This is a genomic window from Winogradskyella sp. PG-2 (assembly GCF_000828715.1).
GTDB lineage: Bacteria > Bacteroidota > Bacteroidia > Flavobacteriales > Flavobacteriaceae > Winogradskyella.
Window position 1 is genome coordinate 2871516 of sequence record NZ_AP014583.1, and the last position, 115343, is coordinate 2986858.

The following is a 115343-nucleotide window of genomic DNA, read 5'->3' on the forward strand; positions in this document are numbered from 1 at the left end:
TTCCCGTTTATGAGTTAAAAGCTCCCGTCAATAAAATGGGCTTAGCTATTTGGCTTTTGTGATTATAGATTTAGGTAAGAAAATAGTGTTATCGAACTATTAAATAAACTAAAGTATAACTTCTAAAGCCTTTTAAAATGAAAACATTAAAAAGATTTACATTGTTAATTATGATTATCTGTTTAAACGTTACTTCTTGCTCAATACAAGATGAGATTATTACAGAAGATGATTCTGAAATTTTATCCACTGATCCTGCAAACAAGGATGATGATCCTGAGATTGAAGACCCATTAGGTTAATCTCATTTAATGGAAATAGAGACTTATTGTTTTGACTCTCTATTTCCATTTTTGTATTCTGAGTAAATAGAAACCAAGTGCACCGAGTTTTTAGCTCCTATTTTTACCGTTAAATTTTTTATATGTGTCTCTACAGTACGACTGCTTATAAAAAGACGGTCTGCAATTTCTTTTTGAGTTAAGCCAATTGTAAGCAAATTAATAATCTGTTTTTCGCGATTTGAAATATCTAACCATTTACCAATTTGCAGCATAGATTCTATGCTTTTATCTACATATTTTTCGCCTTTAGATACGGCATTTAAGGCAGCAAGAGTATCGTCAACTCCCAATTGCTTATCTAAGTATCCATCAACTTTTAAATCGTTGAATAAAATCTCATAGTTATCTATTTTAGCTTGCTGAGTCAGAATTATAATTTTAATTTTTGGGTATAATTCTTTTACTTTTTTTGCAATTGTAAAGCCACTATAATTACTAGATTCAAAGTTAATATCTAGTAAGATTACAGAAATATCATCATTAGTTAAAATCTTTAAAGCTTCATTATAATTGCTAGCAAGTCTTACACTGTTAATCTCATCCGTATTTTGCTCTAACAATAGTGCTAAACCTTGAGAGAATAACTTAGAATCATCAACAATTAAAATATCTAATTTTTTCATCGCTTTTTATAACTTGGAAATTGTACCGAAAACTGAGTGCCAACTTCAACCTTTTTAATATTACATTCACCATTAATTATCTCACAGCGTTGTCTAATATTTAATAGACCTATACCTTCTTTAAAATCTTTATCTATACCAATGCCATTATCAGTAAAAATAAAATGAATTATATTTTCTGTATCTATGAAATGGTTAATATGAACCTTTGTAGCATGTGCATGCTTTTCGACATTATTTAATATTTCTAATAATATGCCATAAAAATTATTTTGAACTGATAAATCTAATGTATTAAGCACATCTGGTAATTGGTCTTCGAGTTCTACAAACACTTTACCATATAGATGAAATTCAGACAATCGAGATGTAATAACTGCAGTAAACTTTTGATGACTCATTTGCATTTCTAACGGTGATAAACGATGTGATACAACGCGTATTTGTCGATTAATATTTTTTAATTCATTTGTGGTTTCATCAATCAATACTGTAGGTTCAGTAGATTTTTTTAGAGCTAAAATTTTTAATCTTAATCCGTCAAAGTTTGTAGTAATAATATCGTGTAGGTCTCTAGCAATACGTTTCTTAATAATTTCTTGACCTTCGTAAATGGCTTTTAATTTTTCGTGTTTGGTGTTTTGAGATTTAAGTTTTTGTTGTTGTATGTACGCGTAAAATGCAATGATGGCAAGGAAAATTATAAAGCTTAGTATAAGAAGCACATTGTTTTTGTTATTTATGGCTTTGTTCTTTTTCACTAGTTCTAGCTCCTTATTTTTATTTAATAAATTGAGCTTTAAAATTTCATTCTCTTTTTTTTCATATTCAAATTTAGACTGAATATTTTGTACGAGTTCTGTCTGTTCTTTATTATAGATTTGTTTGTATAATTCTGAATACTTTAGTTGGTAGTTTAATGCTGTTTTATAATCTTGTTTTTTCTGGTTGTATTCAACTTGGCTTTCGTAATAATTGAGAAGAATAATATTATCAGAGTTTTTATCAAGTAAATCAGCAATCTTATCTAAATATAATTTTGAAGGTTTTAAGTTATCGTTTTTTAGTTCTAAACTCAGAATGCCATTATAATTATAGGCCAAACTAATACTATCCTTTAAAAATGTATTAATTTTTATAGCCTCTATATAATTTTCTCTTGCTAATTTAATATTATTTTGTTTTAAATATGTGTTAGCCAGATTATTTAAAGCTGTACTATACTGCTTTGTATTGGGTTTTAAACTTCCTAAAGCTTTATTGTAATTTGCGACTGCTGAATCTAGTATTTCGAGATTGTCATATACATTGGCTAGATTATTATAACATCTAGCAATACCATTTTTATTATCTATTTTTTTTTGAAGGGTAAGTGCTTCTAAATGATACTCTAAAGCCTGATTGTAATTTTTGAGACTATTATGAATATTGCCTATAGTAATACAAACATTAGCAAGTTTCCTGTCGCTTTTTAAATCGGTAAAACCTTTATAAGCAATTACTAAATAGTGCAGAGCTTTATCGAATTGCTGCCTGTTTTTATATATTATTCCGGCAGTAAGAAAGGTGTTATTGGCATCATAACTGTCTTGGTTATTTTTGTAAATACTTAGACTTTTTTCTAAAAAATAGAGTACGCTATCAGGCTGATTTACTTTACGTTTTACTAAAAATAAATTATAATATACTTTCGCAGAATTTTCTGAAGTAGAATCAATTTTAATAGCCTCTTTATAGTCATAAGTCGCCTTTTTGTAATCTTTTTTTCTGTAATGCAATAAGCCTATAGTATTAAAAATAATATTTGCTTCTTCAGTCTTTTCAGCATCTAACCTAATATTTAAGTTATGCTGGTTAAGAGCAATAGCATCTTTTAAATTATCCGCTTTTATTAAACTATCGCTAATTCTTTTTAGTGATTGCAAATCGTAATTAGACTTCTGTGCACTTTGAGTCTGTCCATAATTCATTGGAACAAACAAAACACTTAGAACAAAAAGAAAACAATATTTCATGAATTGAATAAGAAGAATACCAAGATAGAAAAAATATAAGCTGAAATGTTTTTCAACTCAAAAATTACGGGAATTTACGGATTGTAGTTTTTTACAATATGCTGTAACATTGAAGTGTAGAATGATCCCTAAGTCTTCCGCTCTTATTTAGTGTTATTATGTTTTGGAAAAAAGCTATTAATCTAATTCAATAACAAATAATGAAATCATTAACTAAAATAACAATTCTTGTTATTCTTTTCTTATGTTCTAATTTGTTTGCACAAGAATCTCAAAAGGATGTAAAATACAAAAGAAGTTCGCTATATACGTTAATGCTTAGTGACGATATAAAAGAAAATAGTGACGTTATTGAATCGACATTTAAAGGTTCTTTAATCCCAGACAAATTCAATAATCATATTATAGATTTACGGATTATCCCAAAAGTCGATACTACTCAAATAACCATTTCAGATACAAGCTCTAAGAAGAAGAAAGGCCTATTATCTAAAATCCCAAAGTTTGGCAAAAAAGATAAAGGCAAGGACAAAAAAATACAACTGGCAATTTATAGTTTTTTGGATAGCATGGATATCGCTAAGTCAATGGTAGCTAAATGGTTTAATAGGAGTGAATCGGGAGGTTTTAATACAGATTTAATTTCTCAAAGAGGTTTTTATAATGCTACCGATCTCGATATTAAAATATCAAGAAATACTGAAAGAGGATCAGCAATGCTTTCTGATGCTGGTGAAAAACTTATCAATAACACTTTTGTAATTGTTAACGATTTTAGATATACCAACAAAGAGGAAATAGCGTCCAAGACTAAAGGGGTTTTAAATACAATTTCGTTAGTGACTAATAATTCTGATATAGCCACAGTATCTGATGTTACTTCTGCTGGATTAGATGTTGCTGGTAAAGGTTACATTGTTAAAACAAAGGCCTATTTATATAAGTTAGTATGGAATGAAGAAGTAGCGGCTATTTTTTACAACGATTTTTGGACGGAAGATGGGTCCTTAGATTCAGAAAAAGTAAAGGCATTTAATGAAACCGATATTTTTAAGCTAAAGCTCTTAGGTGAAGAAACGGCTTGGGCAGATGTGCAGAGTACAACATTAACACAAAAGACTAATGATGACTTAATTGCATTAGCAACGATAAGGGCCGTAGATAATGTTATAGCAAAACTCCAAAGAAAATACGAAGTTTTTAGAACAAAATCACCGCTATTAAGTGGTGATCCTATCGCAGCAAAAATAGGGTTGAAAGAGGGTATAGAAAAGGGTGATAAATATGAGGTTTTAGAACAGGTAATAGACAAAGATGGACATACAGAATATAAACGTGTTGGAGTTATTAAAGTAGATAAAAATCATATTTGGGATAACCGATTTATGGCTGACGAGGAATCTAACTCTACTATAGAGTATACAACATTTAGCGGCTCAAAGAATAAATACTATTCTGGTATGCTAATCAGACAAATTAATTAATAACCTAACAACAATATATATGAAATTTAGAAATATTTTATTGGTAATTATTCTAACTGGATTTAGCCTTAATGCCAATGCGCAGTGGAAAAAAAATAAAGCAAATAAGGATACTAAAATATGGAGGTACGATTTAGAGTGTGAAGGGATTGCAAAACAAGGTTCAAAACTTGTAAAAGTATGGTCTTACTCGAAAAATCCTAAACATGCTATTTCACGAGGAATGAAAAACGCAGTACACGGTATCGTTTTTAAAGGTTATGCAGGTGGTGGACAAGGCTGCACATCTTTAAAACCATTAGTGAAATCTGCTGAAACAGAAACAAAATTTAAAGAATTCTTTGATAAGTTTTTTGCTGATGGTGGTGAATATTTAAAATATGTTTCTGCTGCTACAGATGGTAGTATTGCTCCAGGTGACCGATTAAAAATTAGTAGACGTGAGTATAAAATCGGTGTTATTGTAAACATACAATTTGATCAATTAAGAAAACGTCTAGAAAGCGAAGGAATCATAAAAGGTTTAACTGCAGGGTTTTAATTAGTTAATTATTAGATATGAAAAAAAGTATACTACTAGGAATTGCATTTTTATTTGTAAGTGTTATAGTATTTGGACAAGCAAAAAAACCAACATTGATGGTAGTGCCAAGTGACGTATGGTGTAATCAAAATGGTTATATGATTAATTATGACGATCAAGGAACTTTAGTTAAAGTGCCAGATTATAAAAGAGCGTTTCAAGAAAATGCGGAGGTTATTCAAGTCATTAGTCATATAAATGGTATGATGGCAGAGAGAGGATTTCCTCTTAAAAATATGGAATCTGTTATTAAAACCTTAAACTCTAATGCTGCAGAAGATAATTTACGTACATCAAAATCTTCAGGAAGCGGTATTAGTGAAAGCCCAATAGACGCCTTTAAAAAGGTAGCCAAGGCAGATATTATTATGCAATTGACATGGACTGTTAATAAAACTGGGCCTAAAAAATCGATAACCTTTAATCTTCAGGGTTTAGATGCTTATACAGATAAACAAATTGCTACAGCAGTAGGTACAGGTGATCCCTCTTTTTCAGCTGAGCTACCTGTATTACTTAACGAAGCTGTACTTGCACATATAGATGGATTTAACGATCAATTAATGACTCATTTTGAAGATTTGTTTGAAAATGGTCGGGAAATTATAGTGCGTATTCAAAAATGGGACGATTGGGATGGCGATCTAGAAACCGAATTCGATGACGAAGAATTAGGAATTATTATTGAAGACTGGCTGGCGGATAATACGGTTAAGGGACGTTTTAGTACAACAGACATGACAGAAAATATGGCATTATTTGAACAAGTAAGAATTCCATTATATAATGATAAAAATAGAGCTATTGATGCCAGGCGTTATGTCCGAGGGCTTAGTAAGTTTTTGAAAAACGCACCTTACAATATTCCAAACAAATTGGTAATGAAAGGTTTGGGAAGGGCTACCATAATTTTAGGCGGTAAGTAATTATAGCGTAATAAGGAATAAATAAAACAAATAAGATGAAAAAAATAATATACATATTCTTGTTTTCAGTAACAACTGTGTTGTTTGCACAAGAAAATGATAATGGAATAACTTTAGGGAGCTATATACCAGAACAAGCTGAGGGAATTCCTAGCTATGCTCAAAATATGCTTATAAATAAATTGGGGAGAATTATCACAGAAAATGGTATTAGCGATAATGTGTATAACTCTAGATTTATTATTACCCCAAATATTACGGTATTAAGCAAAAATATTACTGGTACTGCTCCAACTATGATCGCTCTGAGTTTAGATTTAACCCTATATATAGGTGACGGCGTCGCTGGTAATTTATTTTCTAGTGAATCGATACAGTTAAAAGGTGTTGGTACTAATGAGAACAAAGCTTACATGTCAGCGTTAAAGCAAGTAAAACCAAAAAACAAGGAAATTCAGAATTTTATTTCAAAAGGAAAAACAAAAATTTTAGAGTATTACAACGCTAATTGCCAATTAATGCTCAATAAAGCCCAAAAGTTAGAATCACAGAATGCATTCGAAGAAGCGCTCTTAGTCTTAACCCATGTGCCAGAAGCCAGTGATTGTTTTAATTCAGTGAAATCAAAAATAAAACCACTTTATACTAAAGCGATAGAGAGAGATTGTACAACTAAACTTAATAGAGCATCTGCAATTTGGGCCGCAAACCAAGATATTAAAGCAGCTAACAAAGCCGGATATATTCTTTCAACAATAGAACCAAGTTCATCATGTTTTGGACAAGTAAAAACCCTGTATTCTAAAATTTCAGCTCGTGTAAAAGATTTAGGCGATAGAGATTGGAACTATGATTTAAAAGTTTTGGAAGTACGAGCTAACGTAATCGAAGCAGCGAGAGATATAGGTGTTGCATATGGTGAAAATCAACCACAAAGCATGACTTATAATGTAAGAGGATGGTATTAACAATAAGCAACCTTACCTAAAAATTAAAGCTATTAATTAATTCTTATAAAACTTAAACTTATGAAGAAAATCATTTTACTATTATCAATTTCCGTATTCGTATTTGCATGTAGCAGTGATGACGATAATGCTGCTAGCGAATTTGATGGCTCATTAGAGTCAATCGAAGAATTTTTCACACCAGAGCTAGTAGACGCACTTGGGGATTTAGGTTTTGATATAAATACAGGTAATACACCTCCGGACGTTGAGGGTTCTTATTTAGCAAGCCCATTTATATTGTCAGCTTCAAACATTCCCTCAGACAATATGGGGCAGGCATTTGCACCTTATGCGGCTACATTTAGCAATCAAAATAGCAGTGAGCTTACATTAGATTTTATGGGACAGGGTGGTAGTCAAATAGACGAAGGAACTGGCTCTTTTGTGTCTGGAGACGGAGCCGAGTTTACTGTATTATTAAAATTGGTATCGCAATCTGACGGCTCAGTAGAAGTTGATACTGCATTTGCAATTTCAGGCACAATGGCAGAAGATGGTATTGTAGATATGCAGATTGCAGTACTAATGTTGGATAATAAAGGAAATCCTGACGGGAATTATATATATAACAACCAAGGTAGGGTCTTATTTGATTCAGATGGTTTTTCACCAAGACAATAATAAACTCATTACATAGCTATTAATTAAAATCATAAAAAATCTAAAATCATGAAAAAAATTACAACACTCAGTTTAATGTTATTATTAACATCAATTTTTATTAATGCCCAAACTACAATTACCGTAGATAATTCTACTGGCGCAGATGCGGATCATGGCGATTTGCAAAGTGCTATCAATTCAGCAGCAAATGGAGATATATTATATGTTCATGCTTCTGAGAATACTTATGGTGACATTATTATAGATAAACCTCTAACTATAGTTGGCTTTTCTCATAGTGATGCCGATAAGGAAACAATGATTGATGAAGTAAATTTATTAGATAATGCATCTAATGTTAAACTTACTGGTATTCACTTTACAAACGATATTGACATTAATAACGATAGTACAATGATTACAGATTTGATCATCGAAAATAATTTTTTTGACAATGGTAGTGAAATTTATTTTGGAGGCGATGCTTTAGTAAGTAATATGATTATAAGAGGAAATGTTCTAGATCAAATAGGTACAAACTCAGCGTCCTGGACTAAATATACGAATGCAATTATTTCACAGAATATTATAAAAGACGATATAAATGTTTTTTATCACGATTTTGTTACTATCGAAAATAACATTTTTCTAAATGGAGCCTTTGTTACAAATGTTGATGATGACACTGGTGATTTAGAAGTAGAGGATAGTATATTTTTTACATCATCCAATTCAATTTTTAACCCTAATAGAGATGGTGTTGTTTTTCAAAACTGTTTATCTTATAATGATCTTAACGGTGTTATAGACTTAAGTGGAACAAACAATATAAATGATACAAACCCTTTATTTGTAAGTGCAGATGATGATGAATTTGATGCTTTAGAAGATGATTATAATTTACAAGCTGGATCTCCAGCTCTAGGAACAGGAGTTGCAGGTGATGATATAGGAATTTATAGCACAAACTCGGCTTTTGTGTTCAATAATTTCGGATTTACAGCAGGTATCCCTACAGTTACTATTACAGCAATTACGTCTCAAGTTGCTCCTGGTGGAAACGTTGAGGTAACCATACAATCTAACTCAAACTAAAAACAGTTATGAGAAAATTTGTAATAATAGCATGGTGTTGTTTTGCAATTAATCTTGTTAGTGCTCAAAATATTACTTCGGCAGAATACTATTTTGATGACAGCGATAATGGATTTGGAAGCAACACTATAGTAACAGTAAATCAGCAAAATGAGAATTACACAATCTCAACAGCTGGTTTAAGCGATGGATTTCATGATTTATACATTCGGGTTTTTGACCAAGCAGCTGATGGTGGTAATGGTGTATGGAGCCATTATGATAGGTCAACTATTTACATTAATTCTTTTCCGACAGGACAAGATATAGTGGCTGCTAGATATTTTATAGACAGTGGAAACCCTTTAGATTTAACTGTAAATCCTACAGCTAATCAAATTACAGAAACTTATTCTATTCCTATTGGGAGTTTAAGTGAAGGGTTCCATGATTTGTATATACAGACCCAAGATACAGATGGTACCTGGAGCCTTTATGACAGAAAAGTATTTTATGTTTCTGCATTTCCATCAGGAGAAGATATCGTAGCTGCTAGATATTTTTTCAATAACGAAACGCCAATAAATCTACCAATAGACACATCGGCGCCTAATATATCTCAATCTTATTCACTAGCAACAACAGGTTTAGACGAAGGTTTTCATAATTTTTATATCCAAGCTCAGGATACCGATGGAACTTGGTCGTTGTACGATAGTCAAGTTATTTATATTGGTGCGTTTGATGAGGTGCCTTCTGATGTGATTTCTGCAGAGTATTTTATAGATGAAGATCTGGGTATTGGGAATAATACAAATTTTAGTATTACTAACCCTAGCCAAATGATTAGTGTCAATACTTCAGGTCTAGCGATAGGAAGTCATTTATTCTGTGTTAGAGTACAAAATATGGATGGTAGTTGGTCGCTTTATGATTGTGAGATTTTTATAATAGATCCAGATTTAGGTGATATAGACAATTTGTTTAATTCTGCTAGTATAAATCCGAATCCATTCGTGAGTTCAATTGAACTAGAAATATCCAAACAAGTAGTTATTGAAAATATTTCTATTTATGATATGACAGGTAAAGTAGTTTACAACACAACTAATGATTTAAGACATATAAATTTAGATCATCTTCAGAGCGGGATTTATATTTTAAGTTTATCTACAACAGAAGGAGAAAATGCAAGCTTTAAGATTGTAAAACAGTAGTTGTAATTTTAGTGTTAGTTAAAGACCATCTCAAATCGAGATGGTTTTTTTGTATAAATCAATTACATTCATATATTTAACATCCAAATGCTACCATTATGATTAAAAATACATCTATCTTATTGTTAGTCTGTTTTTCCTTTTCTAACCTCAAGGCACAATCTGTAATTGGTAAATGGAAGACTATAGATGATGAAACAGGCAAGGCAAGATCTATAGTTGAAATTTACGAAGAGAATGATAAGATTTATGGAAAAATCGTTGATATACTTAATCCAAAAAAGAAAACATCACTTTGTAGCAAGTGTGATGGAGAAAATAAGAATCAACCCGTTATCGGAATGGTTATTATAAGTGAATTAGAAAAGGATCATGACATCTATGAGGGAGGAACCATTTTAAACCCAGATAATGGTAAAATTTACAAATGCCGATTAAAACTCGAAGAAGACACTAATACCTTACAAGTAAGGGGTTATTTAGCCTTTTTCTTTAAAACACAGTATTGGAAGCGTATTGTAAAAGATTAAAAAGCTAAGCTTTAATTTCCTTAGGATTAATTTATCTTCGTGCTAGTATTAGTAATCCTAAAGTTTGAACTATTTCCTAGACGTCATATTACCTATTCCGCTTCAAAAAGCATTTACGTATCATATAACAGAAGCTGAAGTAAAATTCCTAAAAACAGGAATGCGTGTTGCGGTACCCTTTGGAAAGAGTAAGATTTATACAGCTTTAGCTTATAAAGTTCATAATAATCCACCAGTAGCATATGAAGCCAAAACCATCCATCAGATTTTGGATGATGAACCAGTTGTTGAAGATATTCAACTAAAACATTGGGAATGGATTGCCAGATACTATATGTGTAGCTTAGGTGAAGTAATGCGTGCCGCAATGCCAAATGCTTTTATCTTAGAAAGTGAAACTATTATTTCTAAGAATGATAAGGCCAATATCAAAGATTCCGAATTAAAGGATGATGAATTTTTAATTTATGAGGCATTACAATATCAATCCTCATTGAAGATTCAAGATGTAGTTTCTATATTAGATAAAAAGCGTGTATTTCCTGTAATTAATGGTTTAGTGGAGAAAGGCGTATTGCAGTTGCAAGAAGAACTTTATGAAAAGTATCAGCCAAAGTTGGTGCGTTATGTAAAACTTCATGAACATCACAAATCTGAAGCAAAGCTTCAAGAATTGTTAGGGTTATTGAATAGAGCGCCAAAACAACGTGAGGTCATTTTAACCTTATTTACTCTAGAAGCTTCCAAAAATATACCAATAAAAGTTTCAGATTTAGTAAAACAGAGTGGGACTTCTGCCTCAATAATAAAGGCTTTAATTGATAAAAATATACTAGAAGAATACCATATTAGAACTGATAGAGTTCAATTTGAGGGTGAAGGTGATGCAAATGCTAAAATATTAAACGAAGCCCAACAGTTTGCTTTTAATGACATTGAAGCATCTTTTGAGACTAAGTCTGTAACGTTGTTGCATGGTGTGACCTCTTCTGGTAAAACCGAAATTTATGTACAATTAATTAAAAAACAACTCTCCGTAGGTAAACAAGTGTTGTATTTATTACCAGAAATTGCTTTAACAACACAATTGGTTCAGCGTTTACAAGATTATTTTGGTGATAAAGTAGCCGTATTTCATAGCAGATACTCTGGTAATGAAAGGGTAGAAGTGTGGCAGAACATGTTGGGCAATTCAGATAAAGCTCAAGTGATTATTGGTGCGCGTTCATCCTTATTATTACCATTCCATAATTTAGGTTTAATTATTGTTGATGAAGAACACGAGCAGTCTTACAAACAATTCGACCCAGCACCACGGTATCATGCCAGAGATGCGGCTATTGTATTGGCTAGTTTACATAACGCGAAAACACTTTTAGGTTCTGCTACACCGAGTTTAGAAAGCTACTTCAATGCCAACCAAGGGAAATACGGTTTGGTTGAATTGAATACACGTTATAATAATGTATTAATGCCAGATATTGAATTAGTGGATTTGGCCGATAAATACAAGCGTAAACGCATGAAGGGTCATTTTTCGGATCGACTTACAGAAGAAATGACCGAAACGCTTGATCAAGGATTTCAAATTATATTATTTCAAAATAGAAGAGGGTTTTCTCCTATTATAGAATGTACAACTTGTGGAACCTCTCCACAATGTCCTAATTGCGATGTAAGTTTAACCTATCATCAATATAGAAATCAGCTACGTTGTCATTATTGTGGTTACAATTCTGTTATGCTGAAAAGTTGTCAGGCATGTGGAAATACAACATTAGATACTAAAGGATTTGGTACTGAACAGATACAAGAAGAGGTGAAATTACTTTTTCCAAAGAAGAAAGTTGCACGTATGGATTTAGATACTACCAGAGGTAAATATGGTTTTGAAAAAATTATTAACAGTTTTGAGCAACGTGAAGTTGATATTCTTGTAGGCACACAAATGCTAACTAAAGGTTTAGATTTTAGACATGTAAAGTTAGTAGGTATTATGAATGCAGATAATTTACTCAACTTCCCAGACTTTAGAGCACACGAACGTAGTTATCAATTAATGACTCAGGTTTCGGGCAGGGCAGGACGTACTGATTTACGTGGTAAAGTTTTAATACAAACCTATAATCCGCATCATAATATTTTACAGCAAGTCTCTACAAATTCTTTTAAAGAAATGTATACTGAGCAAATGAATGATCGCTATAATTATAAGTATCCACCAATCTACAGGCTTATTAAAGTAACCTTTAAACACAAAGATTATAATCGTGTTAATTTAGCAGCAGACTGGTATGCAAAATCGTTACGACAGGTTTTTAAATCTAATGTTTTAGGACCAGAATATCCGCCAGTATCGAGAATTAGAAATTTATTCAATAAAAATATCTTAATTAAGATTCCTCAAAATCAATCGTTGGCTAAAACGAAAGAAGCTATTGTTAAAATTGATAATAGTTTTAATGCGATTAAAGAATTTAGATCGGTGAGAGTGGTGCTTAATGTAGATAATTACTAATAAAAAAATCCCGTTGTTTCCAACGAGATTAATATATGTCAATATGCATTGAGATATTCTGCGGATAAATAATAGAGGTAATGTTCTACATATTATTTAAAGCATCTACCAATTGCGTCTTTTTATTTCGACTCAATGGAATCTCATATGCACCTACTTCAACGTTTTTACTGTTAAAGCGGTCAATTTTATCTAAATTCACAATATAAGATTTATGAATTCTTAAAAATTTACCTTCAGGCAATTCCTGTTCAAAAGCTTTCATAGTAGATAGTACCACTAGACTATTTTCTTCTGTTACGACTTTTACATAATCGCCTAGAGCTTCAATCCACTTAATATCCTTAATATAAACTTTACGTTTTTTAAGGTTACTCTTAACAAAGATGTGCTCGCCATCAGTCTCGTTAAAGTCTAATTTTAATTTATGCTGCTCAATAGCTTTCTCTACGGCAGTATTAAATCGTTCTTTTGTGATTGGTTTTTGAAGGTAGTCGGTAGCATCGTAATTAAATGCTTTAAAAGCATATTCGGTTTTACCTGTAACAAAAATAATTTGGGGTTTGTTGTTGAGTACATCTAAGAGTTCAAATCCGTTCAATACAGGCATCTCTATATCTAAAAAGATAAGATCCACCTTGTGTGTATTAAGACCGTTTTTCGTTTCTAACGCACTGCTGTACTCTGCAATAAGGTTAAGCGAAGAATGATTCTCGATTAACTTCACTATAGAGAGGCGCTGAATCGCAGAATCATCAACAACTACACAGTTTAAAGTCATAACATTAATATTTTATTAGGTTAAGATATCGACAATAGTACAATAATTTCGGTTAAAAAACAAATTTTACCGACAAAGTGTAATATTTAAGAAAATCTATTGTGAATATACCCACTGAAGTATTGTATTCGTAAACGTTGCCGAACATAGATTTATTAAATAGAAAACTTTACCTGTAAAAACGTTGTCAGAAATAGAATAAATTCTTATTTTTGCACCCGTTTTAACAATAAACAAAATAAATTATTATGAATCATTATGAAACTGTTTTCATCTTAAATCCCGTTTTATCTGACGATCAGATAAAGGAGACAGTTAAGAAATATGAGGATTTCCTCGTTTCTAAAGGTGCTAAGATGATAGCCAAAGAAGATTGGGGCTTAAAAAAGCTGGCTTATCCAATCCAAAACAAAAAGAGTGGTTTTTATCACTTATTCGAGTACACTGTTGCTGGTGAAGCAATTGAACCTTTAGAAGTAGAGTTTAGGCGTGATGAGCGTTTTATGCGTTACTTGACTGTGAAATTAGACAAACATGCGATTTCATGGGCTGAGAGAAGAAGAGAAAAAATGAAAGTTAAAGCAAAAGCAAAAGCAAAAGCAAAAGCGTAATTATGTCATCAATAGAACAACAAGCAAAAGGAAAAAAGGACGGGGAGATTAGATATCTTACTCCTTTGAACATAGAGACTTCTAAACAAAAGAAGTATTGCCGTTTTAAGAAATCTGGTATTAAGTATGTAGATTATAAAGACGCTGATTGGTTAATGGGCTTTGTAAATGAGCAAGGTAAATTATTGCCAAGACGTTTAACAGGGACGTCTTTAAAGTATCAAAGAAAAGTATCTGTGGCAGTAAAAAGAGCTAGACATTTAGCTTTAATGCCATATGTTGCTGATTTATTAAAATAAAATATCATAACGATGGAACTTATATTAAAACAAGACGTTGAAAACTTAGGATTTAAAGACGATATTGTATCTGTTAAGAACGGTTATGGTAGAAACTTTTTAATTCCTAACGGAAAAGCGATACTAGCTACAATTTCTGCAAAGAAAGTTTTAGCTGAAACTTTAAAGCAACGTGCTTTTAAAGACAAGAAAATAATAGATGAAGCTAAGAGTGTTGCTGAAGCATTAGCTGGTTTAGAAGTTAAGATTGCTTCTAAAGTAGGTGCCGGCAGTAAACTTTTTGGTTCAGTAAACAATATTGATTTAGCTGCAGCTTTACAAAAAGAAGGTCAAGAAATTGACAAAAAATTCATCAATGTAATTGGTGGTAGTGTAAAGCGTTTAGGTAAATACAATGCTGTAATTAGATTACACAGAGAAGTTACTGTAGACTTACCATTTGAGGTAGTAGCAGAAGCATAAGCTCTTTTATTAAATAAATTAAAACCGTTTAGTTTTCTAAGCGGTTTTTTTATTCTATAATTTATGAAACGAATTCTTTTATTTTTTTTATTGATAAGCTTTTTAGGTTGTAAACAATCTAAATCTAATGATGAAATTAAAACTAACAATACGTCTAAGTTAATTGAAGTTTTTAAAGCTTCAAATACTAACTATCCTAATATTAGTGTACATCGTGGCGGAAAAGGCTTAAAAAATTATCCTGAGAATTGTCTAGAAACTTTACAATATATTAGCGATAGTATTTCTGCGGTATACGAAGTTGATATAGCACAAACCAAAGATAGTAAATTAGTTTTAATGCATGATAATTCTATTGAAAGAACAACCAATGGAAGTGGATTAGTTAAGAATTTGACTTATAGCGAGCTTAGAAAATTTAATTTACAAGATGATTACGGATATGCTACTAATTTTAAAGCTCCTCTGTTTTCTGAAGTTTTAAAATGGTGTGAGGCTAATAATATCATCCTTACAGTAGATATTAAAAGAAGTGTAAGCATAGAGAGAGTTATTGAAGTTATTAGAAAAGCTAATGCAGCAGATAATTGTATCATCATTACTTATAATGTTGCACAAGCAGAATTAGCTTATAAACATGCTCCAGATATGCTATTATCAGTTTCTACGAGAAATCATAAAGAGTTTGATCGTTTGCTAGAAACTAATATCCCTACAGAAAATATGTTAGCTTTTACAGGAACACGATTATCTAATGTGTCTCTTTATAAACGATTACATGATGCAGATATAGTTTGTATGCTTGGTACCTTAGGAAACTTAGATAGGCAAGCCGAAGCACGAGGAAATCAACTCTATACAACTTGGAAAAATAAAGGAATAGATATTTTAGCAACAGATAGACCTTTTGAAGCTTATATAGCGACTAATTAATTGAAGATGAAATATACAAGATTAACAAAAGAGCAGTTTGAAGAATTACACCAAGAATTCATCAATTTTTTAGCAACGCAGTCTATTACTGCTGATGAGTGGAATGACATAAAAGCAAACAAACCCGAAGTTGCAGAACAAGAATTAGATGTATTTAGTGATTTAGTTTGGTTGGGGGTTTTAAGTAAGGTCCAATATTTAGAGCATATTTCTCCACAACAAATTCATTTGTTTAAATGTAATGAAAAGCAAATGCGATTGATTGCTTTAAAAATTGATAAAGAAGAAATTGATTTTACAACTAAAGTTGGCTTTCAATGGCTAAGGGATAATCTGTTATCAGATGATATCGAATTCTTTAATGCAAATAAGCCTTATTCTGAAGATAAACATTTAGATATTTTTAAAATGATTCAGTCAGGAGCCAATATCACTAAAGGTGAGTTATTTCAATATTTTGAAAAGTTAATCGGACAATAATTACTCGTAACGTAAAGACTCAATAGGGTCTAACCTTGCAGCTTTTACTGCTGGATACAAACCAGAGATTACAGCAACTATAAAAGCAATACTTGTAGCCCATATCATCGCCACCCATGGTGTAGAAAATGTAAGATCAAACTGGTTTGAAACTGCCCAGCCAATTAAAATTCCTAGCATTATACCTAAAATACCACCTAATTGTCCAATAATCACAGTTTCCATAAAAAACTGAAAAGCTATTGTTTTTCGCTTAGCACCTAAAGCTTTACGTACTCCAATTTCTCTAGTACGTTCACTGACAGAAACAAGCATTATATTCATTAAAGCAATAGTTGATCCAAAAATGGTGATAATACTTATTATCCAGGCAGCAATATAAAGTGCCGCTGTATTTTGTGCTACACGATTTAATAGATCATCACTACGCTCAATACCAAAATCACTATTTTCAACAGGATTTAAGCCTCTAATATTTCTAAAGGTTAAAATAGCATCTTCCTGAGCACCTTCTAACATGTCTTTTTTATCAACTTTAACACTCAAGGCATAATTGATATTTGCATTTGTAAAAATAGATCGTGCTTTTTGAATCGGCATAATAACCCTTAAATCTTGATTATTTCCAAAAGTAGATCCCTTTTCTTTTAGGACTCCAATAACTTTAAATTTAGACCCTCTAACACTTATGGTTTTATCAATTGGATTGTCTTCTGGGAATAGGGCCTTTTGTAAATCACTACCAATGACACAAACAGCATTACTATTACCAATATCAAAAATGTTTAAGGAGCGTCCGTTTTCAATTTCTAAGCCAGAATTCTCAATAAAATTTTCATTAGAACCAATGACTGCAACTTCTGGATCTGTCTTTGCGTTTTGATATTTTACTTCTGCAGCAGCTGTTCCGTAAAAAGAAATACCAACTTTAGTAAATGGATAATCATAGGTATCTTCAAAGTCTTTTATATTTCTGTAATTGATTACAGGATTTATTTTTTGACGTTCTCTACTACTACCACGTTGTACTCTAAACTCATAACGTTGAATATTAAATGTATTAGAGCCCATTGAAGAGAAATTGCTTGAAATGGTATTTTCTAAAGCAGAAACACCACTTAGAATACCAACCAAAGCCATAATACCAATAGCAATAATTAAAACGGTTAAAATAGTTCTAAGCAATTGACTTTTAATAGAACCAAAAGCAATTTTAATATTCTCTCTAGCTAGTGAAAACATAGTTTTATTTAAAGTTAGTTGGGTTGTTTAAAATAATAAGACTACTTAAACACCATAAAGTTACTATAAAATCAAAATATCTTGGCTTTGCCTCTAAAAATTATAATATTTTTGTGACAAATCATTCGATTAAGATGGGTCAAAAACCAAGTATACCTAAAGGCACTAGAGATTTTAATGCAGACGTTGTTGCAAAACGTTCTTTTATCATGCAAACGATTAAGGAGCAGTTTAAGGTATTTGGGTTTCAGCCAATAGAAACACCAAGTTTTGAAAACTCTGAGACCTTAATGGGTAAATATGGTGATGAAGGTGATCGCTTGATTTTTAAGATTTTGAATAGTGGTGATTATTTAAAGAAAATTTCTGAAGAAGACTATAATTCTAAATCTGAAAGTAAAATCACCTCTAATATTTCAGAGAAGGCATTACGCTACGACTTAACAGTACCTTTTGCACGTTATGTAGTACAACACCAAAATGAGATAGAATTCCCGTTTAAACGTTATCAATTACAACCAGTTTGGAGAGCAGATCGTCCGCAGAAAGGTCGTTTTAGAGAGTTCTATCAATGCGATGCTGATGTGGTTGGTTCTAAATCTTTATTACAAGAAGTTGAGTTTATACAGTTATATGATGCTGTATTTACTACTTTACAATTAGAAGGTGTTACTATTAAAATAAATAATCGTAAAATTTTATCTGGTATTGCTGAGGTAATTGGTGCCCAAGATAAATTGATTGATTTTACGGTTGCTTTAGATAAACTCGATAAAATAGGGGAGGAGAAAGTAAAAGACGAAATGCGTAGCAAAGGTATTTCTGAAGATGGTATATCTAAGCTACAACCTTTATTTATTTTACAAGGTGATTTTGGAAATCAAATAGAAAGTTTAAAATCTATTTTAAGTCATTCTGAAATTGGCCTAAAAGGAATTGAAGAGTTAGAATTTATAAATACAGCAATTTATAATCTCGGATTAAGAACAGCAGACCTACAACTCGATGTAACCCTTGCACGCGGATTAAACTATTACACAGGTGCAATTTTCGAAGTTTCTGCACCAGAAGGTGTAAAAATGGGTTCTATAGGTGGAGGAGGTCGTTATGACGATCTTACAGGGATCTTTGGTCTTAAAAATATGAGTGGAGTAGGTATTAGCTTTGGTTTGGATCGTATTTATTTAGTATTAGAAGATCTAGGACTTTTTCCAAATACAGTTACTGATGCAACCAAAGTGTTGTTTATTAATTTTGGTGAGAAAGAAGCTATGGCATGTTTACAGGCGGTAACGAAATTAAGACAATCTGGAGTGAAAGCTGAACTATATCCGGACGCTGCCAAAATGAAAAGGCAAATGAACTATGCTAATAGAAGACAAATTCCTTTTGTGGTTTTGGTTGGCGAAGAAGAATTAGCAGCAGAAAGCTTTACTTTAAAAAACATGAAGTCTGGAGAGCAGCAGAAGTTATCTTATTTTGAACTTTTAGATGCCTTAAAATAATGCAACTCTAGATTTTTACTCAACTCTATATAATAGCATATCTTTTTATGCTTTTAAAGTATTGAATTTACTTATCTAATTTCTCTTTAACGGTTACTTTTTGAATTTCATCGCTAAAAACCTTGATTTTACTAGGATACAAGACGATTTTGTGTGTCTTGACGATGTTTTTTACTCTCATTTTCCACTTATCTATTAATTCGATTGTTTATCTAAATAATACAAAGCACTATTGGTTTTGGTTGTTTATTTGTCTCGAAGTTAAATTGTAAACTTTATAATAATGAAAAAATTAATAGCCTCAATAATCGTTTTACTAATTGCAACTACTATCTCTTGCGCACAAACTGAAATAGCTTCTACTAATACTGTTGATAAAACTGAAGTTAAAAAAGAAACTAAGGCTTCGGTGTCTTTAAAGACAAAAGCAAAGGTGTTAAGAATAAATAGAAAAAAGAATAACGAAATTATAAGTATTAAATCTTACCGAAAGAGCTTAAACATTAAAGTGAAGACGGTAAAGATGTGTTAAAAATTTAATCTTCGTATGTTAATAAATAAGAAAGTCCTGGTAGAATCAGGAACTTTCTAAACACTAACTAAAACTAACTAATAAAAAACTAAAACTTTATTTAATTATTATCTTTTTTGAGATTTCACCTTTAACTGTAAGAAGTTTTATAATATAAATTCCAGTGCTAAGCTTTGGCATATTATATTCATCATAGGTGTTTGATCTCATTTTTTTATTGCTGTAAATTGATTGCCCGTTAATATTAAAAAGTTGAAGTTCTTTTAACTCAATTGATTTAGGATTTAGAATCACTACATTATTTCTATTAACTGCATGAAAGAATTTTAAATCCTCAATTCCAATTTCATTATTAGATAAGGTTTCAGGCACCTTGAATGTCATAGCAAATCGATTTAAATAATTACCTGCATTTAAATCTATTTGGTAGCTTGATTGTCTTAAATTATGATAAATATCTAATACATTGTCATGTAAATAAATACTCAAATCGTCGGGTATATTCTCTAAATCATCAATTATAATTTCATTAATTCCATTTTGTGCTGTGTGAAGACCAATTGGTATAACAGTGTTCTCATCTATTGATCCATAACCTTGAATTGAAAATTTCTCACCTTCAATCATCCAATACATATCATCTATAAGATCATCAAAAATAATAGCATCGAATCCTCTATCTATAGATGATGTAGCGTATTGTTCGTCTATAGTTAATAATATTTGTCTGTGTATAGTGCCCACGGAGTTAAAGCCTAATCTAAACTTCATCCTAATATCATCTTGAGTTACATCCAAGGTGTTATTAGTTTGAGTAGATCTTGTAAACACTGAATTACTACTTCCTTCTTTTACAAAAATACGTTGATTATTACTAAATTTCAACGTCCCTGTGTTATCACCAATGACAAAGAAACCTTGGCCTACTGGTATATATCGTCCTGGTAATTTGGTTGGTGATCCACCAGTAGCTACGTCTGGGTCATTCGTTCCGTAAGATGGAGCAGCTACAGCACCAGAGAAATTGTAAATTGCATAGCCTCCTTGATATTCAGATAAAATATGTGAACCTCCTCCCCAATGCTCCCAGAAATATAAGGTACCACTTATTAAAGGTGTTGTGTCTGCAGGTGATTCAGGATCAGTTACATTAGGATCATAATTTAAAATACCACCATTGTCAATAATAAATTGTTGTGCATCTATTGCAGATGGATATGGGTTTCCGACTAAATAGCTATTGCCAGCGCTTAGTGTTAACTCAATATCACCATTATTTGGTTTACCAACAAACGTATAGTTTTGGTTATCTAATATGGCTCCTGTTCCAGGCCCTTTCATTGTATAACCTTCTCCCGCACTTAAAGTACCTATACTTTGAACATGTTGCCACGAGGCATAGTCGTCATTTTGATAATTATCAAATTTCCAGATCCAATATTTTGCTATTCCGATAGGACTGGAATTTGTTCCGTCATAGCCAGAAACAAAATTGATTGACTGAGGATTTTCGGGATTTGTACCATCCATTAAAACACTCCTTAATGAATAATCATTATTATTACTTGAATTGTTGGTTATACCAACCGGTGAAGACCAGTAATTATAGGTGTATGTATCTGAAGTGCCTTGTTGATCGCGTTCAATCTTACCTTTACTAGTAGGGTCTAGCATACTATCATCTCCTTGTATGAGTTGTGATTCTCCTTCTAAATCGATAAAACCATCTAGTTTTAGATACCATGATATATTTAATTCTGAATCATCAGTGATATGATATTCAATTGGGTTAGATGAAGAGTCTTCTTCATCAATAAATAAACCTAAATGTCTTTGAGTATTGTTAAAAGTGATATCATCATGCTGTACATGAACTATGGACCAATCATAATTTACAGCATCATTTCCGTTAACTCCGTCTTCAGTCTTACTTATGGCAATTGCTAAATCTGTATTACCTTGTTGTGAGATGAATGGCATAGGAGCAGATTGGTAAGTAATGGTTTTAATATTATATAATTTGGCCCCAGAATCAATATCAACAGTTGGTGTTGTGAGGTCGTCAGTAATATCTCCTTTAAATCCGTCTAAGCGGTAATATCTTATAAGATTAGACCATGATAATGTTGAAATATCTCGAGGTATTATAGACCCCTTTATGTTACCATTATTTTCTATCTCTTGATAAACTATTTTTTGTAATTCATCCTCAGTTAATGCTTTATCGAATAATCTTACCTCGTCAATATAACCTTTAAAAAAATATTCCGAATTATTAGCGCTTCGGCTAATTGTAAATAAACTATTTTCTGTATTTAGAGCTCCAGTTTTAGACTTTTCTACTATTTCTTCACCATTTATATACAGAACAATAGATCCATCAGAGGCACTATATGTAGCAGCAATGTGAATCCATTGATTCGTAGCTAGAGAAGCACTATTAGTAAGTGTAGTACCGCTTGCAAATAAATAAAGTTGATTACTATTATTTAAACGTAAGTAAAAATTTTCTTGCCCAAATAAGACTTTAGTACCAGATGCCGATGGATCTATTTTTATCCATCCCATCAATGAAATTTCGGACCATCCACTTGAAATTGAAACATCCTGGACATAATCGTTACGACCATCAAAAAATAATTGAAGTTTATGATCAATGTTTCTTGGTGATCCAAAAACAGACTCATCTGTATCAAATAGGTCTAATATACCATCTCTATCTACATCATTTGTGTCATCTATCTTACCATCATTATTAGTGTCAAGATTTGCATATAAAGTATTAGATATATCATAAGTACTATTGCTATTATTATATATATCTATATAGTCTGGTTTACCATCGTTGTCTGAATCTAAAAGAAAGTAAGTATATTCATTACCTTGATTAGAATTTCCATATGCAGTAGCTATAGTACTTCCATTAAAATAATCAAATATATCTAAAATACCGTCAGTAAAATATTCTGAGTTTCCATCCGAGTTGAAATCTTTTTCTCTCACAGCATCTGTATCAAGTCCATCACCAACACCATCACCATCTATATCACCATCACCATTTTCATAATTTGAGTCAGCAGTATTTCCAGCACCAGATTCATCTACATCAAAAATTGTGTCATTATCACTATCTAAGTCAATAAAATTGGGAGTTCCATCATCGTCCGAATCTAATATTGTTAAACCTTCGAAGGCATCATGCATACCATTTCCATTAGAATCATAGAAGGTGTCAATCTTACCTTTACCATTACTTACTGAACCAAATCCAGCCTCAACAATATCTGGAATACCATCATTATCACTATCTAAATCAAAAACATCTGCGACACCATCGCTATCGGTATCACAAAGAGTTTGAGTAATATCTATATCATCTATAGCTAAATCATTTCCAGCACCACCAGTTTGATTATTATAGAAGTATACATTAAATTCACTAACAGGGAATATTAGGTCTGCCGTAAAATTATACCAATCTCCAGTAGTTTTCTCGGCTGTAGTTGGAGCAATGTCACCAGTTGTTATTGAGGCTAATATATTATCATCTACATCTCTAAACTCTACAAGAATATTGGGTCTCAATCGTGTTGCTATTCCGGGTGCGTCAGATGTATCCAGATTAATCACCCAAAAACTATAGGTCACTGGAATATTAGGTAAGGCACCAGTTATACTTGCAGTGTAAAAAATACCAGGTTCATATGCTGCATTAAACATTGCCATTCTACCATCGGTATCCCCAGATGTATGATCATCCCCAATATACCAATACTGATCGGCCCAAGAAGCTACTTCTTCATTTGGTGTATCGTTAATGCCATCTCCGTCAGCAGATTTATAATATACAGTATATTCTCCATCGTTAAGGTCTATACCTCCAAAAGTTGGGCAACTTGCTGTTCCATCTTCATAACAATAAGTTGTAACTGCATCATATGTTGTGTTTATTTCTGCTCGATTTCCCGTACCAAAGGTTTCATTTAAAAATTTGTAATTAGTAGTTAAAGATATGTTTGAGTTTTTACAAGCTAGTTCTTCTACAGAATCCTTTATACCATCATTATCATCATCTATATCTCTATTATCTAAAACACCATCACCATCACTATCAAAAAAGCTAACGGTAGCTTTTGCGCTAATTAAAAAATTATATGGGTTTTCGTCAGAGTCATCATTATTAATAATCACATTTGTAGTTGTTTGACCGACAGTTAAAGAATTGAATCTTATTGAAAATGTTGTTGAGCCTAAAATTGATACAGGACTAGAGTAGGTAGTACCTGTAATACTATAGTCTGTTGTATTAGATAATGTAATACTTGAAATATTTAGTGCTGCAGTACCATTATTCTCAATAGTAAATGTTCTTGTCATTGTAGTCCCAAGTGCGGCAGAACCATAATCGGTATTATCAATATTGTATGGCTCAGTGTCACCATCTACTATATCTAATGAATTACTTTGTAAATTAATTTCGGGTGAAGGCGGATAACCTATAATAGTGACATTATCTATAAATAAGTCATTATTATCGTTATTAGCATCACATCGTATTCTAAATTTTCCTATTGTGGTAAACGAGTAATTATTTGCGTCTATTGTTATTGTTTCTGTATAATTTGTATCATTATTAAAATTAACGACATTTCTATATCTTCCAATTTCTGACCAATTTGCTCCACCATCACTTGAGTATTCAATAAAGAAATCTAAACCCCACCAAAAACTTTTAGTTCTATAATCAAACTCAATAGATGCTGAGCCATATGATGTTAGACTAATGTTATTAGTGTATATTGCTGATGAATTACCAGAATTATCTTGAAGGTTAACACCTTGGGATGAATTCAATGGGGTAGGGTTCACTAAAAAAGTATCTGAACCACCACTATTCCAATTTCCCCATCCAGAATCAAAATTATCTTGAATTAATGTGGTTTGAGAGTAAGACGAAACACTTATTATAAATAATAAACAGTTAAGAATACTATTGTAAAAAGTAGTTTTATGTGACATAAGCAGAAGTTAGATTTGGGTCTAATTATATACATAAACTTAGAAACTTTATCTAAGTTTTTAAAAACCGTGTTTTACTTTATTGTTATTTTTTAAAAATGTTCAAACTCTTCATAATCAGGTGTAAACATAATAAAAAAAAATAAAAAATCGATAAAAAGTTTAATTTTATCGACGAAATGCAATTTAAAAATAAAAAGCCCTGATTTATTCAGGGCTTCTTTTTAGGTTAAGATTTAAGATTTTGGGTAAAATTATTTAACTAAAACTTTCTTAGTTGCTACTGAACCGCTACCAGTGTATAACTTAATAATGTAAGTTCCAGTACTTAAATTCTTAACTTCATATTCAGAGTAACCGCTCTCTGAAATATCTTTAATAGTATATACAGACTGACCTAAAATATTAAATAGTTCAATCGATTTTACATCTATCAGATTAGGGTTTATTAATATTATTTTTTCTATATCATTAGAATAGAGTATATCTATATTACTAATTGAATTATCATCTATTCCTAGAGAATTATAATTAGCATCAAATGTGATTTCAAAACGTTCTTCGTATTGACCCGCGTTTAAGTATACTTCGTAATCACTTAATCTTAAGTTATGATAAAGATCTAATTCAATATCATGTACATATATTTCTAAATCATTTGGTACATTTTCTAAATCATCGATAGTGATTGTATTTATACCATCAGTATTTGTCTTTACGCCTAAAGGATATATCGACGATTCTTCAGCAATATTACTTGCTTGTATTACATAAGCTTCGTCATTTATCATCCAATACATGTCATCTATTAGATCATCGTTTGTTTTGGCATCATATGCCCAGTCTACACCTAAAGATGCTTTGCTATCAATGGTTAAGAGTAATTGTCTATGAATTGTATTTACAGAATTAAATCCTATTCTAAATTTCATTCTATAATCAATATCTACAGCATTGAAATTATTTTGAGCAGCATCACCATCTCTTACAAAGACAGAACTAGTGCTTCCCTCTTTTTGAAAAGTACGTTGACCATTATTAAACTTAATAGTGCCAGTGTTTTCACCAACAACAAAGAAACCTTGTCCTACAGGAATATAACGTCCTGGTAGTTTTGTAGGTGTTCCTCCAGTAGCCACATCTGGATCATTTGTTCCATATGACGGGGCTCCAACCGCACCAGAGAAATTATAAGTGGCATAACCTCCTTGATAATCTGTTAAATAATGAGAACCACCTCCCCAATGTTCCCAGAAGTATAGTGATCCACTAATTGTTGGAGTTAAATCTACTGCAGGATCATAATCTAACTCAGGACCATTGTCGGTAATAAATTGATCGGCGTCAATAGCTGATGCATAAGGGTTACCAACTAGATAATCATTTCCTGCGTTTATTGTGAGACTAATATCTCCATTATTTGGCTTACCTAAGTAAACATAATTTTGATCTGTTAATATAGATCCTGTTCCTGGACCTTTCATTGTAAACCCTTCACCAGCATTAATGTTACCTGTTCGTCTAACATGTTGCCATGCAGAATAATCATCGTTTGGCTGATTAGCATATTTCCATATCCAATAGTCAGCTATCCCAATAGGATTTGTAGCTGTTCCATCATAACCAGAGTTTACGAAATTGATTGAGTTTGTGCCATCATACATAATATCTTGTACAGTATAACGATAATCATTTTTAGCTATATCTGTTTCACCAACTGGTGCAGACCAGTAGTTATATGTATATGTATCCGCTGTTCCTTGTTGATCACGTTCTAAAACACCATTACCTAAGACATCTAAATCACTATCTTCTTCTTGGATTAATTGAGATTCTCCTTCAAGGTCAATTTTTCCTGTTAATTGCATATAATGAGATACTGTAATTCCGTTTCCAATATTTGAGCCTGTATCACCAGTTACTGTTAACTCATTGGCATCAATATACATGGCCAATACTTTTCTGTTATCAGCATTTGCAGATGGTAACGATGAGTTATCTAGAGTTATGTTATGAGATGTTTTAATAATATTCCAATCTACTGTTAAATTAGAATCAACAATAGATTTTGAACCGGGAATATATTGTTCATTTCCATTTACCCAAGTAGAATTAGAATCCCAATCTCCATTTTGAGTAGACTCAAAAGGTAATGGTGCAGTTTGTCTCGCAACAGTATTTAAATTTCTTAAAGCTCCTTGATTACCATTGCCAGATGCATCTTCGGTATTAGTATAGCTATAAACTGTCATAGGATAATAGCCTGCTAAATCAGTCCATGGTATAGCGCCAATATCATTTTTAGTTAATGTCGTAGGTAATTCTTTGCCCATAACTTGTCCTGAATTATCTTCAATTTCTTGATTCATAACAAATCTTAATTCATCTTCACGCAATGCTGTATTCCAAATACGAACTTCGTCTATGTTCCCCATAAAATGTTGAACTGGAGTATTTTTTCCTGCAGCACCAATATAAAAATATTCATCTGTTGCAATAGGTGCTGTTTTACTATCAGTATTATCCAATACGCCATCAATGTAGAGTGATACTGTAGAGCCATCATAAATTGCTGCAACATGATGCCACACATCATTTGGAATTCTAGTGTTTGAGGTAAGAGACTGGTCGCTTCCATTCCTCCAAAAAATTCTCAATTCATTACTATCTGTCATAGTAAAGTCAAAGCCTCGAGTAAATGCTGCATCTCTTTTAGATAAAATAGAAACTTCACCTGTATCTGCTGCATCTCGTTTTACCCAAGCAGAAATTGTAAAACCAGTAGGCTCTAAATCTAATTTGTCTTCTATATCTATATAATCAACAGATCCATCAAAATATATCGAACGCTCTGCAATTACTTGAGGTGCATAGCCAAAAGTGATATATTTTGTCCCATCAAAATCATAATCTGTTTCTAGATTTCCATTTCCGTCAGAAGTCATTAATCTATAATCTGAATTAGTATCAAATACTCCAGTTGTAGAAATAAACATATAGAAGTTACCAGGTGGTGTAAGATTTCTAATTGCATTTTCTTGCAAACGAATTTTAGCTGAAGAAATATCGCCTCCATTTTCAACTACTTTCCAAACACGTTGCATAGCTGTGAAACTTACTTCAGTCGTCAATGCAGGTGCAACACCAGAACTCATGTTTACTGTAATAGTTGTAGCTGCTAAATCTAAATCAGATCCGTTACTTCCCCACATTAAAAATTCTTTATCCCCTAACGTTGTTGGATTTGTTGATTTATTAATATTATTAGTATCATAGATATCTGTTAGACCCATAGTAAGTATACCTTGTATTCTTCCAGTTCCATCGGTTGCATTATTAATACTTCTAGATTGTTTTTGGTTTAATTCTGAAGCATCGTCTCTACCTATCCCTGCAATATCATAGTTATAACCAGAATTATCGGATTGGTTCCAGATAATAGTACCATCGCTGTCAACATAATCTTGTGAAGTCCCGTTTACACCAAGAGTAATACCATATTTAACTCCTAAATAGGATTGTATTCTATTACGTTCTTGGGTTAAGTTGGCATCATTTTTTCTAGCTGAGTAAGTAATAACTTCAGCTACTCTAGCATTTAATGAAGCTTCCCAAGCTTCAGTTCTTCCAAGCCACCATCTTGTGTCACTGGTGTTTATATATGCAGTAAGATCATTTTGAGCAGTTTCTATATTATTTGCATTATAGTATAACTCTTGTTGCGTATTAGAGCTATTATTTCTTGTATTCACAATGCCTAAGTTATCGTAACTGGATCCTGTGCCAGCTTCTGCAACTGCGTACCCATATTGAGGTATATTTGGATCATGTATACCATGGGCATAGCTGATAATTTCACCATTTAATCTACCACCAAAATAACCAAAACCAACACCTGTCAAATCAAGTGCTTCAGGTATTTGTATTTTAGAATCACCACAAAAGGCATCCATATATCCGAAAGTACTTGTAAACGGTGTATCATCTGGAATCAAAACAAGGAAAATTTCTTGGGTATAAAAACCATAATCTCCAGATAAAAACTCACCACTTGTATTGTCATGAGAATAATCAAAATCACTTCTAAAGGTTGTATAATTATTTTCAAATTGAATAACAGGATTAAAGTTTACATTTTCAGTCACATTATCGTAGTAAGTTGGTGCTTGTGCAGGTACTTGTACTCTTGCATCACTACCAAGACCTTGATCTGTCCAAGATGTAACATTTTGTCCATTTGTATTACTTAAACCATCATCTGCCTTTAGCCATAACCCTAAATCAGCAGTAACACCACCAGGCCCCTCTGTAGGTGTCGGTTTGTCTGTCAATGTAATTAAATCGATAGCAATATCGCCTCTTATATTTAAACCTGTGTCACCTCTTAACCTTATTCTAACTGTTTGTCCAATGTAACTGCTTAAATCAATGCTTATTGGTGTAAAAGAGGAGTTTCTAGATACATGTGAACGATCAGATTGTGTAAATAAAACATTAGGATATGTAATTCCATTATCAGTACTTAGCTCAACGTTTAAGTTTCCTAGAGTACCAGTTACATTAGAGAACATATGATAGAAAAATGTAAATCTTGGATTGGATGCGCTAGTTAAATCAAAGCATGGACTTATTAATTGAGACGTATCGTTAAGGTTTCCATCAGCTTCAGTATATATGTAATAGTTACCATCTTGAGCGAAGATTGGTCCTGTGTTTGATGTAGGAGTTGGTCCATTTATTCTGCTCCAATCAAAATCATCTTCTAATCCATTTATGTCCTGTACCCAAAGCCCCATACCAGTCTCAAAGCTTTCTTCATATGGGTAAGTTGAAACAGTAGATCCACATACTCCGGGTGTAGTTCCATAACCTTGGATATTGAAATTATAAGGATTTTCATCACTATCATCATTTGAGATAGTAAGTGTCGCTGTTTTTAGGCCATCAGTCGCTGGATTAAATGTAATTTGAAATGTTGTATTTGATTGGGCTGCAATTGGTGAGGTTGGTATGGTAGTTACAGAAAAATCACTAGCATCTGCACCAGATATAGCAATATATGGTGAACCTCCTGTTAAATTTAAATCATTTGTTCCTCCAAAATTGTATATTGTAAAAGTATTTGTAACAGGAGTACCGGTATATGTTGTTCCAAAATCTGTATCATCGGCTGTTGTTGGAGTTGTGTCGCCATCAGGAATTGAAGTACCATTACCTTGAATATCAATTTCTGCAAATGGTGATAGTGCTATAATATTTATTGTATAATCTTCAACTTCACCAAAATTTGGATTGTTACAAGGGTCCGTTACAGTAATATAATCATCCATCATTACTCGCATTCTTGTAGTACCAGTTATTGCACCAATAGGCACGTTAATGATTCCAGTTTGAGGTGTAACTGAATCTGGTCCAGCTTGAAAAACAAGCTCTCCTATATCATCAAAATCAAAATCTTGATTAAAATCTATCCAAACGGCATAACCTTCACTATAAGTTGTACCGGGCCATGTTGGTGTAATTGAGATAGCGTTGGCACTACCTTGAGTTAAGTTGGTTGATATTGCTGTGAAATCTGAGTATCCTGTAGAAGTCGTACCTTGTAAAGAGTTATTATTTATAGTACCTAAAGTTACATTTCCTATATATTCGAAACTATCATTAGAAGCAACAGCAGTACAGTATGTAGGTGTCGTGCCAGTACCTTGAATGCCAAAATTATAAGGGTTTTCATCATTGTCATTATTTCCAATAGATATAGACGCAGTTCTTAAACCTGTTGCACTAGGAGTAAATGTAATTTCAAATGTTGTTGATCCAGATGCTGAGATAGAATTGTTAGGAATTGCTGTAATACTAAAATCAGCGGCATTGGAACCAGAAATTGTTACGTATGGCGAAGCACCAGATAAAGTTAAAGTGGAGTCACCTGTATTTTGAATAGTAAATGTGTTTGTTGCAGAACTCCCCGTATCCACATTACCAAAGTCAGTATCGTCTGCTGTTGATGGTGCAGTATCACCATCTGCAATTGTTGTTCCATTACCTTGAATGTTTATTTCTGGTTCAGGTGTATATCCTGTACCTTGTATATTGAAATTATAGGGGTTTTCATCACTATCGTCATTAGTTATTGATAGTGTAGCTGTTCTTAAGCCATCTGCACTAGGGTCAAAAGTAATTTCAAATGTTGAAGATCCACTTACACTTATTGGAGTAGACGGTATAGTTGTAACAGAAAAATCTGCTGCATTAGTACCAGATATAGTTATATATGGTGAGCTTCCTGTTAGGGTTAGATTACTAATACCAGTATTTTGAATTGTGAATGTATTTGCTTGGGTACCGGAAGCTGTTATTATATTACCAAAATCAGTATCATCTGAAGTTACTGGTGTTGTATCACCGTCAATAATAGTATTTCCATTACCTTGAATATTTATTTCTGGACCAGAAGATGAGTTAACAATTATTCCATAATCTTCAACTTCACCGTCAAATCCTGTATCACAACTACCAGAGTATGAGTTATATCTTGCAGATACTCTCATTCTTGTTGTTCCAAGTGTTGCACCTAAAGGAATATTTATAGTAAGTGTTGAGTTAGAAGTTAAACCGTTTGAAACATTATTTGCATCACCTAGATCATAGGATTCTCCCGCATCATCAAAATCATAATCTTGATTCCAATCTATCCATACATTAGTGTATACGTCCCACGCACCATCTGTATCAACTCTTACATCTAAATATTCAGTTCCCCCTTGTGTAACCGTTGCAATATCTGTAGCTGTAAAGTCTTCATATCCATTATCTTTTGGTGATCCATCTGAGTTATTAATTGACTCAAAAGTTACATTGGTTATACCAGTATCAAATGATGTATTACCAGATGAAGCACAATATGTTGGTGTAACACCGGTTCCTTCGATATCAAAGTTATATGGATTCTCATCACTATCATTATTTCCAATAGATATAGAAGCAGTTCTTAATCCTGTTGCACTAGGTGTAAATGTAATTTCAAATGTTGTTGATCCAGAGGATGCAATTGAGTTATTTGGAGTAGAGGTTACACTAAAATCTGCGGCGTGTGTTCCAGAGATTGTAACAAATGGTGAAGCACCAGTTAGGGTTAATGTAGTTGACCCTGGGTTTTGTATTGTAAATGTATGTGCTAAAGAACTTACAGTATTAACACTCCCATAATCTGTGTCATCTGTAACCGATGGAGTTGTATCACCATCAGTAATTGTAGTTCCATTACCTTGTATATTTATTTCTGGGCCAGATGCTAAATAACCTTCAATTAAAATATCATCAATGATATTATATTCGTTATTTCTGTTACATGTTCCAGATAGTCTAAATCTAGAATTTACTGTAAAAGTATAGGTTCCACCACTTAAGGTTTCACTTAGGCTTGTAGAATCACCTGTGCCGTTTCCAGTAAAATCGGTTCCTTTTGTAAAGGTTTTTACAGTTGTCCAAGTTGATCCGTCATCTGTATATTGAAGATTAAAACCTTCTCCATTTTCTAAATTATATGTTTTTAAACAAAAAGAAAAATCAATGTTAATGTATGAGGATAAATCTAAAGTTGGAGATGTAATACGGTTTTGGCTTGTATCATCATCTTTGGTGTAGATACTGTATGAGCCATTACAAGCCCAAGATGCATTATTTAACAAGGCGACATCACTACCACCATCTGTCCAGCCTTGAAAGCCAGTTTCAAAATCGTAAGATGCGACTGTAACCTGAGAATAAGAAAATAGTGAAAATAGTATAACACATAGCATAAGTGTATACCTCCATGCGGAAAGGGTAAAAAATTTCATAAGCGGTTAATTTTAGTTTGGGACTAAATTATGCGTCAAACTTAGTGCAATTATCCATTAAGTGCAAATAAAATCGATGAAATACACATTTAAAATTTAACTTGTTGAAATTCAAGGAAATAAAATATTTTCTAAGATGAACTGAATATTAATCATTAAATAGTTGGATTTTTTTTAATAACTTCAATAACAGTAAATTATATGATTAGTTATACTACATTATTTATTAAGTCTTAAAAATATAATAGCTAATTAAGCTTGTGCCAAATACCATCAGCATCAAGATAGAAGCTTCCTAAATGATTGAAGTTACATTCTTCAGGTGCGATTATAGATAAAAATGTGGAATCATTCTCTCTAATGTATAAATGGTAAGTGTCACCAACAACAGGTTCAAAATTAAATGCAGCTGCATATACTAGGTTGTTATATTCAAACTGTTCCATCATTTGGTCATATGCAACTTTCAGCTCATTATATTTTGTTTGAATATGTTTATTTACCTTATTGATATTCCTATTTTTCCAAGCTATAGAATCTGTAGTCGTGATAACTGGTGCTGAAACATCAGTTGCATAAGGTTTTAATGACGCATCATAGCGTTCAGTTTCTGCGTTATATACAACTTGGTCTGGTTTCTTCTCTTTTTTCATATTGGGCACTAGCTTTAATGCAAAGTTAAGCATTAGTTGATGCAATGAAAAAGCCATAACGAGAATAGTTATGGCTTTAACTTAAAATTAAATTTTTATTAGTTTTTTATACCAGGTAAACCTGAAGGCTTTTTTGTTTGCCAATTGAAAGTTTCAGCTTTCTTTTCAATAGGTGCAACTTCGTCTAGGGTATTAGCATCGTAGACTACGCCATTTTTAACAACATGTGTTAATGTGTTTGTGTTTCTTAGGTTATCTAATGGGTTAGCATTCATAATTAAAATATCTGCTACTTTTCTAACTTCAATAGTTCCCAAATCATTATCTAAACCTAGAGCTTCACAGCCTTTTATTGTTGCCAAGCGTAGTGCGTCATAATTACTCATACCAACAGATGTATTATGTTTTGGTGAATCAACAGGAGAAATAAATGTTAATGTTGTAGGTGGACGAACAGATTATATGTTTTCTTGGACTGGGCCAAATGGATTTGTAAATACTAGCCAAAATATTGATAATTTGTTTGCTGGAGTTTATAATCTAACTGTTACTGACAATTCTGGATGTATTGATGCACTACAAGTTGAAATTATTCAAAATAGTCAAATAGATATTGATGTTACTGCTATAGAAATAATGTGTTATGGTGATAATGATGCTTCAATAACCATTAATACAATTATAGGCGGAGTTCCACCTTATGATATAGCTTGGAGTAATTTTGCTACTGGGAATGTGCAAAGTAATCTTTCACCAGGTACTTATACTATAACCATTACGGATTCAGAAAACTGTTCTAGAGATTTTCCTACTGTAATTGATGCTCCTCCTATATTTTTAATAGATCCTGTAGTGACACAAATGTCATGTTCTGGTGAAAATGATGCAAGTATTACTCTTAATTTTGTTGGAGGAGTAGATTCTGTAACTGTAGTTTGGGATGATGATGCCACAGCAGGTACAGAACGAAATAATTTAGCACCAGGAACGTATTCGGTAACTATTACTGATGGTATACCTTGTGTGATTCAAGAAAGTTTTACCATATTCAACATATTGCCTTTAGAGCTTTCGGCCAATATTACCAATGCTCTAGATTGTGATAATACCAATAGTGGTGCTGTAAACTTATTAATACAAGGAGGAACACCTCCTTTTGATGTAGTATGGTCTAATGGGTCTGTAACTGAAGATTTAATAAATGTACCTCCAAATACTTATGTAGCGAATGTTACTGATGCTAATGGTTGTGAAATACAAGGGAGTTGGGACGTAATTCGATTTGATCCTTTAGTTCTTAATGTTGAAACACGAACCGAAGTAGACTGTGAAACAAAATCTTTGAATCAAACTTTTATTGCTATGGCTAGTGGAGGAGTACCACCATTTCAATACAATTGGTCGAGTGGCACAGTAAGTGGAATAAATAATGAAATGATGACTACAAATGAAGATGGACTTGTAATTTTAGAGGTTGTAGATAGTCAAGGTTGTACAACTGACTTTAATCTTAATGTTGAATCTCCTGTTTTGGGAGATCCAGATTTTACAATATCTTCGTTTGGATTTTTAAATTTTGGTGTATTTGCGATTCAAGATCCAATTGAATTTATAAACTCTGCTACAGGTGATTACGAAAGTATATTATGGGATTTTGGTGATGGCAGCTTCTCTTCAGAAGAAAACCCAATACATACTTATTTTGAAATAGGAAGTTATATAGTAACACAACGAGTTACTTATCCTTTTGGTTGTGTTTATGAAAAGATAATTACTTTAATTATAGAAGAAGGTTATAAATTGATTATGCCAAATGCATTTACGCCAAATGAAGATGGTCTAAACGATCGCTTTGGTCCTGAATATATTGGTCTTAGTAGCTTAGAATTTTATATTTATGATACATGGGGAAGCCTTGTTTATTCTGATTTTGGTGATGCGATTGAAGGTTGGGATGGTAAAGTTAAGGATGAAGAGGCTGAAAATGGAAACTATTATTACACGTTTACTGCAAAAACCTTTTATGGTAATGTGATTAAGAAACAAGGAGCTTTTGTATATATCAAATAAAACCAAAATGACATTAAGAAATAATATAACAGTTATAGTATTGGTTTTAGTTGGTTTTTATGCCAGTGCTCAAGATCCAATTTTCACTCAATCTAACTATATCCAAGAGTCTCTAAATCCAGGGTTTACTGGTTTTGAAGATGATGAAAGAATAAGCGCAGGTCTTTTAAGTCGAACACAGTGGCCTAATTTAAATTTAAAGGTTCATACTCAATATTTTTATATTAATAAATCATATGAAAATAGTAGAAGTTCAGCCTATGGCCTTGGCTTCAATTTTCTTTGGCAAAATGAAGCAGTTAGTAATTATAATTTTTATCAAGCTAATGTAAACTATGTCCATCGCGTTAATCTAAATGGTGGTTGGTTTTTTAGACCAGCAATCGAAGTAGGTTTTGGGCTAAAGGATGTAAAATTTAAAGGGCTAAGATTAGCAGACCAAATTAATATTAATACTGGTGTCATAAACCCAATTTCAGTTGACCCATTCAGAGGTAATACAGATAATGCTAGGTTTATAGATATTTCATCAGGTTTTGTTTTTGAGAAAGAAGAGTTGAATGATATTTCATATTGGTTCGGAATTTCTGCTAAACACCTTAATCGTCCTGATACATCATTTATTAGAGATCAAAATGTACCCTTAGATATTTTCTATTCACTTCATGGAAATTTCCGCTTTCCATTTTTACTTGATTATCGAATTATGATGACTGCCAATTACATGCAGCAAGGTGAATACAATCGCTTAGATATAGGATCATTATTTCAAGTAAATCAATTTTTAGTTGGCTTAACTGCTAGTACTAATCCAGCTAAAAATGACGGTAATAGCCATTTGTTAACTTCTGTAAATGGCTTTTTAGGGTTAGAGTATGAGGCCTTTAGATTCGGACTGTCATATGATATGGATGTATCTAAAATAGGTCGTACTAATGGTGTTTACGAATTTTCTGTGACCTATATGTCTCGTTGTAGAACATGTCCTAATGATAGAAGTAGGAAGCGATAATATTTTTATAATACAGAGGTACTTTTCTTTTAAGTCTTGATATGCAATACTGTACATAAAAAAAAGTCCAGCACTTTTGTGCTGAACTTTTACTATTGTAGCGAGAACGAGAATTGAACTCGTGACCTCCGGGTTATGAATCCGACGCTCTAACCGACTGAGCTACCTCGCCATAATTTCGGCTGCAAATATAAAAACAAATTCTACGACAACAAACATAACATTCTAAAAAAATAATTTTTAGTTTAAAGTTTTGAATTGCCCCATAATTGTATATATTGAGCATATAATAAATGCATTTATGGACGATAAAGAAAAATACGAAATGGAGTTTGTGATACAAGCTTCGCCTACACTTATATATACATACATATCAACACCTTCAGGTTTATCAGAATGGTTTGCAGATAACGTAAACTCACGAGGAGAACTATTCACTTTTATTTGGGACGGTTCTGAAGAACAAGCTAAATTACTTAGTAAAAAAAATGGTGAACGTGTGAAATTTCGTTGGCTAGCAGATGATGAAGATGGAGCATCATATTACTTTGAGATCCGAATTCAAGTTGATGAAATTACTAAAGATGTATCCTTAATGATTACTGATTTTGCTGAAGATGATGAGATTGAAGAAGGTAAGATGCTGTGGGAAAATCAAATTGGTAGTTTAAAGCAAGTTTTAGGCTCAAGGTAACACGTAACTAACTCAACTATTATATCTTTGTCTCGATTTAATTTAAAGTAAATCGAGACTTTTTTTATGGTAAATTTTAATGGAACATTAATATCTGCATCAGATTCAAAATTATCAACTCATAATAGAGGTTATAAATATGGAGATGCTCTTTTTGAAACTCTAAAAGTAGTTAATGGAAAGATTTTCTATTGGGAAGATCACTATTTTAGATTAATGGCTTCTATGCGAATTCTAAGAATGGATATTCCCATGACATTTACTATGGAATTTTTAGAATCAGAAATTTTAAAAACGGTTAAGGCTAATGATTTATTAAACACCTCTGCTAGAATTCGCTTAAATGTTGATAGAGGTGAAGGTGGTAAATATTTACCATCAGATAACTCAGAAGTAAATTTTAATATTGTTGTAGAGCCACATTATAGCCCTTTTTACACTATTGATACGGGTACTTCGTACATAGTTGATTTATATAAAGATTATTTTATGGCTCCTGGTTTATTATCTGGATTAAAGTCTAACAATAAAGCTATTCAAGTAATAGGGAGTATTTATGCTAAAGAGAATGATTTAGATAACTGTTTGGTATTAAATACAAATAAGAGTGTTATTGAGGCTTTAAACGGAAATTTGTTTTTAGTTAAAGGAGATAAAATAAAGACCCCACCTTTGGAAGATGGTTGCCTTAAAGGTGTAATGCGAAAACAAATATTAGAGTTACTTGTTAAGGATGTTAATTTATTTGTTGAAGAAGCATCTATAAGCTCTTTTGAACTTCAGAAAGCAGATGAGTTATTTATAACAAATGTTATTAAGGGTATAGTGCCTATAACAAAGTATCGTAAAAAAACATACGGAACTGATTTTGCTCAGAAGACAATAACTAAATTAAATGCAAAGTTGAGGTTAACTTAATTATAACTTGGATTCTCGGGAGCATTAGACCAAATGCTATAATCACCACCAAGTTCTAACATTTTTTCGCGCCAAAATGAAGGGCAACATTTAGATATTATATCATTGTCATATACGTTTTCTGATACTAGCCAAGCATTAGACTGGAGTTCACTATCTAATTGTTGTTGATCCCAACCAGAATAGCCTAAAAAGAATCTAATATCATCTTTAGATATTTTATCCTCATTAATTAAATCTAAAACCACATTAAAATCTCCTCCCCAAAAAATACCGTTAGATATTTCTATACTATTAGGGATTAACTCTGGTGATTTGTGTATAAAATAAAGATTATCCTGTTCTACAGGACCACCATTATAAACGGTGAATTCTGACTCTGTACCTTCAATTAAATCTTTAAGGTTATAATCTAAAGGCTTGTTTAAGATAAAACCAACCGAACCTAATGCGTTGTGATCTGCTAATAGAATCACAGCACGATTAAATGAAAGATCACCTATAATAGATGGTTCCGCAATTAAAAGATTGCCTTTTTCAGGTTTAGTCATTGATTTATCTGCGTTAAAGACAAATAAATCTAGAGTATTTTTTTTAAAAAAGCAACTAATGTTATTTAAAATTAGAACAAAAAAAGCCTGCTCATTGAGCAGGCTATGTATTTTTTAAGAAAAAACCTCTTAGTTTACAGCACTACTTAAGTCAGAACCTGCCTTAAATTTTACTACATTTTTAGCTTTAATCTTGATAGTCTTTCCAGTTTGTGGGTTTCTTCCATCTCTCGCAGCTCTTCTTGAAACTGACCAAGAACCAAATCCTACTAAAGATACTCTGTTTCCTTTTTGTAAAGATCCTTCGATATCAACTAACAAAGAGTCTAATGCTTTCTTTGCTGCTGCTTTAGTAATTCCAGCATTCTCTGCCATCCCGTTGATTAAATCTGTTTTGTTCATAAAATATTAAATTTAAATTGTTAAAAAATCGGTTTTTAAATTGTAGTAGTTAAAAATCCGTACACAAATTTATTAGGAATATTAAGCTACGCAAGTAATAGCAAGGGAAATAAGCCATTTTGTTGATAACTTGGGGCATTTGTTAATAAAGGATTGTGTTTTGTCGGATTTTTTCCTAGGTCAATAACAACAAGGGTTTACAGCAGTTTTGCTGATTCAGAAAATTGAAAGCCATTTAATAAGGATTTTATTTCCATTTTTCGCTTTCCTGGAAGTTGCATTTCTTTAATAATTATGAAACCACCTTCGCATGCTACTTTCAATTCATCTTTTGTAGAAATTATAAAACCACCTTTATATCTGTGATTAATATTAAGCTTCTCGACTTCATATAACTTTACTGTTACTTGTTCGTTTTCTTTATTATCTAAATAACACCAAGCAGATGGAAACGGGTTTAGACCTCGTATCTTATTATATATAGTATCTACTTTTTTTGACCAATCAATTTTACAATTGTCTCTATTCAGTTTGTATGCTGTTTTTAGATCCTTTGTTTGTGGTTGGATTGTGGTCTCTACAGAATCAAATTCAATTTGCTGAATTGTTTTAATTACTAAATCACTTCCAATCCTCATAAGATTATCATGTAGCTCTCCAACTGTTTCATCTGGTTCTATATTAGTGCTTTTAGTCATTATAATAGCACCAGTATCAATTTTGTCGTCAATAAAAAAAGTGGTAACACCGGTTTTTGTTTCTCCATTAATAATAGCCCAATGAATTGGTGCAGCACCTCTATATTGTGGTAGTAACGAGGCATGAAGGTTAAATGTGCCATATTCCGGCATTTGCCAAACAACTTTTGGTAACATTCTAAAAGCAACAATGATTTGTACATTTGCATTTAATCCGCTTAGTTCTTCAATAAAGGATTCAGCTTTTAAATTTTTGGGTTGTAAAATGTTTAGACTATGTTTTAAGGCAAACTCTTTCACAGCAGAAGCTCTTAATTTTTGTCCACGACCTGCTTTACGATCTGGGGCAGTTATAACTCCTACAACATTATAATCATTACCAAGGAGGGCTTCTAAGGTTGCTACTGCAAAATCTGGGGTACCCATAAATACAATTCGTAAATCGCGTTTCTTTGTCATAGAATAGAGTAGGTGTTAGCTTGAGTTATTTTAATTTTTTTTGTTTCAATTAATTCTGATAGACTTTTTAGCAAAACTTGTTCAGAACAATTTAGATATTGTAATAATTGCCGCGAAGATAAATCTTCTGATTCTAAACTTTTTAAGATTAGATTGGAAATATTGATTTTGATCGATTTTTTATTACTAGAATTTTCTTCAATACATACAGAACATTTTCCACACTTAGTTTTTGTCTTTTCGCCAAAATAGGCTAATAGTTGTTGGCTTTTACAGACATCGTTATTCTGAATATAACTTAGAACTGTTTCTATTTGTTCATGTTTTAATTGATGTTGTTGCTCTATTGTTTTTGCGATTGGGTTTAAAGTAATGTCGTCTTCACGCGGTTTTAAAAATGTAATCTCAGAATCTGTATTTGCCATTTTAAGACTGATAACTTCATCTTTTTCTAAGCGTTGTAATTGCTCTATGATTAACTTCTCAGATAAATTAGTTTTGTTAATGATAAGACTGAGATTGACCTTTGTTTCATAATCAAAAATGCCGCCATAAGTTCTTAACAATACTTTGACCAAAGTGTTTAAATCTAAATGAGTTTCTAGATATGCAAACAACGCTGTATTAGTAATTGTAAATTGAATTTTAGTTCTGAAATTAAAATGTTGAGTAAGAGTAATAATAGCGTTTCTGTCTAATAACAACAGCGCGTTGTATGTAATACTTGTTTTTAATTTATAGGTATTACAGAAAGATTTAAAATCGAATTGATGCGTGCTATTTTCTCCTTCACCATATGGGATTTGAAAATAATTACACAACTTATTAAATACAGTTTTAACAAAACTAACAGCTGGTAACGTGCTTAAAAATTGATTACGAAGATGATCCTCATCAATATGTTGTTTTAGAATAATTGCATGCGCTAATTCACCATCTCTACCAGCTCTACCAGCTTCTTGATAATAACTTTCTAAACTTTCAGGTAAATTGAAATGAATTACTGTTTTTACATTTGCTTTATCAATTCCCATTCCAAAGGCAGTAGTAGCAACAATAATCTGTTTTTGATTATTAGTCCATTCATATAAGCGTTGCTGTTTTTCTTTATTAGTAATGCCGCCATGATAAAATGTAGAAGAAAATCCTTTAGCTGATAAAAAGTTATGAATATCAGAAGTTGCTCTTCTGTTTCTTACATATATGATGGAAGGACCTTGATGCTTCTTTAAAAAATGTTCTAACTGAAATAGCTTGTCATCAGTATGTATAACGCTATATGCAATATTAGATCTTGAAAAGGAAGCTTTAAATATTTTTGGGTTTGCAAAATCTAAGTTTTCAATAATATCATCAACCACCTTATGTTTTGCTGTTGCAGTTAAGGCAATGCAATTTACATGTGGATGTATTTGTCTTAATGCATTTATGTGTTTATAGGCTGGTCTAAAATCATTTCCCCATTGACTGATACAGTGCGCTTCGTCTACAACAATTAAATTCACTCGCATCTGCTGAATCCTTTCCTTTACTAATGGCTGTTGTAAACGCTCAGGTGAGAGGTACAAAAACTTATAATTGCCATAGATACAATTGTCCAATTGTGTATCTAAATCTTTGTAAGACATACCTGAGGTCAAAGCAATTGATTTTATACCTTTTACTTTTAAGGTATATACCTGGTCTTTCATTAAAGCAATCAAAGGAGATATCACAATACAAATACCATCATTAATTAATGCAGGGATTTGAAAGCATATTGATTTTCCACCTCCAGTCGGCAGCAGTGCAAAAGTATCTTGCTTGTTTAATATCGAATTTATGATATCTTCTTGAAGAGGTCTAAATGACGTGTGATTCCAATATCGTTCTAATACTTCTAAAGGATGCATATTATAGATTTAGTTGCTCTATAATAAATTGGGTTCTATCTTCAATTGTTCCAAAAGGAACTTCAATACAATTGTAACCAAATTGCTGATAAGTTTTCTTTAATTGATGATATATGTCTGTTGCTTCTTTAAAAGTTTCAAATCGTTCTGCATCATCCTTGTAAATTGCTTTCCAAGGAGGTAGTATAAATACATAATCATACTTATGTTTACTACATATATGAATAAAGTTTTCACTAATGTCTTGGTTAAAGTAAGACATATATGCTAATACATCCGGCATACCACGATCAAAAAATGAAAGCTTTTCATCTAGATGCTTTGCTGACTTAAAATCATCAACTCTTAGATTAATTAGTGTTGTGTTAAATAAAACAGAATCGCTGACTAAAGCTATTGGATTAGAATGATTTTCGGTAATATCACCTGAGTTTTGAGCCTCAGCTGTTAATTTACGAATAACCTCTTCAAAACATTTATATCCCTTAGAATTTAAGTCGTCAATTATGGCTGTTTTTCCTGTGGCTGGACCACCTGTAATAACAATTCTTTTCGGATTCAAATTGGCAGTATTTTTGCAGTAAATTTAAATATAAAAAATGTAAAGTTAAATGTATCTTTGCATTTGAAAAAAAATAGCATGGATAGTTCTAAAAAAACAGAAGAGTTTTACGACAAACTAAAAACACAATTATACGATACTGCACTTTGGCCTACAGAATACCTATACAAATTTATAGTGCTTTCTATAGGTACTGGAATTAATGATATTGAAAACCTTTTTAATGGTTTAGGGGCAGTTATAAATACCAATGCATCTAAGAATGGTAAATATACAAGTGTTTCCATTAATGTTAGAATGAAAAACCCTGAAGCAGTTATAGCTAAATATAAGGAAGTTGCTGAAAAGGTTGAAGGTGTAATTTCCCTTTAAAAAACTATTTAGATTCTTATTTTTTTGTACTTTGCAACAAAACCTAGAGACTACGGGTTTTACAATTATTTACTACACATTTTACAATTTTGATTGACGATTTAGAATACAACACGGAACGCGAACACTTAATTATACCAGAGTATGGACGTCATCTTCAGAAGATGATTAATCATGCAAAGTCTCGCGAAACCAAAGAAGAACGAAATAAATTAGCTAATGCTATTATTTCTGTAATGGGAAATTTACAGCCACATTTAAGAGATGTGCCAGATTTTAAGCACAAGCTATGGGATCAGTTATTTATTATGGCTGATTTTGATATAGATGTAGATTCACCTTATGGTGAACCTTCAAAAGAAGAGATTCAAGCACGACCTGATCCTTTAAAATATCCTCAGAACCACCCAAAGTATCGATTTTATGGAAATAACATAAAGACAATGATTGATGTTGCTGTAAGTTGGGAAGAAGGTGAACTAAAAGAAGCTTTAAAGTTCACAATTGCGAATCACATGAAAAAGTGTTTCCTTAATTGGAATAAAGATACGGTTGAAGATGCTGTAATTTTTAATCATTTATTTGAACTTTCCGATGGGAAATTGAATATGAAAGATAGTGATGAAGCATTAAGCGAATCTAGTAGCTTAATGCGAACGAAATCTAAATACGGTGGGAAAAACAATTCCAACAAAAAGAATAATAAAAAGAAATATTCCAATAACAGAAAACGTTACTAACAACGTATGGGGACATTTAAAATAGAGGGAGGCCACCAATTAAAAGGCGAAATTCAGCCTCAAGGTGCAAAAAACGAAGCCTTACAAATATTATGTGCAGTACTCTTAACTGCTGAAGAAATTAAAATAGATAACATTCCTGATATTATCGATGTTAATAAACTCATTGCTTTATTAAAAAAGCTTGGTGTTAAGATTAATAAAGTAAGTAAGGGATCTTATACATTTAAAGCGGACGAAGTTAATTTAGAATATTTAGAATCTGCTGAATTTAAAGAAGATGGAAAAGGACTAAGAGGTTCTATTATGATTGTTGGACCTTTATTAGGTCGATTCGGAAAAGGATACATACCAAAACCAGGAGGAGATAAAATTGGTCGTCGTCGTTTAGATACACACTTTGAAGGCTTTATTAATCTAGGAGCAAAGTTCCGCTATAACAAAGAAGATTTATTTTATGGTGTAGAAGCCGATAAGCTAAAAGGAACATATATGCTTCTAGATGAGGCCTCTGTTACTGGTACTGCAAATATAGTTATGGCAGCTGTTTTAGCTAAGGGCACTACAACTATTTATAATGCTGCTTGTGAGCCTTATTTACAACAGCTTTGTAAAATGTTGAATCGTATGGGAGCTAAAATTTCTGGTGTTGGTTCTAATATGTTGATTATAGAAGGTGTTGATGTATTAGGTGGGACGGAACATAGAATGCTACCCGATATGATAGAAATAGGTAGTTGGATAGGTTTAGCTGCAATGACTAAAAGTGAATTAACAATTACCAACGTAAGTTGGGATGATTTAGGTCAAATACCAAACGTATTTAGAAAAATTGGAATTACAGTAGAACGTCAAGGAGATAATATATATATACCTGCACATACTGATGGTTATGAAGTACAGAGTTATATTGATGGATCAATATTAACTATTGCAGATGCTCCATGGCCAGGATTTACTCCAGATTTATTGAGTATCATTTTAACGGTTTTAACACAAGCAAGAGGAAGTGCAGTAGTGCATCAAAAAATGTTTGAAAGTCGTTTATTCTTCGTAGACAAGTTGATTGATATGGGTGCAAAGATTATTCTTTGTGATCCACATAGAGCTACAATAATAGGTCATGATTTTAAGTCAACTTTAAAAGCAACTACTATGACATCTCCAGATATTAGAGCTGGTGTATCTTTGTTAATTGCTGCATTATCTGCAAAAGGGACATCTACAATTCATAATATTGAACAAATAGATCGTGGTTATGAAAATATAGCAGAGCGTTTAAGAGCAATTGGAGCTAAAATTGAACGGTTATAAAGTAATTAGATTCAACGATAAAAATTATAAATAAGAGCCTCATTCAATGAGGCTTTTTTTGTAGCTCATATTTATTGCTGTTCTATGATAAAATAGTTCTCAAGCTTTAAATATAATTTATGACTATTCTGTTTTTTATATAATGTTATGATTCTGTTGATTTCACCATCTATCGATAATATTGTTGATTATAACTTACAGGTTAAGGATTACATATGAATATATCGTATATTACTAATTAGAAGACGTGAATTTTTAACACGATGAATACTATTTTCCCTTTAAAACACTGTATTCTATTTTGTCTTTTTCTAATTAGCCAATTTGTATATGCTCAATTAGATGATTTCAATTTTTCAGTGTCAACAACTGATGAATCATGTGCAGGTAATGGTTCTATTTCTATGACAGTTACAGGAACTACATCTGGTGCTTCTATTAGTTATATTCTTTTTTTATATCCAGATACTGATACACCAATAGCGCAAACTTCAGCTGACACATTCAGTAATCTAGGAGGTGGGAGTTATTTAGTTCAAGCGATACAGACTTTAGGTGAATTATAAAATACACAAAGCGCTGATGCTAATATTAATGATACAATATCAGTTTTAGATTTTGAAGTTAGCCAAGCTTTTTCAGGCGAATGTAATAACGCAAGCTTAATTGTAACCTCATTATCTGGGAATGCGGAATCCTATGAAATTATATCTGGCCCGATAATTTCCCCACTACAAATGGATAATACTTTTAATGACCTTGTTGAAGGTACATATGTTATTCGTGTTTTTGATGATTGTGGGAATGCATTAACAAAGACATATACTTTATTGCTTAGTGATGTTACATTTTCAATAGTCGCTTTAGAACAACCTAATTTAGTTAATAGCTGTGAAGAGACAACAATAAGTCATTTGATTACAGCTCCACCTGAGAGTATACTTTTTTATCCTATAATTGTAGATTATACTATTAGTCTTTTAGATGGTAGTGGTCTAGTCAGTTTCAGTCGGACCTTTGAAAACGGTCCAGAAATGGTACTAGAATTAAGTGAGATTATACAAAATTACGATGATCAGATTTTTGAAATAGAAATTGTAGTAGAAGATCAATGTGGAGATATTGTAACTAATACAGAGGAAATAAACCCAAATCCTCAAGTGCTTATGACTCCAATTTCTAGTATATGTGTTAGTAATTTAAATATAACTGTAACTAATCTTTTTCCAGCTTATTCCTTAGAATTTGCCGAAGCTCCTGTTGATTTTGACGTTTCAGTTTATACGGATAATACTGATGGAATTTATACAGAGTTGTCGATTAGTTTTGAACAAGAGGATAGCAGCTTACCATATGGTACATATAGTGTTACTATAGTTGATTCATGTGATAGAATAGGTACAGCTACTATTGATTTAGTAGAAGAACCAATAGAGCCAGTTATAACAGCATCTAATGGCGGATGCGATCTGCTTGTTGGTTCGCTGACCATTAGTATTCCAGATAGAGAGATTGTATCTGCTACATTTACTGAGGCGCCATCAGCTTATGAAAATACTACACCAGACGATATTTCTGAATTTATTAGTGAAGGATTTTTAATAATAGATGAACTTGTTAAAGGTATTTATATTTTAGAAATGATTGATAATTGTGGTAATACTTATCTCGAAGAAATTCTAATACCAGATCTCGCAGATCTTCCTATTAACGTAGATACATCTCCTAATTGTACTTCAGATACTGGTACTCTAAGAATTGCTGGTTCTTATGAAACAGTCGAATCTGTAATTATCACTGATGCACCAGCTGCATTTTCAATGCCATTACCTTTTGATTATAGTGAAGCGATTTTAGCATTAGGCATTTTCTTTATGGATAATTTACCAGTAGGTAGCTATACAATTGAGTTTACAGATACTTGTGGTAATGAATTTATGTTCAATCAAAGCATAGAAAGCTATACTAGTAATCCCTTAATTTATAATTTGTAAAGAAATTGTGGGTCTTTTGATTTAGGTATAGATGATAATGATGATTCAGCAGTTAATCAGACGTATTGGCTTCAAAAGTACAATTCAGAGAATGATAGTTGGGGTCATCCAGATACTGGTATTATTTATGCTGAAGGTGAGTTGCCTAATACGTCAAACTCCATTTCCATTCAAAATGGTGAGACGATCTTAAATATTTTCTTTACCAGAACATTTAGATTGATTAAGGCATTTCAACCTATTAATACTTTAAATCCTAATGAGTATTGCTTTGACATTTTTGCAGAGTTTGATATTTGTTCAGATTTAATTATAAATGATGTGTTTAATCTTAATTGTGATGGTGGGTCAGGGCCATCCGATATTTTGGTAGATGTAATAGGTACTCCTCCTTATGATTTTTCTATAATTTCACCTCTAGTTATAGATAATGGGAATGATAATATTTTTACAAATTTGAGCCCTGGAGTTTATGAAATTAGAGTTGAAGACTTGTGTGGTAGAATTGAAGTTATAAGTATAAATTCTTTGGATTTACTTCCAGTAGTTAGTATTGGTACACCAACAGATTTGGTTATTTGTAATGAGGTTTCTAGCAACCAGGCTGTTTTTGATTTATCGCAGCAATATGCTCAACTATTAGGTAATCAAAATCCAGAGAATCTGACCATCACGTATCATTTAACACAAAGTGATGCAGATTCTGGTAATAATCCCATCTCAGACATATATGAAAGTACACGTAATCCTCAAACAGTTTATGTTAGAATGACTCATAATACTTTAGATATCTGTTATGAAACTGACTCTTTTAATTTAATAGTAGGTGTTATTCCTCAGCTAGGACCAGATGTGTTTATTACCATTTGTGAAAACAATTCAATTCAGCTTTCAGCAGATTCAGGTTATTCTAGTTATTTATGGTCAACTGGTGAGAGTTCTAGAATTATTGAGGTGGATGCTTCTGGAGTTTATTCCGTTATAGTTTCAAATGATTATGGTGATTTTTATTGTGAATCGACTAAGATCTATTCCATTGAGGTATCTGGTGAAGCTAATATTGATGCTGTTATAATTGAAGATTTCACTTCTAATAGTAATTCTATTTTTATTGAAGTATCTGGACTAGGGGACTATGAATATTCATTAGATGGTATAAATTATCAACCAGAGAATTCCTTCACAGATTTGGTATCTGGAGATTATACGATTTTTGTAAGAGACATAAATGGTTGTGGAGTAAGCACAAAAAGTGTTTCTTTAAACTACGTAAAGTTTTTTACGCCCAATGGTGATGGTGATAACGACTATTGGTAAATTTCTGGATCTCAATTTGAACCATATATGGAAGTTTATATTTACAATAGATATGGGAAATTATTGACAAGTTTTTTTTGGTAATCAAAGAGGTTGGGACGGAAATTATAATGGTAAAATTATGCCTACTAGTGATTACTGGTTTGTGGTAGAACGTAATAATGGTTTGACTTATACAGGTCATTTTACTCTAAAACGTTGAAAGTTATCCATCAGTATTAGTTGTTTCTTATCCAAATCTATAATAAACTAAAAAAGCTTCAAGGTTAATTGAGGCTTTTTTAGTTCATATTAATTGGATGTTATTTCATAGAATACAAAAATTGTTCACTTACAATTTTCCCATCTTTAACTTCAAATACAGCAAGTTCTTCCATTTGTTGTCGTCCTCTATCCTTAAAAGTGACATCAAAAGTCATTTTGGAAGTAAAATGATTTCCTGCTACAACAGGTTCACTTATAGTACCTGAATGAAATTCAGTAACGTTACCTAACCACTCTTCATTTTTATTCCATACGTTTTGTCTTCTAGAGATTTCCTCGCCAGGCATTCCTGGCATTTCTTTACTTACTACATTATCTGCATAGAGTTCTTTAATACAATCTAAATTTTGATTTTGGCTACACATCTCATGCTATTTTTTAGCTACGTCCCAAGTATTCATAATTGTTTTGATTTTAATAATTAGTGAGGTAAAGTTAACTAAAACCTAATGTATTTATCTTAAAATAATGTTGGGAAAAATTAGGTAAACAAAAAGCTCTGTGACTAATCAGAGCTTTTTAAAAATTATTTAGTGAAATGGTTATTTCAGTTAAGATGTTATACATCTTATTTTATTAACGCTCATATTTTTGAATTATTGTATAATTAGTAAAAATAAAATACAAAAAGCAATAAAAAAGTTAATTTAATGCCGATTTATATGTGTTTAAGCAACGTTCCCTAGCTGTTTTATGATCTACAATTGGTTGATGATACGTTAATTTTTCAAAATCAGGAACCCATTTTTTTATGTATTCTAACCCTTTATCAAACTTTTGGATTTGCGATGTCGGGTTAAAAATTCTAAAATATGGAGCAGCATCAACACCAGAACCAGCGACCCATTGCCAATTACCTATATTACTAGACATTTCATAGTCATGTAATTTCTCAGCAAAGTAGGCTTCTCCCCATCTCCAATCTATTAATAAGTGTTTGCACAAAAAGCTACCGACTAACATACGTACTCTATTGTGCATAAAGCCAGTTTCATTTAATTGGCGCATGCCAGCATCTACAAACGGATAACCGGTTTTACCTTCGCACCAGAGTTTAAATTCTTCTTCGTTATTTCTCCATTCTATTCGATCGTATTTAGACTTAAAGGAATCTTTTGCTGTATATGGGAAATGCCAAAGAATTTGCATAAAAAACTCACGCCAAATTAATTCTTGCCAAAAGATTTCGTTTTCTTCAGCAATAGCTTTTTCTACCATTTTGCGCACGCTTACTGTGCCAAAACGGAGATGAGGGCCTAAACGAGAGGTTGAGTCTTTTGCAGGAAAGTTCCTTGTAGCTTCGTATTCTTGAATTAAAGTTGGTGTTAGTTTATAAGAAAGGATTTTTTGTGACGATTCTTTGAAACCAATATCTGATAAACTCAAATTTGGTAAATTTATCTTTTTCACAAGATTACCTAGCGCTTTTTCAGATGGATAAAATTTTAAATCATTGGATTTAAACTTCTCCTTCCATGTGCGCATGTATGGAGTATAAACAACATATGGATTACCATCTTTTTTTACCACGTCATCTTTTTCGAAAATGACTTGGTCTTTGTAGGTTTTAAAATTAATATTTTGTTCTGCTAAAAAATCTTTAATCTTTGTGTCGCGTTCGTTTGCATAAGGTTCGTAGTCATGATTTGTATAAACTTCTGAGATATCATAATCTTTAATTAACTGCTTATATATGTCTTTTGGCTTACCATGAAACATTGCAATACCACTATCATGATTATCCTGTAGAATCATCCTCATACTTTGAAGTGTATCATGAATATAATTGACACGCGCATCATTTTCAGGAAGCTTATCTAGAATTTCAGAATCAAAGATAAATATTGGTAGTACAGGGTTATCAGATTTCAAAGCATTAAAAAAGCCAACATTATCATCTAATCTTAGATCTCTTCTAAACCAAAAAATATTTAGCGTTTTATTCATTCTAATACTTTCCGAATAATTCTTCGAGTTTTTTAGTTCTATAATTAAAAATCTCTTCTAGTTTTGGTTTTACTAAAAAAGGATGAACCATTTGCCCAAGAATTCCCATTGGTACTTTATAATCTATTATGTCTTCCATCTCTACACCTCCTTCAATTTCTTTTATAAAATGTTTATGATGCCATAAGGAATAAGGTCCAAAACGTTGCTCGTCAACAAAGTATTCATAGTCTTTAACATGAGTGATTTCTGTTACCCATTTGGTTTTTATACCTAAAACAGGTGTAACGATGTACTGAATAATTTGTCCTGGAAACATTGGTCGATCCGAACCAGAAAGGATATTAAAGCCCATATAATCTGGTGTGATAGTTTTTAAATTCGCAGGACTTGATAAAAACTCCCAAGCTGTTTCAACAGAAATTGGTAAATTCTGTTTTTTATGAAGTGTATATATTTTCATTTCTAATTATTAAAAACGATGTAACCATTTAAAGATGTCGCTATACAAAGCCATATGATGTAAGGCAATAATAGATATTTCATTTTGCTCAATTTTTCATCACCAAAACTTATAAAAAGGTAAAGAATAGTTAACGTTAAAGCAATGATAGTTACAAGTGCAATATTTGTTAAGTGTTGATTGAAAAAAATATAATTCCAGCTTACATTAAGCAATACCGCAATACTATAAATAGTAATAACAAACTTAGACTTCCTAATAGAAAATAGATAGGTGAGGTAAACAGAAAAGCAGATCATTATTAATGTCCAAGCTGCACCAAAAACCCAACCAGGTGGCTCCCATGGTGCTCGATTAAGATTAGTGTACCAACTAGAAATAGGTCCATCATTCATTAAATAACTACCTAGTGCTAGTCCACCAAAATTGATAATTAAGAATAATATAAGAAGAAAGATTTTTTTCAACTCACTATTGTTTTAAGATTTCAATCTGCTCAATAATTTTTTGAGCTTCGGCATACCTTTTGTCACTTTCTGCTCTGTTTGTTGTTGAGAGTTTGTGCCAATCTGCCATTAGCTTTTCGTATTGCTTTTGTAGCTTGTCTAACTCAGAGGTTTTTTTAAATATCCCGAACATAATGTTATTTTAAAAATTTAGTAATCCTAGAATTCATTGGTTTAGTGATAGAGTAGAAGAAATCTAACAACTCACCATTTTCATCTATCATGTACTTTTGAAAATTCCATTTCACAGTAGAATTTTGCTTTCCATTTATGGCTTTGTTGGTTAGCCAATCGTATAAAGGATGTTTATTATGGCCCTTCACGTCAATTTTTTCTGTAATAAGGAATGATACTCCATAGTTTATTTCACAAAATTCTTGAATCTCTTCAGAGCTTCCAGGCTCTTGTTTTCCAAATTGATTACAAGGAACACCTATAAGAACTATGCTATCTTTATAAGTATATTGTAGTTCTTGTAACTCTCTATATTGTGGTGTAAAGCCACATTTAGAAGCTACGTTAACAAATAGTATCTTCTTTCCTTTATAGTCAGATAAATTAATAGGTTGTCCTTGTAAGTTATTGATATCTATATTGTATATAGATTTTGTTGATTTTTGAAAAATATTTCTATCTGTTGCTTGTAAGGTGCTAACGAATGCTTTGAGTGGGTTCATTTACTATATTTTAAAACTTACTATTCCACAATCCATTTCAAAAACTTGTCCTGATAAAGAAGATCCTTTATCTGAAAGAAGAAATCCTGCCATATCTGCAACTTCCTGTGGTTGTAAATATTTTTTTAATGGATGTCGTTCATTCATATTCTCAATCATCCTCTCATTACGCAATAATTTTGATGCTAATTCTGTATCTGTAACTGTTGGTGCAATTGCATTTACTCTAATCGTTGGAGCTAATTCTGCACCCAAAGATTTCGTTAAGCCTTCTACAGCAGATTTTGAAGCTGCTACACTAGCATGGAAAGGCATACCTAACTTAGCTGCCACTGTGCTGAATAATATGATAGAAGGTTTATTACCGTTTTTTAAAGCAGGTAAATATTTCTGAATAGCTTTTACAGCACCTAAGACATTAATTTCAAAATCATTTTTAAAATCATCAATACTTAATCGATTGATAGGTTTTAAATTGATGCTTCCAGGACAATAGACTAATCCATCAGCACTTTCAATATCTGGTAACTCATCAGAAATCACATCACAATCGTAATGTTTTAGATTTGGATGTGAATGTTCTGGCGCAGTTCTACTGATGTTTACAACTTCATCATATGAAGTAAGCAAAGATGAAACAATAGCATTGCCAATACCTTTGCTTCCTCCAATCACTATTAACCTATTCATAGTTTTATGATGCTGTTAATGGACGTCCTTTTAAACGTTTTTCAATTTTCTGTTTTATAACGGTAAGACGTTTCATTAAGTCCATTAATTTAGAATCTTTTTCCTCTTTGTATAATTCGTTTACCTCCAAGATGATATCTTTTGCTTCTCTTGCAGCTATAATTCTGTCACTTGTTGTTTTGAATGAAAACTTTCTGTTTTCGAACTCTATAGCTTTTTCTATTGTATCCATAGCTTAATTGTTTATATAATTCTGTAATTCTGAAATTTTTGAAGCGGTATTAAACTCACCTCCGTAATATGTTGTTACTGTAGCTGATGTATCATCCTTAACACCTCTTGAAGAGACACATAAATGCTTTGCATCTATAATTACAGCAACATCTTCGGTTTCTAAAATCGTTTTTAATTCGTTTGCAATTTGATTTGTTAAACGCTCTTGTACCTGAGGACGTTTTGCATAATATTGAACAATTCTATTTAATTTAGAAAGTCCTATAACTTTGCCTGATGATTTATAGGCTATATGCGCTTTTCCTATGATAGGCACAAAGTGATGTTCACAATTAGAGTAGAAGGTAATATTTTTTTCTACTAACATCTGGTTATATTGATATTTATTATCAAATAATGCGATTTTAGGTTTATTCTCTGGGTCTAATCCAGAAAATATTTCTTCAACATACATCTTTGCTACACGATTTGGTGTCCCTTGCAAAGAATCGTCAGTTAAATCTAATCCAAGCACATCCATTATTTCTGAAAATAAAATAGAGATGCGTTGTTTCTTTTCGTCATTAGACATTTCAAAAGCGTTTGGCTTCATTGGTGTCTCAAGACTTGTAAATAAGTGGTCGTCACCAATGTCTTCCGAAGAAAATCCATTAAGTTGGTAACCATTTGTTTTGGAAATTGTTTCTGTATCCATAGAATCTTTTTTATGTGCTGTCTCTAAGTACTCCACACTTAAATCAAAGCACGAGTTAACGTTTTGAAATAGAGTTATTTGTTATTAGACGTTGTCTAGAGCATTTAAATCTGCCTTCGTCAAACGTTCTTATTTTACTATGTTTTGTAGCTCTGCCTTGTACGCGAGCTCTCCATAATCTAAAGCTCTTTGGTTTTAATTCTCTTCGCATTAGAGTGATGACATCTCGTTCTTTTAACCCGAATTGGAATGTTATTGCACCAAAAGGTGTCCTATCTTCCCATGCCATTTCTATAATGCGATCGATATCTTTAAGTTTTAAATCCATAAGCTTTGAGGCATTGTATATTCTAAATCATATTTTACTTTTTGATCAAGTAATTTATCAAAGAAATTTTTGTTTTCTCTGAATGTTTTACTGTTTCTAAAGTGAATAAATCGTCCTTGAGCATGTATGCTAGAGCCATTTGTTTTATATATAACTAATTGATAATAGGGAATAATCCATGTAAAATTTTTTAAACCTTGGTTAATCATTACTAAAATACCTTTTGGTCTTAATTCAATATTTGCATAGTTAATATCTGACACAGTGTTCATTATCGACCTCATATTCGGACTCACATCATCAATAATCATCCGTTTAGAGCCTATTCCTCTTAATTTCAATTTCTGTACCAAACTAAAAGAACTGCCAATTAAGTCAGATATAATTTGTTTGTGTTCAGAATTGTGATGTGTAGTATTAAGTATCATAACTACCCAAAGTTACAAAATGTTTAACTTTTTACACGTATAGTTAAACAAAAATTAACAGAGAATTATGAAAGTAGGGAAATTAGTCATAGATATAACGTTATTCATCTCTCAGCATACGATTTCGTTGACTTATAGTATGTCGTTTTAAGATACGAGAACTTTCACGTCGCACTTCTGGATCGTCTTTCATATTCCAAAGAATATCACTAGCACGTTTACGATTTTCTTTAATATTTACTATGGGTTGCGGATAATCTTCTCCGAGTTTGAAATTATAAAAAGCCTCTTCCATCTCAGTCATAAGGTAAGGTTCGTGCACAAAAGGTGTCTCAAGGGGAGCGAGTTCAGGAACCCATTTTCTAATGAATATAGCATCAGGGTCGTGTTTTAAACTATTAGTGGTAGGATTATAAATTCTTAAGTTGTTAATACCAGTTTCTCCTGCTTGCATTTGTAGTTGTGGAAAGTGAATACCAGGTTCAAAATCTAAAAACTGTTGGGAAAGATGCCTCGTTGCGGACTGCCAAGGTTGCCACAGAATATGGGTAAAGAAGGATGCCAACATGGCACGCATTCTAAAATTCACATAGCCAGTTTCTATTAAACAACGCATACTAGCATCGACTAAAGGAAAGCCTGTTTTACCTTCAAACCATGCTTGCTGATATGTATCGGAAATACTTTTCTTTAGTTTATGATACCCTTTATTAACACTTGCCTCTTCCATGGTATGTTCCATCTCAAACTTTTGAATGAAATGCGCCTGCCAACGTAATCGCGATAGAAAAGCACTAATGTGACGCTTATATTTAGATGCGGATTTTACCTTTTTACCAGCTTTGAAAACTTGTCTTATAGAGAGGTTTCCCCATGCGATGTAAGGTGAGATACGACTGCAACTGCTTCGAGAAGCTTCTGGTTTTGATATATTAAACATATAATCCTCGTGTCGACTATCAAAAAAGGAATTTGCATATTTCCAACCTACTGTACTGCCGCCTTTTTGAAATTTAGATTCAGAAGGAGTATCTAAATGCGTTACTGTAAACACTTTTTCCAGATTATCAATAGCCGTAATACTTAACAATTGATTGTCTTTAGGTTGAAACACTTCGAGATCTTGAGCCATATAAGATTCCCAATTTTCAAACCAATTATCTCTGTTAACTAAGCCACGTTCAACACCATTATTTTTATTTTCTTGCCATTGAATAAAATTATTTCTACAATAGCGTTTAAACTCTTTGTCTCTATTGTATGTAATCAATAATCCTGTTTCTACATGAGAATAAACGGTATCTATCCTGTAAAACTCTTGTAATATATTAAAAGCACTCTGTATATCGCAATCTATTGCTAAAACCTTTGTATTATAAGATTCTAATTGTTTGTTTAAATCCGAAATAGATTCTTTAATGAAATTAAAATGTCTTTTACTGTAATGCTCGTCATTTAATAAGATAAATTCAAAGACATAAATTATTAATGTTGGTTTTCCCGATTTTAAAGCATTCGAAATCGCTTCATTATCTAGAAGGCGTAAATCTCGCTTTAACCATACAATATTAATGTGCTCTCTCTTAGTCATTATCTAATATCTTAAAATATGCTTCTGCATTAGCAAAATGCTTCTCCTGTTTTTCTTTATTCATTTTATCAAATGTTCTTATAAGCATTCCTAATCGAGGATTACTTAAAAAGAAATCGCGATGCTTATCCATAAATGTCCAGAATAACCCATCCCAAGTTGGTTGCCAATCTCCCTTAGAATAATTACTCATTTTCATAATGTAATTACTACTGCTGATATACGGTTTTGTTGACATTAAACCACCATCTGCATATAAACTCATGCCATAGACATTAGGTACCATAACCCAATCGTAAGCATCTATAAATAATTCCATAAACCATTTATATACATCGTCCGGATCAAACTCGCATAACACCATAAAGTTTCCTAAAATCATTAACCGTTCAATGTGGTGTGCGTAACCAGTTTTTAAAACTTTTTTAATGACATCGTCAATAGGCTTTACACCTGTAGAACCATCATAAAATGATTTCGGAATCTTTCTACTAAATTTCCAAAAGTTTCTGTTGCGTTCTTCTGTACCCTTCACTTCGTAAACACCTCTGATAAATTCTCTCCAACCCAAAATTTGGCGCACAAATCCTTCAGTAGAATTTAATGGAATATCATTTGTTTTGGCATAAGCAATAGCAGTGTCGATTACATATTTTGGTTCTAACAGACCGACATTGATCAAAGGTGATAATAGACTATGGTTTAAAAAGTGTTCTTCCTTTACGATAGCATCTTCATAGACTCCAAACTCATGAAACCTGATTTCTAAAAATTGTTGAAACCAATTTTCAGCAGTTTTATAATCTATGGGATAGATTGAAAAACCTGTGAGTTGACCATTATGTTCACCAAAGTTAGAATTGACATAGTTTTCCGCCTCCTGGTGAAATTTAGTCTTATCAGGAAACTGAATTCTTGGAGGCATTTTATCTTTTGGATATTTCTTTCGGTTATCTGAGTCATATGTTAGTTTACCACCTTCTGGCTCACCGTTAACCATTAAAATATCTCGCTCTTTTCGTTGCTGTTTGTAAAAAGACGTTTGAAAGAATTTCTTTTTCGTTGGTTTAAAAAATGAGATTAATTCTTCTTTAGAATTTATAAAAAGTGGATTTTTATACCATTCTATTTCGATATCCTTTGTTACCAAATTGATATGTTTTTGTAGCCAATTGTCAGTAGGATCAATGATATGAAGTTTTTGAATACCATCTTCAATTAGCTTTGGAATCAAATGTCTAACATCGGACTTTTTTGATGTGGCTTCAATGTAATTCACTTTTTTCCCTGTGCCTTCTAAATAATTTCCATATGCTTTCATGGATCCTCTATGAAACGCAATTTTTTGCTTATGAAACTTATAATGTTTAAAGAATAAAAATTCTTCAACTAAATAAATAGTATCAATTTGGTTTAAAACTTCAGTTGTTTTAAATAATTGATTTGGAAATATTAGTGTACTTTCTTTTAACATGTTTATTCCTTTGTACTTATTTATGTATGATCGGTCAAAGTGCTTTTTTCAAACTTATTATGAATTAGTATAATAGCTAATCCGAATAAAACTGCTGATATTATTAATACGGTACTGACCAATCCATTTACTCCAAATGACATTCTGATTAAGATGGTTGATACTACAAAACCCGAGTTTCTAATTATTTTGTGAAACTTATCGGTGTAAAAGAAGGAAATCAAAAGTAAAACAACATCAACTAAAATTAGTACTGTAAAGAATTCGTCGAAAAATAGATTATTGATGGTTTCAAAATCAGGTATTGTATTCGAAGCTAAGGAAATATTTGACATCCAGCTAAATAATGTTATTAAAGCCATTATTAGAAATATTGGAACTAGAGCAACGGCTATTATTTTTTTTCTATTAATGAATCGTTCAATTTTAGTTTCTTTATTTTTTGGTTTCTTCACTTTTATCATCCCTTGTTTTTGAAATTGAAAAATCAAGTAAAATAAAATTATTGATGCAAGAATATCATATGTGAATTGTAAATCTCCTTTTACTTCAAACCAATTTGACGTGAGTTCAAGACCAGATAAATCTTTGAATAATTTTCTAATAATTATAAGTGTTATAATTTCATACTGTTTAGTTATGTAGGTTGTAAACGATTTTGGTAAATAATAGATTAACAAATAAACCTCATAAATAAGGATAAATGAAAATGGTGTATAAATTGATGATATCGAGTTATTAAATAGCTCTGATTCTAAATGAATATTTATAATATTAATCTTAGATAAATAGATTAGAGTCAAATGAACGAATAACCCAATTAGAGCTATATATAAGATTATTTTCTCAATCTTCTTTTTGCTAATTTCAGAGAAAAAAATAGCATAGATTTTATTTAAAATTATCATTATTTATATGTTCTTAAAATTTAAATTATTCTTAATGCTGCTATAAAATATTATCATGCATTTAAAACAAACTTTGTTGTAACCAAAGGTTCCTGAACTTACCAGTAGTATCGTAACGTTCTGCTTGCAATTGCACATTAAACTTTCTATCTCTAGGATCGTTGCCAACTCCAGCGACATACATCCAATTACCATAGTTACTATGGACATCATAATCGATTAGCATAGACTCAAAATAGGCTGCGCCAATTCGCCAATCTAGTTGTAGTTCTTTTGCGAAATAGGAAGCTACATTTTGTCTTCCTCTATTGCTCATCCAACCTGTTTGTTTTAATTCTATCATGTTAGCATTAACAAAGTCAGATTCTGTCTCTCCTTTAATCCATTTGTCGATTTGAGTTTTAGCGGTACTCCAATTATAGTCTTTACCTAATATACCTTCAAGTTTAAATATTTGGCTGCCATATTTCATAGAGACATACTTAAAGTAGTCTCTCCATATTAATTCGAATATAAGCCAGTAGGTCGATTGGTTTTTATAATGCTCCGTTTCAAATTGTTTTACTTTCCAATAAATGGTTCTTGCAGATATAGATCCATTTGCTAACCAAGATGAAAACTTAGAACTATAGTCTTTACCTACTAATCCATTTCTGGTTTTTTTATAAAAGCCTAGTTTTTTAGTTTCAAAAAAGTAATCGTTTAATCTATTTAAAGCTTCAGTTTCTCCACCTTTAAATGGGAATGCAGATTGCGGATGTGTTTTAAAATCTTCAAATCCTAAATCTTGAAGTGTTGGTATTACAGTTTTATTTTCAATTCGATTTTCTTTCGAACGTTTTTCAAAACTTACGGCTTCTCTTATAAAAACATACTTTTCTAACTTTTTCCTGAAGACTGTGAATACTTGTGGTAATTTTTCAATTTCAAAACTTATATCTTCAGGATGAAATAAGAATTGATTGTATTCTTTGTGAAAAGTTATGTTTTCTAGCTTAGATTTTACAGCGTTTTCTGTAGCCATTTCATCCTTTGTCCAATCGTTCTGAATATAGATATCAGCAACATTATAATCTGTACAAACTTTTGGAATGACCCTTTCTGGTAGGTCATAATAGATTAATAAATCAATATTTAATTCAGCTAATTGCTGTTTTAAATCATTTATAGTTTCAATAAGAAAATTTGCTCTATACTTTTCTGTTATTTTAAAGCCACGTTTATTAATGGTAAAATATTTTGGGTCGAAACAATAAATACCTATAACACTATTTTTAGCTTTACAAGCTGATGCTAAAACAGCATTATCGATGGTTCGTAAATCGTTTCTAAACCAAACTAAATTTGTGTGTTCTTGTTTTTTCTGCATTTATCACTACAATATTTTACGTTGTCCCAATCTTTCTGCCATTTTTTTCTCCATGTAAATGGTCTATCACAAACGAGACATATTTTTTGAGGTAGATGTTGTTTTTTAGCACCTCTCATGTATTTTTTTCTACTAAAGCGTTTATCATACCATTAAAAACAAAAGCATGAAATGGTAAAACGGAATACCAATACAAGCGTCCCCAAACCCCTTTTGGCCTAAAAACGGCGCGTTGGTATAGTTTGTCTTTAACTATTTTAAACTCTAACCAAGCTTCGCCAGGAAGTTTCATTTCTGCAAACAGTAATAATCTTTTTTCTTTTTTGTCAGCTAATAGTACACGCCAAAAATCTAAAGGATCTCCAGCTTCTAAATAGGTGTCATGAGTTCTTCCTCTCCTCAAGCCTACGCCTCCAAATAATTTATCCATATATCCACGAAGTTTCCATAGTCTGTTAAAACTATACCAGCCATTACGTCCGCCAATACTCCAAATTTTATCTATGGTAAAATTTTCATCTTGAATAATGCGATGTCTTACATCTTTAAAACAACCATATTGTGGTAGCTCTATATGCTTAGATAATTGGTCCTTAAAAACACCACTACTTACGGCATCTTTCCAACTAGAAATCACAGCATTCTGCTGAATTTTTTGAAATGCTAAATTCACTGCAGTTTTGTAAGTCATTGGTTCAATATCAATATGCGTATTGATATCACTGGGTTTGCCTATAACTTCAACTTTCATGCTGTCTACTAGAGCCTGTGCTAATTGAAAGGATGTAGATGTTACAAAGTATAACCAGAAGGATGAAAGTTTTGGTGATAAAACAGGAAGTGTATAAATGTAGCGTTTCAAACCACGAACTTCACCAAATTGCAAGAGCATCTCTTTATAAGTTAATATCTCTGGTCCAAAAATATCGTAAGCATTATTGTATAATTCTGTTTTTTCAAGTGCACCAGATAAATAGGTGAGAACGTCTCTAATACCAAGCGGTTGTGTTTTAGTATTCAACCATTTAGGTGTTACCATTATTGGTAGCTTTTCTACAATATCTCTAATTATTTCAAAAGAAGCACTACCACTTCCTACAATGATGCCTGCTCTAAATGTTGTAAGCGCATAGGCATCAGATTTTAATGTATGCTCTACTTGAAGTCTTGATTTTAAGTGTTTCGATAGAGAGTCATCGTTTACAATTCCACTTAAATAAATAACTTGTTTACATTCTGTTTTTGATACTAAAGTTTTAAAATTTGCAGAACATTCTTTTTCTAAAGTTTCAAAATCATTATCAGATGTTGTTGACATCGAATGAATTAGGTAATACGCAGCATTAATATTTTTAGGAATTTGAGCAGTTTCTGGCTCTAAGAAATCTACTTTGATAAAAGTACAATTGGGATGTTCTTCGATTTCATCCGGAATACGGTTCATATCTCGAACGCAACAAACCAATTCGTGGTCATCTTCTATCAATTGAAGCGCTAGTCGTTTAGCAATATAGCCAGTTGTGCCTGTTATAAGAATTCGCATTAGTCATTGGTTTTTGCAAATTCTGGTTTAGGTCTTTGATAGGCTTGACGCATTTTTAAATTAGGAATAGAATAACCATCTAAACCATTGATGGTTGCTACTTTTCCTTTTGATAAATCGATAAAACCATCTTTATCTAAGAGTGCATCGGGAACATATAATTTCTCAATCTTGCCAATAACCAAGATCGTATTATTTGCTTTGATCGGATATTCTTCAACAAAACGCATCGCCATTTGTATAGGAGAACCTTTTACAAATGGAGCATGAAAATCAGATTTGTAATCTTCTTCTAAATTTGTGACATCGAACTCAGAAATAGTTTCATCGTATTTAGCAGATGTATGATGTGCATCTTCTAAAATATCCTCGTAAATATGGTTGATCGTATATACACCAGTTGTTTTAAGATTGTAATATGTATTTCGCATTACTGTCGTAGGGCGCAGAAAGAAACCTAGTAATGCTGGATTAGAACCTAAGTGTGTTACAGAGCTAAATACTGCAACATTTGTTACATTATCTTCGCTTTTGGTACCAATAAGATTTGCAGATTTGTAACCAGAACAACTATTCATAAGATTAATTCTGTATAAATGATGCATTTGGTCAATATCATCTCGACTAAATTCTACCATTTATAAATTGATGTAATTATTGATTTTTATGTGCTGTGCTTTTAAATCGAACATCAAATTATAAAGTCCAAAGAAGGTTCTGTTGATGTAAATGAAATGTGTTGATCCGCGATTACCATTCATGTTACGCAGTTCAGTACTTTTTGAATATTTTTGTCCCATTTCAGTAATCTGATTAAAAAATTCTGGATTTGAAAAATCAAATTCTTCAGAGTGAAAAGGCTTCGTGAAAATACGAAGTAATTCATGAAACATAGCACTAAAGAATTCAATTTCTTCTGTAGAATCATCTTTTCTCAATATTTCTAGCTCAAACATTTTTTCAGCAAAAGCATCAGGATTATTTATGCAATCTTTATCAGCTAATTCAAAATATGGTGTATAGAAGTCTTCAGGAATAGTCTTCATACAACCAAAATCTAATGCAATTAAGTCATCTTCTTTTGAAACTAAAAAGTTTCCAGGATGCGGATCTGCATGTACTTTCTTTAATTTATGGATTTGAAACATATAAAAATTCCATAAGGCTTGTCCTAATTGATTCGATTTTTCTCGATCGTCATTATGAGCTACAAATTCAGAAAGATGTTCGCCTTTCATGTAATCCATAGCTATTATACGCTCAGAAGAATATTCCTCGTAATAATTTGGGAACTTTAAATTAGGGATATGTTTACAAGCCTCAACTACTGCTTTACTTTGTTCTATTTCTAAGATATAATTAGTCTCTTCGGTAAGCTTATTTTCAACTTCTTTAAAATACTTATCGGAATCTTTCCCTTTAATGTTAAACATCTTTATGGCGATTGGTTTTACCAATGCTAAGTCTGATGCAATACTTTCCGCAACTCCAGGATATTGGATTTTCACAGCAAATTTTTTCCCATCCTTCTCTGCAATATGGACTTGTCCTATACTAGCAGCATTAACTGAAGTTGCGTTGAAAGTATCAAAAAGGTCTTCGGGATGTTGCCCGAAATATTTTTTAAATGTTTTTATGACTAATGGCGGCGAAAGTGGTGGAACAGAAAATTGAGACAAAGAAAATTTTTCCACATAAGCTTGTGGTAAAATACTTTTCTCCATACTCAGCATCTGTGCTACCTTAAGCGCACTGCCTTTTAATTTTTTGAGGCTATCATAAATATCCTCTGCATTATTTTGATTGAGACGTTCCTTGGCATCTTCTTTAGAATTTACCATCTTATCTCCATAATATTTTATATAATTAACACCAACCTTAGCTCCTGTAGATACTAATTTAGAGGCTCGAGAAATTTTAGAAATGGGTATACTGTCTATGGTCTTCATTAATAATTCATTTGCATTTTTTCCTTGTATAAAAACTTTCCAAGGTCAATAATACTTTTAAGTGGTGTTGTATCAATTAAATCGAAACTTGCTCTGACCGATTTCTCTATAAATAAATCAGTTTTTTCAAAAGAAGGCGAGGTATCATCCATCCAGAACTTCATCGTAATTAATAACTGAAGCCAGGCAGACTCTTTTAAACTTCTTTTTTGTATCCTAGAAATCTGCTCTTGCTTAAGATCAATAGTCTTTATATTTAGGTGCTCTATGTAATTGGTATAACGTTGTTTAAGATGCACTAGAGTTTTCAAGGATTTCATCGATGATTTACTATGGTTTCCTAATGCGTAATTGACATAGCTTCTATTAGCTGTTAGAATTTCAAAAAATGTATAATAAAAACTAAGCAGTTTATTTTTGGAGTCAAATGTTAAATAGTCTTTACTCTTTTCGAGAACAGCGTGAGCATTGTCAAAAAATATCTTAAAAATGGATTGTTCTAGAACATCAAAAGATGTAAAGAATTCATAGAATTTTTGTTCTTCGATATTGTTGTCTTTTGCAAACGCATATACCGTTTTAGGGTATTCATTATGAATTAATACATAATCCATGTAAAACCCTATGATGTCTTCCTGTGATAATGATTTCTTTTTAGCCATTGTATCGTAATTTTTAATTACAATGTAAAGATATAAAATGTTTAACGATATGATTATAACGTTAAACAAAATTTAACAAGAATATATGAATGCGGAATTAAGTATTGAGAATTTTAATTAACAATCAGTATCACAACATTGATCATCTTTTACCAATTTACAGCTTAGAACTGCAAGTAAAGCACCGATAAAAGGGGCTGTAAGATATAACCATAAATGTTGAAGGTTACCAGAAATAATTGCCGGAGCTAATGATCTGGCTGGATTCATTGACGCTTTAGTCATAGGTCCTGCAAACATAGCCTCTAACAGAATAACTGCACCAACAGCAATTGCTGCCATAGTGCCTATTTCTTTACTTCCTGTAGAGACATTGATAATGACTACCATTAAAAAGAAGGTTAGTATTAGTTCAAAAATAAAAGCTTTATAAGGGTCGAAACCTTCTGCTGGATAGGTGTGTCCAAAACTTTGACTCTCAGGAAATAAAACCCAAAGGATTGCTATGGCTAAAAATGCGCCAGCAGTTTGAAATAAAATATATTTGGGAACATCTTTCCAGTTAAATTTTTTGGCAAAAGCAAATGCGACTGTCACAGCAGGATTAAAATGTGCACCAGAAATTTCACCAAACGCATAAATCATTGCCATTACTATTAATCCCCAAGTTATAGCAACACCAACATGTGTAATACTTCCATTTGTAATTTCATTTACTGTCATAGCACCACAGCCACAAAAAACCATGGCGAATGTACCAACAAGTTCTCCTATCTCTCTTTTCATGTTATTTTATTTTTGAAAACACATACTTCAACTCTGTAGCAATTTGAAGACTACGTTCTAAATATTTTTCTGCCTGTTGAGGTGTATTATCAAAAGCTTTTGGATCTTCGAATGTGATTGGAATACGTTTTTCTGCTCCAGCAATAAATGGACAACCTTTATCTGCACTAGAACAGGTCATTATTGCAGCAAATGTTTTTGAAGGATTAAATGGTGCATCAAATGTTTTTGAAAACCCAATAATAGGATGCGCAATTTCTGAGAATTTAATAGCATAAACGGGATTGGTTTCATTTGAAAGCTTTTCAATTTTAAATCCTGAGGTTTCTAGTGCTTCAGCAGCCGAAGGAAATAAGGCAGTAGCTTCAGTTCCACCAGAATAACAAAATACGTTTTTGATATTAAAATAATTTGCCATTGTCTGAGCCCAAACTTGCGATAAATGACTTCGACGTGAATTGTGAGTACAAATAAAATTGAGATTTATAATCCTATTTGATTCGGTTTTCAATTGAATAAAATCAATTAAAGATTGAAGTAGTTCTTTACGATTATTTGCAATTGAATTGACGTCTAAGTCTTCGATTTGATCTGTTATTTTTGTAAGCATAGTTGGTCTTTATTAATGGTTAACAACAACCAGAGTCTGGTGTGCAATAAGCTGTTGAATTTTGTAATTCTGATAATTTTATTCTAGGTTTTTCCTTTGGAATTACACAGGCTTCTTGCGCTAAACAAGCGGTTTGTTTAGTAGTTAACAAAAAATTATTCCCATCAAAATCTAAGCTATATTTGCCTATTGTATCACCTTGGTATTCTACTTCAATTTCCAAATCATCAATTTTGAGGATCTTTTCAGAAAGCTCAATAATGTTTACTAGTTTTTCAGGATGCAATCTGTGATCATAATCATTAGCTTCCCAAAGCTGAAAATTGGCAACTTCTTCTTGTCTTACAGTTCCACCACAATCGATGAAGTGTTTTGAAATCTTTCCGACTTCTGTAACATGAAAGTGACTAGGTACTAATGTGCCATTTGGTAATTGAAACGCTATAGTTTTTAATTGATTTAGCTTTGATTTTATTTCTGATAGTTTCATAGTTTTTAATTTTAGCAACAATTCATATTAATATCTTGATCTAAAAATTCTGATATTACAGACTTCATTTTAGACCATTTTTCTTGATTTATACAGTAATATACACTAGTACCTTCAATATTTCCTTGTATTAGATTTAAATTTTTGAGTTCTCTAAGGTGTTGAGAGATAGTTGCTTGAGCTAGCCCAATTTCTTCTACTAAATCTCCACAAATACAAGTGTTAGCTTTAAATAGATGATGCAATATAGCTACTCTAGCAGGATGAGCGAAAGCTTTAGCAAGTGTTGCTATTTCATTCTGTGTATCCGAAAAAATCTCACTTTTTGTTAGTCCCATTTAGTACAAACATTATTATATTGCAATATTACGATTAATAAATTGTATTTGCCAGATATTTTTTTTAAAAAGTATCATTTTTTCTTTTAAGGATTCCTTAACATATATCACTTTTGTTAAAGCTTAACTTTACATCACTTTAAAACAAACACTAAACACTATACAAAAATGAAGAAATTAGTACTTTTTGCATTTGCTTTAACTTTAATGTTTTCGGTTAATGCACAATTAGAAACACCACAACCAAGTCCTTATAGCAAAGTAGAGCAGAAGGTTGGTTTAACTGACATTACTATCGAATATTCACGCCCTGGAGTAAAAGGAAGAAAAATATTTGGTGGATTAGAAGCTTATGGAACAATTTGGAGAACTGGAGCTAATGCAAACACGACTATAGAATTTAGTGATGAAGTTACGATAGGAGACGAAACTTTAAAAGCAGGTAAATATGCAATATTTACAAAATTAGAAGAGAAAGCTTGGACAATTATGTTTTATACAGATACAAATAATTGGGGAACGCCAAGAGAGTGGGATGACAATAAGGTAGCAGCAAGTATTAAAGTAGATCTTATAGAAATTCCTTTTAGTGTTGAGACCTTTACAATAGATATCAATAATATTACAAATAATGGTGGTACTATTGATATGATTTGGGAGAAGAGCTATGTTGCTGTTCCATTTTCAGTACCAACTGATACTAAAGTTTCTGCTGGTATAGAAAAAATTATGGCTGGACCTTTAGCTAATGATTATTATTCTGCTGCTGTATACACTTTAGCTACAGAGAAAAATTTAGACAAAGCTATGGAGTGGATTGATAAAGCTGTTGACATGACAAAAGATCAACCTCGTTTTTGGTATTTAAGACAACAGTCTTTAATACATGCCGCTAATGGAGATAAAAAGGGGGCTATTACAGCAGCTAAAGCTTCACTTGCAGGTGCTAAAGAGGCAAATAATAATGGATATATTAAAATGAATACTGACTCTCTTAAGGAATGGGGCGCAATGTAAAATAAATTATTTGAGAGCTTTGCTCACTAATAAGAATAAAAAAAAAGCAACTCATTGAGTTGCTTTTTTTTTATTCTTATTCTTCTAGCTTATTAGGTAATATAAGCTGTAGAATATGTGCAACAACTATAACTACTGCACAGCCAAAAAGATTTAACCACAAGTATGGCATCCAATCAAACCACCAACCGTTTACTACAATACACTGAGTAATTAATGCTCCTAAAAAAACAGAATTACCTTTTATATGTTTGAAGAAGAATGCTAATAAAAATATACCTAGAACATTTCCATAGAAAATAGAACCAATGATATTAACCAACTGAATTAGGTTTTCGGCGAGATTAGCGAAGCAGGCAATAATAATGGCAATGATTCCCCAACCAAAAGTAAACCATTTTGTCATTTTTACCATGTGAGCATCACCTTTATCTTCTTTTTGGTTTCTACCATACAAATCAATAGAAGTAATTGTTGCCAAAGCATTTATTTCTGAAGCTGTGGATGACATTGCGGCAGATAAAATAACCGCTAATAAAAGACCGATAAGTCCAGTTGGTAGGTTATTTAATATAAACCGAATGAACATATAATCTCTGTCATTAGTTTGTGTGTCTTTTGCAGAATCCTTATATAATGTTCTTAGCTCTGCAGATTTTAGCAGATACGCTTCGTTTTCAGGATTAGATTTTAGTTCATTAACTTCTTTTTGAAGGGCATTATATTCTGAAGTGTATTCTGGATCTACTGCTTTTTTAATTAAAAATTTAGACTTTTGTCTATATGATTTTTCAACTATATCTAATGCTGCCAATTGTGTTATTGTGGCTTCTTTATTATCTTTAGAATTCGACATCTCTAAAGAAATTTTCTTTTTAAGTTCAAATAAATCTTTTTGATCTTCTTGAAGTTTTTTGTATTCAATACCATATTCAGAAGCTAAGACAGTTTGTGTAGAAGCGTCAATAAAATTTAAAGGTGATGGATTAAATTGATAAAACACAAATACCATAACACCTACAAGTAAAATGAAGAATTGCATTGGTACTTTTAGCAAACCATTAAAGAGTAAACCCATTTGCATTTCTTTTATGGATTTACCAGAAAGGTAACGTTGTACTTGGCTTTGGTCCGTACCGAAATACGATAACATTAAAAAAGTACCTCCAATAAGACCTGTCCAAACAGTATATCTATTTTCTAAGTCAAATGAAAAATCTAAGACTTGCATTTTACCTGTAGCTCCAGCAATATCAATAGCATCTCTAAAGGAAACTTCATCTGGAATTAAATTAATTATAATCACCAAAGCTGCAATCATTCCTGCAAAAATGACGAACATCTGCTGCTTTTGGGTAACTGTTACAGCTTTTGTACCACCAGAAACTGTATAAATGATAACTAAGACTCCAATAACTATGTTTAAAGTAACTATATTCCAGCCTAATACAACGGAAAGAATAATAGCTGGAGCAAATATGGTTATTCCAGCTGCTAATCCACGTTGGATTAAAAATAAAATAGCGGTTAAACTTCGTGTTTTTAAATCGAATCGATTTTCCAAAAACTCGTATGCTGTATAAACTTTAAGGCGATGATAAAGCGGAATAAATACCAAGCAAATAATCACCATGGCGATTGGAAGCCCAAAGTAGAATTGAACAAAGCCCATACCATCTGAAAATGCCTGACCAGTAGTAGACAAAAATGTAATAGCACTGGCTTGAGTTGCCATTACGGATAAACCAATGGTCCACCATTTTGTAGAATTTCCACCTTTTATATAGTCTTGAGCACTATTTCGACCTCTAGTTTTCCAGGTTCCATAACCTACAATTACTAAAAGTGTAGCAATTAGAACTAACCAATCTATCCAATCTAAAGTTTGCATATAAATTTAAGCGAATGAGGCTGTTATAAAATAAAATAAAACAATGTATAAGGCATTAGCTACTAATACTATGGTATACATTTTATTCCATTTTTGTTTTTCTTGGGGTTGGTCTTGGTTGTTCATTTTTAGCTTGTTGTTAGTTTTTTAGTTTGATTTTATCTTCCTTACCAGCGGAAAGTAAATTGGCAAATAATCGGTAAGCTCCAGAAACTCCAGCAGGAAATTCTCTAAAAAAGCTTAAACCCGTATAAATGTAATTTCCCTTTCCATAATTAGCTACTAATAAAGCACCTTCTTTAGAGGTTTCTCCTTTATCGTTTGACGCTAACAATGGTGTGAATTCATCTGACCATTCATTTGGGAAATATAGACCACGCTCTTGCACCCAACCTTCAAAATCTATGGATGTAATTTTGTTTGGAAAATTTAGAACTGAATGCTGAGGATTTAAAATTCTAATTTCGGCATTCTCATCTGTAACTCGATCTCTTGATAGTTTTAAATCATAAGGCGCCAAATTATCAACTTTTAATCTTCTGTTAGTATTATATTGAATGACAAGATTTCCACCTTCATTAACATAATCTAGCAGAAATTTTTGTTTAAATTTTAATTCATCTACAATATTATAAGCTCTAATACCAACAACAATAGCATCAAAGTTTGAAAGATTTTCTGGTGAAATTTGCTCTGGTTTTATAATAGTAACATTATAGCCAATTTGTCTTAAACTTTCAGGTACTACATCACCTGCACCTTCTATATAACCAATATTATTGCCACGTTTTTTAATATCTAAGCGTACCAATTTACTCTCACTTGGCATTAAAACCGTTTGATAAGGAATGTGAGCATAGTCGATTTCAATCAGTTCGTCTGTGAAAAACTCTCCATTTACATTTACCATTGGTGTAACTAAACCTTCACTCTGACCTTTTGGTGGAATAACTGTAAACACCACTTTTTGTATATCACCTTTATTAATGATTTCAATTTTTTGTTTTTGTGGATATACACTCCAATCTTTTGGATATCCCATCTGTACATAGCCTTCAATAGCATCTCTACCTGCCTTTACAGTCACTTCAATTTCTTTTTGTTGATCATTTTCAAAAATGAAGACCTTATCACTTATGCTTGCAGACACCATTGGAATAATTTCAAAAGGTCTATACAATTCACCTTTATCTGGTTTAGAGTAGCGATACACCAATGGCTTTGTAATCGTTATTGGTGTACCTTCGATATTTAAATTAAAATCTACAAAAACTGCTCTTGGTGTTTCTGGTAAGCCAATCAGTTCTTGATTTTTTACACTATACATGCCTAGTGTACTTTGTTTATTCAACCAATATGGTGTTGTGTAATTAAAATCACTTGGTATTGTTATACCTTCCTCAAAATCTAATCTCTGATTCTCTAGTAATTCCATGTTTTTTGAAATACCATTCTGTAGCGTAGAAAGATTATAGGATACTAAATTTATATTTGCATTACTTCGATTTAAAACTTCCATACGAAGTTGAACATTAGCACTTGGAGCAGCATTTGGTGTATTAGCTGAAACTTCAAGGTACAAACCAGTACAAGCTTCTATAATAGACTTTAGTTCTTTAGTTTTTATAGATTTCCAATGCTTATCTTTTACATTTTGAAGCAGTTTATAAGCCTCGATAAGTTGAGGTAAATGAGACGAAGGATTCACAAAATTGAAGTCAGTTTCTATCTTAGATAAAATATTACCTAAAGCTAGACCACCTTCAATTCTATTCCATGAGGTATCAATACCAGCAAAAACATCGTTACTATCGTCCAATGGTTCTCCTTTTAGAAATTCAATATATTCTTGTTGCTCTCCGCGTGTTGTTACTCGTCCAAATCCTTGACATAAATGTTGACTACTAGCTAAAGAAGCTACTTCATTATTAGACATCCCTTTACTTGGGTAATAAACTCCAATATCAAAATTGATCATATTGCTTTTGTCAATTTTATCAAATGCTTCTCTGCTTCCGTAGCGCCACCAAGAGGTGTTGTAAAATAATCGTTTGGGTTGCCATGTGTCGGTTAATTCTAATTGAGAAGAATATTTTGAAGGGTCATTAGCTAAATCAAAAGCTTCTAAACTTAGCATTGCAGAAGTTGTATGATGCCCATGTGTTCTTCCAGCTCTCCTATGGTCGAAACGATTAATGATTACATCTGGTTTAAATTCTCGGATTGCCCAAACAACATCAGATAGGACTTCATCTTTATTCCAAATTTCTAAAGTTTCGTCGGGATGTTTAGAATAGCCAAAGTCATTGGCTCTACTAAAAAGTTGTTCACCACCATCAATACCTCTTGCTGCTAATAGTTCTTGAGTTCTTATAACTCCTAGCAATTCTCTAATCTCTGGACCAATTAAGTTTTGACCGCCATCACCTCGGGTTAAAGACAAATATGCTGTACGTGCCTTAACTTCGTTAGACATGTAGGAAATTAAACGTGTATTTTCATCATCAGGATGTGCAGCTATATAGAGCACGGAGCCTAAAACATTTAGTTTTTGAACGGCTTCATATATCTCAGAAGAATTTAGTTTTTTTGGTTGCTGTGCTTGTAAGGAAAATATCGTGCTTAAAAAAAGCAAAAGACAAAGTCTAATTGGGCGCATGAGGTTGTTAGTTTGTTGCTTTTCAAATATATGAAAGATACCTTCTTATGTGCTTTTTTTAGGTTTTGTTTAACGGTTTATTTTACTTAATTTTCTTTCTCTAATTTATACAAATCTTTTTGAGTAAATTGTCTAAAAGAAAATTTATAGCCTTCAAATGCTGCAATAGCATAAAAAATTAGATTCATAGGACTGGCTATTTCAGACATAATGCTAAACATTTGAGAATAATCAAACCGAGTCAAAGCCTCAAAATATCCTAATTGTGCTTCGTTAGCTGCAAATCCTACAATACTCAAAATGTCTCCAAAAAAGGAACTAATAATAGCTATTATTGCTCCGCAAATACCATAAATTGGATCTAAACCTTTACCGAAATAACGCATTCCCAATCCTACTGCGGCACCAATTGCTATAGCAACTAGTCCTATTTTCATGTTAGTGGCGACTGTGATTGCCGCCCAAGTAATGGCAGCTAAAAAACCGATAAATATTCCCGCAAAAATTGCAGCAGGTAAGCTTTGTTCTGACTTAAGTTTTTCTAGTGTTTCATTAGAAATTTGAGCTGTTATTTCTGAGCCTTCCATTTCAATATCATCATTCATTTTTGCAATAGCGACCTTGTCATGATTGTATGATTTACATTCATCTTCAAAATCAGCAATGTTACCTGTGAGTTTACAAATTAGCCCTAGTTTTAAATCCATGTCTCTATTAGTACATGTTTTACAAAACTTGAGATGTTCTTGTCTAGTCATAAAAATGATAAATTTTAACAATTATAAGGATTTATAAATACTTTTCAGGGTTTAAAATTGTAACTCATGTATTTAGAACTACTTATAGAGTTTTTATTGCATTGTATTATTGTCATCTAAGGCATCTTTTTCTATTAAGGTGACCGCTTTTTGTAAAACTAGATTATTAGGATAAGTCACTAAATCTCCATTGTCTTCTCTTAGAATGAGTTGAAAGGCTCTTATATCTTCAATAATTGCTTCTATGGGATAATCCTTATCGTGGATTTTTATTTTGTCACCAACCTTATAAGGAAATGAAAAGAACATTATAACTCCAGATGTTACGTTACTCAAAATAGACCATATCGCAAATAGTGCAATTCCTATAACGGCAAAAACTGAAGAAAAGACCAAAGTAATGTCATGAACTTCTACACCAAAAATAAAGGCTTCGATGAGCAATGCTATTAAAACTAATGTTACTGTAACATAACGACCTATTAAGTTAGCACGAGCTTCTGTAGTGCCACTTTTGTGACCTATTTTTTTTACTGTGATAACAATGATGGCTCTAATTATCATTAAGATAATTAGAAGAATTCCTGTGTTAATTATTGCATCTTTATATGTGTTATAGAATTCACTCATGTTAGGCTGATTTTGCTTAACAAAGATAGGATTCTATAAACAACTACTGTAATTTTAAAGTTTCTCTTAGAATTTCATCCGAGTTATTGTTTTTACCCCAATATGCAGACTTAATTGATTCTAGCTTTGTGGCTTTTGTAGTTAAGGTTTTTGCAGAGGCACCATAACCACTTAAACTCGTTTCTTCCCAACCTAAAATATCATAAGGAAAATCAATGTTGAAATTAATTTTTAGAGTTCTGTTTAGCTCTGGATATGACAGCACATATGTGTTTTTTTCTAGTCTAGCGATAGCACTGTAGGCTTTAATTGATTTATGACTTAATCTGGTGTATTCTATTGAAGGAATAATCTCTATGTCACCTATTGGAAGACTTTTTGGGTCGATACGAAGCTTTGTCCAAAGTTCATTTTCAGTCCAAACTTTTTCTACTTTAAACGTTTGATCAGCTTCACTCTGAAAATAGGAATGTGACATGATTTCAAAGTCATCACGATTATTAAGTTGAGTATACACATGTCCACACCATTCTTGCACAGATGCTGAAATCTTAACAGCATGTTGATTATTAGAGACAGGATAAAATGTACTCTGCATTATAGAGTATGGATAAATACCTGTGTTAAAATTCTTAGTGGCATTCAATTTTAAAACAGGTGTATTTGCTTTATTGTAGTTATCTGCTTTAACCTGCTTTTCTGGCAAGAAGTCTTCAGTGACATATACTAGAACTGCATTTCCTTCACGTATTTCGCCATATCGTGCTTGTTCTAATTTATAAGATGTTATTTCAGCTTCACCTGCATACCAGTAGTTATTAAATTCTTTTGTTAGGGTTACCTTTGTAGCTAAGGCTTTTGTTGCAGTTTTAGATTCTGAAATAGCTAGAGTTTCAGAGACCTCAGAGGTTTTATCTTTACAAGAAAAAACAACTATAAGTAAACACAATAGGCATACGAAAACGTAAAGCCCTTTTATGGAATTCTTCATTTTTGATTTTTTGTTTTAAAAATACGAAGTTATTCTGCCTTTACCATGTTAATTAACGTTTCGTAAAGCAAATGTGTAGGTAAGCCAACGACATTATTATAGGAACCTTCTACGCTTGTGATGGCTATAGCTCCAATCCACTCTTGTATGCCATAAGCACCAGCTTTATCTAGTGGTTTGTAGTTATTAACATAGTACCAAATTTCTTCATCAGTAAGCTTTTTAAAGGTTACTTTGGTGATGGTATTTACTACGTTTTGTTCAGATTTTTTAGTAAAACAGATAGATGTTACGACTTCGTGCGTTGTATTACTCAAGGACTTAATCATTCTAAATGCATGGTCATTATCTCTTGGTTTTTCTACAGGTTTGTCTTCTAACCAAACAATCGTATCGCTAGTAATTAAAATATCATTGGTTTTGAGATCACTTAGAAAAGGTTCAGCTTTTAGTTTCGCTAAAAAATCTGTGATTTCTTCTCGTTTTAAGTCCTTAGAATAGGTTTCTTCAACAGGTTTTAGTCGAATTTCAAAATCTAAATCCATGATTTTAAAAAACGCATGTCGACGAGGTGAAGCGGATGCTAGAATAATATTAAAATCTTTGAGCTTTTCTTTTAGCATATTATTTAAAGTAAATATATTTATAAAGAAACATAGAAAGCATTCCGGTGAGCATAATTAATTTTAAGATTAAGCTAATATGTTTGTAATGTGGTTTTTGTTCTGCGCTGAATAATTTGATCGACACATAAATTAATGGTGCAATGACTAAAACTAAAAAATAACCAACAATTTCGGTTTGCTTAAATAAATTAATAACTACATAATAAATCACAGAAAGTAACGGAATCAATGACAATACAAATACAATTTTGTTAGCACGCTCTCTACCTAATACGATAGGAAGTGTTTGCATACCTGCTTTATGATCTCCATCAATATCTTGAATATCTTTTACAAGTTCTCTGATAAAGTTGATCATAAAAGCAAAAATGGCATAATCGAGAATAATTTTAAAGAATGTTATTTGAACTGCTCTATTGGTTTCGGTTATTGCGGGTAATAATTCAAAAATGCCAACCATTAGCATGCTTAAAGCGACTACTAATGAAACAACGACGTTTCCTACTAAAAGCATTTGTTTTAGGTAGGATGAATAAATGTAAAGTAGGGCAGAGGCTATAATAAATATGACGAAAAATTCAGATTTACCAATCCCATTAGATAAATAGTAACCTAAGCCTACACCAATAACATTAAGAATAATAAAAAGTGTTAATGCATTTTTCTCAGTAATATGTTCACCAATGATTAGTTGATCTGGTTTATTGACTTTATCGGTTTCAATATCATAAATATCGTTGATAACATAACCTCCAGCTGCGATTAAAACTGTTGCAATCACTAATATTGAAAAACCTAAAGGTTTTAATGTTGTAATAACACCATGAGATTCGAAAAAGGGTAGAAGTAAAGCGTATTTAATTAAGTATTGCACAAGGGCAATCATAATTAGGTTTTTCCAACGGATTAAATTTAGAAAATACATCATTTTATAACGAAAGGGATTTTTATATTAAATATCTTAATCGTATTTAGCATTAAAATTACCATTCCATTTAAATTGTACTTTAAGCACTTGTTCAATGACATCTCTTACAGCACCTTTTCCACCATTTTTATGAGAAATATATTTAGAAACCGACTTTATTTCTTGTACTGCATCTTGCGGACAACATGGTAAACCAACTAACTTCATTACAGGGTAATCTGGAATATCATCTCCCATATATAACACATGAGTTTTTGTGATATTGTGTTTAATCATGTACTCATTAAGTTGCTCAATTTTATTATGAGCACCTAGATAAATGTCTTTTATTCCCAAACCAGCTAAACGTTTCCGAACACCTTCATTAGAGCCTCCAGAAATAATACAAACATTAAATCCAGCATCTACAGCAGTTTTTAAAGCAAAACCATCTTTAATATTCATAGTCCTTAACATTTCACCATCAGTGGTTACAGTAATGGTTCCATCAGTGAGTACTCCATCAACATCAAAAATGAAAGTATTAATATTTGCTAAAAGTTCTTTGTAGCTCTTATCGGTGTCCATGTGTTTTTTTAATTGAATTGGTTAGTAATTCATAGATTTTTTTATGCTCATCTTTTTCAATTTGTTTAAGATGGCGTTTAATAGTTTTTTTGTCATTGCGTTTTGCAGGTCCAGTCTGCGCCATATACGGAGAAATATGTTGCACTTTTCTAGCAGTTTCTAATAGTAATGGCTTTAGAAGATTAAAATCAACATTTTCAGTTTCTCCTATTTCATGAGCAATTCTGTACATCTGATTGGTGAAATTATTTACAAAAACAGCAGCTAAATGCATTGTTTGTCTTTGTTCTGTATATACCTTATAGGCTTTGCAACCAATTGCTTCGGCTAAATCTTTTAAAAGTTTAAGATTCTTTTTTTCTATAATTTCTATACAGATTGGGACTTCACTAAAATCTAATTCTGTATTTTTAGAAAACGTCTGAAGTGGATAAAAAACTCCAAGTTTATTTTTCTTATTCATGTCGTGTATAGAAACACTACCAGATGTATGTGCTACTAATCGGTTCGAAAATGGTAAATCTTCAGATAATTGTGCAATACTATCATCACTGACTGCGATAATATAAATATCTGCTTTTTTTAAGTCTTTTAAACTATCAGTAATATCTACCTCGTTCACATAAGATGAAATTGATGAACGTGTACGATTATACCACTGTGTAACCGAGACATTTTCAGCTTTAGAAAATGCTTTATATAGATGTGTAGCAACGTTGCCAGCACCAATTAATACAACTGATATCATAGCGTAAAAATACTAAGATTTCTTATTCTAAGATAACAAGAATGAGATTAAAAAAATAACTTTGAGGTATATGATTAAAAAAGACATAAAGAATAGAGAAGACATCTTTCAATTAGTTTCTAAATTTTACGAAAAAGTAAGAAACGATAATGTCTTAGGTCCATTTTTTAATAAAACCATTAATGATTGGGATGCACATTTACAGCATTTAACTACGTTTTGGGAATCTAGTTTGTTCTTAAAGACGAAGTATAATGGGAACCCTCTAGAAGCTCATGTAAAAGTAGATGCAGAACGTAATAATAATATCAACGAATTACATTTTGGCCTTTGGTTAAACCTATGGTTTCAAACGATAGATGAATTATTTGAAGGCGATTATGCCGAAAATGCCAAACGTCGTGCTCGTAAAATGGGTACATTTTTATATTTAAAAATTTTTGAGGCTAGAACCTCTAATTAAATTAATATCATAATTATGAATTCTAATATAAAAAAAGTAGGATTTTATTTTTTTGGATTGTTGTGTGTTGCGGTCGGTCTTTATCCAATAATCTATTTTGTTTTAGATAGACGATTTGGTTTATTAGGATCAAAAACTGCTGATTTATTAACTAATACATTTTGGAATATTGGTTTTTATGGACATATCATTTTAGGTGGATTAGCTTTACTCATAGGATGGTTGCAATTCAATAAAAATTTAAGATCCAAAAATTTGAAATTACATAAACGAATAGGTAAGCTTTATGTGATTACCGTCTTAATTAGTGGTTTTTGTGGTCTATACATTGCGTTTTTTGCAACAGGAGGCTTAATAAGTAAATTAGGATTTATGTCTTTAGCCTTAATCTGGCTCTACAGCACAATTCAAGGATATAGATTTGCTAAGAATGCTGAAATTATAAAGCATCAGTATATGATGATCTATAGTTATGCTGCTTGCTTTGCTGCTGTAACTTTAAGAATATGGTTACCTATTTTAGGAGAACTATTTGGCGCTTTTATTCCAGCATACAGAATTGTAGCTTGGCTTTGTTGGATGCCAAATATTATTGTCGCTTTTTTTATTGTAAATAACCTTAAGAAGAAAAGTCTATCTGTTTAACTTTGTGTCTTTATAGAATATAAAAATCATAAAGACATATGAAACTACTTAAAGAATTTAAAGAATTTGCTGTAAAAGGTAACATGATGGATATGGCAATAGGTATCATTATAGGTGCTGCATTCAATAAAGTGATTGATGTTTTAGCAAAACAAGTGATTCTACCGCCATTATCATTATTGTCTGACGGTGTTAATTTTGAAAATAAGCGACTAATACTTAGAGATGTCGTTACTGATGCTACAGGAACAGTAACAACTGCTGAAGTAGCTATTGCTTATGGTAAGCTATCGGAAGTCTTTTTAGACTTTCTTATCATTGGGTTTACAGTTTTTGTAGTTGTAAAAGCAATGAATAAATTGCGTAATAAAGCTCAAGATACTAAAGATGAAACTGTGGTAACTCCAAAGGATATTGAATTATTATCTGATCTAAAGAGTTTAATGGAAGAGCAAAACAAACTGCTTAAGGCAAATGGTTCTAAATAGAAATATTTAACTTTTTTGGTCTTTGTAAATGGTCTTCTAAATCAACAAAAAGGCTTATCTTTGCACGTGCTTAAAACTAGCCTGTAATTATGCAAAAGAAAATCGCTAATTTCCTATTCTCCACTAGACTTACTGCCGTTTTATTTATTGTTTACGCTGCTGCAATGGCAACAGGAACAATTTTAGACAGAAACATGGAGACTTCACCAACGCCATATACGAGAGAATTGATTTATAATGCATGGTGGTTCGAAGCGATTATGGTGTTTTTTATTATCAATTTTATTGGTAATATCTTTAGGTTTAGATTACATAAAAAGGAAAAGTGGGCAACACTTATTTTACATCTAGCATTTATTTTTATCCTTTTTGGCGCTTTTGTAACTAGGTATATTGGTTATGAAGGTATGATGGCGATTAGAGAAGGAGAAACTGAGAGTCAATTTAGATCGTTAAAGACTTATGTTTCGGCATATGTAGTTGGTGATTATAAAGTCAATGGTGTACTACAGCGTTATAATTTTCAGCGTGAAGTAGATTTTTCCCCTAGATTAGATAACGATTTTGATGAAACGATTTCTTATGATGAAACTCCTGTAAATTTTAAACTTCAAAAATATATTAAAGGAGCTGAGAAGGATATTATTCCTGATGAAAATGGTGAAAGCTATTTAAAAATTGTCGAAGCTGGTGATGGCAGACCACATAATCATTTTTTGAAAGAAGGTGAAGTTACCAACATGCATAACGTTCTTATTTCCTTGAATAAGGAACAAGAAGGTGCCATAAATATTACGAATACAGAAGAAGGAATTTTTATAAAGTCTCCTTATGAAGGTGAGTACATGACAATGGCGACTAGAGCCACAGGTAAATTAGTTAAAGACAGTCTACAACCTTTAGCATTACGTTCTCGTTATCTTATAGGTAATATGCAATTAGTGTTTCCTAAACCTGTGATCAAAGGAGTTTTTGATATTGTAAAAAAGCCAACTATTTTAAAGAATGATGAAGACGGTATTGTCATGGATGTTTCTGTTAATGGAGAAACCAAAAGTGTAAACATTTTAGGTGGTAAAGGAACATATGTTAATTTTGAAGAAGTCGAGGTTGGTGGTTTAGATGTGGCCTTACGTTATGGTTCGAGATTAGAACAGTTGCCTTTTCAAATAAAGCTGAATGATTTTATAGCAGAAAAATATCCAGGAACTGAAAAAGCATATTCGTCTTACGAAAGTAAAGTGACCGTTTTAGATAAAAACAAAGGTGATTTTGATTATCATATTTACATGAATCATATATTGGATCATGGTGGTTATCGTTTTTTTCAGGCAAGTTTTGATCCAGATGAAAAAGGAACTATCCTTTCTGTAAACAATGATCGTTGGGGGACATATATTACTTATGCAGGTTATATGTTGTTGTACTTTGGCTTAATGGCTATTTTATTTGCTAAGAACACACGTTTTGATGATATAAGAAAACGCCTTAACAAATTAAAAGATAAAAAAGCTAAGATGATGAGTATGATTCTCATCATGTTTAGTCTTTCTGGTTTTGCACAAGAGCACTCTGCAAATGACGGTCATGACCATGCACCAGAGAAACCAGCAAAAGCGCAGTTAGATTCTTTACTCAAAGCCAATATAACACCAAAAGCGCATACTGATAAGTTTGCAGAGATGGTGATTCAAGATTATAGTGGTCGTATGATGCCTGTTCATACATATGCATCAGAAATGCTAAGAAAAATTAGTAAGAGTGATGTGTATGAAGATATGGACGCGACTCAGATATTCTTGTCCATTCAAGAAAGTCGAATGCTTTGGTACAATATGCCAGTAATTTATCTTACACCTAGGAAAGCAGATTCTATAAGAACAATAATTGGTGTAGATAAAGATGAGAAATACGTAAGCTTACTCGATTTTTTTACAGGAACCGGGAGAAACAAATTAGGACCTTACATAGAAGACGCATTTAAAGCACAAATACCAAGCGGTTTTCAAAAGGAAGTTAAAGATACTTACGGACGTCTTAGTTTATTATCTGATGCTATCGAAGGTAGATCTATTAAGATATTTCCCGTGCCGGAAGATGAAAACAATAAATGGATTTCTTCTTTTGAATATAAGCAAGAGGGTTATAAAAATATTTTAAAAGACTCATTATATGCTGGTTTTGTAGATAAAGGTTTTAGTTATTACCTCATGACTCTGAATAAAGCAAAGCAAACAGGTGATTTTACTAATGCGAATAAATTATTAGATGATTTTAAACGTACCCAACAAAAATTGGGAGGAGATGTTATGCTAACTGAGGATAAAATAAAGACTGAAATACTATACAATAAGTACGATATTTTTAAAAAGTTGTTTAGTTGGTACATGTATGCAGGTGCTTTACTTTTTGTTTTAATCATAGTACAGATTTTCTGGTCATATAACAAAATTTTAAACCTTATCATTAAGATATTAGTTGGTATTATAGTTGGTTTATTTTTATTACATACTGCAGGCTTAATTGCGAGATGGTATTTATCTGGTCATGCACCTTGGAGTGATGCCTATGAATCTATGATTTATGTAGCTTGGGCAACTATGTTATTTGGGTTGCTTTTAGCTCGAAACAAAAGAAACAAAAAGGCTAATGAATCTAGTGTAGGTAAATCAATAGCAGGAATGGTTATTCCTTTATATGGTTTATTTGGTAAAACATCGTCAGACATTACAGTTGGTGCAGCTGCTTTTGTTACCTCAATGATTTTAATGATTGCGCATTGGAATTGGATGGATCCTGCAATAGCTAATTTAGAACCTGTTTTACAAGGTTATTGGTTAATGATTCATGTGTCTGTTATTGTTGGTAGTTATGGTCCTTTTACTTTAGGAATGATTTTAGGTTTCGTCGCTTTAATACTTATGATTTTTACCAATAAGAAGAATAAAGCTAAAATGGATATTAACATCAAAGAGCTTACAATTATTAATGAAATGGCTTTGACTGTTGGATTAGTAATGCTAACTATTGGTAATTTCCTCGGAGGTATGTGGGCCAATGAAAGTTGGGGACGTTATTGGGGTTGGGACCCAAAAGAGACTTGGGCTTTGATAAGTATAATGATATATGCATTTGTAATACATATGAGATTGGTACCAGGTTTGCGAGGACGTTGGTTATTTAACCTAATGTCTATTTTAGCTTATGGAAGTATTTTGATGACCTATTTTGGAGTTAACTTTTATTTAGCAGGACTACACTCTTATGCAAGTGGTGACCAAATATTGAGTTTTGAAATTATTGCTAAAACACTAGTTTTTGTTACTATAATAGGCTCTTTAGCCTATTGGAAATATAAACTCTTTTACAAAAAATAAGTTTTATACTAATTTAGATAATACCAATTAGTATTTTTATTAACTTGGGTTTCTAAACTAACCCTAAAAAATGAATTACTTCAAAAAATTAGGAACTGCAAATTTGTTCATGCTCTTATTGTGCGCAGTTATAATTATTGTCGCAGAATACTTATTTCTAACAGGAGATCAGTTACATGGAATATTTGTTGGCCTTTGGGCGCCAACACTATTAGGTGTAATGATCTATTTAAAACTCGTAGACCATGGTAGCAAATGATATCGTATTGTGGTTTTCTGTTATAGTAATTGCTCTTGTAGCTTTATGGGCTTTATTAATGATTAGAGCTTATAATAAAGTTGAAAAGAACGACTAATTGCATTTTATTTTATAATGAAAAGTCTATTTAGGTACTTTTTTTTCTTATTATTTTTCTCATCAATATATGCTCAAATTCCTATTGAGAAATATAAAGAGGACATTTCTGATTTAAAATCTAAAAAAGAAATTGAAAAGTACTGGGCAGATTTATATAAAACTGACCAAGACACACTCTTAAAATTGCCAAAAGATAATCTTATAGTTTTTGATTCACTATCTACAAGTTTAATGATACGGACAGCTTTAATGTATAAAGTGCATGGTAAAAAGGCGCATACATTGAATAATTTTACTCCGACATTAAATCAGGCTCATAATTATATAGCCACAGCAAGCCTACTGCTATGGAAAATAATATATGAGCGTATATCCTTAAGAAATAAAGGCGACCTCTTAACTGATGTGAACTTAGGTTACGAATTAGAACATATTTCCTCATCGTTTTATTATTATTCTTTAGTGGGAAAAGAAAGTCGTTATGAAGATTTAGTAGAAAAATTAAATCGTATTGATACTTCAGAAACAGTTAAAAGATTAAATACTATTTATGAAAATCAAAAAAAGTTTAAAATACTCAAATCTAATGATATAATTGGTCAATGGTATTTACAACCTTTTAGTAATATGAAAGAAGAAGGTAGTTTTGAATTTGTAAAAATGTCGGATGGCCTTATATATTATAAAAAAGGCGGCTACCTTCAAGAGTTGATTTTAATAGGAACTATAGAAAATAAAAAATTATACAGAATTAAAGGAGAGCCATTTGGTTGGTATTATGAACTTTCTGATAAAAATCAATTGACACTATTAGATGATCATAAAGAAGAATTAATTAAATATACTCTTTTTGACTAAGACGCTTTAAAATCTTACTATTCAAAAAATAATACGCATATTTGTGTATTATGATTGCTTAATAATATTACCCAGAAATAAATATCGCTTCTTCAAGCGGATTAAAACGCCAACAATTTTTTGCTTGCCTAGTTATTATATTAAATATTTAAACTAATGCAACCCAATAAAATTTCAATTAAACAATTTTTCAAATATTTTAAAATTGCCGTTTCTGGTAAGGAAAAAGATTTCACATCTGGCAGTATTAGAAGGGCAGTTTTTATGCTTTCAATTCCAATGATATTGGAAATGCTGATGGAATCAATTTTTGCTATTGTAGATATATTCTATGTATCTAGAGTTAGTGTAAATGCAGTCGCAACTATAGGTCTTACAGAGTCAGTTATTACATTAGTATATGCAGTAGCAATTGGTTTAAGTATGGCAGCTACAGCCATTGTAGCTAGGAGAATTGGTGAACAAGATAAAGACGGAGCATCTCAAGCAGCAGTTCAGGTTATAGGATTAGGTATTGTCGTAGCATCATTAATTAGTATTATTGGGATACTTTATCCAAAAGAGATTCTTCAACTAATGGGAGGTGAGCCAGATCTTATTGCCGAAGGCTATGGCTATACACAAATATTACTTGAAGGAAACGTAACTATAATGTTACTGTTCTTAATTAATGCTATTTTTAGAGGTGCTGGTGATGCTTCAATTGCAATGTGGGCTTTAATAGTATCTAATGGACTGAATATTATTTTAGATCCTATATTTATTTTTGGTATCGGTCCCGTTCCTGCCTATGGTGTTAAGGGGGCAGCAGTAGCTACAACTATAGGTAGGGGTACGGCAGTAATATTTCAATTATTAATTTTATTCTATGGTTGGAGTAAAATAAAAATAACTTTTAAAGATTTAGTATTTAGGGCTGCTGTAATGCTTAATCTTATAAAAGTATCGTTAGGTGGTATTTTTCAGTTTTTTATTGGGACATCATCTTGGGTCTTTTTAATGCGTATAATGAGTGAATTTGGAAGTGAGGTACTTGCAGGTTATACTATTGCTATTAGAGTAATGATGTTTACTTTAATGCCAGCTTGGGGAATGAGTAATGCAGCTGCGACTTTAGTGGGACAAAACTTAGGAGCTAAAAAGCCTGAGCGTGCAGAAGATTCAGTCTGGAAAACAGGGAAGTTTAGTGCTATTTTTATGGGATTGGTTTCTGTTGTTTATCTAATTTTAGCACCTCAAATCATTTCTTGGTTTACACCAGAAATAGAAGTTATTAAAAATGGGGCTCTATGTTTAAGAGTTTTTGCATCAGGATATATATTCTATGGCTATGGTATGGTAATTACTAATTCATTTAATGGGGCAGGAGATACTTATACACCAACAATAATTAACTCATTTTGTTATTGGTTATTCCAATTACCTTTTGCTTATCTAATGGCAATCTATTATGATTTTGGACCGATTGGTGTTTTTATTGCTATTACATTGGCTCAAGTTATTTTAACTATTGTAAGTATTATATGGTTTAAAAAAGGGCATTGGAAATCCGTAAATGTTTAAATTTTATTCAAATTAATATACCTAAAGAATTTATTTTTTTGAAGTTAAGTTTATTGAAAATTAGACTAAATGTTAATTTTAAGTGTATTTCATCTTAAAAATATGCTTTTTGTAGATATTTATATCTTTTTTATTTAGTTTCCCACACATAGTTCAATAAACCGCCCAAATCTTATGAGAACTTTTATTAAATTTCAATGTGTACTATTGTTCGCATTTTGTTTTAGCTTTTCTTTTGCCCAATCCGAAACACAAATTGTTCGTATTGACTTTCAAAATACTGAAGGGTATACACGTCATTTAGCATTAGGTTTTGTTCCAGATAACTCTGCTACTGATGGTGTAGATTATGGATATGATGCACCTTATGTAGAAGATTTGCAAGATGATTTAAATTGGATGATTGAAGACAACCGTTATATTATACAAGGTGTTGGTGCATTTGATACAAATAAATATTATCCATTAGGAATGTTCTTATCAAACGGAGGTGATATATCTATCTCTCTTAACGCATTAGAAAACTTTGATGAAGACATAGACGTTTATCTTTATGATTTAGAATTAGATACTTATACACTTTTAAATAATTCTGATTTTAATAAAAATTTATTTGCAGATAATTATCTTAATCGTTTTTATATAGCGTTTTCCACTTCTGCTCACTTAGATATAAATAGTGACAACTTATTATCAAATAATGATAATGATCATTTAAAAAGTTTAAAAATTTGGCATTCAAATAATAATTTATATGTTAAAGGTGTTGAGCCTAGTATAGATAATTCAATAGCTATATATAATTTTGAGGGTAAAATACTATCTGAAGAAAAAATGTATCGAGAAAGTCATGTGATTAATACTTCAGAAATGACTACTGGTATTTATATGGTCAGAATTAAATCTGATCAATTTTCTCACACTGCAAAAGTTTGTATAACTAATTAGGTGTATAAGTAAGGCAATTTCATTAATTTTATGTCATAAAATATATTGAAATGTCAAAGAAGAAATTAGGCCTTAATACTATTTGCACGCATATTGGCGAAGTAAAAGACGAACAATTTAAAGGTGCCGTATCACCTATGTATCTCAGTTCCTCTTATGAATTTTTAGATGTAGATGTAAAACGATATCCGAGATATTTTAATACTCCAAATCAGGAGTATTTGTCAAAAAAAATAGCGGCTTTAGAGCATACTGAATCAGCGATGATATTTGGTTCAGGTATGGCAGCAATTAGCACCATGTTTCTGGCATTTTTACAAAAGGGAGATCATTTGGTAGTGCAAAATACGTTATATGGTGGTACAGTAAATTTTATAAAAGAAGAATTGCCTAAATATGGTATAGAATATACTTTTACAAATGGTTACACTATTAAAGATTTTGAAGCAGCTACACAGCCAAACACAAAATTAATTCATATAGAAACACCTTCAAATCCTTTAATGACCATTACAAATATTGAGGCTATTGCCAAATTAGGTAAATCGAAAAAAATTATAACTTCAATAGATAACACATTTGCTTCTCCAGTAAATCAAAACCCTATAGATTTTGGTATTGATATGGTGATGCATTCCGCAACAAAATATTTTGGGGGTCATAGTGATATATGTGCAGGTGCAGTAGCTAGTTCTGAAGAACATATACAACGCATATGGAATGTTGGAAAAAACCTAGGAGGAAGTCTAAGTGATATGACGGTCTGGATGCTTGAGCGGAGTATGAAAACATTAGGACTTAGAGTAAAAGCACAGACTAGTAATGCAATGAAAATGGCAAAATGGTTGAATAAGCATCCTAAAGTTTCTAAAGTGTATTATCCTGGACTGAAATCACACCCAGAATATAAATTAGCTAAATCTCAAATGAGTGGTTTTGGTGCGATGCTGTCTTTTGAGTTAACGGATGACTTAGATTCATGTCAATTTCAAAAGCAATTAAAGCTCATAAAATCGTCTATGAGCTTGGCCGGTATTGAAAGTACTGTCATCTCACCACATCTAACATCTCATGCATTATTAACTCAAGAAGAGCGAGATAACATAGGAATAAGTGACCAGTTAATTCGTTTTTCTGTTGGTATTGAGGCTATTAAAGATTTAAAACGCGATATAGATAACGCAATTAAAAATATTTCAAATTAGATATTTATGAAACTAGATATATTAGCAATAGGAGCGCATCCTGATGATGTAGAATTGGGTTGCGGAGCTATGATAGCCAAAGAAGTTTTTAATGGTAAAAAAGTTGGAATTATTGATCTTACAAGAGGAGAATTGGGTACAAGAGGTACGGCTGAAACTAGAGATGAAGAGGCATTTAATTCTGCAAAAATTTTGGGTGTACACGCTAGAGTTAATATGCGTTTTGCTGATGGTTTTTTTATAAACGATAAGGAGCATCAATTAGAGATTATAAAAATGATACGTTACTATCAACCCGAACTCGTTATTTGTAACGCTATTGATGATAGACATATTGATCATGGAAAAGGGAGTCAGTTGGTAAGTGATGCTTGCTTTTTAAGTGGTCTTAGAAAAATTGAAACAGTCCATAAAGACGAAAATACCATACAAGAGTCTTGGAGACCAAAAGCGGTATATCATTATATACAATGGAAAGATTTAGAACCTGATATAGCTGTTGATGTTTCTGGTTTTATGGATAAAAAAATGGAATCTGTATTGGCTTATAAAACTCAATTTTTTGATCCTAATAGCGATGAGCCAGAAACTCCTATATCTAGTAAAAATTTTACCGATAGTATTGAGTATAGGGCAAGAAATTTAGGACGTTTAATAGGTGTAGAGTATGCTGAAGGGTTTACGGTAGAACGTTACCCAGCCTTAGACTCATTGTTTGATTTAAAATAGAATAACAAAAAAGCCTTTCATTTCTGAAAGGCTTACTAATTTAGGGTGGAAGACCGGGTTCGAACCGGCGACTTTCGGTACCACAAACCGACGCTCTAACCAGCTGAGCTACAACCACCATTTTAATTAGGACTGCAAATGTAAATTATTTCCTATTTTCTGCAAAACCTTTTTAAAACTTATTTAAAAAATAAAAACCTTTCAAAATAAAGTATTGAGAGGTTGTTGTATATCACTTTATTATACTAATCAGTAGCTTTGTCTACTACAATTCTCTCATCTCTATTAGCAATTTCCCAAGCTGTATGAAACACTAAGCGTGTTCTGTTTTCTAATAAGTCATATTCAATCTTATCTGCTGTGTCAGTTGGTTTATGATAATCGTCATGTGTACCATTAAAGTAAAAAATTACTGGGACATTATTCTTTGCAAAATTGTAATGATCTGAACGGTAGTAGTAGCGATTAGGATCATTTTCATCATTATAGGTATAGTCTAACTCAACATTAGTATATTTTTTATTTACATCCTCAGAAAGATTGTGCAAATCTGTACTTAACTTATCACTTCCTATTAAGTAAATATAGTTTCTATCACCTTCTTTTCGCTTAGGATCTGTTCTGCCTATCATATCAATATTAAGATCTGCTACTGTATTTTCTAAAGGAAATATTGGGTCATTATCTGTATAATGTCTAGAACCTAAAAGTCCTTTTTCTTCACCTGTTACATGCAAAAATAGAATTGAGCGTTTTGGGCCACTACCTGCTTTTTCAGCCATTTTAAATGCTTCTGCAATTTCTAATATTGCAATAGTACCCGAACCATCATCGTCAGCGCCATTATATACTTGACCATCTTTAACACCTTCGTGATCTAAGTGTGCAGAAATCACCAAAATTTCATCAGGTTTTTCTGAACCTTTAATAAATGCAACAACATTTTCGGATGTAACAGCTTCTGATTTATTTTCTATGGATAATTCCATTTTAGTTTTTATAGATTTAGAGGTATCATCTTCTGCAATGGGTGGATGTAAAGCTTTTGCGAAATTCTTATTGACCATAAGCATTGTCAATCCAGGTTTGTTACTTACTAATGATAAACGTCCAGAACTTCCAGCTGCAGCCAATCTTTGATAGTATGGTGCATATCTAGCAAATAAATTATCATCCATGTAAATTAATCCAGATGCACCGTTTTCTGTTGCGGCATCTCTTTTACTCGATAAAGATTGTCTTCCATTAGTCCATTTAGTATCCTCAGAATTACCAGAAGTTACATAATTGCCTGATTCATCTTTTGGTTCCCCTGCTTTTGCTAAAACAATTTTACCCTTTACATCGATGTTTTTGTAGTCTGAATAGTTATCAGCGTCAATACCATAACCAACATATATAATTTCGTCTAAAGAAACGTCGATACTACCAGAGGCTCTTAAAACTATATGGTCTTCAAAACTTTTGAAATTCGCCCCATTAATTGAAATTACTGCTTCTGAGACACTTTGCTTTTTTAATGGCACTTCTTGAAAATAATCGTCATTACCTAAAGGTGTTTCAATACCAAGAGCTTTGTACTGAGATTTTAAATACTCAACAGCCATTTTCTGACCTTTTTCTCCAGTTTCTCTCCCTTCAAATTCATCAGAAGCATACTTATAAAGCATTGTTTTTAATTCTTCAATTGTAATTGAAGATGCAAACTCTGACGCGTCTACCATTTCTGTTTTTTGAGCAGAAGATGTATTACTTTTAGAAGATGTTCCGCAACTTATAATTAATGCGGTTATAAAAAAGGTGAATACTAGTTTTTTCATTTCAATTAAAATTAGAGTTTTAGTTTTTAAATTAAGTTATTGCTAACTTAATTTAATAGGTTGTGAAGTTAAAAAAAATAGGGGAGGTATAGATTTATAATAATTCTCTTTTGACAAAAAAAACTAAATAATTTCAACTTTCAAGCGGTTTGGTGCATTTGCTAAGTACCAAGCAGTCGCAAATATTAATTTTGTACGTTTTGCAAGTAAAGGGTAATTTATTTTGTCTGCTGTATCTGTCGGTTTGGTATAATCCTCGTGCTCTCCATTGAAAAAGAAAATCACAGGTACTCCTTTTGTTGCAAAATTATAATGGTCAGACCTATAATAATATCCATTATGATCATTATCTGCATTATAAGTATAGTCCAATTCTAAATTTGTGAATGTTGAATTAGCTTCTTGAGCAATAAAGTGCAATTCGGTACTCATTTTGTCTGCGCCAATAAGATAAATGTAATTTTCATTTTCCTTATGGCGCTCATCAACTCTGCCAATCATATCAATATTTAATGTTGAAACTGTAGTTTCTAAAGGAAAAATTGGATGATCTGTGTAATAACGTGATCCATGAAGACCTACTTCCTCTGCAGTTACATGTAAGAATACAATACTTCTTTTTGGACGATATCCATCTTCAATTGCCATACTAAATGCTTCAGCAATTTCAAAAACTGCTGCAGTACCAGATCCGTTATCATCTGCACCATTATATATTTCCCCGTCAATTACACCTTCATGATCTGAATGGGCAGTTATATAAACATATTCATCCGGAAATTCAGATCCTTCTATATATGCAATAATGTTTTGAGAATCTTTTAAATCATTAGGAAGTTCTTCTTTTGGTACTTTTTGATAGTAATTTGGATGAGATTCAGGAGCCTTAATGTTTTGTGACTTGTAATAATTTCTGATATAGTCACATACTTGATTATGACCTTCTTCACCAGTTAATCTCCCATTATATTTGTCTGAAGATACTTCTTCGACATATATTTTTAATTCTTCTTTACTGATTGTATTTAAGTACTGTTTTACAATAGCTTCATCATCGTATTCAATACTTTCTTTTAAGTTGTCAATTTTTTCACTGTGTCTTAATGTTGAACAAGAACCAACAAGAATAAGTGCTGACGCAACTAATACTTTCATACGTTTATGTCTATCGTTTTTTTATTGTTAGATATTAATTACTTAAAGACTATAATTTTGAATTTATTCTCTTATCTAACTATTTGATTTCCTCAAAAATAAGCTAAATTGATGACATGTTTTCTTACAATCAGATTGAAGCTTTAAAAATCTTCATCAAACTCAACATCTCTAAGGACTTCCCTTGAATCTTCTAGATTTTCTTTATCACGTTCTTCGAGGCCTTCAGTATTTCCAACTTTTGTTGTTTGAATGACATTTTTATATATAGTTAAGCTTAATGATATAATAACCAATAGGAAGATATACTGTATGGTTTTCGTTTTTGCTTTCTTTTTTTTAGAAATAAGTAATACTATTAAGCCACAAATAAAAGCAACACTAATTGGTATTACTGATAAATTTGATAATGGGGTTACTGCAAGTATTACAGCCACTATAGCAGTTAAAAAACCTAAAATGATAAATAATTTTTTCATAACTATTAATTTTACTGCTCAGTTGCTGATACAATTTTAAACTCTCCATTTCCTAAAGAAGTTTTGATTTTTGCGTATACCGGGATTTTTTTAGCATCAGCTGTTAACCACAGAAAGTTATCATTATTATCTTTTAGTATATCGCTACCTTTAATTGATAAGGCAAGTTTATGACATTCAGTATTACCAATTTCTGTAGAAACAGTTTCTTTTTTATGATACTTTACAGTTAGAGTGGTTTCTATATTATCATATATAATAGGGAGGTTTTCTTCATCTCCAGGACTAAAAATATCTAAGTCCATATTTCTAATACTATATAATGTACTCACTAAGTCCTTTGTGGCGGAACTAACTCTAACTGATTTATTTTCGTCTAAAGTTTCTCCTTTTTTATTCTTTGTGCGTTTTAAGCTTTTTACAAGTTTGGATTTATGATTATACTTATATTGCATAAATTTGTACACACCACCTTCATTAACATCTCTTTTATATAAATAAGGTGTTAATGTCTTTGGGTTGACATAACTTTCATAAAGATCTCTTATTCTAAAAAAATCATCCCATTTTTCATATGTAGTTACAGTGCACTTTAAACGCAATAAAATACTTTTATTAGCCTTTACTTCGCTTGTTTCCATTTTTACTTGTGCAATGTCTGTTAATAAGCCAAAGACATTATAAGAAGCATTATAAACCAATTTCTCACCAGCTCTAATAGTCTTATTTTGAGAAAAACTATTTAAGCTTATTAAAATGATTACTACTAAAGCAATTGGTTTCATAAAAATTGAGTTTTTTGATAGCTACCATTTAATTAACACATATTGTGCCGAAAAATACAATGCTTTATTAAATGATGCTAATAATTGTTTTATAAATCAATTTATGAATTTTAATAAAAAAACTACAAAATAGCTTTGGCTACAATAAAAAGGATTTTATATTTGCACCCGCTAAAGGAGAAATGGCAGAGTGGTCGAATGCGGCAGTCTTGAAAACTGTTGAGGGTCACACCTCCGGGGGTTCGAATCCCTCTTTCTCCGCAAAAAGGCTTTATCATATATGATAAAGCCTTTTTTATTTGAGATTATATTGTTAAATCCGTTTTTCGTTTATTTAGTTCTTTTACAAAAGGTTGTTTAGTAATGATTTGACCAGTAGCTGCCTTTATAGCATTCGCTAAAGCGCCACCAGCTGGTGGTAACCCAGGCTCTCCGAGCCCTGTTGGTGATAATTCACTTTCGACAAAATAGGTTTCGACAATGGGAGTTTCGTTCATTCTAATTAGACGATAGGTGTTAAAGTTGACGTCATCTGGTTTTCCATTTTTGAAAGAAAAATCTGCAAACATTGCATGCCCTATGCCATCAAGAACACCTCCTTCAATTTGATTTTTTGCACCAGTTGGATTAATAACAATGCCACAATCTACTGCAACCGTAACCTTATCTATTGAAGGTAAACCATTTTTTAACGTTATATCAACAACTTCTGCTACATGTGTATTATGACTGTAATACGCTGCAAATCCCTGAAATACTTCATTATTAGTTTTTTTCCATTTACCTTTTTCAGCAGCTAATTTTATAGTCTCGGTCATTCGCTTTGCTGAATACTGAATGTTTGGATCTTCTCCGTCTTTTACGTTTTTTAATAAATCTAAGCGAAGTTGAACTGAATCAACATTTAACTCATCAGCGATTTCATCAATAAAACTTTGCTCAGCATAAGCTAAAAAATTAGTGTAAGGAGCTCTCCATGCACCTGTGGTTATATTACTTTGAAAGTTTGCAGTGTCAACCTGGTAATTTTCAATTGCACCTGCAGGGAAAAAGTGTGGAATTAATCCATACATATTACTATTAATAGCTGCTTCCTTGAGATGATATCCTGAGATTTTATTATCTTTTATAGATGCCGCTATTTTGTATTTAATGGCTGGACGATATACACCTAGGGTCATATCATCTTCTCTAGTGCAAATTAGTTTAATTGGCTTTTTGATTTTATCAGAAATTTCAGCAGCTTCATAAACAAAATCCCCATATAGGCGTCTTCCAAAACCTCCACCCATTCTTGTCATTTCTACATGAACATTTTCAAGATCTCTATTTAATAGGGAAGCAACAACCTTAGATGCAGCTTCTGGTGTCTGTACGGGACCAACTAAATGTACTTTGTCCTTTGTAACATCAGCAAAAAAGTTCATCGGCTCCATACAATTATGAGGTAAAAAAGGAGACTCGTAAATACGCTCAATAATTTTATCAGCATTGGCAAATGCTTTTTTTACATTACCATCTGACCTTCTTGTATTAAAATCATTTCCATTAAGTAAATCATTCAATTTTTTATCATGTAAATCTGTGCTCTCAGCTAATGACTTATTTTTCCATACAACATTAATCGTTTTTTTAGCTTTTATAACGTCCCAAGTGGTTTTGCCAATAATTACTATCTTGTCTGTTTCACTTAAACGAACACTCCAATGTGCTGATCCATCAAAATTTTCTTGATTTAAATAATTCCTTGCCTTTTCTCCAATAACAAAGACATCTATAATGCCTGGCAAGCCTTTAGCCTCAGAAGCATCATATGATTCTAAAATTTGCCCAAAAGCTGGAGGTCTCAAAACTGAAGCATACAACATTCCATCTACTTTATAATCTAATCCAAATAGTGGTTTACCTGTAATAATATTATCGATATCTACATTAATAGCATCTTTACCGATTATCTTATAGTCTTTAGGTGATTTTAAAGTAATGTCTTCAGGCACTTCTAATAAAGCCGCCTCATTAACAACATCTCCATAACCTAATTTATCACCTTTGGCATTTTTTATAATTCCATCCGAAGCGGCACAAGTTGATGCATCTACATTCCATTTTACGGCAGCAGCATTAATTAACATTTGCTTTGTTGTAGCACCTGTTTGTCTTAATGCATCCCATCCAAAACGGATAGACTGACTACCACCTGCGACTTGCCTTTGAAAATTCTTTGTATCTAGAGCACCTTGTTCTACAGTAACATGTTCCCAAGGCACATCTAGTTCTTCTGCAATTAACATTGGCATTGAAGTTTTAACTCCTTGTCCTATTTCTGGGTTAGGTGAAAAAATAGTAACATAGCCATTATCTGCAATTTTTATAAATGCATTAAAGTCATTAAAGTTTAATTTTGAGACATCAATAGGAGGAACAACAGCTTCTTTGCAAGAATTTAAAAAGTTGAATCCAATTAAAAGCCCACCACTTGCAAGTGCAGAAGTTCTAATAAAATTCCGTCTACTAAAAGTTATTTTGTTTTGATTTTCCATAATATTTAGTTTAAGACATTTTTTTAGCGGCTAATGCTACTGCTTTTTCTATTCTATTATAACTTGCACATCTACATAGGTTACCGTGCATAGCATTTCTTATTTCTTGATTAGTTGGGCTAGGATTTTCCTTTAAAAAAGAAGAAGCGGTCATTATTTGACCAGCTTGGCAGTAACCACATTGTGGTACATCTAATTCTTTCCAGGCATCTTGCACAGGGTGTAATTTATCATCAGATAAACCCTCAATAGTTGTTATTTCTGAATCTTCTAAGCGAGATGCAGGTAAAAGACAACTTCTAGTTGCCACTCCATCTACGTGAACCGTACACACTCCACATTGACCTATTCCGCAACCAAATTTAGTACCCACTAAATTAAGCTCATCTCTGAGTACCCAAAGTAATGGGGTATCAGAATCTACATAAATACTGACTCTTTTTCCGTTGATTTTTAAATTATAACTTGCCATGAGTTTAATATTTCCTTTAAAGTTAATCTATTTTATTCAGAATTTGAAGAATTTATAAAGTCTTGGTATTGCTCTTTGGTGTCTATATCCATCAACTTTCCATTTTTTATTGAAATTATATTTTCTTTCTGAGTCTTAAAAAAGCTTTTAGCTCCATTATCCCCTTTTAGTTTTAATAAATCATTAAAATATTTTTTAGGAATAAGAGCTGGTACACCCAAAGATGTTTTGTATAAAGACGCTATTATAGTTTTATCATGTTTTGTGTAAGCATCTATAATCTCATTTATATATATACTTTCAATAAATGGCTGATCACCTAACAAAATTAAAACAGCGTCTAAGTTTTCCTCTTCTATATGTTCAATTCCTTTAACTATACTAGAACTTAAGCCCGATTTATATTTTGAATTGAATATAGTATCAACATTATAATTAGAAATAGATTCAGTAATGATTTTTGCATTTGCACCAAGAACGCAATAGACTTTATTAGCGTTAGACAGTAATGCATTTTCTATAGTTACTCCTAAAAGAGTCGTTTTACCAACAGGTAAAAGTTGTTTGCTGGTTCCCATTCGGTTTGAATTACCAGCAGCAAGGATAAGAATTGAAATATTCTGCTTCACGTTAAAATTATAATTACTCATGTTAAAGTTATTTAAAATAATTAGTCTTTGATGAATAAAAATTAAGCAATAGCTTTATTCCGTATTTTTGAAAAAAAAAGATTGAATGTCTATAATTAAAAAATTGCAATGGCGCTATGCTACTAAAAAGTTTGATGCAAATAAGAAGTTATCAAATGAAAAGTTATCAATTATAAAAGAAGCTTTTAATTTAACAGCTTTATCTTATGGTTTACAGACCCTTAAACTAGTTATTGTTGAAAACAAATCAGTTAGAGAGGATTTGGTAAAATTGTCTTATGGACAACGTCAGGTTGTTGATTCATCACATTTATTAGTGCTTTGTATTCAGACAAGAATTGATGAGAATGATGTGAATGAGCATTTTGAAAATATAAAAGACATTAGAAATACACCTGATTCTGTATTAGAAGGCTTCAAATCGCAAATGAAGTCTACTATTGAAAACATGCCGGCAGATAAAAAGGAAGCTTGGGCTACTAAACAAGCATACATAGCATTAGGTAATTTGATGACAGTTTGTGCAGCAGAGAGTATTGATAGTTGTCCGATGGAGGGCTTTATCTCATCAGAATATGATAAAGCATTAAATTTAGAATCTCATGGTTTAAATTCAGTATTGTTACTTCCTGTTGGTTATAGAGCAAATGACGATATGTTTTCTGAATTTAAAAAAGTAAGAAAACAACTTTCTGAAACGATTATAGAATTATAACAATAAAGAACAAACACTTAATTATTACAGTAATTTATGCCAGGATTCGAATTATTTAGTGATTTAGAACGAAAAGAAGTTAATGACGTCTTAGACAATGGTGTTTTAATGCGTTACGGTTTTGATGGAATGCGCAAGGGCCATTGGAAGGCGAAAGAGCTAGAAGCAGAATTGGAAAAAACATTTGATTCTGAGTACGTTCAACTAGTGTCTAGTGGAACTGCAGCAGTTTCAGTCGCTTTAGCATCTGCTGGAGTAGGTGCTGGTGATGAAGTCATTATGCCAACATTCACATTTGTGGCAAGTTTTGAAGCTATAATGATGTTAGGTGCAATTCCTGTTTTAGTAGATATTGATGATACTTTAACATTAGACCCTAAAGCCGTTGAAGCATCTATTTCACCAAAAACAAAAGCTGTTATGGTGGTGCAAATGTGTGGTAGTATGGCAAATATGGATGCATTAAGAACTATTTGTGATAGTCATAATTTGATTTTTGTTGAAGATGCTTGTCAAGCCATTGGAGGAACTTACAAAGGGAAACCACTTGGTAGTATTGCAGATTTAGGTTGTTTTTCATTCGATTTTGTAAAGACTATCACTTGTGGAGAAGGTGGAGCTGTGGTTACAAATAATAGAGACTATTATATTAATGCGGATCATTACAGTGATCATGGTCATGATCATATAGGAAATGATAGAGGAACAGAATCACATCCATTTTTAGGCTATAACTTTAGAATTTCTGAATTGAATGCCGCTGTTGGTTTGGCACAAGTTAGACGTTTGCCAGAGTTTATAGGAATTCAGAAAAGAAACTATACTATTATAAGAGATTCATTATCTAAAATTCCTGAGGTTACTTTTAGAACTGTTCCTATAGGTGGTGAAGAAAGCTATGCGTTTTTAAATTTCTTTTTACCAGATGCTGAATTTGCTCAAAAAGTTTCAACAGCATTTAAAGAAAATGGAGTTGATGTGTGCTGGAATTACTATCAAAACAATTGGCATTACATTAGAAAATGGGATCACCTTAAAGATTTAAAATCTTTGTTTCCAATATCAAAAGAGGTAAAGGAAGGGTTAAAATATTTGCAGACTAAAAAGTTTGAACAATCTGATTATTATATTTCTCGCAATATCTCTTGTTTAATAAAAATGTCTTGGACAGAAGAAGAAGTTAAGTCTCGTTCTGAGAAGATGCTTAAATGCATCAAAAAAATTATCAATGAATAAATGATTTTATGATTGTACAGGTTTTGTATAGGTCTAAAATTATTAGTTATTCTCAATACTTTATAGTTTTATAAAAAATTATTTTTTATGAAACTAAGCTATACTTTATTTAAATTATTTTTAATTTTTAGCCTTTTGATGTTTTCCCAGCAAACTCCAATTGACTTCTCTAGTAGTAATCATAATTTCACAACTTTTAGTAATAGTGGTTTTGCATTCAATGTAAACCCTCAAGATCCAAGCGATGATGTAGGTCAGTTTTTTAATGATGGATCTGAGAATTGGCAAGGTTTTTATATTGATTTAGTTGAACCATTAGATTTAGATACACAAAACCAAATCACATTATCGTTTTATCAGTTTGATCCTAATAATCATGCAATAACGATAAAATTGGAAAATGGGACTAACCCAGATGTTGAAGTTGTTCAAAATAATTCTGGTTCGGGTTGGTCTAATGATATGGTGTTTGATTTCTCTAGCGCGATTTTAAGTGGTGTAGGAACTAATATAAATGCTACTGGTTCTTATAGCAGAATGACTGTTTTTATAGATGGTGGCATAGCGTTATCTGGAACATACTTGATTGACGATATTAATGATGGATCTGCAGCAGTGGATTCCAACGCATTAGATATAATTTACTCAGATTTAGTATGGTCCGATGAATTTGATACAAATGGAGTATTAGATTCAAATAAATGGTTCCACCAAACTCAATTACCTTCTGGTGGAAACTGGTTTAATGGTGAAGAACAACACTATACCAATCGTATTGAAAATTCTTATGTAGATAATGGTTTTTTAAATATTGTAGCTATAAAAGAGAATTTTACAGATCAAGGAGAAACAAAACAATATACTTCTGCAAGACTGAATTCTAAGTTTGCTTTTACACATGGTAGAGTAGATGTTAGAGCACGATTACCTGAAGGTGATGGGACATGGCCAGCTATATGGACATTGGGTAAAAATATTAATGAAGCCGGTGCGTATTGGCAAACACAAGGATTTGGCACTACAGGTTGGCCTGCATGTGGTGAGATAGATATAATGGAGCATGGTTTAGGAGCGACAAATCACGTCAGTAGTGCTTTGCACACACCTTCTAGTTTTGGAAACACTATGAATTTTCAATCATATACACTAAACGATGTAGCTAATGAATTTCATATATACTCCGTTAATTGGTCACCAAATCAAATTACTTTTTTAATTGATAACGTTGGTTTTTACACCTATAATCCTGCTGTTAAAGATAGTAGTACTTGGCCTTTTGATAACGACCAATATTTACTACTCAATATTGCAATGGGAGGTGTTTCGGGAACAATAGATCCGAATTTTACTCAGAGTAGTATGGTTATAGATTATGTAAGAGTCTATCAGAATTCAGTTTTAGGTATTGATGATGAATTTGCAAATAAATTTAGTGTCTATCCAAATCCGGTTAATTCTTTTATTAATATTAAATCTGAAGAACTAGTTGATAGTATTGAACTTTTCAATTCTATAGGTCAATTGGTCAAAGAGAACAGAAAAGAAAACATTAACCAGATAAATGTTGAAGATTTAGAGATTGGATTTTACGTGTTGAAAATATACTCTGGAAACTCTACAATTATCAAAAAAGTTATTATCAATTAGTAATTTCTGTATTCAACTATTTCTAAACCATATCCAATCATACCAACTCGTTTGGTCTGAAGACTGTTAGAAATTAATTTTAGTTTACTGATTTTTAAATCGTGAAGAATTTGTGCTCCAATTCCAAAATCTTTGGTGTCCATACCTAAGCTTGGTGCTTTAACAAGTTTTCCTTCAACTTGATTATCTTTAAGGATAGATAATCTTGTTAATAAGTTCATGGCTTGCGATTGTTGATTAATAAAAATTACAGCACCCTTGCCTTCTTTATTAATAACGTTGAACATGTCGTCTAACTTCTGGTCTGCATTATTAGTTAAAGTTCCTAAAATGTCATTATTAACTAATGTAGCATTAACTCTAGTTAAAATGGCTTCATCAGATTTCCAAGTCCCTTTAGTAAGTGCTATATGTACTTGGTTATTTGTAGTTTGTAAATATGCTCTTAATCTAAACCTACCAAATCGGGTTTCAATATCAAAATCTTCTTTCCTTTCAATTAAAGAATCATATTCCATTCGATAAGCCACAAGGTCTTCTATAGAAACTATTTTTAAATCAAACTTTTTGGCTACTTCTAAAAGCTCAGGTAAACGCGCCATAGTACCATCTTCGTTCATGATTTCAACTATGACTCCTGCAGGTTCAAATCCTGCTAAACGTGCAAAATCAATAGCAGCTTCAGTATGGCCTGTACGTCTTAATACACCACCTTCTTTAGCTATTAACGGGAAAATGTGTCCAGGTCTTCCTAATTCAAAGGCTCTTGTATCTTTATTTACTAATGCCTTAACTGTTTTTGCTCTATCACTGGCAGAAATTCCTGTACTAACACCATTACCTCTAAGATCAACAGAAACAGTAAATGCTGTTTCCATTGGGTCTGTGTTATTCCTAACCATAACATTAAGGTCTAATTCTTTGCAACGGTGCTCTGTAAGCGGAGCACAAATTAAACCACGACCATGAGTTGCCATAAAGTTGATCATCTCTGGTGTTACCATTTCAGCAGCAGCCAAGAAATCACCCTCGTTTTCTCTGTTCTCATCATCTACAACAATTATGATTTTACCTTGACGAATATCTTCAATGGCTTCTTCAATTGTATTTAAACTTGTTGTTTGTTTTAAATTATTGGTAGTCATAACAATAGGTTTGGTTATACAAAGGTACGCTTATTTTATATTCTGAATACAACTCTGATAGAAGTCTTGCCCTATTTTACTTCTCAGAAAAATATATTTTAGAGGATAGAGTGGAAGTGTAAGAAGTAGAATTAAAATATTATTTCCTTTGGCTTTTTGTTCTATAGTCTTATAAAATTTAGAGTAAACAATAGCGTCTACAATCAGATAGATAATAAAGAATATGAAAGCAACAATACTAAGACTTAAAGAGGTTTCTGATAGTGCAGGTAACTTATTGTTTTTAAATACAAAATGTAATCCTAACAGAATGGCACCAATACAAAAAGTGACTAAACTAGTTTTAGAATAGTCTTTATAATCTTTAAGTAATTTTTTAGCTTTAATGAGTTTATCTGGAACATCTAAACCTTCAGTTTTTAAACCTTCAAGTGGGATCTTTCTATGTAATAAATTATGAAGTGCAATTTCTTTTGGTTTTTTATTTATATCGTATTCATCTTGCTTTTTAATAATACTGACCAATTCTTCAACTGAATATTTTTTGTAAAAATTATAAGATTTAGTATCACTTTCTGAAAGTTGAATCTTGCTTTTTGATGCAAATAATCTTTTAAATGGAACTAGTAAAGCATCAAATTGAAATACTCCTTTATCATTAGTAGCTCTTGTAGTTAAATAAATACTTAAAGGAAACATTATTGCAGTAGAAAGCCATGAACCGATTATTGGGTCAAAGCTTCCTTTTTCTGCACTGTTTCTAGCAAAAATACCAAAGAAATGATAGGTTAAGAATAAAACTATGGCTATGACCATTGGTAATCCAAGACCGCCTTTTCTAATTAAAGCTCCAAGTGGTGCACCAACAAAAAATAGAATGATACATGCAAATGCTAATACAAATTTATCATGTAAAGCTATAATGTGTTTATTAAGCCATATGGATTTTGTTTCAAATGATGATTTGTTAGAATCTATAATTTGGAGTGTACTGTTTGCATTATTAATAGCTAAGTTTATAATTTGAGTTTTACTGCCAGTATTAAATAAATCCATGACATTTTCGCCTGTGTAAAGCGTGTCTACGTTTGTGGTATCAATATTTAGGTTTAATGCGGAATATGTACTTCTATTATACAACGTATTAGATAATGCTTTATAATCATCTTTCTTTTCATTATTAAGTGTATCTAGAGCTCTGACTAATTGATTAACATTTAGCATGTTATATCGTCCGCTATGGTTTTTTTCTTCTAATTCATCAGAGTTTAATATTTCTAAATCAACATTTATAATATAATTATCAAAATAGCTTTTTACATGCGGTTTATTTACATTTTTGCGCGCATCCCTATTTACAATTTCTTCGTAATAATTTCCGTTGATTAACTCGAGTTGAAGTATATTAGAATCTGGACTACTCTTAAGCTCACCTTTTTCTGAGGAAATAACTTTATAATTACCAGTTCGTGCTGAACTTTTTTGGTGGATGATTACTTTTTTAAGAAACTGACCTCTATCACCAGTCTTTTCATCTACTTTAATATTGATATTTCCTATCTCATTAAATTGACCTTCTGCAATAGCTAATGCAGGCTTTACTTTAGCAATATTTCGTCTTAAATTATAAAAATTGTATTCTCCCCATGGAATTACATTATTAGCGAAAAAGAAACAGCCGATACCAAGAGCAACAATAAAGACGCTTAGACTTCGCATAGCACGTTGTAGAGAAATACCTGTGGATTTCATGGCAGCAAACTCATAGTTTTCTGCAAAATTCCCAAATACCATTATAGAAGATAAAAGTATGGTTAATGGTACAACCAAAGGAATAAGCTTTGGCATGTAATACAGAATAAATTTTGCAGTAACAGAAACATCTAAGTCTTTACCAGCAAGTTCAGCGATGTACAGCCATATACCTTGCAAAACGAAGATAAACATGAATATAATAAAGACGCTAAAAAACGTCTTTAAGAATGTGATAAGTATGTACCTATCTAATATTTTCAAAATCCTTAGTCAATTTTATTGATAAAGTAATCACTGTATTTACTTTCGTCAAATGTAAATAAGGTTTTTGAAATAGGCTCATCTGTTTTAAAAGAATTAACGGTTAATGTTGTTTTAGTTCCGTTTTTACCTACCTCAATTAAATTGTAGATGTGTTTTGTTGTTGCATCTATACCTAATAATACATGCTTAATTTCAGAATTAGTATCAATAGGGCTCAATTTTACATATTGAATTTTCCTCCCCTTAACATTCTGTATAATATCCATTTTATAAGTATAGCCATCCTCGTAAAAGGATAACATCTTACTAGGTGTAATTGTACTTTCGTCTTCTGTATTATCAGAAGAAATAGTAACCTCTTCATCTTCTGGACTAATAGTATATAAAGTTTTGCCATTAAAAATACGAGTGATACCAAGAATATTAAGTTTATACTTTTCTCCTTCAATGACAACATCACCTCGCGTTTCTTGACTAATATTTTCACTTGTATTACTTAGTTCGTATTTAAAATCTAAGCTGATATTTTTATACGCTTTTATTTTCTCACTTACTTCTGTTAATAAGCCTTCAGCTTTTGCATCACTTTGTGCAAAACCTATAGCTCCAAATGTAAAAAATGCTATTACAATTAATTTTTTCATCTTATTTCGTATAATCTTTTTATTGTTTTTCGTTTTCTAATAATTGATCTAAAGCTAATAAATCTGGTACTAATACCTGCCTTGCTTTACTACCTTCAAAAGAACCAACAATTCCTGCAGCTTCTAACTGATCAATAATTCTACCAGCTCTATTATAGCCTAATTTCAATTTTCGTTGCAATAAGGAAGCGGAACCTTGTTGTGCAGTCACAATAATTGTTGCTGCGTCCTTAAACAACTTATCTCTGTCTGAAATATCTATATCAAGATTTGTGCCACCTTCCTCACCAACATATTCTGGCAGTAAATGTGCATCTGGATAAGCTTTTTGTGAACCTATAAATTCTGTAATTTTTTCTACTTCTGGAGTATCAACAAATGCACACTGAATTCGTATTAATTCATTGCCTTGAGTATAAAGCATATCACCACGACCAATAAGTTGGTCTGCGCCAGATCCATCTAGAATAGTACGAGAATCTATCTTACTTGTGACTCTAAATGCAATTCGTGCTGGGAAGTTTGCTTTAATAATACCAGTTATTACATTAACAGAGGGGCGTTGTGTAGCGATAATTAAATGTATACCAATGGCACGTGCTAATTGTGCTAGTCTTGCAATAGGCGTTTCTACCTCCTTACCTGCAGTCATTATTAAATCTGCAAACTCATCAACAACCAAAACAATATATGGTAAGAAGGCGTGACCGTCATTTGGGTTTAACTTTCTTGCTTTAAATTTAGCGTTGTATTCTGCAATATTTCTACAAAATGCATTCTTTAGCATTTCGTAACGATTGTCCATTTCTATACAAAGTGAATTTAATGTGTTTATAACCTTTGTATTGTCTGTAATAATAGCATCTTCACTATCCGGAAGTTTTGCCAAATAATGACGTTCTATTTTATTAAATAAAGTCAGTTCAACCTTTTTAGGATCCACTAATACAAACTTAACTTCTGCAGGATGTTTTTTGTAAAGTAAAGACGTTAAGACAGCATTTAAACCAACAGATTTACCTTGTCCAGTAGCACCAGCCATAAGCATATGTGGCATTTTTGCTAAATCAACCACAAAGGTTTCATTACTAATAGTTTTACCAAATGCTATAGGTAATTGCATTTCAGATTTCTGAAACTTCTGTGAAGCAATTACAGAACGCATAGATACTATTGTAGAGTTTTTATTTGGTACTTCTATACCGATAGTTCCTTTTCCTGGGATTGGTGCAATAATACGTATACCAAGTGCAGCTAATGACAGAGCAATATCGTCTTCTAAGTTTTTGATTTTTGAAATTCTAATACCAGCTTCTGGTACAATTTCATAAAGGGTTACTGTTGGTCCTATAGTTGCCTTTATGCTACTAATACCAATTTTATAATTACTTAATGTCTCAACAATTTTGTTTTTATTCTCTTCAAGCTCTTCCTGATCTATAGAAATTCCTTCATTATCATATTTCTTTAATAAATCTAATGGTGGAAATTGATATTTTGCAAGTTCTAGAGTAGGATCAAATTGTCCGAAATCTTCAACGAGCTTATCAGCAAGATTATCAGTTTCAGATTTTTCTTCTGCTATTTTCTCAACTTTCAATTCTGGTTCTTCAATTGTTTCTTCAATAGGCTTCTCTTCAACTTCCATTGTTAATGTTGGAGTCTCAGTTTTAGTCTTAGGTTTAGAGTGTTTGCTAATTGTTGGCTCTGCTTTGTCTAAAGGTATCTCAAAAGCAGATTTAATGGCATCAGCTTCATCGGTTAAACTGTTATCAAATACAACAGTTGGTTGTGTCACATTATTTTCGGATTGTAAGTCTTCTTTGAGATCACGCTTAGCTCTATTAAATAGTGTAACAAAAGTATCACCAGTGACTTTAAAACGAATAGCGAGATAGGCTATAAGACCAAAAAGTAATAATAGTATAGTTCCTATTTTACCTATATAATCTTGAAAAAAATGATTCATTTCGTATCCAATAGTGCCTCCAAGAATATCGTATTTGTGTGTAAAGAAACCAAAGAATATAGATAGCCAAATTATGATTAAAGTTCCCCATATCCAATGTTTTGTGAGTTTAGCCTTTTTTAAATTTAAAGTGACATAAACACCTGAAAGAAAAATTAAACCTGAAAAAATAAATGAAGGAATACCAAAACCTTTAGTTATAAAAAACTCACTTACTACAGCACCTAACTGACTTGCCCAATTTTTATAGGCGTCTGAACGTTCTGGGAACGTACTCAAAACACTCTGATCCTCTTTACCAGTAAAAATAAATGACAAGAATGAAATAAAAAGAAGTACACCAAGAATTATAAGCAGACTACCAAAAACTAGTTTTTGCTGATTTGAAAGCTTAAAAGACGGTTTTTTTAATTTAGATTTCGTCTTTGGCTTAGCTTTAGTTGTTTTCTTTTTAGTTGTTTTTTTTGCCATTTTATGACGAATTTATTTCGGTAACTCATCCCTACAAAGGGAATCTAAATTTTATTTATAATTTTTCACTTTATCAGAAACGCCATTAACATAATCTTCAATGATGTTTAGATCTTCAACAAGTTCTGAACCCTTAAATCCATTAATATAAATTGACTCAATTTTAGAATTATAAAACTCTAAATATTTACTTGCTAACGGTAAATAAGACCAATGCCATTTCTCTAAGTTGTAACCTGTTCTATTTTTGTTTTTCTCAGTATAAACCTGATGAAATCCAAAGCTATTTGCATGAGTTATCAACCAATTATATTCTGCAAGTCCTTTTCCGCTGTTAAAATACGAATTATTTAAACTATTTAGATCGATATCTGTTCCCCAATGATGTCTAGATGTACAAGGCATTGAACTATATTCTAAAATTTTTAATGCACGTGCAATTGGAGTAAGATTCTTATACCTATTCCATTTACGTTCCCAAATAGTTTCTTGTTCTTTGAAATTTCGGGTTCCAGAGATTATTTTTAACTCAATCCCTGCATTTTTTGCTGAATTTAGCATGCTCACAAAAGCTGTATAGACTTCATTTTTAAGATAAACCTCTTTCGTAGAATGCTTAAAATTTACTTTTACAAATGTTGAATCTTGTTTGTAATCAAATTTACCTAATACAAAATCTTTTGTGATATAAGGTGTTAGCTTATCTACTGTTTTGGTGCTGTTAATTTGTATTTCAATATTCTCATTTACAATGACATGTTTAGTGTTAGTATTTATACTAAAATGTATAAGTATAAAAGAAAAAAGTATGAACAGATTTTTCATTATTTATACTTTGGGTATTAGTTTAACAAAATATATAAAGAACTAACGTCGTCTTTTATGATTTTGGTATGTTATAGTATTTTTGGAAGATAAATAATACCAGCAATAATTACAGCAACAACTGAAGCTATAAAAACAGCACCAGCCGCAACATCTTTAATTAATCCTATTTTTTTATGATATTCTGGGTGGATAAAGTCAGCAATATATTCTACCGCGGTATTTAAACCTTCAATACTCATTACCAAACCAATCATAGCAAACTGAACCATCCATTCTGTTTTTGAAATATCAAAATAGAAACCAGTTATGGTTACGATAATAGCAATGAAGATTTGTATTTTTATACTAGCTTCAGTTTTTATAAGAATAAGCATACCTTTAAAAGCATAGCTTACACTTTTGAGTCTATTAATAATGAAGGGTTCTTTTTTTTGCATAAAAAAGATGATGCTAAACTAGCTGCGACTTTTATAATTTGATAAATATTATTTCAATGCACCTAACGCAGCATTATAGTTTTCTGGTTTAAACTATTTTAATGCGTCTAATGCTGCATCATAATTTGGCTCATCAGCAATTTCAGAAATCTGCTCATTATGTAAAACTGTTCCGTTTGCATCTATAACAACGATACAACGAGATAGTAAGGTTTCAAATGCTCCTGTAGTAAAAGTCAATCCATAATCATCACCAAATTCCCCAGTTTTATAATCAGAAAAGCTTTCTACATTTTCAATACCTTCTGCACCACAAAAACGTGCCATAGCAAATGGTAAATCTTTAGAAATACATAATACCTTTGTATTTTCTAATTCACTAGCTTTTTCATTAAAGGTTCTAATAGATTGTGCACATGTTCCTGTATCTACACTTGGAAATATATTTAAAACTAATCTACTACCATCAAAATCATTATTAGATTTATCTGCTAAATCTGTTCCAGTGAGCTTAAAGCCTGGTGCTTTACTACCAACTTCTGGTAAATTTCCTATAGTTTCTACTGGTGTTCCTCCTAAAGTTACGTTTGCCATTTTTTCGATGTTTTAATTATTGCTAAAAATATGAAAAGTGAGTGTTTTAGTAGAGAATAATAATGTAATATTTTTTATTAACTTAAAACCTCAATTACTTTGTTAAAAGTTTTACCTCAACTCTGCACCAAGTTTAGATTCAAAATTTTTCTGAAGCTTAGACATGATTTTGTCTATTTGCTTATCTGTTAAAGTCTTATTTTTATCTTGAAGTGTAAAACTCACAGCATAACTCTTTTTGCCTGCTGGTAGTTTTTTACCTTCATAGACATCAAACAAGTTCACGTTTTTAAGCAATTGTTTTTCGGTTTGTTTGGCTATAGTATTAATTTCTTCAAAAGAAACACTATGATCTAATAACAAAGCAAAATCTCGTCTAACTTCTGGGTATTTTGAGATAGCACTAAACTTTATCTTGTTATGCTGTGCCATATCTAGGACATTATCCCAATTAAAATCTGCGAACAATACAGGTTGAGAAATCCCAAAGTGTTTCAGTACTGATTTTTTTACCAATCCAAAATTGACTAAAGTTTTCTTTCCAAGCGTTAAACTTACACCTTCACTAAGTATGTCTAGTTTTGTTGGAGCTGACCTAAAACGATTTAAACCTAAACGTTGTAAAACTGTTTCAATAGTTCCTTTTAAATAAAAGAAGTCACTAGGAGATGTTGTTGCGTTCCAACGCTCCTCAGTTTTATTTCCGGTAACAAATACAGATAAATGCTTATGTTCTTCTCGGTTTTCTGAATATTGGTGATAGGTTTTACCAAATTCAAATAATTTTAAATCGTCACGCTTTCTATTGATGTTATGAGCAACCGCTTCTAAACCAGAAAACAATAAGGATTGACGCATCACTTCCAAATCATTACTAAGAGGATTTAGCATTGTTACATTATGATCTGCATTTAATTGCTCACTTAGCTCTACATATTTTGGAGTTGTTAGAGAATTTGCCATAATCTCATAGAACCCTTGAGATGCTAATTGATTACCAATAATATTCTGAAGTTTATAATCTTCAAATCGAGATGAATTAGAAATAGAGGCATTTAATTTTTCAGTTGTACCTATATTGTTATAACCATATACTCTAAGAATCTCTTCAATAATATCTGCTTCGCGCTGTACGTCATTTCTGTACGCAGGTACAGTTAAACCTAAACCAGCTTCGGTAACATTGTTTACTTTAATATCTAAAGAGGTTAAAATACCTTTAATAATTTCTCTAGGAATTTCTTCACCAATTAATTTTTTGGCATTTTCAAAACTTAGTCGGACTTCAAAGTCTTCAATTTTCTTTGGGTAAGAGTCAGAAATATCACTTGTTATTTCACCACCAGCAATTTCAATTATCAAAAGTGCAGCACGCTTTAATGCATATTCTGTAATGTTAGGATCTATTCCTCTTTCAAATCTAAAAGACGCATCTGTATTTAAAGCATGACGCTTTGCTGTTTTTCTAATACTAACCGGATCGAAATAGGCGCTTTCTAAGAAAATATTAGTGGTATTTTCTGAAACGCCAGAATCAATACCTCCAAAAACACCAGCGATACACATTGGTTTTTCAGCATCGCAAATCATTAAATCATCTTCGTGTAACTCTCTTACAACACCATCTAGTGTTGTAAATTTTGTGCCAGCCTCACATGTCTTAACTTCAACTTTATTTCCAGTTACTTTATGCGCATCAAAAGCATGGAGTGGTTGACCAAGCTCATGCAACACATAATTTGTAGCATCAACAATATTATTAATAGGAGTTAGGCCTATAGATTTTAGACGATGTTGTAACCAACTTGGTGATGTTTTTACTTTAACTCCCGAAATGGTAACACCACAATAGCGTGGGGCTTTTTCTTTGTCTTGCACATCGACATCAATTTTTAATGATCTAGTATCAACATGATAAGAACTTACAGAAGGTGTAATTAACTCTACATTCACTTCGTATTGTAATAATCCGGCTTTTAAATCACGTGCAACACCATAATGACTCATGGCATCTGCTCGGTTTGGTGTTAAGCCAATTTCAAAGACTTCATCATTTTCAATATCGAAAATTTCTGCGGCAGCAGTTCCGACTACATACTGGTTATCTAAAACCATAATACCGTCGTGAGATTCTCCAAGTCCTAGTTCGTCTTCTGCACAAATCATTCCATGGCTTTCTTCTCCACGAATCTTACCTTTTTTAATTTTCCAAGCTTCGCCTTCAGCCGTATAAAGTGTCGTTCCGACAGTAGCAACAGGTACTTTTTGCCCTGCAGCAACATTTGGTGCTCCACATACAATTTGTAAATGTGCATCTGCACCAATATTTACAGTAGTTACTTTTAAACGATCAGCGTTAGGATGTTGTTTGCAGGTTAATACCTCACCAACAACGATACCTTCTAATCCGCCTTTTACAGATTGGTAGTGCTCTATACCTTCAATTTCTAGACCAAGATCAGTTAATAAATCTCCTGTTTTCTCAGCGTCCCAATCTACTTTTATAAACTGTTTAAGCCAGTTGTATGATATCTTCATTTGTCAATTAATCAAGTTGCAAAGATAGTAATTCAGATTAGGCAATGAAATTTGAAATTGGCTTTTTTATGTAAGGACATTGTTATAATTTCGAACTCAATTGAAAACATATTCTTATGAAAAAAATATTAGTACTTCTGTTAGTCAGTTTAATATGGAATTGTGAAGAAGAGAAAAAACAACAAAAGTTAGAAGTTGGAACTTACAGAGCAGTTTTAGAAGTACAAGACAATGAGGAGTTACCTTTTATTTTTGAAGTAAAGTCACCTAGAGAATTGAATATATATAATGCTGAAGAGGTTATTGAAGTTGATGAAATTGAATACAGAAATGATTCTATTTTTATTAAAGCACCAGTCTTTGAAGGTTATATAGCTGCTGTTTTTGAAGGTGATAATCTAAAAGGTAGTTTTATAAAAGAAAGTTTAGATCGTATCGTACCATTTAAAGCAATATTTAAAAATGAAAACCGTTTTGATGCGAAATCTAAGCCTACTCAAAAAGTGACTGGAATATGGGAAATCGTTTTTAGTCCAGAGAGTGAAGACGATGCGTATATTGCTAAAGGTATTTTTGCACAAGACGAAGAAAAGGTAACAGGTACATTTAGAACCACAACAGGTGACTATCGTTATCTAGAAGGTGTAATGGATGGTAATGAAATGAAACTCTCAACCTTTGATGGTGCACATGCATTTTTATTTACGGCAAAAGTTTTGGACTCAACTTTAGAGGGTCAGTTCTATTCTGGTAACCATTGGAAAGAGCCTTTTGTAGCAAAACGAAATGCATCTTACGAATTACCTAGTGCAAATGACTTAACGTTTTTAAAAGAAGGTTACAATAGTGTTGATTTTGTGTTTCCTAATACGTCTGATGAGTTGGTAGGACTTAAAGACGATCGTTTTAAAGACAAAGTGGTGATTGTGCAGATCATGGGAACCTGGTGTCCTAATTGTTTAGACGAAAGTAAATACTATGCGGATTATTACAATAAAAATAAAGACAGCGATTTAGAAATTATAGCCTTGGCATTTGAATACGCCAAGGATAAAGAGACTGCTTTTAGTAGAATAGATCGATTACGATCTAAAATTGGTATTGAGTACCCAATTCTCTTAGCACAATACGGAACATCTGATAAAGCTAAGGCGCAAGAAAAATTACCAATGCTTAACCATGTGTTGTCTTATCCGACATCTATTTTTATAGATAAAACAGGTAAAGTGCGTAAAATTCATACGGGTTTTAATGGACCAGCAACTGGTGAAAAATATATAGAGTTTAAAACCGAGTTTGAAGGGTTTGTTGGAGAGTTGTTAGCTGAATAATATGTATTAGTTGTTTTTAGGAATTGCCATGGTGTGATTTGCAATGAGGTAATATTTTCCATCAGCTTCAACATAAGTTCTCATAAAATGATAGGTCGTTGTGCTTGGTCCTCGATCTATGATTGTATAGCCACTAACGATAGCTGTTGTGCCAGAAATAATTACTTTTACGTCTTTAGAAACTCGAGATTTAGTACTTGTGTTTTTATTCTTAATGTGTCTTTTTACCCGATTTAAAACAGCAGCTTCATCATCAATCGTATTTGCATGGTTATACCCATATAAAGTCTTCAGCTAATAATGACTCAATAAAATCAAAATTCAATTCTAATTGTGCCTTTTCCCATGCAGCATCTAATGTTTTAAGTTTATTGTGGTTGAAATCACTTTCTTGAGTGGATATTGGGACTATTGCTAATCCAATAATAATTGTAATTATAGCAAATAGTTTCATTGGCTTATACTTAGGTGCTAACGAAGTTAAAGTTTTCAAACTTAAAATCAATGAATTAGAAAGTAAAAGAGATTATGTTTTATCAATAACTATTAGTTCTTAGTAACTTAACTTATAGTTTTTGGCCACAATAAACTCTTCTGTTTTTGTATCGAGAATCAAAGTACTTTCATTAAATGGTTGATTGCCTAACCAGCCACCAATTCTAGTAAATGGTGTAACTAATGACTGTGACCAGGTGTACATATTTATATAACTAACACGTTTTAAGCTTAACTCAGAATTTCCTATATGAATTGGTTGGTCAGTTAATTTGCTTGTAATTGGTATACTGCTGTCCCAGCTTTTGGCATTATATGCAATAGCTTCAGTATTCTCATCACTATAGGTGTCAAATCTACTTTTAATAGTAATTAAACCAAAAGCACTACAACCTCAATCATAAAAGAGTTCATAATCTTTATCGTTTATAGTTACAGGTAACATAATGCGCCTGCCTGTGAAGTCAAAGGGTTTGAATTTTTGTAAGGTCTTCATCCATTCCGGATGCTCATTAAATAACTCTAGGGTTTGATTTTTAAAGTCAATGGCTGTTATACGATCTTTTATAAAATCACTACCAATAGTTCCTATGCCTATTCTAGAAATGGTATCATTTTTACTAAAAGCATGTCCGTAATTACCTAAAATTCTAATCATTGAGGCTTTTATGTAGTTGTCATCTAGTTTAAATTCTAATTGCTCTACAAAGCGTTCCTCACCTTTTGTGACTTCCTTAATGTCCATGCCTAAAGCACGTAAGGATTTTAAATCATTTTCATAGATAAAGGAATGCGGTGCACCAGTATCAAATTGCATATAGAATTGATGTGCTAAGCCTTCAATTTTTAATGGAACTACCATTGCAGCTTGTGGTTCATGATACCCTTCTGATCCTGTAGAATTAGCAGCCCAATCAAAATAAATAGGTTTGGATTCAAAGCTATATTCTAGGTAAGCTGATTTTTCTTTGAAGAATGCATTGTTGAATTTTCTTATATAATAAAACCCAACTGAGAGCATAAGTATTAGAACAACAAGTAATGTATAGCTGATTTTTTTTCTTCATGATTGTTTGATTTTGATTGATGAATACTTTTTATTCTGTCTTTCTTTTGCCATTGGTAAGATAGCTTTGACCAGGTCCTAATGTTTCACCTGTAAATTCGTCATTAGAAATACTACTTTAAACTCAAAAGTCGCTCCTTGAACATCGAAATTGCAAGAGATATTTCCATCTTTTAAAACAAGATTTGACATGGTGAAATCCCCCATAATCGATTGAAATGAACCTTTAAATGTTCCCATTTCATTTTTAGTAATAGTCATAGTTATAGGAACGTCTCCTTGTGGTGTAGCTTCAGCGACAAGACTCCAGTCGCCAATTAGTTTGTCATCAGGATTAATAGCATTTTTTTTTGACCCACAGTTTATTAAACTTGTAAAGAGAAAGACACAAAGAATGTATTTAGTTTTCATAACAATGTATTGTTTTAGATTGATGTCTCTAAATAAATACAATAGGATGAGATTTGAGTACTATGTATACCGCCATTTTTACGACAATAGTTGATTCTACTAGCTAAATAAGACGAAGCGAAATATAGAAAAAATTGAAATTATTACGTTTTAATTTCATGGCTGTCATAAAAACAGGAATAACATTTGCTGCATAGCATGCAAATAAAACGTATAAAATGATTTGAGCGTTATCAAAAAATTTTAAACTTATGAAAGGGCAAATTACAAGTAACAGAGCAGTAATTAAACACCATATAATTTGAATATTTACAATTCGTCTTCCCATTTCGTCAACCAATTTAGATTTTCGGTAAACTCGCCAAAGTATAAATGGTAGAATAATGTTGCCAAAAGGAATACCTATAAAAGATAGAATTGATAAATTTATGAGTCTTATTGAAGTGGTTGCTGAGGCTTTTGTCTGTTCAATACTTTTAAATTTATTTTGAAGTTGAGAAGGCTGTATTTTAAAAACTTCAGAAAGAACAGTGAGAGAATGTCCTTTGGGCTCTTTATTATTCGATTCTAAACGTTGAATCGTTCTCAAAGACAAGCCAGATTGTTTGGCTAACTCTATTTGTGTATAGCCAGATTGCTCTCTTATATCCTTAATAATGCTCAAAATACTACTATAGTGTTATACTACTAATGTAATGAAAGAAAATAGTCCCGTAAAATTCTAAGAAGCTTATCTACTAAATAACAACGTGCATCCTATAAAAACAATTAGTTGGTGAAGGGTAATTTTTGTTTTAAAGCTAGAATAATGAAGTATGTATTCATGGCTTATAAGCTATTTGTTGTGTAACTCTGTTTACTTTAAAATTAATTTAAATTTCCCATAGGTTGTTTGGTCGTACTACTTTACATGGATTACCATATACAATAGAGTTTGGTGGAATATCTTTTGTAACTACACTTCCCATTCCTATGAATGTGTTGTTGCCAATGGTAATATTATTTTTTATCAAACTCCCTGTACCAATTTCACAACCTTCTCCAATAGTTACGTTTCCTGATGTCACACTGGATTAATGTCTGTAAAAGGGCCAATTTTATTATGATGTCCTATTTTAGCACCTCTTTTAATGCTAACTCCAAATCCAATTGTTGTTTGGGAACTAACAACGCATTGTTGATCTATTAAGATGCCGTAATCTAATTTGCTACTTGATGAGTTGGAAATTAAATTACTATAATCCTCATTGCTTAAGTAAAGTTTAAAGTCTTTATAAACTTCGAATTTATGCCTCCCGCTAGCTAAGCCAAACAAGATTTCTTCAGTAGGTTTTACATCTTGTATAAGCTTTATAGTGTATTCAATAGATTTTACACGGTCATTTGCTTTACAATCTAAATTTAAATTTGGAAAAACTTCTACATTTACAGGAGAATCGAATTGCTCATGAATGAGATCGTAGACAACACAGACCCAATAAGGGTCAAAACCTAAAAGTTGAAATGTGGGATGTTGGTTAAGCTTCATTATTTCTGAATCAAGGTTAATTAAAACTTGATGTTAACACCATGCTTCTTAATTGGGGGCTCATTATTTATAAAGATTAAATATAAATCTTATCAAAGTGATCTGTGTTTATATTTATATAAACTACCAAACTTTACGATGAATAGCTTTACTATGTGTTTTTTGTCGGTAAACAAAAGTGTATTCTCTTACTATCTAAAAAGGCACATAAGTTACCATTAAAGCTTGTAAAATGAACAGTACCACAAATGGGATAAACAAATAGCCAACTATATCTCTAGCTTGTATTTTTATGCCAGATCCCATTACTGGGAATACCATTAGCAAGAAAAATGGTTGGAGTAGATTACTTAAACTTTCACCATATGCTACTGACATAGCTGCTCTTGCTGTCATTGCATTGACCTCATTTGTAGGTAAATTAATTCCTAAATCTTGCACCATATTAATAATACTTGGTCCAATAACTGCAAATTCACCACCAGCTGAAGGTATAGCAAAATTTATAAGGCCTCCTGTAAGATAAGAAATAAAAGCATAAGAGTCTGGTGTGGCAACTGAGGCTAAAAGAACACTAATTTTTGTACCCAAACCAGAAGCTAGCATAATACCCATAATACCTGCGTAAAATGGATATTGAAATAAGATGCCAGAAATATTACTGCTGGCACGTTTCATAGCAATACTG

At 32.0% G+C, this 115343-nt stretch carries 110 protein-coding genes, 3 tRNA genes and 1 pseudogene (1 of these 114 only partly in view); 43 read left to right on the plus strand and 71 right to left on the minus strand.

Features of this window, described 5'->3' with window-relative positions; translation table 11 throughout:
• Window positions 1-137: 137 nt before the first annotated feature.
• Window positions 138-302: a hypothetical protein gene (locus WPG_RS18230; RefSeq protein WP_171817183.1), complete on the plus strand. Its 165-nt coding sequence runs from the start codon at window positions 138-140 to the stop codon at window positions 300-302.
• Window positions 303-325: 23 nt separating this feature from the next.
• Here the strand turns inward: WPG_RS18230 and WPG_RS12870 are convergent, their stop codons facing one another.
• On the minus strand, window positions 326-967 hold the full coding sequence (locus tag WPG_RS12870; RefSeq protein ID WP_045473388.1) for a response regulator transcription factor: 642 nt from the start codon (window positions 965-967) through the stop codon (window positions 326-328).
• Window positions 964-2982, minus strand: a complete 2019-nt coding sequence (locus WPG_RS12875; protein WP_084221585.1) for a tetratricopeptide repeat protein — start codon at window positions 2980-2982, stop codon at window positions 964-966. The genes WPG_RS12870 and WPG_RS12875 overlap by 4 nt, the downstream gene beginning before the upstream one ends.
• Before the next feature lie 200 nt (window positions 2983-3182).
• Between WPG_RS12875 and WPG_RS12880 the strand changes: the two genes are divergently transcribed.
• The 9 genes from WPG_RS12880 (at window position 3183) to priA (ending at window position 12927) form a co-directional block, all read left to right on the plus strand.
• Complete coding sequence (locus tag WPG_RS12880; RefSeq protein ID WP_045473395.1) at window positions 3183-4466, plus strand: hypothetical protein; 1284 nt, start codon at window positions 3183-3185, stop codon at window positions 4464-4466.
• Window positions 4467-4485: 19 nt separating this feature from the next.
• Window positions 4486-5007 (plus strand): hypothetical protein, encoded by a 522-nt coding sequence (locus tag WPG_RS12885; RefSeq protein ID WP_045473398.1) that lies wholly within the window; start codon window positions 4486-4488, stop codon window positions 5005-5007.
• Window positions 5008-5024: 17 nt separating this feature from the next.
• Window positions 5025-5975 carry a DUF6175 family protein gene (locus WPG_RS12890; protein ID WP_045473401.1) on the plus strand — a complete coding sequence of 317 codons (951 nt, stop codon included), beginning with the start codon at window positions 5025-5027 and terminating at the stop codon, window positions 5973-5975.
• Between the two features lie 35 nt (window positions 5976-6010).
• A complete protein-coding gene (locus WPG_RS12895) occupies window positions 6011-6943 on the plus strand; it encodes a hypothetical protein (RefSeq protein ID WP_045473404.1) in 933 nt (310 codons plus the stop codon).
• Window positions 6944-7003: 60 nt separating this feature from the next.
• Entirely contained in the window at window positions 7004-7606 is a 603-nt protein-coding gene (locus tag WPG_RS12900) for a hypothetical protein (protein WP_045473406.1), read from the plus strand.
• Between the two features lie 48 nt (window positions 7607-7654).
• The gene (locus WPG_RS12905) at window positions 7655-8683 is read left to right on the plus strand and encodes a hypothetical protein (protein ID WP_045473409.1); all 1029 of its coding nucleotides are present in this window, start codon (window positions 7655-7657) and stop codon (window positions 8681-8683) included.
• A gap of 8 nt (window positions 8684-8691) precedes the next feature.
• Window positions 8692-9879 carry a T9SS type A sorting domain-containing protein gene (locus WPG_RS12910; protein WP_045473414.1) on the plus strand — a complete coding sequence of 396 codons (1188 nt, stop codon included), beginning with the start codon at window positions 8692-8694 and terminating at the stop codon, window positions 9877-9879.
• A 98-nt stretch (window positions 9880-9977) separates the two neighbouring features.
• Window positions 9978-10409, plus strand: coding sequence for a DUF2147 domain-containing protein (locus WPG_RS12915; RefSeq protein ID WP_045473417.1), 432 nt, complete (start codon window positions 9978-9980; stop codon window positions 10407-10409).
• A gap of 64 nt (window positions 10410-10473) precedes the next feature.
• Window positions 10474-12927 carry a primosomal protein N' gene (gene priA, locus WPG_RS12920; protein ID WP_045473420.1) on the plus strand — a complete coding sequence of 818 codons (2454 nt, stop codon included), beginning with the start codon at window positions 10474-10476 and terminating at the stop codon, window positions 12925-12927.
• Window positions 12928-13012: 85 nt separating this feature from the next.
• On the opposite strand, the gene WPG_RS12925 is transcribed toward priA, so the two are convergent.
• Complete coding sequence (locus tag WPG_RS12925; protein WP_008271090.1) at window positions 13013-13708, minus strand: LytR/AlgR family response regulator transcription factor; 696 nt, start codon at window positions 13706-13708, stop codon at window positions 13013-13015.
• Window positions 13709-13956: 248 nt separating this feature from the next.
• Between WPG_RS12925 and rpsF the strand changes: the two genes are divergently transcribed.
• The 5 genes from rpsF (at window position 13957) to WPG_RS12950 (ending at window position 16493) form a co-directional block, all read left to right on the plus strand.
• On the plus strand, window positions 13957-14319 hold the full coding sequence (gene rpsF / locus WPG_RS12930; protein ID WP_045473425.1) for a 30S ribosomal protein S6: 363 nt from the start codon (window positions 13957-13959) through the stop codon (window positions 14317-14319).
• Window positions 14319-14618, plus strand: coding sequence for a 30S ribosomal protein S18 (gene rpsR, locus WPG_RS12935; protein WP_171817208.1), 300 nt, complete (start codon window positions 14319-14321; stop codon window positions 14616-14618). The genes rpsF and rpsR overlap by 1 nt, the downstream gene beginning before the upstream one ends.
• A 12-nt stretch (window positions 14619-14630) precedes the next feature.
• The gene (rplI, locus tag WPG_RS12940; protein WP_045473432.1) at window positions 14631-15080 is read left to right on the plus strand and encodes a 50S ribosomal protein L9; all 450 of its coding nucleotides are present in this window, start codon (window positions 14631-14633) and stop codon (window positions 15078-15080) included.
• A gap of 63 nt (window positions 15081-15143) precedes the next feature.
• On the plus strand, window positions 15144-16013 hold the full coding sequence (locus WPG_RS12945) for a glycerophosphodiester phosphodiesterase family protein (protein WP_045473435.1): 870 nt from the start codon (window positions 15144-15146) through the stop codon (window positions 16011-16013).
• Window positions 16014-16019: 6 nt separating this feature from the next.
• The gene (locus WPG_RS12950) at window positions 16020-16493 is read left to right on the plus strand and encodes a DUF6495 family protein (protein ID WP_045473438.1); all 474 of its coding nucleotides are present in this window, start codon (window positions 16020-16022) and stop codon (window positions 16491-16493) included.
• On the opposite strand, the gene WPG_RS12955 is transcribed toward WPG_RS12950, so the two are convergent.
• Window positions 16494-17735 carry an ABC transporter permease gene (locus WPG_RS12955; RefSeq protein WP_045473440.1) on the minus strand — a complete coding sequence of 414 codons (1242 nt, stop codon included), beginning with the start codon at window positions 17733-17735 and terminating at the stop codon, window positions 16494-16496. It lies immediately after the preceding gene.
• Window positions 17736-17869: 134 nt separating this feature from the next.
• Here WPG_RS12955 and hisS point away from each other — a divergent pair, with 134 nt between their 5' ends.
• Complete coding sequence (hisS, locus tag WPG_RS12960; RefSeq protein ID WP_045473443.1) at window positions 17870-19240, plus strand: histidine--tRNA ligase; 1371 nt, start codon at window positions 17870-17872, stop codon at window positions 19238-19240.
• Between the two features lie 283 nt (window positions 19241-19523).
• On the plus strand, window positions 19524-19772 hold the full coding sequence (locus tag WPG_RS12965; protein ID WP_045473446.1) for a hypothetical protein: 249 nt from the start codon (window positions 19524-19526) through the stop codon (window positions 19770-19772).
• Window positions 19773-19868: 96 nt separating this feature from the next.
• Here WPG_RS12965 and WPG_RS17580 read toward each other — a convergent pair whose 3' ends face one another.
• From WPG_RS17580 to WPG_RS12985, 4 genes are all read right to left on the minus strand, one after another.
• Window positions 19869-24791: a LamG-like jellyroll fold domain-containing protein gene (locus WPG_RS17580; protein WP_052471277.1), complete on the minus strand. Its 4923-nt coding sequence runs from the start codon at window positions 24789-24791 to the stop codon at window positions 19869-19871.
• A 254-nt stretch (window positions 24792-25045) separates the two neighbouring features.
• Window positions 25046-32632 (minus strand): choice-of-anchor D domain-containing protein, encoded by a 7587-nt coding sequence (locus WPG_RS17585; RefSeq protein ID WP_084221586.1) that lies wholly within the window; start codon window positions 32630-32632, stop codon window positions 25046-25048.
• A 248-nt stretch (window positions 32633-32880) separates the two neighbouring features.
• Window positions 32881-33285, minus strand: a complete 405-nt coding sequence (locus tag WPG_RS12980; RefSeq protein ID WP_045473449.1) for a DUF2452 domain-containing protein — start codon at window positions 33283-33285, stop codon at window positions 32881-32883.
• Between the two features lie 98 nt (window positions 33286-33383).
• Entirely contained in the window at window positions 33384-33671 is a 288-nt protein-coding gene (locus WPG_RS12985; RefSeq protein WP_045473452.1) for an amidohydrolase family protein, read from the minus strand.
• Between the two features lie 76 nt (window positions 33672-33747).
• Here WPG_RS12985 and WPG_RS12990 point away from each other — a divergent pair, with 76 nt between their 5' ends.
• Together WPG_RS12990 and WPG_RS12995 are read left to right on the plus strand one after the other, a co-directional pair.
• Window positions 33748-35355 carry a gliding motility-associated C-terminal domain-containing protein gene (locus WPG_RS12990; RefSeq protein WP_052471279.1) on the plus strand — a complete coding sequence of 536 codons (1608 nt, stop codon included), beginning with the start codon at window positions 33748-33750 and terminating at the stop codon, window positions 35353-35355.
• A 7-nt stretch (window positions 35356-35362) separates the two neighbouring features.
• Entirely contained in the window at window positions 35363-36367 is a 1005-nt protein-coding gene (locus tag WPG_RS12995; protein ID WP_045475582.1) for a PorP/SprF family type IX secretion system membrane protein, read from the plus strand.
• Between the two features lie 98 nt (window positions 36368-36465).
• Here WPG_RS12995 and WPG_RS13000 read toward each other — a convergent pair.
• A tRNA-Met gene (locus WPG_RS13000) sits at window positions 36466-36539 on the minus strand.
• A gap of 129 nt (window positions 36540-36668) precedes the next feature.
• On the opposite strand from WPG_RS13000, the gene WPG_RS13005 reads away from it, so the two are divergent.
• Together WPG_RS13005 and WPG_RS13010 are read left to right on the plus strand one after the other, a co-directional pair.
• Entirely contained in the window at window positions 36669-37061 is a 393-nt protein-coding gene (locus WPG_RS13005) for an START-like domain-containing protein (RefSeq protein ID WP_045473455.1), read from the plus strand.
• A 66-nt stretch (window positions 37062-37127) separates the two neighbouring features.
• Window positions 37128-37979, plus strand: a complete 852-nt coding sequence (locus WPG_RS13010) for an aminotransferase class IV (protein ID WP_045473457.1) — start codon at window positions 37128-37130, stop codon at window positions 37977-37979.
• Here WPG_RS13010 and WPG_RS13015 read toward each other — a convergent pair.
• From WPG_RS13015 to WPG_RS13035, 5 genes are all read right to left on the minus strand, one after another.
• Window positions 37976-38530, minus strand: a complete 555-nt coding sequence (locus WPG_RS13015) for a YqgE/AlgH family protein (protein WP_045473459.1) — start codon at window positions 38528-38530, stop codon at window positions 37976-37978. The two genes, WPG_RS13010 and WPG_RS13015, sit on opposite strands and share 4 nt — an antisense overlap.
• A gap of 129 nt (window positions 38531-38659) precedes the next feature.
• The gene (locus WPG_RS13020) at window positions 38660-38932 is read right to left on the minus strand and encodes an HU family DNA-binding protein (protein ID WP_008271173.1); all 273 of its coding nucleotides are present in this window, start codon (window positions 38930-38932) and stop codon (window positions 38660-38662) included.
• A gap of 197 nt (window positions 38933-39129) precedes the next feature.
• Window positions 39130-40089, minus strand: a complete 960-nt coding sequence (gene fmt / locus WPG_RS13025; protein WP_045473462.1) for a methionyl-tRNA formyltransferase — start codon at window positions 40087-40089, stop codon at window positions 39130-39132.
• Window positions 40086-41981 (minus strand): ATP-dependent DNA helicase RecQ, encoded by a 1896-nt coding sequence (locus tag WPG_RS13030; RefSeq protein ID WP_045473464.1) that lies wholly within the window; start codon window positions 41979-41981, stop codon window positions 40086-40088. The genes fmt and WPG_RS13030 overlap by 4 nt, the downstream gene beginning before the upstream one ends.
• Before the next feature lies 1 nt (window position 41982).
• Entirely contained in the window at window positions 41983-42543 is a 561-nt protein-coding gene (locus WPG_RS13035; protein WP_045473466.1) for an AAA family ATPase, read from the minus strand.
• Window positions 42544-42621: 78 nt separating this feature from the next.
• Between WPG_RS13035 and WPG_RS13040 the strand changes: the two genes are divergently transcribed.
• The 7 genes and pseudogenes from WPG_RS13040 to WPG_RS19005 form a co-directional block, all read left to right on the plus strand.
• Window positions 42622-42915 (plus strand): DUF493 family protein, encoded by a 294-nt coding sequence (locus tag WPG_RS13040; RefSeq protein WP_045473468.1) that lies wholly within the window; start codon window positions 42622-42624, stop codon window positions 42913-42915.
• Between the two features lie 89 nt (window positions 42916-43004).
• Window positions 43005-43655, plus strand: a complete 651-nt coding sequence (locus WPG_RS13045) for a DUF4290 domain-containing protein (protein ID WP_045473470.1) — start codon at window positions 43005-43007, stop codon at window positions 43653-43655.
• Window positions 43656-43661: 6 nt separating this feature from the next.
• Window positions 43662-44969, plus strand: a complete 1308-nt coding sequence (gene murA, locus WPG_RS13050) for a UDP-N-acetylglucosamine 1-carboxyvinyltransferase (protein ID WP_045473472.1) — start codon at window positions 43662-43664, stop codon at window positions 44967-44969.
• Between the two features lie 263 nt (window positions 44970-45232).
• Window positions 45233-45535: a hypothetical protein gene (locus WPG_RS13055; protein ID WP_144374477.1), complete on the plus strand. Its 303-nt coding sequence runs from the start codon at window positions 45233-45235 to the stop codon at window positions 45533-45535.
• Between the two features lie 171 nt (window positions 45536-45706).
• Complete coding sequence (locus WPG_RS13060; protein ID WP_045473476.1) at window positions 45707-46963, plus strand: hypothetical protein; 1257 nt, start codon at window positions 45707-45709, stop codon at window positions 46961-46963.
• Window positions 46964-47182: 219 nt separating this feature from the next.
• Window positions 47183-48280: a hypothetical protein gene (locus tag WPG_RS13065; protein ID WP_045473478.1), complete on the plus strand. Its 1098-nt coding sequence runs from the start codon at window positions 47183-47185 to the stop codon at window positions 48278-48280.
• 94 nt (window positions 48281-48374) lie between these two features.
• A pseudogene (locus WPG_RS19005) lies at window positions 48375-48482 on the plus strand (T9SS type B sorting domain-containing protein); the annotation flags it as partial.
• A 100-nt stretch (window positions 48483-48582) separates the two neighbouring features.
• Here WPG_RS19005 and WPG_RS13070 read toward each other — a convergent pair.
• From WPG_RS13070 to WPG_RS13180, 24 genes are all read right to left on the minus strand, one after another.
• Window positions 48583-48909 (minus strand): nuclear transport factor 2 family protein, encoded by a 327-nt coding sequence (locus WPG_RS13070; protein ID WP_231850192.1) that lies wholly within the window; start codon window positions 48907-48909, stop codon window positions 48583-48585.
• A gap of 277 nt (window positions 48910-49186) precedes the next feature.
• Window positions 49187-50491: a cryptochrome/photolyase family protein gene (locus tag WPG_RS13075; RefSeq protein WP_045473480.1), complete on the minus strand. Its 1305-nt coding sequence runs from the start codon at window positions 50489-50491 to the stop codon at window positions 49187-49189.
• A 1-nt stretch (window position 50492) separates the two neighbouring features.
• The gene (locus WPG_RS13080; RefSeq protein WP_045473482.1) at window positions 50493-50954 is read right to left on the minus strand and encodes an SRPBCC family protein; all 462 of its coding nucleotides are present in this window, start codon (window positions 50952-50954) and stop codon (window positions 50493-50495) included.
• A gap of 2 nt (window positions 50955-50956) precedes the next feature.
• A complete protein-coding gene (locus tag WPG_RS13085; RefSeq protein WP_045473483.1) occupies window positions 50957-51421 on the minus strand; it encodes a TspO/MBR family protein in 465 nt (154 codons plus the stop codon).
• A gap of 4 nt (window positions 51422-51425) precedes the next feature.
• The gene (locus tag WPG_RS18080) at window positions 51426-51593 is read right to left on the minus strand and encodes a Lacal_2735 family protein (RefSeq protein WP_045473485.1); all 168 of its coding nucleotides are present in this window, start codon (window positions 51591-51593) and stop codon (window positions 51426-51428) included.
• A 4-nt stretch (window positions 51594-51597) separates the two neighbouring features.
• Window positions 51598-52137: a glutathione peroxidase gene (locus tag WPG_RS13095; protein WP_045473487.1), complete on the minus strand. Its 540-nt coding sequence runs from the start codon at window positions 52135-52137 to the stop codon at window positions 51598-51600.
• 3 nt (window positions 52138-52140) lie between these two features.
• Window positions 52141-52827, minus strand: a complete 687-nt coding sequence (locus WPG_RS13100; RefSeq protein WP_045473489.1) for an SDR family NAD(P)-dependent oxidoreductase — start codon at window positions 52825-52827, stop codon at window positions 52141-52143.
• 4 nt (window positions 52828-52831) lie between these two features.
• Window positions 52832-53059, minus strand: a complete 228-nt coding sequence (locus WPG_RS13105; RefSeq protein ID WP_045473491.1) for a hypothetical protein — start codon at window positions 53057-53059, stop codon at window positions 52832-52834.
• Between the two features lie 3 nt (window positions 53060-53062).
• The gene (folE, locus tag WPG_RS13110; RefSeq protein WP_045475584.1) at window positions 53063-53755 is read right to left on the minus strand and encodes a GTP cyclohydrolase I FolE; all 693 of its coding nucleotides are present in this window, start codon (window positions 53753-53755) and stop codon (window positions 53063-53065) included.
• Between the two features lie 55 nt (window positions 53756-53810).
• A complete protein-coding gene (locus WPG_RS13115) occupies window positions 53811-54083 on the minus strand; it encodes a TIGR03643 family protein (protein WP_045473493.1) in 273 nt (90 codons plus the stop codon).
• On the minus strand, window positions 54074-54511 hold the full coding sequence (locus WPG_RS13120; RefSeq protein ID WP_045473495.1) for a hypothetical protein: 438 nt from the start codon (window positions 54509-54511) through the stop codon (window positions 54074-54076). Before WPG_RS13120 ends, WPG_RS13115 begins: the two co-directional genes overlap by 10 nt.
• Window positions 54512-54611: 100 nt before the next feature.
• Window positions 54612-56102, minus strand: a complete 1491-nt coding sequence (locus WPG_RS13125; protein ID WP_171817184.1) for a cryptochrome/deoxyribodipyrimidine photo-lyase family protein — start codon at window positions 56100-56102, stop codon at window positions 54612-54614.
• The gene (locus WPG_RS13130; RefSeq protein ID WP_045473499.1) at window positions 56095-57576 is read right to left on the minus strand and encodes a cryptochrome/photolyase family protein; all 1482 of its coding nucleotides are present in this window, start codon (window positions 57574-57576) and stop codon (window positions 56095-56097) included. Before WPG_RS13130 ends, WPG_RS13125 begins: the two co-directional genes overlap by 8 nt.
• A 20-nt stretch (window positions 57577-57596) precedes the next feature.
• The gene (locus WPG_RS13135) at window positions 57597-58484 is read right to left on the minus strand and encodes a hypothetical protein (protein ID WP_045473501.1); all 888 of its coding nucleotides are present in this window, start codon (window positions 58482-58484) and stop codon (window positions 57597-57599) included.
• A gap of 61 nt (window positions 58485-58545) precedes the next feature.
• Window positions 58546-59853, minus strand: coding sequence for a DASH family cryptochrome (locus WPG_RS13140; protein WP_045473504.1), 1308 nt, complete (start codon window positions 59851-59853; stop codon window positions 58546-58548).
• A complete protein-coding gene (locus tag WPG_RS17935; RefSeq protein ID WP_084221589.1) occupies window positions 59823-59972 on the minus strand; it encodes a DUF2256 domain-containing protein in 150 nt (49 codons plus the stop codon). The genes WPG_RS13140 and WPG_RS17935 overlap by 31 nt, the downstream gene beginning before the upstream one ends.
• Window positions 59969-61396 carry an SDR family oxidoreductase gene (locus tag WPG_RS13145; RefSeq protein WP_045473506.1) on the minus strand — a complete coding sequence of 476 codons (1428 nt, stop codon included), beginning with the start codon at window positions 61394-61396 and terminating at the stop codon, window positions 59969-59971. Before WPG_RS13145 ends, WPG_RS17935 begins: the two co-directional genes overlap by 4 nt.
• The gene (locus WPG_RS13150; RefSeq protein ID WP_045473508.1) at window positions 61396-62034 is read right to left on the minus strand and encodes a flavin reductase family protein; all 639 of its coding nucleotides are present in this window, start codon (window positions 62032-62034) and stop codon (window positions 61396-61398) included. The genes WPG_RS13145 and WPG_RS13150 overlap by 1 nt, the downstream gene beginning before the upstream one ends.
• Complete coding sequence (locus WPG_RS13155) at window positions 62035-63345, minus strand: ABC1 kinase family protein (RefSeq protein WP_045473510.1); 1311 nt, start codon at window positions 63343-63345, stop codon at window positions 62035-62037.
• Entirely contained in the window at window positions 63345-64007 is a 663-nt protein-coding gene (locus WPG_RS13160; protein ID WP_045473512.1) for a TetR family transcriptional regulator C-terminal domain-containing protein, read from the minus strand. The genes WPG_RS13155 and WPG_RS13160 overlap by 1 nt, the downstream gene beginning before the upstream one ends.
• A 117-nt stretch (window positions 64008-64124) precedes the next feature.
• A complete protein-coding gene (locus WPG_RS13165; protein ID WP_045473515.1) occupies window positions 64125-64793 on the minus strand; it encodes an MIP/aquaporin family protein in 669 nt (222 codons plus the stop codon).
• 1 nt (window position 64794) lies between these two features.
• Window positions 64795-65403 carry a low molecular weight phosphatase family protein gene (locus tag WPG_RS13170; protein ID WP_045473517.1) on the minus strand — a complete coding sequence of 203 codons (609 nt, stop codon included), beginning with the start codon at window positions 65401-65403 and terminating at the stop codon, window positions 64795-64797.
• A 19-nt stretch (window positions 65404-65422) separates the two neighbouring features.
• On the minus strand, window positions 65423-65893 hold the full coding sequence (locus WPG_RS13175; protein WP_045473520.1) for a DUF6428 family protein: 471 nt from the start codon (window positions 65891-65893) through the stop codon (window positions 65423-65425).
• A gap of 11 nt (window positions 65894-65904) precedes the next feature.
• Window positions 65905-66231, minus strand: a complete 327-nt coding sequence (locus tag WPG_RS13180) for an ArsR/SmtB family transcription factor (RefSeq protein WP_045473522.1) — start codon at window positions 66229-66231, stop codon at window positions 65905-65907.
• Between the two features lie 168 nt (window positions 66232-66399).
• Between WPG_RS13180 and WPG_RS13185 the strand changes: the two genes are divergently transcribed.
• Window positions 66400-67248, plus strand: coding sequence for a DUF2911 domain-containing protein (locus WPG_RS13185; protein WP_045473524.1), 849 nt, complete (start codon window positions 66400-66402; stop codon window positions 67246-67248).
• A 76-nt stretch (window positions 67249-67324) separates the two neighbouring features.
• Here WPG_RS13185 and WPG_RS13190 read toward each other — a convergent pair whose 3' ends face one another.
• The 9 genes from WPG_RS13190 to WPG_RS13230 form a co-directional block, all read right to left on the minus strand.
• Entirely contained in the window at window positions 67325-69139 is a 1815-nt protein-coding gene (locus tag WPG_RS13190; RefSeq protein ID WP_045473527.1) for a sodium:solute symporter, read from the minus strand.
• 139 nt (window positions 69140-69278) lie between these two features.
• The gene (locus tag WPG_RS13195) at window positions 69279-71798 is read right to left on the minus strand and encodes a PIG-L family deacetylase (RefSeq protein ID WP_045473529.1); all 2520 of its coding nucleotides are present in this window, start codon (window positions 71796-71798) and stop codon (window positions 69279-69281) included.
• Window positions 71799-71884: 86 nt separating this feature from the next.
• The gene (locus WPG_RS13200; protein WP_084221590.1) at window positions 71885-72505 is read right to left on the minus strand and encodes a hypothetical protein; all 621 of its coding nucleotides are present in this window, start codon (window positions 72503-72505) and stop codon (window positions 71885-71887) included.
• Window positions 72506-72649: 144 nt separating this feature from the next.
• A complete protein-coding gene (locus WPG_RS13205; RefSeq protein ID WP_045473533.1) occupies window positions 72650-73186 on the minus strand; it encodes a mechanosensitive ion channel domain-containing protein in 537 nt (178 codons plus the stop codon).
• A gap of 43 nt (window positions 73187-73229) precedes the next feature.
• The gene (locus WPG_RS13210; RefSeq protein WP_045473535.1) at window positions 73230-74177 is read right to left on the minus strand and encodes a hypothetical protein; all 948 of its coding nucleotides are present in this window, start codon (window positions 74175-74177) and stop codon (window positions 73230-73232) included.
• Window positions 74178-74206: 29 nt separating this feature from the next.
• The gene (locus WPG_RS13215; protein ID WP_045473537.1) at window positions 74207-74800 is read right to left on the minus strand and encodes a Maf family nucleotide pyrophosphatase; all 594 of its coding nucleotides are present in this window, start codon (window positions 74798-74800) and stop codon (window positions 74207-74209) included.
• Between the two features lies 1 nt (window position 74801).
• The gene (locus WPG_RS13220; RefSeq protein ID WP_316929946.1) at window positions 74802-75731 is read right to left on the minus strand and encodes a geranylgeranylglycerol-phosphate geranylgeranyltransferase; all 930 of its coding nucleotides are present in this window, start codon (window positions 75729-75731) and stop codon (window positions 74802-74804) included.
• 33 nt (window positions 75732-75764) lie between these two features.
• Entirely contained in the window at window positions 75765-76298 is a 534-nt protein-coding gene (locus tag WPG_RS13225; RefSeq protein WP_045473541.1) for a KdsC family phosphatase, read from the minus strand.
• On the minus strand, window positions 76285-77046 hold the full coding sequence (locus WPG_RS13230) for a Rossmann-like and DUF2520 domain-containing protein (protein WP_045473542.1): 762 nt from the start codon (window positions 77044-77046) through the stop codon (window positions 76285-76287). Before WPG_RS13230 ends, WPG_RS13225 begins: the two co-directional genes overlap by 14 nt.
• A gap of 70 nt (window positions 77047-77116) precedes the next feature.
• Here WPG_RS13230 and WPG_RS13235 point away from each other — a divergent pair, with 70 nt between their 5' ends.
• From WPG_RS13235 to bshB1, 9 genes are all read left to right on the plus strand, one after another.
• Window positions 77117-77509: a group III truncated hemoglobin gene (locus WPG_RS13235; RefSeq protein ID WP_045473544.1), complete on the plus strand. Its 393-nt coding sequence runs from the start codon at window positions 77117-77119 to the stop codon at window positions 77507-77509.
• 15 nt (window positions 77510-77524) lie between these two features.
• The gene (locus WPG_RS13240; protein WP_045473546.1) at window positions 77525-78154 is read left to right on the plus strand and encodes a DUF2306 domain-containing protein; all 630 of its coding nucleotides are present in this window, start codon (window positions 77525-77527) and stop codon (window positions 78152-78154) included.
• Window positions 78155-78192: 38 nt separating this feature from the next.
• Entirely contained in the window at window positions 78193-78642 is a 450-nt protein-coding gene (gene mscL / locus WPG_RS13245; RefSeq protein WP_045473548.1) for a large conductance mechanosensitive channel protein MscL, read from the plus strand.
• A gap of 89 nt (window positions 78643-78731) precedes the next feature.
• Complete coding sequence (gene ccsA, locus WPG_RS13250) at window positions 78732-82019, plus strand: cytochrome c biogenesis protein CcsA (protein ID WP_045473550.1); 3288 nt, start codon at window positions 78732-78734, stop codon at window positions 82017-82019.
• A 373-nt stretch (window positions 82020-82392) separates the two neighbouring features.
• Entirely contained in the window at window positions 82393-83235 is an 843-nt protein-coding gene (locus WPG_RS13260) for a hypothetical protein (RefSeq protein ID WP_045473555.1), read from the plus strand.
• A 156-nt stretch (window positions 83236-83391) separates the two neighbouring features.
• On the plus strand, window positions 83392-84798 hold the full coding sequence (locus WPG_RS13265) for an MATE family efflux transporter (RefSeq protein WP_045473557.1): 1407 nt from the start codon (window positions 83392-83394) through the stop codon (window positions 84796-84798).
• Between the two features lie 174 nt (window positions 84799-84972).
• Window positions 84973-85746: a T9SS type A sorting domain-containing protein gene (locus tag WPG_RS13270; protein WP_084221592.1), complete on the plus strand. Its 774-nt coding sequence runs from the start codon at window positions 84973-84975 to the stop codon at window positions 85744-85746.
• A gap of 50 nt (window positions 85747-85796) precedes the next feature.
• The gene (locus WPG_RS13275; RefSeq protein ID WP_045473561.1) at window positions 85797-86951 is read left to right on the plus strand and encodes a trans-sulfuration enzyme family protein; all 1155 of its coding nucleotides are present in this window, start codon (window positions 85797-85799) and stop codon (window positions 86949-86951) included.
• A gap of 6 nt (window positions 86952-86957) precedes the next feature.
• A complete protein-coding gene (gene bshB1, locus WPG_RS13280) occupies window positions 86958-87680 on the plus strand; it encodes a bacillithiol biosynthesis deacetylase BshB1 (RefSeq protein WP_171817185.1) in 723 nt (240 codons plus the stop codon).
• 43 nt (window positions 87681-87723) lie between these two features.
• On the opposite strand, the gene WPG_RS13285 is transcribed toward bshB1, so the two are convergent.
• The 5 genes from WPG_RS13285 to WPG_RS13305 all read right to left on the minus strand — a co-directional run bounded on the left by WPG_RS13285 (window position 87724) and on the right by WPG_RS13305 (window position 91919).
• Window positions 87724-87799 (minus strand) — tRNA-His (locus WPG_RS13285).
• A gap of 126 nt (window positions 87800-87925) precedes the next feature.
• Window positions 87926-89500, minus strand: coding sequence for a M28 family metallopeptidase (locus WPG_RS13290; RefSeq protein WP_045473565.1), 1575 nt, complete (start codon window positions 89498-89500; stop codon window positions 87926-87928).
• Between the two features lie 123 nt (window positions 89501-89623).
• Complete coding sequence (locus WPG_RS13295; protein ID WP_045473568.1) at window positions 89624-90655, minus strand: M28 family metallopeptidase; 1032 nt, start codon at window positions 90653-90655, stop codon at window positions 89624-89626.
• A gap of 143 nt (window positions 90656-90798) precedes the next feature.
• Window positions 90799-91134: a hypothetical protein gene (locus tag WPG_RS13300; RefSeq protein ID WP_045473570.1), complete on the minus strand. Its 336-nt coding sequence runs from the start codon at window positions 91132-91134 to the stop codon at window positions 90799-90801.
• An 11-nt stretch (window positions 91135-91145) separates the two neighbouring features.
• The gene (locus WPG_RS13305) at window positions 91146-91919 is read right to left on the minus strand and encodes a DUF3108 domain-containing protein (protein ID WP_045473572.1); all 774 of its coding nucleotides are present in this window, start codon (window positions 91917-91919) and stop codon (window positions 91146-91148) included.
• Between the two features lie 176 nt (window positions 91920-92095).
• Here WPG_RS13305 and WPG_RS13310 point away from each other — a divergent pair.
• Window positions 92096-92180 (plus strand) — tRNA-Ser (locus WPG_RS13310).
• Between the two features lie 44 nt (window positions 92181-92224).
• Here the strand turns inward: WPG_RS13310 and WPG_RS13315 are convergent.
• The 3 genes from WPG_RS13315 to WPG_RS13325 are packed head-to-tail and all read right to left on the minus strand — an operon-like array spanning window position 92225 to window position 95581.
• Entirely contained in the window at window positions 92225-94459 is a 2235-nt protein-coding gene (locus tag WPG_RS13315; protein WP_045473574.1) for a xanthine dehydrogenase family protein molybdopterin-binding subunit, read from the minus strand.
• 10 nt (window positions 94460-94469) lie between these two features.
• Window positions 94470-94931 (minus strand): (2Fe-2S)-binding protein, encoded by a 462-nt coding sequence (locus WPG_RS13320; protein ID WP_045473576.1) that lies wholly within the window; start codon window positions 94929-94931, stop codon window positions 94470-94472.
• A 32-nt stretch (window positions 94932-94963) separates the two neighbouring features.
• A complete protein-coding gene (locus WPG_RS13325; protein WP_045473577.1) occupies window positions 94964-95581 on the minus strand; it encodes a nucleotidyltransferase family protein in 618 nt (205 codons plus the stop codon).
• A gap of 85 nt (window positions 95582-95666) precedes the next feature.
• Between WPG_RS13325 and WPG_RS13330 the strand changes: the two genes are divergently transcribed.
• The 3 genes from WPG_RS13330 (at window position 95667) to WPG_RS13340 (ending at window position 99179) form a co-directional block, all read left to right on the plus strand.
• Complete coding sequence (locus WPG_RS13330; protein ID WP_045473579.1) at window positions 95667-96296, plus strand: NAD(P)H-dependent oxidoreductase; 630 nt, start codon at window positions 95667-95669, stop codon at window positions 96294-96296.
• Between the two features lie 36 nt (window positions 96297-96332).
• Entirely contained in the window at window positions 96333-97532 is a 1200-nt protein-coding gene (locus tag WPG_RS13335) for a DegT/DnrJ/EryC1/StrS family aminotransferase (RefSeq protein WP_045473581.1), read from the plus strand.
• 87 nt (window positions 97533-97619) lie between these two features.
• Window positions 97620-99179 (plus strand): family 16 glycosylhydrolase, encoded by a 1560-nt coding sequence (locus WPG_RS13340; RefSeq protein ID WP_045473583.1) that lies wholly within the window; start codon window positions 97620-97622, stop codon window positions 99177-99179.
• Here WPG_RS13340 and ribB read toward each other — a convergent pair.
• From ribB to pheT, 8 genes are all read right to left on the minus strand, one after another.
• Complete coding sequence (gene ribB / locus WPG_RS13345; RefSeq protein WP_045473585.1) at window positions 99176-100324, minus strand: 3,4-dihydroxy-2-butanone-4-phosphate synthase; 1149 nt, start codon at window positions 100322-100324, stop codon at window positions 99176-99178. The genes WPG_RS13340 and ribB overlap by 4 nt on opposite strands.
• A gap of 30 nt (window positions 100325-100354) precedes the next feature.
• Window positions 100355-102340 carry an LptF/LptG family permease gene (locus WPG_RS13350; RefSeq protein ID WP_084221593.1) on the minus strand — a complete coding sequence of 662 codons (1986 nt, stop codon included), beginning with the start codon at window positions 102338-102340 and terminating at the stop codon, window positions 100355-100357.
• A gap of 5 nt (window positions 102341-102345) precedes the next feature.
• Window positions 102346-102987, minus strand: a complete 642-nt coding sequence (locus WPG_RS13355) for a LolA family protein (RefSeq protein ID WP_045473588.1) — start codon at window positions 102985-102987, stop codon at window positions 102346-102348.
• 19 nt (window positions 102988-103006) lie between these two features.
• Window positions 103007-105427 carry an FtsK/SpoIIIE family DNA translocase gene (locus WPG_RS13360; RefSeq protein WP_045473589.1) on the minus strand — a complete coding sequence of 807 codons (2421 nt, stop codon included), beginning with the start codon at window positions 105425-105427 and terminating at the stop codon, window positions 103007-103009.
• A gap of 51 nt (window positions 105428-105478) precedes the next feature.
• On the minus strand, window positions 105479-106252 hold the full coding sequence (locus WPG_RS13365) for a M15 family metallopeptidase (RefSeq protein ID WP_052471281.1): 774 nt from the start codon (window positions 106250-106252) through the stop codon (window positions 105479-105481).
• Between the two features lie 71 nt (window positions 106253-106323).
• On the minus strand, window positions 106324-106692 hold the full coding sequence (locus WPG_RS13370) for a diacylglycerol kinase (RefSeq protein WP_045473591.1): 369 nt from the start codon (window positions 106690-106692) through the stop codon (window positions 106324-106326).
• Window positions 106693-106785: 93 nt separating this feature from the next.
• Window positions 106786-107286 (minus strand): thiol peroxidase, encoded by a 501-nt coding sequence (tpx, locus tag WPG_RS13375; protein ID WP_045473593.1) that lies wholly within the window; start codon window positions 107284-107286, stop codon window positions 106786-106788.
• Window positions 107287-107397: 111 nt separating this feature from the next.
• Window positions 107398-109824 (minus strand): phenylalanine--tRNA ligase subunit beta, encoded by a 2427-nt coding sequence (gene pheT / locus WPG_RS13380; protein WP_045473595.1) that lies wholly within the window; start codon window positions 109822-109824, stop codon window positions 107398-107400.
• A gap of 116 nt (window positions 109825-109940) precedes the next feature.
• On the opposite strand from pheT, the gene WPG_RS13385 reads away from it, so the two are divergent.
• Window positions 109941-111155 carry a peroxiredoxin family protein gene (locus WPG_RS13385; protein ID WP_045473597.1) on the plus strand — a complete coding sequence of 405 codons (1215 nt, stop codon included), beginning with the start codon at window positions 109941-109943 and terminating at the stop codon, window positions 111153-111155.
• Window positions 111156-111426: 271 nt separating this feature from the next.
• On the opposite strand, the gene WPG_RS13390 is transcribed toward WPG_RS13385, so the two are convergent.
• The 8 genes from WPG_RS13390 to WPG_RS13420 form a co-directional block, all read right to left on the minus strand.
• Entirely contained in the window at window positions 111427-111609 is a 183-nt protein-coding gene (locus WPG_RS13390) for a nuclear transport factor 2 family protein (RefSeq protein ID WP_144374478.1), read from the minus strand.
• Between the two features lie 99 nt (window positions 111610-111708).
• On the minus strand, window positions 111709-111855 hold the full coding sequence (locus WPG_RS18235) for a hypothetical protein (protein ID WP_171817186.1): 147 nt from the start codon (window positions 111853-111855) through the stop codon (window positions 111709-111711).
• Window positions 111856-112044: 189 nt separating this feature from the next.
• The gene (locus tag WPG_RS13395) at window positions 112045-112671 is read right to left on the minus strand and encodes a hypothetical protein (protein WP_045473601.1); all 627 of its coding nucleotides are present in this window, start codon (window positions 112669-112671) and stop codon (window positions 112045-112047) included.
• Between the two features lie 123 nt (window positions 112672-112794).
• Window positions 112795-113127 (minus strand): hypothetical protein, encoded by a 333-nt coding sequence (locus WPG_RS13400; protein WP_045473603.1) that lies wholly within the window; start codon window positions 113125-113127, stop codon window positions 112795-112797.
• A 103-nt stretch (window positions 113128-113230) separates the two neighbouring features.
• Window positions 113231-113791 carry a DUF4870 domain-containing protein gene (locus WPG_RS13405; RefSeq protein ID WP_052471282.1) on the minus strand — a complete coding sequence of 187 codons (561 nt, stop codon included), beginning with the start codon at window positions 113789-113791 and terminating at the stop codon, window positions 113231-113233.
• 208 nt (window positions 113792-113999) lie between these two features.
• The gene (locus WPG_RS13410; RefSeq protein ID WP_052471283.1) at window positions 114000-114194 is read right to left on the minus strand and encodes a hypothetical protein; all 195 of its coding nucleotides are present in this window, start codon (window positions 114192-114194) and stop codon (window positions 114000-114002) included.
• On the minus strand, window positions 114191-114655 hold the full coding sequence (locus tag WPG_RS13415) for a hypothetical protein (protein WP_045473610.1): 465 nt from the start codon (window positions 114653-114655) through the stop codon (window positions 114191-114193). Before WPG_RS13415 ends, WPG_RS13410 begins: the two co-directional genes overlap by 4 nt.
• A gap of 195 nt (window positions 114656-114850) precedes the next feature.
• Window positions 114851-115343 carry the 3' end of a short-chain fatty acid transporter gene (locus WPG_RS13420; RefSeq protein WP_045473611.1) on the minus strand. The gene runs 902 nt beyond the window's last position, so 493 of the gene's 1395 nt are visible here — the last part of the coding sequence; its start codon lies off the right edge, out of view; its stop codon occupies window positions 114851-114853.

Coding starts and splice junctions, on each gene's coding strand:
- WPG_RS12870 (WP_045473388.1), bottom strand. CDS start 967: ATGAAAAAATTAGATATTTTAATTGTTGATGATTCTAAGTTATTCTCT.
- WPG_RS18230 (WP_171817183.1), top strand. CDS start 138: ATGAAAACATTAAAAAGATTTACATTGTTAATTATGATTATCTGTTTA.
- WPG_RS13170 (WP_045473517.1), bottom strand. CDS start 65,403: ATGCTTACAAAAATAACAGATCAAATCGAAGACTTAGACGTCAATTCA.
- WPG_RS13325 (WP_045473577.1), bottom strand. CDS start 95,581: ATGAGTAATTATAATTTTAACGTGAAGCAGAATATTTCAATTCTTATC.
- WPG_RS13120 (WP_045473495.1), bottom strand. CDS start 54,511: ATGATACTTAATACTACACATCACAATTCTGAACACAAACAAATTATA.
- WPG_RS13030 (WP_045473464.1), bottom strand. CDS start 41,981: ATGCATCCTTTAGAAGTATTAGAACGATATTGGAATCACACGTCATTT.
- WPG_RS13215 (WP_045473537.1), bottom strand. CDS start 74,800: ATGCTAAAAGAAAAGCTCAAAGATTTTAATATTATTCTAGCATCCGCT.
- WPG_RS13275 (WP_045473561.1), top strand. CDS start 85,797: ATGTCAAAGAAGAAATTAGGCCTTAATACTATTTGCACGCATATTGGC.
- hisS (WP_045473443.1), top strand. CDS start 17,870: ATGGGTCAAAAACCAAGTATACCTAAAGGCACTAGAGATTTTAATGCA.
- WPG_RS13210 (WP_045473535.1), bottom strand. CDS start 74,177: ATGAAGAATTCCATAAAAGGGCTTTACGTTTTCGTATGCCTATTGTGT.
- WPG_RS12965 (WP_045473446.1), top strand. CDS start 19,524: ATGAAAAAATTAATAGCCTCAATAATCGTTTTACTAATTGCAACTACT.
- pheT (WP_045473595.1), bottom strand. CDS start 109,824: ATGAAGATATCATACAACTGGCTTAAACAGTTTATAAAAGTAGATTGG.
- WPG_RS13175 (WP_045473520.1), bottom strand. CDS start 65,893: ATGAAACTATCAGAAATAAAATCAAAGCTAAATCAATTAAAAACTATA.
- WPG_RS12900 (WP_045473406.1), top strand. CDS start 7,004: ATGAAGAAAATCATTTTACTATTATCAATTTCCGTATTCGTATTTGCA.
- WPG_RS13105 (WP_045473491.1), bottom strand. CDS start 53,059: ATGGATACAATAGAAAAAGCTATAGAGTTCGAAAACAGAAAGTTTTCA.
- WPG_RS13080 (WP_045473482.1), bottom strand. CDS start 50,954: ATGAAAATATATACACTTCATAAAAAACAGAATTTACCAATTTCTGTT.
- WPG_RS13180 (WP_045473522.1), bottom strand. CDS start 66,231: ATGGGACTAACAAAAAGTGAGATTTTTTCGGATACACAGAATGAAATA.
- WPG_RS13330 (WP_045473579.1), top strand. CDS start 95,667: ATGTCTATAATTAAAAAATTGCAATGGCGCTATGCTACTAAAAAGTTT.
- WPG_RS12880 (WP_045473395.1), top strand. CDS start 3,183: ATGAAATCATTAACTAAAATAACAATTCTTGTTATTCTTTTCTTATGT.
- WPG_RS12890 (WP_045473401.1), top strand. CDS start 5,025: ATGAAAAAAAGTATACTACTAGGAATTGCATTTTTATTTGTAAGTGTT.
- WPG_RS12885 (WP_045473398.1), top strand. CDS start 4,486: ATGAAATTTAGAAATATTTTATTGGTAATTATTCTAACTGGATTTAGC.
- WPG_RS12910 (WP_045473414.1), top strand. CDS start 8,692: ATGAGAAAATTTGTAATAATAGCATGGTGTTGTTTTGCAATTAATCTT.
- WPG_RS13315 (WP_045473574.1), bottom strand. CDS start 94,459: ATGGAAAATCAAAACAAAATAACTTTTAGTAGACGGAATTTTATTAGA.
- WPG_RS13365 (WP_052471281.1), bottom strand. CDS start 106,252: ATGAAAAATCTGTTCATACTTTTTTCTTTTATACTTATACATTTTAGT.
- WPG_RS13140 (WP_045473504.1), bottom strand. CDS start 59,853: ATGCAGAAAAAACAAGAACACACAAATTTAGTTTGGTTTAGAAACGAT.
- WPG_RS13060 (WP_045473476.1), top strand. CDS start 45,707: ATGGATAATACTTTTAATGACCTTGTTGAAGGTACATATGTTATTCGT.
- WPG_RS13335 (WP_045473581.1), top strand. CDS start 96,333: ATGCCAGGATTCGAATTATTTAGTGATTTAGAACGAAAAGAAGTTAAT.
- WPG_RS12950 (WP_045473438.1), top strand. CDS start 16,020: ATGAAATATACAAGATTAACAAAAGAGCAGTTTGAAGAATTACACCAA.
- WPG_RS13300 (WP_045473570.1), bottom strand. CDS start 91,134: ATGAAAAAATTATTTATCATTTTAGGTTTTTTAACTGCTATAGTGGCT.
- WPG_RS13010 (WP_045473457.1), top strand. CDS start 37,128: ATGGTAAATTTTAATGGAACATTAATATCTGCATCAGATTCAAAATTA.
- WPG_RS13155 (WP_045473510.1), bottom strand. CDS start 63,345: ATGAAGACCATAGACAGTATACCCATTTCTAAAATTTCTCGAGCCTCT.
- WPG_RS17580 (WP_052471277.1), bottom strand. CDS start 24,791: ATGTCACATAAAACTACTTTTTACAATAGTATTCTTAACTGTTTATTA.
- WPG_RS13290 (WP_045473565.1), bottom strand. CDS start 89,500: ATGAAAAAACTAGTATTCACCTTTTTTATAACCGCATTAATTATAAGT.
- rpsF (WP_045473425.1), top strand. CDS start 13,957: ATGAATCATTATGAAACTGTTTTCATCTTAAATCCCGTTTTATCTGAC.
- WPG_RS12985 (WP_045473452.1), bottom strand. CDS start 33,671: ATGAGTAATTATGACGCACTACGCTTGGCAACAATAAAAGGCTGTGAA.
- WPG_RS12895 (WP_045473404.1), top strand. CDS start 6,011: ATGAAAAAAATAATATACATATTCTTGTTTTCAGTAACAACTGTGTTG.
- WPG_RS18235 (WP_171817186.1), bottom strand. CDS start 111,855: ATGTACACCTGGTCACAGTCATTAGTTACACCATTTACTAGAATTGGT.
- WPG_RS13195 (WP_045473529.1), bottom strand. CDS start 71,798: ATGCGCCCAATTAGACTTTGTCTTTTGCTTTTTTTAAGCACGATATTT.
- WPG_RS12995 (WP_045475582.1), top strand. CDS start 35,363: ATGACATTAAGAAATAATATAACAGTTATAGTATTGGTTTTAGTTGGT.
- ribB (WP_045473585.1), bottom strand. CDS start 100,324: ATGACTACCAATAATTTAAAACAAACAACAAGTTTAAATACAATTGAA.
- WPG_RS13220 (WP_316929946.1), bottom strand. CDS start 75,731: ATGATGTATTTTCTAAATTTAATCCGTTGGAAAAACCTAATTATGATT.
- WPG_RS13150 (WP_045473508.1), bottom strand. CDS start 62,034: ATGGTAGAATTTAGTCGAGATGATATTGACCAAATGCATCATTTATAC.
- tpx (WP_045473593.1), bottom strand. CDS start 107,286: ATGGCAAACGTAACTTTAGGAGGAACACCAGTAGAAACTATAGGAAAT.
- WPG_RS13115 (WP_045473493.1), bottom strand. CDS start 54,083: ATGGATTTAAAACTTAAAGATATCGATCGCATTATAGAAATGGCATGG.
- WPG_RS17935 (WP_084221589.1), bottom strand. CDS start 59,972: ATGAGAGGTGCTAAAAAACAACATCTACCTCAAAAAATATGTCTCGTT.
- WPG_RS13320 (WP_045473576.1), bottom strand. CDS start 94,931: ATGGCAAGTTATAATTTAAAAATCAACGGAAAAAGAGTCAGTATTTAT.
- WPG_RS13130 (WP_045473499.1), bottom strand. CDS start 57,576: ATGTTAAAAGAAAGTACACTAATATTTCCAAATCAATTATTTAAAACA.
- WPG_RS13075 (WP_045473480.1), bottom strand. CDS start 50,491: ATGAATAAAACGCTAAATATTTTTTGGTTTAGAAGAGATCTAAGATTA.
- WPG_RS13355 (WP_045473588.1), bottom strand. CDS start 102,987: ATGAAAAAATTAATTGTAATAGCATTTTTTACATTTGGAGCTATAGGT.
- WPG_RS13055 (WP_144374477.1), top strand. CDS start 45,233: ATGAATACTATTTTCCCTTTAAAACACTGTATTCTATTTTGTCTTTTT.
- WPG_RS12875 (WP_084221585.1), bottom strand. CDS start 2,982: ATGAAATATTGTTTTCTTTTTGTTCTAAGTGTTTTGTTTGTTCCAATG.
- WPG_RS13190 (WP_045473527.1), bottom strand. CDS start 69,139: ATGCAAACTTTAGATTGGATAGATTGGTTAGTTCTAATTGCTACACTT.
- WPG_RS13295 (WP_045473568.1), bottom strand. CDS start 90,655: ATGAAAGTATTAGTTGCGTCAGCACTTATTCTTGTTGGTTCTTGTTCA.
- WPG_RS12955 (WP_045473440.1), bottom strand. CDS start 17,735: ATGTTTTCACTAGCTAGAGAGAATATTAAAATTGCTTTTGGTTCTATT.
- WPG_RS13370 (WP_045473591.1), bottom strand. CDS start 106,692: ATGCAAAAAAAAGAACCCTTCATTATTAATAGACTCAAAAGTGTAAGC.
- WPG_RS13390 (WP_144374478.1), bottom strand. CDS start 111,609: ATGAAACTATTTGCTATAATTACAATTATTATTGGATTAGCAATAGTC.
- WPG_RS13205 (WP_045473533.1), bottom strand. CDS start 73,186: ATGAGTGAATTCTATAACACATATAAAGATGCAATAATTAACACAGGA.
- fmt (WP_045473462.1), bottom strand. CDS start 40,089: ATGACAAAGAAACGCGATTTACGAATTGTATTTATGGGTACCCCAGAT.
- WPG_RS12905 (WP_045473409.1), top strand. CDS start 7,655: ATGAAAAAAATTACAACACTCAGTTTAATGTTATTATTAACATCAATT.
- bshB1 (WP_171817185.1), top strand. CDS start 86,958: ATGAAACTAGATATATTAGCAATAGGAGCGCATCCTGATGATGTAGAA.
- WPG_RS13235 (WP_045473544.1), top strand. CDS start 77,117: ATGATTAAAAAAGACATAAAGAATAGAGAAGACATCTTTCAATTAGTT.
- WPG_RS13070 (WP_231850192.1), bottom strand. CDS start 48,909: ATGTGTAGCCAAAATCAAAATTTAGATTGTATTAAAGAACTCTATGCA.
- WPG_RS13005 (WP_045473455.1), top strand. CDS start 36,669: ATGGACGATAAAGAAAAATACGAAATGGAGTTTGTGATACAAGCTTCG.
- WPG_RS12990 (WP_052471279.1), top strand. CDS start 33,748: ATGTTTTCTTGGACTGGGCCAAATGGATTTGTAAATACTAGCCAAAAT.
- WPG_RS13225 (WP_045473541.1), bottom strand. CDS start 76,298: ATGGACACCGATAAGAGCTACAAAGAACTTTTAGCAAATATTAATACT.
- WPG_RS13015 (WP_045473459.1), bottom strand. CDS start 38,530: ATGACTAAACCTGAAAAAGGCAATCTTTTAATTGCGGAACCATCTATT.
- WPG_RS13165 (WP_045473515.1), bottom strand. CDS start 64,793: ATGAAAAGAGAGATAGGAGAACTTGTTGGTACATTCGCCATGGTTTTT.
- WPG_RS13360 (WP_045473589.1), bottom strand. CDS start 105,427: ATGGCAAAAAAAACAACTAAAAAGAAAACAACTAAAGCTAAGCCAAAG.
- WPG_RS13415 (WP_045473610.1), bottom strand. CDS start 114,655: ATGAAGCTTAACCAACATCCCACATTTCAACTTTTAGGTTTTGACCCT.
- WPG_RS17585 (WP_084221586.1), bottom strand. CDS start 32,632: ATGAAATTTTTTACCCTTTCCGCATGGAGGTATACACTTATGCTATGT.
- WPG_RS13135 (WP_045473501.1), bottom strand. CDS start 58,484: ATGATAATTTTAAATAAAATCTATGCTATTTTTTTCTCTGAAATTAGC.
- WPG_RS13240 (WP_045473546.1), top strand. CDS start 77,525: ATGAATTCTAATATAAAAAAAGTAGGATTTTATTTTTTTGGATTGTTG.
- rplI (WP_045473432.1), top strand. CDS start 14,631: ATGGAACTTATATTAAAACAAGACGTTGAAAACTTAGGATTTAAAGAC.
- WPG_RS13230 (WP_045473542.1), bottom strand. CDS start 77,046: ATGATATCAGTTGTATTAATTGGTGCTGGCAACGTTGCTACACATCTA.
- WPG_RS12925 (WP_008271090.1), bottom strand. CDS start 13,708: ATGACTTTAAACTGTGTAGTTGTTGATGATTCTGCGATTCAGCGCCTC.
- WPG_RS13400 (WP_045473603.1), bottom strand. CDS start 113,127: ATGAAAACTAAATACATTCTTTGTGTCTTTCTCTTTACAAGTTTAATA.
- WPG_RS13385 (WP_045473597.1), top strand. CDS start 109,941: ATGAAAAAAATATTAGTACTTCTGTTAGTCAGTTTAATATGGAATTGT.
- WPG_RS13395 (WP_045473601.1), bottom strand. CDS start 112,671: ATGCTCTCAGTTGGGTTTTATTATATAAGAAAATTCAACAATGCATTC.
- WPG_RS13200 (WP_084221590.1), bottom strand. CDS start 72,505: ATGGATTTAAAACTAGGGCTAATTTGTAAACTCACAGGTAACATTGCT.
- WPG_RS13340 (WP_045473583.1), top strand. CDS start 97,620: ATGAAACTAAGCTATACTTTATTTAAATTATTTTTAATTTTTAGCCTT.
- WPG_RS12980 (WP_045473449.1), bottom strand. CDS start 33,285: ATGAAAAAAGAGAAGAAACCAGACCAAGTTGTATATAACGCAGAAACT.
- mscL (WP_045473548.1), top strand. CDS start 78,193: ATGAAACTACTTAAAGAATTTAAAGAATTTGCTGTAAAAGGTAACATG.
- folE (WP_045475584.1), bottom strand. CDS start 53,755: ATGGATACAGAAACAATTTCCAAAACAAATGGTTACCAACTTAATGGA.
- WPG_RS13260 (WP_045473555.1), top strand. CDS start 82,393: ATGAAAAGTCTATTTAGGTACTTTTTTTTCTTATTATTTTTCTCATCA.
- murA (WP_045473472.1), top strand. CDS start 43,662: ATGGGGACATTTAAAATAGAGGGAGGCCACCAATTAAAAGGCGAAATT.
- WPG_RS13040 (WP_045473468.1), top strand. CDS start 42,622: ATGGATAGTTCTAAAAAAACAGAAGAGTTTTACGACAAACTAAAAACA.
- WPG_RS13020 (WP_008271173.1), bottom strand. CDS start 38,932: ATGAACAAAACAGATTTAATCAACGGGATGGCAGAGAATGCTGGAATT.
- WPG_RS13145 (WP_045473506.1), bottom strand. CDS start 61,396: ATGCGAATTCTTATAACAGGCACAACTGGCTATATTGCTAAACGACTA.
- WPG_RS13270 (WP_084221592.1), top strand. CDS start 84,973: ATGAGAACTTTTATTAAATTTCAATGTGTACTATTGTTCGCATTTTGT.
- WPG_RS12915 (WP_045473417.1), top strand. CDS start 9,978: ATGATTAAAAATACATCTATCTTATTGTTAGTCTGTTTTTCCTTTTCT.
- WPG_RS12945 (WP_045473435.1), top strand. CDS start 15,144: ATGAAACGAATTCTTTTATTTTTTTTATTGATAAGCTTTTTAGGTTGT.
- WPG_RS13185 (WP_045473524.1), top strand. CDS start 66,400: ATGAAGAAATTAGTACTTTTTGCATTTGCTTTAACTTTAATGTTTTCG.
- WPG_RS13265 (WP_045473557.1), top strand. CDS start 83,392: ATGCAACCCAATAAAATTTCAATTAAACAATTTTTCAAATATTTTAAA.
- ccsA (WP_045473550.1), top strand. CDS start 78,732: ATGCAAAAGAAAATCGCTAATTTCCTATTCTCCACTAGACTTACTGCC.
- WPG_RS13100 (WP_045473489.1), bottom strand. CDS start 52,827: ATGAATAGGTTAATAGTGATTGGAGGAAGCAAAGGTATTGGCAATGCT.
- WPG_RS13125 (WP_171817184.1), bottom strand. CDS start 56,102: ATGACTAAGAGAGAGCACATTAATATTGTATGGTTAAAGCGAGATTTA.
- WPG_RS13305 (WP_045473572.1), bottom strand. CDS start 91,919: ATGAAACCAATTGCTTTAGTAGTAATCATTTTAATAAGCTTAAATAGT.
- WPG_RS18080 (WP_045473485.1), bottom strand. CDS start 51,593: ATGTTCGGGATATTTAAAAAAACCTCTGAGTTAGACAAGCTACAAAAG.
- WPG_RS13160 (WP_045473512.1), bottom strand. CDS start 64,007: ATGGCTAAAAAGAAATCATTATCACAGGAAGACATCATAGGGTTTTAC.
- WPG_RS13095 (WP_045473487.1), bottom strand. CDS start 52,137: ATGAACCCACTCAAAGCATTCGTTAGCACCTTACAAGCAACAGATAGA.